General features: G+C 63.7%; 103 protein-coding genes (2 of these 103 cut by a window edge). 58 read left to right on the plus strand and 45 right to left on the minus strand.

From position 1 onward, the window contains the following. The 6 genes from ACS3WA_RS03815 to lpxK all read left to right on the plus strand — a co-directional run. A protein-coding gene (locus tag ACS3WA_RS03815; protein WP_438277231.1) for a TldD/PmbA family protein crosses the window boundary here: on the plus strand, positions 1-706 show its 3' portion. The gene continues 686 nt to the left of window position 1, outside the view; 706 of the gene's 1,392 nt are visible here — the last part of the coding sequence; its start codon lies off the left edge, out of view; the stop codon is at positions 704-706. Next, positions 693-1,502 (plus strand): 3'(2'),5'-bisphosphate nucleotidase CysQ, encoded by an 810-nt coding sequence (locus tag ACS3WA_RS03820; RefSeq protein WP_438277232.1) that lies wholly within the window; start codon positions 693-695, stop codon positions 1,500-1,502. The genes ACS3WA_RS03815 and ACS3WA_RS03820 overlap by 14 nt, the downstream gene beginning before the upstream one ends. Before the next feature lie 65 nt (positions 1,503-1,567). Further along, complete coding sequence (locus ACS3WA_RS03825; protein ID WP_438277233.1) at positions 1,568-1,819, plus strand: DUF4170 domain-containing protein; 252 nt, start codon at positions 1,568-1,570, stop codon at positions 1,817-1,819. Then, the gene (locus ACS3WA_RS03830) at positions 1,816-2,538 is read left to right on the plus strand and encodes a lysophospholipid acyltransferase family protein (protein ID WP_438277234.1); all 723 of its coding nucleotides are present in this window, start codon (positions 1,816-1,818) and stop codon (positions 2,536-2,538) included. The genes ACS3WA_RS03825 and ACS3WA_RS03830 overlap by 4 nt, the downstream gene beginning before the upstream one ends. Beyond that, positions 2,531-3,835 (plus strand): 3-deoxy-D-manno-octulosonic acid transferase, encoded by a 1,305-nt coding sequence (locus ACS3WA_RS03835; RefSeq protein ID WP_438277235.1) that lies wholly within the window; start codon positions 2,531-2,533, stop codon positions 3,833-3,835. The genes ACS3WA_RS03830 and ACS3WA_RS03835 overlap by 8 nt, the downstream gene beginning before the upstream one ends. Beyond that, positions 3,828-4,832, plus strand: coding sequence for a tetraacyldisaccharide 4'-kinase (lpxK, locus tag ACS3WA_RS03840; protein WP_438277236.1), 1,005 nt, complete (start codon positions 3,828-3,830; stop codon positions 4,830-4,832). Before ACS3WA_RS03835 ends, lpxK begins: the two co-directional genes overlap by 8 nt. A 6-nt stretch (positions 4,833-4,838) precedes the next feature. On the opposite strand, the gene ACS3WA_RS03845 is transcribed toward lpxK, so the two are convergent. Beyond that, positions 4,839-5,057, minus strand: a complete 219-nt coding sequence (locus ACS3WA_RS03845; protein ID WP_438277237.1) for a DUF2093 domain-containing protein — start codon at positions 5,055-5,057, stop codon at positions 4,839-4,841. Positions 5,058-5,233: 176 nt separating this feature from the next. Here ACS3WA_RS03845 and ACS3WA_RS03850 point away from each other — a divergent pair, with 176 nt between their 5' ends. Continuing rightward, positions 5,234-6,049, plus strand: coding sequence for a dienelactone hydrolase family protein (locus tag ACS3WA_RS03850; protein ID WP_438277238.1), 816 nt, complete (start codon positions 5,234-5,236; stop codon positions 6,047-6,049). 104 nt (positions 6,050-6,153) lie between these two features. Here the strand turns inward: ACS3WA_RS03850 and xseA are convergent, their stop codons facing one another. After that, the gene (gene xseA, locus ACS3WA_RS03855) at positions 6,154-7,764 is read right to left on the minus strand and encodes an exodeoxyribonuclease VII large subunit (protein ID WP_438277239.1); all 1,611 of its coding nucleotides are present in this window, start codon (positions 7,762-7,764) and stop codon (positions 6,154-6,156) included. Positions 7,765-7,844: 80 nt separating this feature from the next. Here xseA and purD point away from each other — a divergent pair, with 80 nt between their 5' ends. Together purD and ACS3WA_RS03865 are read left to right on the plus strand one after the other, a co-directional pair. Next, positions 7,845-9,125 carry a phosphoribosylamine--glycine ligase gene (gene purD, locus ACS3WA_RS03860; RefSeq protein WP_438277240.1) on the plus strand — a complete coding sequence of 427 codons (1,281 nt, stop codon included), beginning with the start codon at positions 7,845-7,847 and terminating at the stop codon, positions 9,123-9,125. A 122-nt stretch (positions 9,126-9,247) separates the two neighbouring features. Further along, positions 9,248-10,159, plus strand: coding sequence for an alpha/beta fold hydrolase (locus ACS3WA_RS03865; protein WP_438277241.1), 912 nt, complete (start codon positions 9,248-9,250; stop codon positions 10,157-10,159). Here ACS3WA_RS03865 and ACS3WA_RS03870 read toward each other — a convergent pair. Next, positions 10,143-10,589 carry a nucleoside deaminase gene (locus tag ACS3WA_RS03870; RefSeq protein WP_438277242.1) on the minus strand — a complete coding sequence of 149 codons (447 nt, stop codon included), beginning with the start codon at positions 10,587-10,589 and terminating at the stop codon, positions 10,143-10,145. The two genes, ACS3WA_RS03865 and ACS3WA_RS03870, sit on opposite strands and share 17 nt — an antisense overlap. A gap of 187 nt (positions 10,590-10,776) precedes the next feature. Between ACS3WA_RS03870 and ACS3WA_RS03875 the strand changes: the two genes are divergently transcribed. Further along, a complete protein-coding gene (locus tag ACS3WA_RS03875; RefSeq protein ID WP_438277243.1) occupies positions 10,777-12,876 on the plus strand; it encodes a pseudouridine synthase in 2,100 nt (699 codons plus the stop codon). Positions 12,877-12,879: 3 nt separating this feature from the next. Continuing rightward, entirely contained in the window at positions 12,880-13,440 is a 561-nt protein-coding gene (gene rsmD, locus ACS3WA_RS03880; protein WP_438277244.1) for a 16S rRNA (guanine(966)-N(2))-methyltransferase RsmD, read from the plus strand. Here the strand turns inward: rsmD and ACS3WA_RS03885 are convergent, their stop codons facing one another. Together ACS3WA_RS03885 and mutL are read right to left on the minus strand one after the other, a co-directional pair. Continuing rightward, positions 13,441-13,881: a DUF1801 domain-containing protein gene (locus tag ACS3WA_RS03885; protein WP_438277245.1), complete on the minus strand. Its 441-nt coding sequence runs from the start codon at positions 13,879-13,881 to the stop codon at positions 13,441-13,443. 23 nt (positions 13,882-13,904) lie between these two features. Continuing rightward, positions 13,905-15,716: a DNA mismatch repair endonuclease MutL gene (gene mutL / locus ACS3WA_RS03890; protein ID WP_438277246.1), complete on the minus strand. Its 1,812-nt coding sequence runs from the start codon at positions 15,714-15,716 to the stop codon at positions 13,905-13,907. A 267-nt stretch (positions 15,717-15,983) separates the two neighbouring features. Here mutL and ACS3WA_RS03895 point away from each other — a divergent pair, with 267 nt between their 5' ends. Then, complete coding sequence (locus tag ACS3WA_RS03895) at positions 15,984-16,304, plus strand: ribbon-helix-helix domain-containing protein (protein WP_438277247.1); 321 nt, start codon at positions 15,984-15,986, stop codon at positions 16,302-16,304. Between the two features lie 12 nt (positions 16,305-16,316). On the opposite strand, the gene ACS3WA_RS03900 is transcribed toward ACS3WA_RS03895, so the two are convergent. The 10 genes from ACS3WA_RS03900 to ACS3WA_RS03945 form a co-directional block, all read right to left on the minus strand. Continuing rightward, entirely contained in the window at positions 16,317-17,885 is a 1,569-nt protein-coding gene (locus ACS3WA_RS03900; RefSeq protein WP_438277248.1) for a GMC family oxidoreductase, read from the minus strand. Between the two features lie 28 nt (positions 17,886-17,913). Continuing rightward, complete coding sequence (locus ACS3WA_RS03905) at positions 17,914-18,462, minus strand: twin-arginine translocation signal domain-containing protein (protein ID WP_438277249.1); 549 nt, start codon at positions 18,460-18,462, stop codon at positions 17,914-17,916. A 47-nt stretch (positions 18,463-18,509) separates the two neighbouring features. Further along, on the minus strand, positions 18,510-18,905 hold the full coding sequence (locus tag ACS3WA_RS03910; protein ID WP_438277250.1) for a VOC family protein: 396 nt from the start codon (positions 18,903-18,905) through the stop codon (positions 18,510-18,512). A gap of 373 nt (positions 18,906-19,278) precedes the next feature. After that, positions 19,279-19,698, minus strand: a complete 420-nt coding sequence (arfB, locus tag ACS3WA_RS03915) for an alternative ribosome rescue aminoacyl-tRNA hydrolase ArfB (RefSeq protein WP_438277251.1) — start codon at positions 19,696-19,698, stop codon at positions 19,279-19,281. Between the two features lie 266 nt (positions 19,699-19,964). Next, on the minus strand, positions 19,965-21,362 hold the full coding sequence (locus ACS3WA_RS03920; RefSeq protein ID WP_438277252.1) for a M16 family metallopeptidase: 1,398 nt from the start codon (positions 21,360-21,362) through the stop codon (positions 19,965-19,967). Continuing rightward, the gene (locus tag ACS3WA_RS03925) at positions 21,359-22,753 is read right to left on the minus strand and encodes a M16 family metallopeptidase (protein ID WP_438277253.1); all 1,395 of its coding nucleotides are present in this window, start codon (positions 22,751-22,753) and stop codon (positions 21,359-21,361) included. Before ACS3WA_RS03925 ends, ACS3WA_RS03920 begins: the two co-directional genes overlap by 4 nt. Before the next feature lie 196 nt (positions 22,754-22,949). Next, positions 22,950-23,663, minus strand: a complete 714-nt coding sequence (locus ACS3WA_RS03930; protein ID WP_438277254.1) for a hypothetical protein — start codon at positions 23,661-23,663, stop codon at positions 22,950-22,952. Between the two features lie 77 nt (positions 23,664-23,740). Continuing rightward, on the minus strand, positions 23,741-24,238 hold the full coding sequence (gene lspA, locus ACS3WA_RS03935) for a signal peptidase II (RefSeq protein WP_438277255.1): 498 nt from the start codon (positions 24,236-24,238) through the stop codon (positions 23,741-23,743). Between the two features lie 211 nt (positions 24,239-24,449). Continuing rightward, a complete protein-coding gene (gene ileS / locus ACS3WA_RS03940; protein ID WP_438277256.1) occupies positions 24,450-27,602 on the minus strand; it encodes an isoleucine--tRNA ligase in 3,153 nt (1,050 codons plus the stop codon). A gap of 287 nt (positions 27,603-27,889) precedes the next feature. Next, positions 27,890-28,873 (minus strand): bifunctional riboflavin kinase/FAD synthetase, encoded by a 984-nt coding sequence (locus tag ACS3WA_RS03945; RefSeq protein WP_438277257.1) that lies wholly within the window; start codon positions 28,871-28,873, stop codon positions 27,890-27,892. 242 nt (positions 28,874-29,115) lie between these two features. Between ACS3WA_RS03945 and ACS3WA_RS03950 the strand changes: the two genes are divergently transcribed. After that, the gene (locus tag ACS3WA_RS03950; protein ID WP_079447564.1) at positions 29,116-29,511 is read left to right on the plus strand and encodes a response regulator; all 396 of its coding nucleotides are present in this window, start codon (positions 29,116-29,118) and stop codon (positions 29,509-29,511) included. Positions 29,512-29,710: 199 nt separating this feature from the next. On the opposite strand, the gene ACS3WA_RS03955 is transcribed toward ACS3WA_RS03950, so the two are convergent. The 3 genes from ACS3WA_RS03955 to ACS3WA_RS03965 form a co-directional block, all read right to left on the minus strand. Beyond that, the gene (locus ACS3WA_RS03955) at positions 29,711-30,565 is read right to left on the minus strand and encodes a TIGR01459 family HAD-type hydrolase (protein WP_438277258.1); all 855 of its coding nucleotides are present in this window, start codon (positions 30,563-30,565) and stop codon (positions 29,711-29,713) included. A gap of 15 nt (positions 30,566-30,580) precedes the next feature. Continuing rightward, positions 30,581-31,954, minus strand: a complete 1,374-nt coding sequence (locus ACS3WA_RS03960; RefSeq protein ID WP_438277259.1) for an EAL domain-containing protein — start codon at positions 31,952-31,954, stop codon at positions 30,581-30,583. 120 nt (positions 31,955-32,074) lie between these two features. Continuing rightward, the gene (locus ACS3WA_RS03965) at positions 32,075-33,412 is read right to left on the minus strand and encodes an aspartate aminotransferase family protein (RefSeq protein WP_438277260.1); all 1,338 of its coding nucleotides are present in this window, start codon (positions 33,410-33,412) and stop codon (positions 32,075-32,077) included. 252 nt (positions 33,413-33,664) lie between these two features. Between ACS3WA_RS03965 and ACS3WA_RS03970 the strand changes: the two genes are divergently transcribed. The 3 genes from ACS3WA_RS03970 (at position 33,665) to hisS (ending at position 37,514) form a co-directional block, all read left to right on the plus strand. Further along, positions 33,665-34,108 carry a TadE/TadG family type IV pilus assembly protein gene (locus tag ACS3WA_RS03970; protein WP_438277261.1) on the plus strand — a complete coding sequence of 148 codons (444 nt, stop codon included), beginning with the start codon at positions 33,665-33,667 and terminating at the stop codon, positions 34,106-34,108. A gap of 11 nt (positions 34,109-34,119) precedes the next feature. Beyond that, on the plus strand, positions 34,120-35,781 hold the full coding sequence (locus tag ACS3WA_RS03975; protein WP_438277262.1) for a pilus assembly protein TadG-related protein: 1,662 nt from the start codon (positions 34,120-34,122) through the stop codon (positions 35,779-35,781). A gap of 161 nt (positions 35,782-35,942) precedes the next feature. Next, on the plus strand, positions 35,943-37,514 hold the full coding sequence (hisS, locus tag ACS3WA_RS03980; protein ID WP_438277263.1) for a histidine--tRNA ligase: 1,572 nt from the start codon (positions 35,943-35,945) through the stop codon (positions 37,512-37,514). A gap of 217 nt (positions 37,515-37,731) precedes the next feature. On the opposite strand, the gene ACS3WA_RS03985 is transcribed toward hisS, so the two are convergent. Then, positions 37,732-38,262, minus strand: coding sequence for a DUF3617 domain-containing protein (locus ACS3WA_RS03985; RefSeq protein ID WP_438277264.1), 531 nt, complete (start codon positions 38,260-38,262; stop codon positions 37,732-37,734). Between the two features lie 50 nt (positions 38,263-38,312). Continuing rightward, positions 38,313-38,603 (minus strand): hypothetical protein, encoded by a 291-nt coding sequence (locus ACS3WA_RS03990; protein ID WP_438277265.1) that lies wholly within the window; start codon positions 38,601-38,603, stop codon positions 38,313-38,315. A 334-nt stretch (positions 38,604-38,937) separates the two neighbouring features. Here ACS3WA_RS03990 and ACS3WA_RS03995 point away from each other — a divergent pair, with 334 nt between their 5' ends. The 4 genes from ACS3WA_RS03995 (at position 38,938) to ACS3WA_RS04010 (ending at position 41,796) form a co-directional block, all read left to right on the plus strand. Continuing rightward, on the plus strand, positions 38,938-39,393 hold the full coding sequence (locus ACS3WA_RS03995) for a hypothetical protein (RefSeq protein WP_438277266.1): 456 nt from the start codon (positions 38,938-38,940) through the stop codon (positions 39,391-39,393). Between the two features lie 173 nt (positions 39,394-39,566). Continuing rightward, complete coding sequence (locus tag ACS3WA_RS04000) at positions 39,567-40,256, plus strand: ribonuclease T2 family protein (protein ID WP_438277267.1); 690 nt, start codon at positions 39,567-39,569, stop codon at positions 40,254-40,256. Positions 40,257-40,443: 187 nt separating this feature from the next. Then, on the plus strand, positions 40,444-41,298 hold the full coding sequence (locus tag ACS3WA_RS04005; RefSeq protein WP_438277268.1) for a 23S rRNA (adenine(2030)-N(6))-methyltransferase RlmJ: 855 nt from the start codon (positions 40,444-40,446) through the stop codon (positions 41,296-41,298). A 282-nt stretch (positions 41,299-41,580) separates the two neighbouring features. Then, positions 41,581-41,796 (plus strand): cold-shock protein, encoded by a 216-nt coding sequence (locus ACS3WA_RS04010; RefSeq protein ID WP_438274056.1) that lies wholly within the window; start codon positions 41,581-41,583, stop codon positions 41,794-41,796. A gap of 123 nt (positions 41,797-41,919) precedes the next feature. On the opposite strand, the gene ACS3WA_RS04015 is transcribed toward ACS3WA_RS04010, so the two are convergent. Continuing rightward, on the minus strand, positions 41,920-42,540 hold the full coding sequence (locus ACS3WA_RS04015) for an outer membrane protein (protein ID WP_438277269.1): 621 nt from the start codon (positions 42,538-42,540) through the stop codon (positions 41,920-41,922). Positions 42,541-42,802: 262 nt separating this feature from the next. Here ACS3WA_RS04015 and uvrC point away from each other — a divergent pair, with 262 nt between their 5' ends. From uvrC to ACS3WA_RS04045, 6 genes are all read left to right on the plus strand, one after another. Further along, positions 42,803-44,899, plus strand: coding sequence for an excinuclease ABC subunit UvrC (gene uvrC / locus ACS3WA_RS04020; protein ID WP_438277270.1), 2,097 nt, complete (start codon positions 42,803-42,805; stop codon positions 44,897-44,899). Positions 44,900-45,041: 142 nt separating this feature from the next. After that, complete coding sequence (gene pgsA / locus ACS3WA_RS04025; RefSeq protein ID WP_438274059.1) at positions 45,042-45,659, plus strand: CDP-diacylglycerol--glycerol-3-phosphate 3-phosphatidyltransferase; 618 nt, start codon at positions 45,042-45,044, stop codon at positions 45,657-45,659. Continuing rightward, the gene (gene moaD, locus ACS3WA_RS04030) at positions 45,656-45,907 is read left to right on the plus strand and encodes a molybdopterin converting factor subunit 1 (protein ID WP_438277271.1); all 252 of its coding nucleotides are present in this window, start codon (positions 45,656-45,658) and stop codon (positions 45,905-45,907) included. Before pgsA ends, moaD begins: the two co-directional genes overlap by 4 nt. 21 nt (positions 45,908-45,928) lie before the next feature. Next, positions 45,929-46,405 carry a molybdenum cofactor biosynthesis protein MoaE gene (locus ACS3WA_RS04035; protein ID WP_438277272.1) on the plus strand — a complete coding sequence of 159 codons (477 nt, stop codon included), beginning with the start codon at positions 45,929-45,931 and terminating at the stop codon, positions 46,403-46,405. A gap of 27 nt (positions 46,406-46,432) precedes the next feature. Next, on the plus strand, positions 46,433-47,446 hold the full coding sequence (gene prmB / locus ACS3WA_RS04040) for a 50S ribosomal protein L3 N(5)-glutamine methyltransferase (protein ID WP_438277273.1): 1,014 nt from the start codon (positions 46,433-46,435) through the stop codon (positions 47,444-47,446). A 175-nt stretch (positions 47,447-47,621) separates the two neighbouring features. Beyond that, a complete protein-coding gene (locus ACS3WA_RS04045; protein WP_438277274.1) occupies positions 47,622-49,019 on the plus strand; it encodes an MATE family efflux transporter in 1,398 nt (465 codons plus the stop codon). 152 nt (positions 49,020-49,171) lie between these two features. On the opposite strand, the gene ACS3WA_RS04050 is transcribed toward ACS3WA_RS04045, so the two are convergent. Then, on the minus strand, positions 49,172-50,284 hold the full coding sequence (locus ACS3WA_RS04050) for a branched-chain amino acid aminotransferase (RefSeq protein ID WP_438277275.1): 1,113 nt from the start codon (positions 50,282-50,284) through the stop codon (positions 49,172-49,174). Between the two features lie 245 nt (positions 50,285-50,529). On the opposite strand from ACS3WA_RS04050, the gene ACS3WA_RS04055 reads away from it, so the two are divergent. The 4 genes from ACS3WA_RS04055 to rocD all read left to right on the plus strand — a co-directional run bounded on the left by ACS3WA_RS04055 (position 50,530) and on the right by rocD (position 54,626). After that, entirely contained in the window at positions 50,530-51,075 is a 546-nt protein-coding gene (locus ACS3WA_RS04055; protein WP_438277276.1) for a MarR family winged helix-turn-helix transcriptional regulator, read from the plus strand. Further along, entirely contained in the window at positions 51,072-51,800 is a 729-nt protein-coding gene (locus ACS3WA_RS04060) for a response regulator (RefSeq protein ID WP_438277277.1), read from the plus strand. The genes ACS3WA_RS04055 and ACS3WA_RS04060 overlap by 4 nt, the downstream gene beginning before the upstream one ends. 10 nt (positions 51,801-51,810) lie before the next feature. Beyond that, on the plus strand, positions 51,811-53,199 hold the full coding sequence (locus ACS3WA_RS04065; protein WP_438277278.1) for an ATP-binding protein: 1,389 nt from the start codon (positions 51,811-51,813) through the stop codon (positions 53,197-53,199). A 209-nt stretch (positions 53,200-53,408) separates the two neighbouring features. Further along, on the plus strand, positions 53,409-54,626 hold the full coding sequence (gene rocD / locus ACS3WA_RS04070) for an ornithine--oxo-acid transaminase (RefSeq protein WP_438277279.1): 1,218 nt from the start codon (positions 53,409-53,411) through the stop codon (positions 54,624-54,626). A gap of 260 nt (positions 54,627-54,886) precedes the next feature. On the opposite strand, the gene amaB is transcribed toward rocD, so the two are convergent. The 3 genes from amaB to ACS3WA_RS04085 form a co-directional block, all read right to left on the minus strand. Beyond that, the gene (gene amaB, locus ACS3WA_RS04075; RefSeq protein ID WP_438277280.1) at positions 54,887-56,398 is read right to left on the minus strand and encodes an L-piperidine-6-carboxylate dehydrogenase; all 1,512 of its coding nucleotides are present in this window, start codon (positions 56,396-56,398) and stop codon (positions 54,887-54,889) included. A gap of 107 nt (positions 56,399-56,505) precedes the next feature. Then, positions 56,506-57,336 carry a pyrroline-5-carboxylate reductase gene (gene proC / locus ACS3WA_RS04080; protein ID WP_438277281.1) on the minus strand — a complete coding sequence of 277 codons (831 nt, stop codon included), beginning with the start codon at positions 57,334-57,336 and terminating at the stop codon, positions 56,506-56,508. A 153-nt stretch (positions 57,337-57,489) separates the two neighbouring features. After that, positions 57,490-57,990 carry a YbjN domain-containing protein gene (locus ACS3WA_RS04085; protein ID WP_438277282.1) on the minus strand — a complete coding sequence of 167 codons (501 nt, stop codon included), beginning with the start codon at positions 57,988-57,990 and terminating at the stop codon, positions 57,490-57,492. Between the two features lie 659 nt (positions 57,991-58,649). On the opposite strand from ACS3WA_RS04085, the gene ACS3WA_RS04090 reads away from it, so the two are divergent. From ACS3WA_RS04090 to ychF, 3 genes are all read left to right on the plus strand, one after another. Further along, on the plus strand, positions 58,650-59,366 hold the full coding sequence (locus ACS3WA_RS04090) for a 50S ribosomal protein L25/general stress protein Ctc (protein ID WP_438277283.1): 717 nt from the start codon (positions 58,650-58,652) through the stop codon (positions 59,364-59,366). A gap of 15 nt (positions 59,367-59,381) precedes the next feature. Further along, the gene (gene pth / locus ACS3WA_RS04095; protein WP_438277284.1) at positions 59,382-59,996 is read left to right on the plus strand and encodes an aminoacyl-tRNA hydrolase; all 615 of its coding nucleotides are present in this window, start codon (positions 59,382-59,384) and stop codon (positions 59,994-59,996) included. 152 nt (positions 59,997-60,148) lie between these two features. Then, a complete protein-coding gene (gene ychF, locus ACS3WA_RS04100) occupies positions 60,149-61,246 on the plus strand; it encodes a redox-regulated ATPase YchF (protein ID WP_438277285.1) in 1,098 nt (365 codons plus the stop codon). Positions 61,247-61,361: 115 nt separating this feature from the next. On the opposite strand, the gene ACS3WA_RS04105 is transcribed toward ychF, so the two are convergent. Continuing rightward, entirely contained in the window at positions 61,362-61,664 is a 303-nt protein-coding gene (locus ACS3WA_RS04105) for a DUF4282 domain-containing protein (RefSeq protein ID WP_438277286.1), read from the minus strand. A 166-nt stretch (positions 61,665-61,830) separates the two neighbouring features. Here ACS3WA_RS04105 and ACS3WA_RS04110 point away from each other — a divergent pair, with 166 nt between their 5' ends. The 3 genes from ACS3WA_RS04110 to ACS3WA_RS04120 all read left to right on the plus strand — a co-directional run bounded on the left by ACS3WA_RS04110 (position 61,831) and on the right by ACS3WA_RS04120 (position 63,198). After that, positions 61,831-62,292, plus strand: a complete 462-nt coding sequence (locus ACS3WA_RS04110) for a MaoC family dehydratase (protein WP_438277287.1) — start codon at positions 61,831-61,833, stop codon at positions 62,290-62,292. Positions 62,293-62,296: 4 nt separating this feature from the next. Further along, positions 62,297-62,779, plus strand: coding sequence for a MaoC family dehydratase (locus ACS3WA_RS04115; protein ID WP_438277288.1), 483 nt, complete (start codon positions 62,297-62,299; stop codon positions 62,777-62,779). 266 nt (positions 62,780-63,045) lie between these two features. Further along, positions 63,046-63,198, plus strand: a complete 153-nt coding sequence (locus ACS3WA_RS04120) for a hypothetical protein (protein ID WP_438277289.1) — start codon at positions 63,046-63,048, stop codon at positions 63,196-63,198. A gap of 24 nt (positions 63,199-63,222) precedes the next feature. Here ACS3WA_RS04120 and ACS3WA_RS04125 read toward each other — a convergent pair whose 3' ends face one another. Beyond that, positions 63,223-63,480: an accessory factor UbiK family protein gene (locus ACS3WA_RS04125; RefSeq protein ID WP_292618543.1), complete on the minus strand. Its 258-nt coding sequence runs from the start codon at positions 63,478-63,480 to the stop codon at positions 63,223-63,225. A gap of 313 nt (positions 63,481-63,793) precedes the next feature. Here ACS3WA_RS04125 and lgt point away from each other — a divergent pair, with 313 nt between their 5' ends. The 5 genes from lgt to ACS3WA_RS04150 all read left to right on the plus strand — a co-directional run bounded on the left by lgt (position 63,794) and on the right by ACS3WA_RS04150 (position 68,422). After that, positions 63,794-64,660, plus strand: a complete 867-nt coding sequence (gene lgt, locus ACS3WA_RS04130) for a prolipoprotein diacylglyceryl transferase (RefSeq protein WP_438277290.1) — start codon at positions 63,794-63,796, stop codon at positions 64,658-64,660. Between the two features lie 48 nt (positions 64,661-64,708). Next, positions 64,709-65,833, plus strand: coding sequence for a class I SAM-dependent methyltransferase (locus ACS3WA_RS04135; RefSeq protein WP_438277291.1), 1,125 nt, complete (start codon positions 64,709-64,711; stop codon positions 65,831-65,833). Continuing rightward, positions 65,830-66,600 carry a peptidoglycan editing factor PgeF gene (gene pgeF / locus ACS3WA_RS04140; protein WP_438277292.1) on the plus strand — a complete coding sequence of 257 codons (771 nt, stop codon included), beginning with the start codon at positions 65,830-65,832 and terminating at the stop codon, positions 66,598-66,600. The genes ACS3WA_RS04135 and pgeF overlap by 4 nt, the downstream gene beginning before the upstream one ends. A 139-nt stretch (positions 66,601-66,739) precedes the next feature. Next, entirely contained in the window at positions 66,740-67,324 is a 585-nt protein-coding gene (locus ACS3WA_RS04145; protein ID WP_438277293.1) for a hypothetical protein, read from the plus strand. A 144-nt stretch (positions 67,325-67,468) separates the two neighbouring features. Beyond that, a complete protein-coding gene (locus tag ACS3WA_RS04150; RefSeq protein WP_438277294.1) occupies positions 67,469-68,422 on the plus strand; it encodes a ribose-phosphate pyrophosphokinase in 954 nt (317 codons plus the stop codon). 196 nt (positions 68,423-68,618) lie between these two features. Here the strand turns inward: ACS3WA_RS04150 and ACS3WA_RS04155 are convergent, their stop codons facing one another. The 4 genes from ACS3WA_RS04155 to rfbA all read right to left on the minus strand — a co-directional run bounded on the left by ACS3WA_RS04155 (position 68,619) and on the right by rfbA (position 72,575). Continuing rightward, a complete protein-coding gene (locus ACS3WA_RS04155; RefSeq protein WP_438277295.1) occupies positions 68,619-69,167 on the minus strand; it encodes a hypothetical protein in 549 nt (182 codons plus the stop codon). A 66-nt stretch (positions 69,168-69,233) separates the two neighbouring features. Continuing rightward, positions 69,234-70,535 carry a UDP-glucose dehydrogenase family protein gene (locus tag ACS3WA_RS04160; RefSeq protein ID WP_438277296.1) on the minus strand — a complete coding sequence of 434 codons (1,302 nt, stop codon included), beginning with the start codon at positions 70,533-70,535 and terminating at the stop codon, positions 69,234-69,236. Between the two features lie 71 nt (positions 70,536-70,606). Further along, the gene (gene rfbB, locus ACS3WA_RS04165) at positions 70,607-71,674 is read right to left on the minus strand and encodes a dTDP-glucose 4,6-dehydratase (RefSeq protein ID WP_438277297.1); all 1,068 of its coding nucleotides are present in this window, start codon (positions 71,672-71,674) and stop codon (positions 70,607-70,609) included. A gap of 25 nt (positions 71,675-71,699) precedes the next feature. Then, the gene (rfbA, locus tag ACS3WA_RS04170) at positions 71,700-72,575 is read right to left on the minus strand and encodes a glucose-1-phosphate thymidylyltransferase RfbA (RefSeq protein ID WP_438277298.1); all 876 of its coding nucleotides are present in this window, start codon (positions 72,573-72,575) and stop codon (positions 71,700-71,702) included. A 104-nt stretch (positions 72,576-72,679) separates the two neighbouring features. Here rfbA and rfbC point away from each other — a divergent pair, with 104 nt between their 5' ends. Continuing rightward, positions 72,680-73,234, plus strand: coding sequence for a dTDP-4-dehydrorhamnose 3,5-epimerase (gene rfbC / locus ACS3WA_RS04175; RefSeq protein WP_438277299.1), 555 nt, complete (start codon positions 72,680-72,682; stop codon positions 73,232-73,234). After that, positions 73,234-74,148, plus strand: a complete 915-nt coding sequence (gene rfbD, locus ACS3WA_RS04180; protein WP_438277300.1) for a dTDP-4-dehydrorhamnose reductase — start codon at positions 73,234-73,236, stop codon at positions 74,146-74,148. The genes rfbC and rfbD overlap by 1 nt, the downstream gene beginning before the upstream one ends. A 31-nt stretch (positions 74,149-74,179) precedes the next feature. Here rfbD and ACS3WA_RS04185 read toward each other — a convergent pair whose 3' ends face one another. The 4 genes from ACS3WA_RS04185 to ACS3WA_RS04200 form a co-directional block, all read right to left on the minus strand. Next, positions 74,180-76,525: a glycosyltransferase family 2 protein gene (locus tag ACS3WA_RS04185; protein WP_438277301.1), complete on the minus strand. Its 2,346-nt coding sequence runs from the start codon at positions 76,523-76,525 to the stop codon at positions 74,180-74,182. Continuing rightward, on the minus strand, positions 76,522-78,975 hold the full coding sequence (locus ACS3WA_RS04190; RefSeq protein ID WP_438277302.1) for a glycosyltransferase family 2 protein: 2,454 nt from the start codon (positions 78,973-78,975) through the stop codon (positions 76,522-76,524). Before ACS3WA_RS04190 ends, ACS3WA_RS04185 begins: the two co-directional genes overlap by 4 nt. A 93-nt stretch (positions 78,976-79,068) precedes the next feature. Next, positions 79,069-79,962: a hypothetical protein gene (locus ACS3WA_RS04195; protein WP_438277303.1), complete on the minus strand. Its 894-nt coding sequence runs from the start codon at positions 79,960-79,962 to the stop codon at positions 79,069-79,071. Between the two features lie 246 nt (positions 79,963-80,208). Then, entirely contained in the window at positions 80,209-80,439 is a 231-nt protein-coding gene (locus ACS3WA_RS04200) for a hypothetical protein (RefSeq protein ID WP_438277304.1), read from the minus strand. A gap of 260 nt (positions 80,440-80,699) precedes the next feature. On the opposite strand from ACS3WA_RS04200, the gene ACS3WA_RS04205 reads away from it, so the two are divergent. Next, complete coding sequence (locus ACS3WA_RS04205; RefSeq protein WP_438277305.1) at positions 80,700-82,061, plus strand: glycosyltransferase; 1,362 nt, start codon at positions 80,700-80,702, stop codon at positions 82,059-82,061. 95 nt (positions 82,062-82,156) lie between these two features. Here the strand turns inward: ACS3WA_RS04205 and ACS3WA_RS04210 are convergent, their stop codons facing one another. Beyond that, a complete protein-coding gene (locus ACS3WA_RS04210) occupies positions 82,157-82,906 on the minus strand; it encodes an HAD family hydrolase (RefSeq protein ID WP_438277397.1) in 750 nt (249 codons plus the stop codon). Between the two features lie 610 nt (positions 82,907-83,516). Here ACS3WA_RS04210 and ACS3WA_RS04215 point away from each other — a divergent pair. From ACS3WA_RS04215 to ACS3WA_RS04225, 3 genes are all read left to right on the plus strand, one after another. Further along, positions 83,517-83,681, plus strand: coding sequence for a hypothetical protein (locus ACS3WA_RS04215; RefSeq protein ID WP_438277306.1), 165 nt, complete (start codon positions 83,517-83,519; stop codon positions 83,679-83,681). 479 nt (positions 83,682-84,160) lie between these two features. Beyond that, entirely contained in the window at positions 84,161-84,376 is a 216-nt protein-coding gene (locus ACS3WA_RS04220; RefSeq protein ID WP_438274093.1) for a hypothetical protein, read from the plus strand. Positions 84,377-84,615: 239 nt separating this feature from the next. Continuing rightward, positions 84,616-85,017: a PadR family transcriptional regulator gene (locus ACS3WA_RS04225; RefSeq protein WP_438277307.1), complete on the plus strand. Its 402-nt coding sequence runs from the start codon at positions 84,616-84,618 to the stop codon at positions 85,015-85,017. A gap of 293 nt (positions 85,018-85,310) precedes the next feature. Here the strand turns inward: ACS3WA_RS04225 and ACS3WA_RS04230 are convergent, their stop codons facing one another. The 4 genes from ACS3WA_RS04230 to ACS3WA_RS04245 form a co-directional block, all read right to left on the minus strand. Continuing rightward, the gene (locus ACS3WA_RS04230; protein WP_438277308.1) at positions 85,311-86,129 is read right to left on the minus strand and encodes a formate/nitrite transporter family protein; all 819 of its coding nucleotides are present in this window, start codon (positions 86,127-86,129) and stop codon (positions 85,311-85,313) included. 240 nt (positions 86,130-86,369) lie between these two features. Then, on the minus strand, positions 86,370-89,630 hold the full coding sequence (locus tag ACS3WA_RS04235; protein WP_438277309.1) for a tetratricopeptide repeat protein: 3,261 nt from the start codon (positions 89,628-89,630) through the stop codon (positions 86,370-86,372). Between the two features lie 702 nt (positions 89,631-90,332). Then, entirely contained in the window at positions 90,333-90,620 is a 288-nt protein-coding gene (locus ACS3WA_RS04240; RefSeq protein ID WP_438277310.1) for a hypothetical protein, read from the minus strand. A 157-nt stretch (positions 90,621-90,777) separates the two neighbouring features. Next, complete coding sequence (locus ACS3WA_RS04245; RefSeq protein ID WP_438277311.1) at positions 90,778-91,404, minus strand: DUF2478 domain-containing protein; 627 nt, start codon at positions 91,402-91,404, stop codon at positions 90,778-90,780. Between the two features lie 232 nt (positions 91,405-91,636). Here ACS3WA_RS04245 and ACS3WA_RS04250 point away from each other — a divergent pair, with 232 nt between their 5' ends. After that, on the plus strand, positions 91,637-92,623 hold the full coding sequence (locus ACS3WA_RS04250) for an NAD(P)H-dependent flavin oxidoreductase (protein ID WP_438277312.1): 987 nt from the start codon (positions 91,637-91,639) through the stop codon (positions 92,621-92,623). Positions 92,624-92,677: 54 nt separating this feature from the next. Here the strand turns inward: ACS3WA_RS04250 and ACS3WA_RS04255 are convergent, their stop codons facing one another. The 5 genes from ACS3WA_RS04255 to ACS3WA_RS04275 form a co-directional block, all read right to left on the minus strand. Further along, positions 92,678-93,994, minus strand: coding sequence for a DUF3422 family protein (locus ACS3WA_RS04255; protein ID WP_438277313.1), 1,317 nt, complete (start codon positions 93,992-93,994; stop codon positions 92,678-92,680). A 142-nt stretch (positions 93,995-94,136) separates the two neighbouring features. Further along, a complete protein-coding gene (locus ACS3WA_RS04260; RefSeq protein WP_438277314.1) occupies positions 94,137-94,349 on the minus strand; it encodes a SlyX family protein in 213 nt (70 codons plus the stop codon). Beyond that, entirely contained in the window at positions 94,342-95,112 is a 771-nt protein-coding gene (trhO, locus tag ACS3WA_RS04265) for an oxygen-dependent tRNA uridine(34) hydroxylase TrhO (protein WP_438277315.1), read from the minus strand. The genes ACS3WA_RS04260 and trhO overlap by 8 nt, the downstream gene beginning before the upstream one ends. A gap of 127 nt (positions 95,113-95,239) precedes the next feature. Further along, complete coding sequence (locus tag ACS3WA_RS04270; RefSeq protein ID WP_438277316.1) at positions 95,240-95,455, minus strand: CsbD family protein; 216 nt, start codon at positions 95,453-95,455, stop codon at positions 95,240-95,242. A gap of 209 nt (positions 95,456-95,664) precedes the next feature. Beyond that, complete coding sequence (locus tag ACS3WA_RS04275; protein ID WP_438277317.1) at positions 95,665-97,761, minus strand: methyl-accepting chemotaxis protein; 2,097 nt, start codon at positions 97,759-97,761, stop codon at positions 95,665-95,667. A gap of 490 nt (positions 97,762-98,251) precedes the next feature. Here ACS3WA_RS04275 and ACS3WA_RS04280 point away from each other — a divergent pair, with 490 nt between their 5' ends. The 10 genes from ACS3WA_RS04280 to glpD form a co-directional block, all read left to right on the plus strand. Then, the gene (locus tag ACS3WA_RS04280) at positions 98,252-99,358 is read left to right on the plus strand and encodes an efflux RND transporter periplasmic adaptor subunit (RefSeq protein WP_438277318.1); all 1,107 of its coding nucleotides are present in this window, start codon (positions 98,252-98,254) and stop codon (positions 99,356-99,358) included. 14 nt (positions 99,359-99,372) lie between these two features. After that, positions 99,373-102,507 carry an efflux RND transporter permease subunit gene (locus tag ACS3WA_RS04285; RefSeq protein WP_438277319.1) on the plus strand — a complete coding sequence of 1,045 codons (3,135 nt, stop codon included), beginning with the start codon at positions 99,373-99,375 and terminating at the stop codon, positions 102,505-102,507. A 19-nt stretch (positions 102,508-102,526) separates the two neighbouring features. Next, positions 102,527-103,141: a TetR/AcrR family transcriptional regulator gene (locus ACS3WA_RS04290; RefSeq protein ID WP_438277320.1), complete on the plus strand. Its 615-nt coding sequence runs from the start codon at positions 102,527-102,529 to the stop codon at positions 103,139-103,141. Between the two features lie 342 nt (positions 103,142-103,483). Beyond that, positions 103,484-105,748: an acyl-CoA dehydrogenase gene (locus ACS3WA_RS04295; protein WP_438277321.1), complete on the plus strand. Its 2,265-nt coding sequence runs from the start codon at positions 103,484-103,486 to the stop codon at positions 105,746-105,748. Beyond that, positions 105,748-107,031 (plus strand): acetyl-CoA C-acetyltransferase, encoded by a 1,284-nt coding sequence (locus tag ACS3WA_RS04300; protein ID WP_438277322.1) that lies wholly within the window; start codon positions 105,748-105,750, stop codon positions 107,029-107,031. The genes ACS3WA_RS04295 and ACS3WA_RS04300 overlap by 1 nt, the downstream gene beginning before the upstream one ends. Before the next feature lie 7 nt (positions 107,032-107,038). Next, positions 107,039-109,126: a 3-hydroxyacyl-CoA dehydrogenase NAD-binding domain-containing protein gene (locus tag ACS3WA_RS04305; RefSeq protein WP_438277323.1), complete on the plus strand. Its 2,088-nt coding sequence runs from the start codon at positions 107,039-107,041 to the stop codon at positions 109,124-109,126. A gap of 10 nt (positions 109,127-109,136) precedes the next feature. Continuing rightward, positions 109,137-109,586 (plus strand): acyl-CoA thioesterase, encoded by a 450-nt coding sequence (locus tag ACS3WA_RS04310; protein WP_438277324.1) that lies wholly within the window; start codon positions 109,137-109,139, stop codon positions 109,584-109,586. A 215-nt stretch (positions 109,587-109,801) separates the two neighbouring features. Continuing rightward, complete coding sequence (locus ACS3WA_RS04315) at positions 109,802-110,032, plus strand: hypothetical protein (protein WP_438277325.1); 231 nt, start codon at positions 109,802-109,804, stop codon at positions 110,030-110,032. Positions 110,033-110,226: 194 nt separating this feature from the next. Further along, complete coding sequence (locus ACS3WA_RS04320; RefSeq protein WP_438277326.1) at positions 110,227-111,063, plus strand: DeoR/GlpR family DNA-binding transcription regulator; 837 nt, start codon at positions 110,227-110,229, stop codon at positions 111,061-111,063. A 209-nt stretch (positions 111,064-111,272) separates the two neighbouring features. Beyond that, positions 111,273-111,900, plus strand: the start of a protein-coding gene (gene glpD / locus ACS3WA_RS04325; protein ID WP_438277327.1) for a glycerol-3-phosphate dehydrogenase. Its footprint extends 917 nt past the window's final position; 628 of the gene's 1,545 nt are visible here — the first part of the coding sequence; its start codon is at positions 111,273-111,275; the stop codon falls past the right edge of the window.

The raw sequence follows: 111,900 nt of genomic DNA on the forward strand, positions 1-111,900 counted from the left end.
CAGCGCCGGTGAACGCACGGTGGCGCGCGCCAATCCGCGCAAGGTCGCCACCTGTAAGGTGCCGGTGGTTTACGATCCGCGCGTCGCGGGCTCGCTGGTCGGTCATGTCGTCGGCGCGGCCAACGGCGCGTCAATCGCGCGCAAGACCAGTTTTCTAAAAGATCGGCTCGGGCAGCAATTGTTCGCGAAAGGAATCCGGATCGTCGACGATCCGCTGCGTGTGCGCGGGCTGCGCTCGCAGGCCTTCGACGCGGAAGGTGTCGTGACCAAGAAACTGGCGGTGATCGACGACGGCGTGTTGACGTCGTGGTTGCTGGATTCGGCAACCGCGCGCGAACTCGGCCTGACGACGACCGGTCATGCCCATCGTGGCGTCTCGTCGTCGCCCTCGCCGGGACCTTACAATCTGCATCTCGAGGCGGGGCAGATGACGCCGCGTGAACTGATCGCCGACATCGAGCAGGGCTTCTACGTCACCGACCTGATCGGCTCCGGCGTCAATGGCGTGACCGGCGACTACAGCCGCGGCGCGTCGGGATTCTGGATCGAGAACGGCGAGATCACCTATCCCGTGAGCGAGATCACTATCGCCGGACATCTGATCGAGATGTTCAAGTCGCTGACCCCCGCCAATGACCTTGCATTCCGCTATGCGACCAACGCGCCGACCGTGCGCATCGAAGGGCTGACGGTTGGCGGGCGGTAAGGCCGATAGCCGCGACGACGATCTGGCGCGGGACCGCGCTCTGTTGATCGAGACGGTGCGCGAGGCGGGAGAACTGGCACGCGCGATGTTTTGCACCAGCCTGCGGACCTGGACCAAGGGGGTCTCGTCGCCGGTGTCGGAAGCGGATATCGCGGTCAACGATCTCATCGAAAACAAGTTGCGCGCGGCGACGCCGGATTACGGCTGGCTGTCCGAGGAAAGCGCCGACGATCCCTCGCGGCTCGGCAAGCAGCGGGTCTGGATCGTCGATCCGATCGACGGTACGCGCGGCTATATCGCCGGCCGCGACGACTGGTGCGTCAGCGTCGCGCTGGTCGAGCGTGCCTCGCCGTTGCTCGCGGCCGTCTTCGCGCCGGCCACCGACGAGTTCTTCCTCGCCGCGCGCGGGCAGGGCACGACCTGCAACGGCGCGCCGGTGCAGGCGACGCCCGGCGATACCGTGGTGGTTTCCAGGATCGCGGGACCGAAGCCGCTTGTGGACAAACTCGACCGAAGCGATGCCGCGCCTCACCCGCGGATCGCTTCGCTGGCGCTGCGGCTATGCCGTGTCGCGGACGGCCGCATCGACGCGGCTTTCGCTGGCGGCGACAGTTGCGACTGGGATATCGCCGCCGCGGATTTGATCGTGCAGGAGGCGAATGGTAGACTGACGTCGATCGGGGGCGAGCCGATCCTCTATAACCGCGCCGAGGTGACGCACGACGTGCTGTTGGCGGCGGGTCGCCTTCGCCACGCGCGCATTCTCGCGTATTTTCAGGGGGGGCCGCTGCCGTAAGGAGACGGGGTGTCGACTTTCGGGGTATTTGCCTGACGATCGGCGCCATAGTAGGACAACGCGCAATGCCGCCGGACACTCCGCCCCAGCAATTGCTCCACCTCGTGATCGGGGGCGAACTGGCCGATCTCGCGCAGACGACCTTCAAGAACCTCGACGAGGTGGAGATCGTCGGCCTGTACCCGAACTACGCATCGGCCTACGCCGCCTGGAAGGCGAAGGCGCAGCAGACGGTCGATAACGCCCACATGCGGTATTTCATCGTGCACCTCCACCGGCTTCTCGATCCTGGTCAAGACACGAAGCCCGGCCTTTGAGAAAGCTGCTCCGCAATCTGCTGCGCGCCCGCTGGTTTCAGCAGTTCGCAGGCCTCCTGGCCGCGGGCTTTCTGCGGCTGGTTTGGATGACCAACCGATTCAGCTATGATCCGGACGATGTCTACGACATTGTCGAGCCGCAGATGCCTGTCATCCTCGCGTTCTGGCACGGACAGCATTTCATGACGCCGTTCATCAAGCGGGCGCACCATCGCGGCAAGGTGTTGATCTCGCGCCACCGCGACGGCGAGTTCAATGCGCTGGCGGCGGAGCGGCTGGGCATCGAGACCATCCGCGGCTCCGGCGATCACGGCTCCGCATTCAATCGCAAGGGCGGGGTCGGCGCCTTCAAGGAAATGGTTCGCGCGCTCGAAGAGAACTACAACGTGGCTCTCACCGCCGATGTGCCGAAGCGCTCGCGCGTCGCGGGCCTTGGCGTCATCATGCTGGCGCGCGAGTCCGGGCGGATCATCATGCCGTTTGCGATGGCGACCAGCCGCTTCATTCGCCTGAACAACTGGGACGGCACCACCATCAACCTGCCGTTCGGACGCGGCGCCCTGGTCGGCGGCGAGCCGATCTCGGTTCCTGCCGACGCCGACGCCGAGATGATGGAAACGCTGAGGGTTCGGCTGGAGGCCACGCTGAACGACGCCACGCGCCGTGCTTACGCCAGGATCGGCCGGCCTGAACTCGAGGCGGGGAGGTGCGATGTCTAGCCCGGTGCCGGCGACGCTGCGCCTCTACGGCAGACTGTCCGCCGCCGCCGGCGCGCTCGCGCCCGTGCTTTTGAAACGCCGGCTGAAGCAGGGCAAGGAAGATCCCGCGCGCATCGACGAGCGGCGGGGCATCGCCCGCCTGCCGCGTCCCGCGGGCCCGCTGGTCTGGATCCATGGCGCAAGCGTCGGCGAGGTGCTGGCCGTAGCCACGCTGATCGAGCGGCTGCGGGCGTTGAACCTGCGCATTCTGCTCACCTCGGGCACCGTGACCTCGGCTGCCATGGTCGCGAAGCGATTTCCGCCGGACATCATTCACCAGTACATCCCCTACGACTCGCCGCGCTTCGTCGCGCGCTTTCTCGATCACTGGCGGCCGGGTCTCGCGCTGTTCATCGAGTCGGATCTTTGGCCCAATCTGATTCTGGCTGGCGCGTCGCGCCGCCTGCCGATGGTGATCATCAACGGGCGGATGTCGCAGCGTTCGTTTCCGCGCTGGCGCAGGATGGCGGGAACGATCGCGGCGCTGTTGGGCCGGTTCGACATCTGCCTGGTCCAGTCCGAAACCGATGCGGAGCGCTTCACCGTGCTCGGCGGCCGCAACGTCGCCGTCACCGGCAATCTCAAGCTCGACGTGCGGGCGCCGCCGGCCGACGAGGGCCGGCTGGAGCGTTTGCTGTTCGTCACCCGCGGCCGCCCGGTGGTGGTGGCGGCGTCGACCCATCCGGGCGAGGAGGAGATTCTCCTCAATGCGCACCGGACGCTGGCTGTTTACTTCCCCTCGCTGCTGACCGTGATCGTTCCGCGCCATCCCAACCGGGGCGAGGCGATCGCCCGCATGATCGCAGCCTCCGGCGCGCAAGCCGCGCGACGCTCGCTGGAGCAATTGCCGACGGCGCGGACGGATATCTATATCGCCGACACCATGGGCGAACTGGGATTGTTCTACCGGCTGGCGCCGATCGTTTTCATGGGCGGATCGCTGGTGCCGCGCGGCGGCCAGAATCCGATCGAGGCAATCAAGCTCGACGCCGCTGTCGTGCACGGCCCGCATGTCTTCAACTTCACCGAGGTCTATGACGCGCTCGACCGCGCCGGCGGCGCGCGCCGGGCCGACGACGGCGATGCGCTGGTGAAGCATCTCGGCCATCTGCTCAGCGATCTCGCCGCCCGCGATGCCGCGAGGGCGGCCGCGGCCGACGTGGTCGATCGGCTCGGCGGCGCGCTGGAGCGCACGCTGGCCGCGCTCGAACCGTATATTCTGCAGTTGCGGCTGGAGAGGCGAGCGGCCGATGCGTGAGCCGGCCTTCTGGTACAGGCCGTCATCGCTGCTGTCGCAGTTGTTAGCGCCCCTTGGCGCGCTTTACGGTGCGATCGCCGCGCGGCGGCTGATGCGGACAGGTCTCCGCGCCGGGGTGCCCGTCATCTGCGTCGGAAACTACGGTCTTGGCGGCGCCGGCAAGACGCCCACCGTGATGGCGCTGGCAGGCATCCTCCGCTCGCTCGGCGAAACGCCGGTCGTGCTCAGCCGCGGCTATGGCGGGCGGCTGCACGGCCCGCTGCAAGTCGATGCGCACCGGCATACGGCCGCCGATGTCGGCGACGAGCCGTTGATGATGGCGCGGACAATCCCGGTAATCGTGTCACGGCAACGGACGGCGGGCGTCGCACCGGCTCGCGCACTGGGCGCGAGCGTGATCCTGCTGGATGACGGCTTTCAGAACCCGGCGCTTGCGAAGGATATCTCGCTGATCGTGATCGACGGCGATCGCGGTCCGGGCAACAAGCGGGTGTTTCCGGCGGGGCCGTTGCGCGCGCCTCTGCCGGCGCAATTGTCCCGCACCGATGCGCTCGTAGTCATCGGCCCTGGCGCCGCCGCGGACGGCGTTGCGGCCAACATCAGCGCGGGAGGCCTTGTGTTGCGGGCGAAGCTCGTCCCCGATGACGCGTCGGTCGCGGCGCTGCGCGGCAGGCGTGTCTGTGCCTTCGCCGGCATCGGCGATCCCGCGCGGTTCTTCCGCAGCCTGCGCGCCTGCGGCATCGATGTGACCACGGAGCGGGCATTCTCCGATCATCATCCGTTTTCGCAACGCGACGTGGCGGAGTTGCAGGAGGTTGCTGCGCGCGACGGTCTTGCGCTGGTGACGACCGAAAAGGATCTGGCGCGGCTGCGCAACAGCGAAAGCCTTGCGGCATTCGCTCAGGCCGTCGTTCCCTTCGCAGTCACGCTTGCGTTCGACGACGAACCGGCGCTGCGGTCGTTCCTCGCGGACCGGATCGCACAGGCGCGGCGATAGCGTCGGCTACTTCAGTGTGCCCGGGTAATGCCGCTGCAGGACCGCGCTCGGAAGAGCGTAAGCCTCCTGCAGGTCGACGCTCCAGTACTTCAATTCGTCGAGCGGAATGTGGGCGTCGGTGATGGCGCAACGCACATAGGTTCCCGTCGAAAGCACGCGGAAATCGCCGTCGAGATATTGCACCCGCGCTTCGCCCTGGCCGGACTGGCCAAATTTGTTCAGCACGTCTCTCTCCCGAATCGCCGGCCTGCAAACATGCCGGCTGATTTTTTGTTCTCCACAGATAGGCTCGCAAAAGGCCGCGTCAAACCACCGATTTGTGATGAATTGCGCGTCCGACCACATGATAGGTCTGCATTCAGGTTCCTTTTTGCAGCATACCAGATCGTCCGGCAAGATATATGCGGCTGCTGTCAGCATTTGTTTGGGTTGCGATGTCTGTTTCGACCGTCGCAGCGTTCGCGGCGTCCGCACCCCCGCAGCCCGAACGGATCGCCATCCCGCGGCAGGGCGGCGTGCTGCATGGCCTGCTCTACAAGCCCGACGGTAACGGCCCGTTCGCGACGATCATCGCATTGCACGGCTGCAGCGGTCTCGGACACGGCGGGCAAATCCAGCCGCGCTATCTGGATTGGGCCGAGCGGCTTTTGAAAGGCGGCAACGCCGTTCTGTTCCCGGACAGTTATGGTTCTCGCGGCGCCGGCCAGCAATGCCAGCCCAAACAGCGCAAGATCTTCGCGCGCCGCGAGCGCGTCGCCGATATCCGCGACGCGCGACAGTGGTTGATGCAGCAGCCCTGGGTTCTGCACGGCCGTATTGGCCTGCTCGGATGGGACAACGGCGCCAGTGCCGTTTTGTGGGCGGTGCGTCCGCAAATCGCATGGGCCGGCCGGCATGATGATTTCCGCTCGGCTGTGGTGTTCTACCCGGACTGCAGGATCTCGTCGCGTCTGGGGTGGAGCACGCGCGTTCCGACCCTGTTGCTGATCGGCGCCGCCGACGACCTCAGTTCGCCGTCCGCCTGCCGGCAGATGGTCGACGATGCGCGCGGGCGCAGCGCGCTCGCCCGGATTGTCGTCTACCCCAACGCCCGCCATGGTTTCGACAGGGTGAATGCGCCGGTCCATGCAGTTGCCGGAGGAGGCGGGCGCATCGGAGCCGATTCCAAGGCGCGAGCGGACTCGGAAAGCCGGGTCGCGGGCTGGCTGGCGCGTTAGAGACTAGAGTCTGTTTCAACTGCGTTGAATCAGACTCGTCGCTTATCTTTTTGTTTGAGCATGATCTTTTCCGAAAACCGGTTTCCACTTTTCGGGATCAGGCTCTAGAAAAGATTTCCCTGATCGCCGGGCTTTACCGTGCGCCGCGCGGGTGTCGGCTTGGGTTGGCTTTTCGGGCCGGGCGAGGTCGTAGCCAGCCGGTCGTTGTCGGCGGTCGCGTTCACCCGCCCGTCCGCGAATTCGAGCGAGAGCCGTGCCGCAGGCCCGACCGCCGATGCGCTCCGCAACGCCTGTCCGGCGTCGTCGCGCACCAGCGCGAAGCCGCGCGCGAGCACGCCGCGATAGGACACCGCCGCCAGCAACTGGCCGGAATGCGCGATGCGGGCCTCATGCCGCTGCAGCAAGGTGACGAATGCCCGCCGTGCCCGCTCGGCGAGGCGCTGGGTGCGTTCGTTCGCTCGCACGATCTGGGCGCGCTGCACCTGCGCATTGGCGAGGCGCGAAGCCGTGAGCCGCACAGCCAGCCCGGTGAAGCAATCGCGGCGGTGGCGCAAGACCACCTGCGTGCAATGTGCGAGCCGCGCGCCGGTCGCGGCGACGGATTGTTTGGCGTGGCTGACCTGCGCGCGCAGCACGCGCAGCGTGAGTCCGCTCGAGATCTGCGTGAAGCGGCGATGATGCAGGTGCGTGCTCGCGCGCAGGGCGCGCGGCAATGCGGCGGCGGCGCCGTCGAGCTTCTGTTGCGGGATCGCGAGCAACTCGCCCGCTTCCGGCAGCGCGCGGGCGGCCGAGCGCAATTCGGTGCGCCGATCGTCATGACCGCGCCGCCATCCGACCATGGCGCGTGCCGCGAGGTTCGAGACTTCGACGAACAGTTCGGCTCGGACCGGCACCGCGATTTCGGCCGCGGCGGTCGGCGTCGGAGCCCGCTTGTCGGCGGCGAAATCGATCAGCGTGATATCGGTCTCGTGGCCGACCGCGGAAATCAGCGGGATCATGCTGTTGGCGGCCGCACGGACCACGATTTCCTCGTTGAACGACCACAGGTCTTCGAGCGAGCCGCCGCCGCGCGCGACGATCAGAAGATCAGGTCGCGGAATATGTCCACCTTCCGGCAGCGCATTGAAGCCCTCTATGGCGGCCGCGATCTGTTCCGCCGAGCCTTCGCCCTGCACCCGCACCGGCCAAACCAGCACGTGGCGGGGAAAACGGTCTTCCAGCCGATGCAGAATATCGCGGATGACCGCGCCGGTCGGGGAGGTCACCACGCCGATCACCTCGGGCAACCAGGGCAGCAATTGCTTGCGGGCTTCGTCGAACAGGCCTTCCGCCGCGAGCTTCTTCTTGCGCTCCTCCATCAGCGCCATCAGCGCGCCGATTCCGGCTGGCTCCAGCGCCTCGATCACGATCTGGTATCTCGACGAGCCGGGATAGGTCGTCAGCTTGCCGGTCGCGATGACCTCGAGGCCCTCCTGCGGCTTGAACCGCATCCGGCCATGAATGCCTTTCCAGATCACCGCCTCGATCTTGGCGCTTTCGTCCTTCAGCGCGAAATAGCAATGGCCCGAGGCATGAGGCCCGCGAAAGCCGGATATCTCGCCGCGCACCCGCACATGGCCGTAGGTATCCTCGACGGTGCGCTTCAGCGCCGAGGACAGTTCGGAGACGGTATATTCCGGCGCGTTCGCCAGGAGTTGTGCAGGGCCTGCGGGCATTTGGATCACGTCTGTTGCGCCTCCGCCTTACCATGCTAAAGCGTCGGTAAACCATCGAAAATCCTTATCGGCAGTCGTCCATGAACATTCTCCTGCTCGGTTCCGGCGGCCGCGAACATGCGCTGGCCTGGAAAATCGCCGACTCCGTGTTGCTGACGAAACTCTGGTGCGCGCCGGGCAATGCAGGGATCGCGCGCGTCGCCGAATGCGTGTCGCTCGACGTCGCCGATCATGCCGCGGTGATCGCGTTCTGCAAGGCCAACAAGGTCGATCTGGTGGTGGTCGGGCCCGAGGCGCCGCTTGCGGCGGGCATCGTCGATGATCTCGCGGCCGCCGGTATCAAGGCGTTCGGGCCGAGCAAGGCCGCAGCCCGGCTTGAAAGCTCGAAGGGCTTCACCAAGGATCTCTGCCGCGACAACGCCATTCCGACCGCCACCTATGAACGCTTCAGCGATGCCGGCTCGGCGAAGGCCTACATCGCCGCGAACGGTGCGCCGATTGTCATCAAGGCCGACGGGCTTGCTGCGGGAAAGGGCGTCGTGGTCGCGATGACGATCGAGGAGGCGAACGCGGCGATCGACACGATGTTCGAGGGCGGTTTCGGCGCGGCCGGCGCGCAAGTGGTGGTCGAGGAGTTCATGCGCGGCGAGGAGGCGTCGTTCTTCGCGCTGTGCGACGGCGAGCATGCGCTGGCGCTGGCGACGGCGCAGGATCACAAACGCGCCTTCGACGGCGACAAGGGACCGAACACCGGCGGCATGGGCGCCTATTCGCCGGCTCCCGTCATGACTGACGAGATGTGCCGCCGCACCATGGACGAGATCATTCTTCCGACATTGCGCGCCATGCGCGCGAAGGGTGCGCCTTTCAAGGGCGTGCTGTTCGCAGGCCTGATGATCACCGACGATGGGCCGAAGCTGATCGAATACAACGTCCGCTTCGGCGACCCGGAATGCCAGGTGTTGATGCTGCGGATGATGGGGGACATCGTGCCGGCGCTGTTCGCCGCCTGCGACGGACAACTGAACCATTTCAGCCTGCGCTGGTTTTCCGACCCGGCGTTGACCGTTGTCATGGCGGCGAAAGGGTATCCCGGTGACTATGCAAAGGGGACGCCCATTGAAGGGCTCGACGCCGCGGCCGAGGTCGAAGGCGTGGAGATTTTCCAGGCGGGAACGAAGGAGGAGGGCGGACGCATCCTCGCCAATGGCGGGCGCGTGCTGAACGTCTGCGCCTCGGGCAAGACCGTCGCGGAGGCGCAGGCGCGCGCCTACGAGGCGGTGGATCGCATCAAATGGTCTGACGGCTTCTGCCGCCGCGACATCGGCTTCCGGGCGGTTGAGCGGGAGAGCGGCGGATAGTTTCATCCCGCGCGGGTTGTTGCGACGGGTTGCATTGGCGGCCGCAATCGTCTCGAATCCGCTGTCAGGCGCGTCCCGGCCCGGAGCGCGCCGCAGGGATGCCGGAGATAAAGGGATCAGCCATGCCCGACCTTGCCGATCTGTTTCCCGGTTACGCCTCCGAATGGATCAACACGACGTCGGGCCGCATCTTCGCGCGCGTCGGAGGCAAGGGGCCGCCGCTTTTGCTGCTGCACGGTTTTCCGCAGACGCACGTGATGTGGCACAAGGTGGCGCCGCAACTCGCCGACGCCTTCACCGTCATCATTCCCGATCTGCCCGGCTACGGCTGGTCCGACATGCCCGAGAGCGATGCGGACCACACGCCCTATACCAAGCGCGCAATGGCGGAAACCTTGATCGAGGCCATGGAGAAACTCGGTCACGTGTATTTCGCGCTGGCGGGGCACGATCGCGGCGGCCGCGTCGCCTATCGGCTCGCGCTCGATCATCCCGGACGGCTGTCGAAGCTCGCCGTGCTCGACATCCTGCCGACCTACGACTACTGGGCGCGCATCAATCGGCTGTCGGCGCTGAAAATCTATCACTGGGCGTTTCTCGCGCAGCCCGATCCGCTGCCGGAGAAGCTCATCACCGGGCAGCCGGATTTTTTCCTGAAGCAGACGATGGCGAGCAAGACCGGATCCGGCACGCTCGATGCCATCGATCCGCGCGCGCTCGAGCATTATCTCGCGCCGTGCCGCGATCCTTCGCGGGTCCATGCGATGTGCGAGGACTATCGCGCCGGCGCCTATGCCGATTTCGAGATCGACAAGGCCGATCTCGAAGCGGGCAGGAAGATCACCATTCCGATGCTGGCGCTGTGGGGCGATGCGGGTATCGCCGCCGCGGCCTCGGCCACGCCGCTCAATGCCTGGCGGGTCTGGGCGGCCAAAGTGACGGGCGGTGCGCTGAATTCAGGCCACTACCTGCCGGAAGAAGCGCCCGACGAGACCGCGAGGGCGCTGAGGCAGTTCTTCACCGCCGCGCCTTGAAGAAATCGCGCAGCAGCGTCGCCGCTTGGTTTTCACCGACCGCCGGATATACCTCCGGCCGGTGGTGGCAGGTCGGCGCGGCGAAGAAGCGGACGCCGGAATCCACCGCGCCGCCTTTCGGGTCCGCCGCTCCGTAGTAGAGCCGCCGGATCCGCGCGAACGAGATCGCGGCCGCGCACATGGTGCAGGGTTCCAGCGTCACATAGAGATCGCAGCCGGTGAGCCGCTCGCTGCCGAGGGCGTGCGCGGCGGCCCGCAGCGCCAGGATTTCGGCATGCGCCGTGGGATCGCGGTCGGTCAGCGTGCGGTTTCCGGCCGATGCGACGACCTCGCCATTCCGCACAATGACGCAGCCGATCGGCACTTCGCCCGACTTTCCGGCCGTTTCGGCGGCCGCAAGCGCCAAATCCATGAAACTTGGTGCGGTCATGTCTCGTTTCCCCGGCGCACCCGCTTTTGCTGATCGCGCTCCGGTGAGAACCCTGTTAAGAGGCGCGTTCAAAACTTGAATTGGCTTTTCGCAAGACGGTGCTTCGGACAAGAGCCGCGCGCGAAACCGTTATGCTTATCCTCGGGGCCGGCGTCGCCGCCGGCCGGTTGCTTTTGCGAGAACATTCATGCCCCGCGATACCAATAAAGACAATGCACGTGGCCGGCGTGATCGTCCCCCAGGCGGCAAGCGCCGATCCGGCGCGGCGCGCGGCCCGGAAAAGAAGCTCGCCAAGCGCGGCCTTCCGGCGCGAGACGAAGACAGCAAGCGGCCCTCAACCGGCAAGCGCGCCGGTGCGAACAAGGCTGCCGGTGCGAAACCCTATGCCAGGACGTCACGGGCGGGTGCGGGGAAACCCTATGCGGGCAAACGCGATGGCGGTGACGCCGCGCGGCCTCGCTTCAAGCGCGACGACGGCGGCGACAAGCGTGCCTACGCGCCGCGCGAGGGTTCGCCTCGCGGCGAGCGTCCAGCCTTCAAACGGGACGACCGCGCGCCGCGCGCTGACCGTGGCGACGCGCGCCCTGCGGGGCGCTTTGCCGATAAGAAATTCGGCGAGAAGCGTCCCTACACCCCGCGAGGCGAGGGTTTCCGGAAAGACGGCGACCGCCCGCAGCGTGCGCGGCCGCAAGGGGACCGGCCTTATAGCGCGCGTCCGCCGCGCGAGGGTGGCGGCGAGAATCGCGCTTATGAGCCACGCGGGAATCGCGCTGTCGGTGACAGGACGTTTTCACGCGGCGCGGCGGATCGTGGTTCGCGCGGGCCGCGCAAGGATTTCGGCGACCGTCCGGAGCGCGGCGAGTCCAAGCCGTGGGAGAAGCGCGACGCCCGCCCGCGCGATGATGCGCGACGCGGTTCCCGACCCTCGCGCGATGACGCCGGACGTTTCGATAGGCCGCGCGATGATCGCGGCGGCGCAGGGCGTCCACGGTTCTCGAAATCGCGGGAAGATCGCCCCGAACGTGCTCCGGGCGGCGAGCGTGGCCCGCGCAAGTTTGATCGTTCGCAGGGTGAGCGGCCGCGTTATGACCGTCCCTCCGGAGATCGTCCTCGCTTCGATCGCCCACGGCAGGAGCGCCCGCGCCATGAAGGAGGCGACGATCGCCCGCGTCGTGACAATGAGGACGACAGCAAGGTCTTCGCGAAGCGTCCGGCGTTCGGAGGGCGTGGCGCCTATCGCGAACGCAGGCCTGACGACGACCGCCGCGGCGCGCGGCCCGAGCCGAAGCCGAAGAAGGCTGGCGAGCGCATCGCGAAAGTGATGTCGCGCGCGGGTCTTGCCTCGCGCCGCGACGCCGAGGAATGGATCACGCAGGGCCGCGTCGCGGTCAATGGCCGCGTCGTCAACTCGCCGGCGCTCGACGTCACCTCGCGCGATGTCATTACCGTGGATGGTCAGCCGTTGCCCGAGCGCGAGCGCACGCGGCTGTTTCTGTATCACAAGCCGCGCGGGTTGATGACGACCCATGCTGATCCCGAAGGGCGGCCGACCGTGTTCGACAGTCTGCCGGCAGGTCTGCCGCGGCTGATCAGTATCGGCCGTCTCGATTTCAATACCGAAGGATTGTTGCTGCTGACCAACGACGGCGGTCTGGCGCGCGCGCTGGAGTTGCCGGACACCGGCTGGCTCAGGCGGTACCGCGTTCGCGCCCACGGCGAAGTGACGCAGGCGCAACTCGATGCGCTCAGGAATGGCGTCGAGGTCGACGGCGTCAAATATGGCTCGATTGACGCCACGCTGGAGCGCGACCAGGGCGCGAATGTGTGGCTGACGTTCGCGATCCGCGAGGGCAAGAACCGCGAGGTGCGCAATGTGATGGTGCATCTCGGGCTGGAGGTGAACCGGCTGATCCGCATCTCGTACGGTCCGTTTCAACTTGCGGAGATCGCGGAAGGTGAGGTCGAGGAGGTCAAGACCCGCGTGCTGCGCGAGCAGCTAGGCGACAAGATCGCCGTGCTTGCCAACGCGAATTTCGCCGGCGCCGCCGCCGAGGCCGATGCTCCCAAGCTCGGCCGCGACGGCACGCCGTTGCGTAGCAAGAAGGACAACAAGGCGAGAACGAAGCGCGCGGTGATCGAGGATCGCAAGGGACGCAGCGTCGTGGTGCAGCGGACCGGCAGCGACGAGGCGCGGGCGCGCAACGAGGCAGAGGCCAACGGCTACGGTCCGCCGCGCCGGCCAAAACGCGGCTATCACGGCAAGCGCGATCTGACGCCGCGGGATTGAATGATGCGTGTGGTCGGCGGGCGGCTGAAGGGCCGCAACATCGCGTCGCCTGCGTCGAATGCAATTCGGCCGACCCAGGATCGCCTGCGCGAGTCGCTGTTCAATATCCTAGTTCACGCCTACGCAAATCCGATCGACGGCGCGCGCGTGCTCGATCTGTTTGCGGGCACCGGCGCGCTCGGCATCGAGGCGGTGTCGCGAGGGGCGAAGTTCGTGCTGTTCATGGATAACGGCGCCGAGGCGCGCGCATTGTTGCGCAACAATGTCGAGGCGCTCGGGCTTGGCGGAGTCACGAAGGTCTATCGCCGCGATGCGACTAATCTTGGCCCGGCGCATCCGATGGAGCCGTTCTCGCTGGTGTTCCTGGACCCGCCCTATGGCAAGGGTCTGGCCGGTAAGGCGCTGACATCGGTGCGCGAGGGTGGCTGGCTCGTGCCGGACGCGCTGGTCGTCGTCGAGGAGGCAACCGCGGCGGCGCTCGCCGCGCCGGACGGTTATGACGAACTCGAACGCCGCACCTATGACGACACCGAGTTCGTGTTCCTGCGGCCGAGCAGCAGGTAACTACGCCTTCGTCTTGCGCTTGAGAGCAGATGTGTTCAGTGCCACGGCAGCTCGAATGAGCGCTTTCAACGCTTTGTCGTCGATCTTGTCACCTTCATGAAGATCAATGGCCCGCCTGGTGTTGCCTTCGAGACTGGCGTTGAACAGGCCGGATGGATCGTCCAGCGAAGCGCCCTTGGCGAAGGTCATCTTCACGGCGTTCTTGTAGGTTTCGCCGGTGCAGATGATGCCGTGGTGTTCCCACACCGGAACGCCGCGCATCGCGTTCGACGGTTTTTTCCATTTCACCTCTTCGACCACCTCGGGGTCGGCCTGCCTGATGATGAACCGGACGCGCGCAAGCATCTCGCCCCGCCAGTCGCCCAGCCCCTCGATCCGTTCGTCGATGAGGCGGGAGGGAGAATCCTTGTTCCCGGCTTCCTTCGCGCTGGACTTCTTCATGCTTGCCGCCTTGAAACGGGATATCATCGCCGACCGAACAGCTTCTCGATATCGGCCAGCTTAAGTTCAACATAAGTCGGACGGCCGTGATTGCACTGGCCTGAATTGGGCGTGGCTTCCATGTCGCGCAGCAGCGCGTTCATTTCCTCGGGCTTGAGGATTCGTCCCGCGCGCACCGAACCGTGACACGCCATCGTGGCCGCGACATGCATCAGCCGCCGTTCGAGCGGAAGCGCCTCGTCCCATTCCGCCATGTGCTCGGCGAGATCGCGCAACAGCGCCGCCGCGTTGGTTTTGCCGAGCAGCGAGGGCGTCTCGCGCACGGCGACCGCGCCGGGTCCGAACGACTCGATGGCAAGACCGAATTTTTCGAGCTCCGTGGCGCGATCGATCAGCTTTTCGACGGTCGCCTCGTCCAGTTCGATGATGTCGGGGATCAGAAGAATCTGCCGCTGCACGCCGTCGCGCTCCAGCGCCGCCTTCAGCTTCTCATAGACGATGCGCTCATGCGCGGCATGCTGGTCCACCACGACGAGGCCGTCGCGGGTCTGCGACACGATATAGGTTTCGTGAATCTGCGTGCGCGCTGCGCCGAGCGGCCGGTCGATCAGGTCAACCGCGGGAGGGGCGTCGAATCGCACATCCGCGCTCGGCGCGCCGACATCGAACGCGGCCTGTCCGGGCTCCGCCAGGGCGGTTGCGGTCGCGCCGTCCGACCATGGCCGCGCACTGAGAGGCGAGGCGGGCGATTGCCGCCAGTCCCAGTTCGCCGGACGCGGCGCGGTCGCGGGACGAAACGCCGTGAGCACCGCGCCGTCGCTGTTCGCGGCTGTGCGACGACCCTCGCGCGCGAGAGCGTCCTTCAGCCCGTGCACGATCAGCGCCCGCACCAGGGCGGCATTGCGGAAGCGCACTTCCGTCTTGGCGGGATGGACGTTGGCGTCGACCTCCTGCGGCTCGGTCGTGACGAACAACGCGACCACGGGATGGCGGTCGCGCGGCAGGTAATCGGAATAGGCCGCGCGCACCGCGCCGAGGATCAGCTTGTCGCGCACCGGGCGGCCGTTGACGAACAGATACTGGCCGAGCGCGTTGGCGCGCGTCAGCGACGGCGCGGCGGCGAAGCCTTCCACGATCACGCCCTCGCGTTCGGCGCGCACCGCGATGGCGCTGCCGCGGAAATCCGCGCCGAGAATGTCACCGAGCCGCGTCAACCGTCCCGCCGCGCCCGGGAGCGCCGCCGTCCACGTCACCGGCGCGCGCCCTTCGCCCGCGAGCGTGAAAGCGATATCGGGACGCGCCATCGCCAGTCGCCGCACCACCTCGCGGATTGCCTCAGCCTCAGTCCGGTCGGTCTTGAGGAATTTCAGCCGGGCGGGCGTTGCAAAAAAAAGGTCGCCGACCTCGACCCGGGTGCCTTGCGCCAGCGCGGCCGGTGCGATCTCGGATTTCCGTCCGCCCTCGACGTTCAGCGACCACGCATGCGGCTCGCCGGCGTGCCGCGTCGTGATGGCAAGCTTCGCGACCGCGCCGATCGAGGGCAGCGCCTCGCCGCGAAAGCCCAGCGTGCGGATACCAAGCAGGTCCTCGTCGTCGAGCTTCGAGGTGGCGTGGCGGTCCACCGCCAGCGCGAGGTCGCCGCGCGTCATTCCGCCGCCGTCGTCGGTGATGCCGATCCGCCGCCTTCCGCCGCCGTCGGTGAAGATGTCGATGCGGCCCGCGCCGGCGTCGACGGCGTTCTCCACCAGTTCCTTGACGACGCTGGCCGGGCGCTCGACCACTTCGCCTGCGGCGATGCGGTTGACGACGGTCTCGGGAAGCTGGCGGACGGGCATGCGCGGTTCACTTTGGTCGATTCGAGCCTGACGCATTCTAGGTGGCGCGGCGGCAAATGCATGCCCCAAAACGGGGAACCGGCGCATTCGGGGCACTGCGCTAGCGTAGCCTTGGGGCCGCGATCATCCTCCATGATTTTGTTTTGACGCATTTTCTTGGCGCGCACCGGTATCCGCTTCGCTCGAAAGGCTACAATGTCCGATTGTGGCTTCGGACGGCCGGGTATATCTTTTGGAAAAGTTATAAAGCAGACCGGAGGATACGCCATGTGCCGCCTGTTCGCTCACCAGCCTCAACGCGGCTACGAATCGCAGACCCGCTCGCTTCGGATCGGCGGTCATTGCACGTCGATCCGGCTGGAGATTGCATTCTGGGATACGCTGGAAGAGATCGCGGGCAAGGAAGGCGTCAGCCTCGCGAAATTCCTGACCAAGCTTCACAACGAAGTTCTCGACCACCACGGCGAGGTGAAAAATTTCGCATCGCTGCTGCGCTGTTCCTGCCTGATCTACCGGTCGCGTGAAGTCGCGGTGATGCCCGAACTCAACCGGGCGACGACGGTGCCGATCATGGACGCGGCGGAATAATCGCCGCGAACCTCAGATTTCCTTTTTCTGCATCGCGCCGGCGATATGGTCGGCCTGCCTGATCGCGAGCGCCACGATCGTCAGCGTCGGATTGCAGGCGGCGCCGCTGGTGAACTGGCTGCCGTCCGACACGAACAGATTCTTGATGTCATGGGTCTGGCCGAACTTGTTAACCACGCCGTCGCGCGCCTTTGCGCTCATGCGGTTGGTGCCCATGTTGTGCGTGCTGGGATAGGGCGGCGTCGGATAGACCGCCGTTGCCCCGACCGCTTCATATATAGCAGCGCCCTGTTTGTAGGCGTGGTTGCGCATGGCGATGTCGTTGGGATGATCGTCATAGTGCACGCTGGCGACGGGCATCCCGTGCTTGTCCTTGATCGTCGAATCGAGCGTCACGCGATTTGTTTCCTGCGGCATGTCCTCGCCGACCAGCCACATGCCGGCCATGCGCGGATAATTCTCCATCGCGGACGTGAAGGTGCGGCCCCATCCGCCGGGGTTGAGGAATGCCGCCATGAACGGCAGGCCGAGCGAGAGCGTCTCCATCTCATAGCCGCCCATGAAGCCGCGTTTGGGATCGTGCACCGCCTCGTCGCGAATGATGCCTGCCATGGTGGTGCCGCGATACATGTGCACCGATTTCTCGAATGCGGCATAGACGCTGCCGGTCATGTGCCGCATGTAGTTCCGGCCGACCTGTCCGGACGAGTTGGCGAGGCCGTCCGGAAACATTTTCGACGCGCTGTTGAGCAGCAGCCGCGGGCTTTCGAGCGAATTGCCGGCGACCGCGACGATGCGCGCCTTCTGGCGCTGCGTCTTGCCGTCGGCATCGGCGTAGACGACGCCGGTGACCTTGCCGGAAGGAGCGTGTTCGATCTTCAGCGCCATGCTGTTGGGCCGGACCTCGAGATTGCCGGTCGCTTCGCCCTTGGGAATCTCGGTGTAGAGCGTCGACCACTTGGCGCCGGATTTGCAACCCTGGAAACAAAATCCGATCTGCTGGCAGGAGCCGCGGTTGTCGCGCGGTTCCGAGTTGATCGCCATCCGGCCGGTGTGCACTTCCTTGTAGCCGCATTTCCGGGCGCCGGCTTCGAGAACCTTGAAGTTGTTGTTGCCGGGCAGGCCGGGGATGTTGTTGGTGCGGGTGACGCCCATCTTGTCCTCGGCCTTGGCGTACCACGGCTCCATCTCGGCGAGCGTGATGGGCCAGTCCAGCAGATTGGCGCCCGGCAAGTCTCCATAGGTGGTGCGGGTCCTGAATTCGTGCTCGTCGAAGCGGAGCGAAGCGCCGGCCCAGTGCACCGTCGAGCCGCCGACCGATTTCACGATCCACGCTGGCAGATTCGGAAAGTCCTTCGCCACGCGCCAGTCGCCCGAGGTGGTTCGCATGTTGGTCCAGGCGAGCTGCGCGAAGCTTTCCCATTCGTTGTTGATGAAGTCCTCAATCTCGACGCGCGGACCCGCTTCGAGGATCACGACCTTGACGCCTTTTTGCGCCAGCTCGTTGCCCAGCGTGCCACCGCCGGCGCCGGAGCCGACGATAACAACGACGCTGTCGTCATTCAGATCGAACTTTGCCATGTCAATATCCTCCAACGAAGCGACGTCCTCAGGTCTTCGGCAGCCAGTCGATATCGTTGAAGCCGCGATGGATGTAGCCGCCGTGTTCGGCGGAGGAGCCCTCGTAGCCGAACTTCGGCCACAGCGCCTGCTGGTTATAGAGCGAGACGACGAGGTCGGAGCGAAGCGCCTTGAAGAAGGCGGTCTGCTCGATGCCGAGCAGCAGCGCGACGCGATCGGATTCCCATCCGACATCCACGTAGCTGCATTTGTGCTTGTCCTGCGCGTTCTGATCGAGGCGCTTCACGCCATCTTCGAGCATCGCCTTGACGGCCGCGTCTTTCGCCGCCTTGCCGTCCCACGGCTTGATCGCGGTGATGTAGTAACTGTCCACCAGGAAATCGTGCGGATAGATGTCGCGCGCCACCTTCACCAGCGTCTTCATCGTTGCCGGTTGCAGCGCGGTGGCGTCCTCCGCCCAGGCATCCTCGACGCTGAGCGGGATGCTGGTCGCCATCGCGGCCACGGGCGCGGCTGCGACCGCGCCTTTCAGGAAGGTGCGCCGCGAATGTTTGCTTCGGCGATCGACTTCTCTCATCGGAGTCCTCCATCGAAGAATTCGTTGATTGCCTTGCTCTGAAGGCATTATCCGAAGCGACCGCCTTTCTGGATCACCTCGATCTTGTAGCCGTCGGGATCGGAGACGAAGAAGAAGCGGGCCAGCGTCGACCCGTCATGTTTGAAATCGCGCAGCGGTCCCGGCGATAGTTTTTCTCGCTCGAAACGGGCGTGCTCCGCATCCACGTCGTCGACCACGACTGCGAGATGGCCGTATCCGTCGCCGAGCGAGTAGGGCTCCTTGCGATCGAAATTCACGGTCAGTTCGACTTCGAACGGCGAGGAAGGATGACGCAGATAGATCAATGCGAATTCCGGCCACGCCAGCCGTTCCGCAATCTGAAGCCCGAACGCGCGCGCGTAGAAATCGACCGACTTCGCTTCGTCGAGGACGCGGATCATCGAGTGAACCGGCTTGGCCATTCAGTTCAACTCCCTCGGCTGGTAGCGGGAATGACGCAGCTTGGCGCCTTCCACCGTCACCATATACAGATTTTACGGCGCAGCTTCGGGGCGGTGGTAGTAGCGGGCTGTTTCAGGGAAGAACAAAAGGGCAGAACAAAAAAGCTGAGCGCCAACGGCCGAACGCCGGAGATGCGGACTTTGGAACTCACCTGAGCGACGTCGGATCGCCCATCATTTGCGAAATGTCTCGCGCCGAAGCGTTCCGGCAAGTCCGAAGGGACAAGCCCAAAGTCCCATAGCGTTTCAAGCGAAGCGGATACCGGTCGCGTCAAGAAAACGCGTCAAACAAAAAGCAGAGCTTGGCTTTGATTCCATCAAAGCCGGAATAGCTCTAGTCCTCGTATCCCGCCGGTCTGCGCGTTGCCTTGACGTTGCCGCGGCGTTTCTTGCCTTCGAGGCGGCGCTTCTTCGAGGCAAGCGTCGGCCTGGTGGCGCGGCGCGGCGTCGGCCGGGTCGCGGCCTTGCGCAGCAATTCGATCAGGCGGTCGATGGCGTCGGCGCGGTTGCGCTCCTGGGTGCGGAAGCGCTGGGCGTGGATCACGATCACCCCGTCTCTCGTCATCCGCTGTCCGGCGAGGCTTGCCAGCCGCATGGTCACGTCGGGGGCGAGTGTCAGGCGGCGGGTGTCGTAGCGCAGTTGCGCGGCGGTCGAGAGCTTGTTGACGTTCTGGCCACCGGGACCGGAGGCACGAATGAAGCTGACCTCGATGTCGTTCTCGTTAATCGCGATCTCGCGCGTAATCCGCACCATCCAGTGCCCTGAATCTGAAGTTCGCCTCATTATGCAGCGCCTTCCGGAGCGAACTTCAGATTCAAAAGGGCACTAGAAAGTTTATAATTCTAGTGTGGTTCAGGTTCAAAAGTTCGCTTGACGCGCTCGCAGAGAAAAAATGAAGCGAACTTCTGAACCACCACACTAGAGCATGATCCCGAAAAGTGGAAACCGGTCTTCGGATAAGGTCATGCTCAATTAAAAAGATAAGACCAGAGTCTGATTTAACGCAGTTGAACCCGACTCTAGTGGGCGGCGGGGGCGGGGTGAGGCGCGGGCTGGGCACCCCCCGGCTGGATCGCGGCCGGTTGCGCCGCCGCCTGCGCACGTCCCACCACCACGGTCAGGAGCCCGTGTCCCCACAGCCGTTTGGCAACGTCTCTGGCCTGGTCGAGGGTGACGGCATCGACGAGGGAATTGCGCTTCTCGATGTAGTCGATCGGCAGACCGTCGGTCTGGTACTGCAGCAGGCCGGTGGCGAGCTTCGATGAAGTATCGAGCTCCAGCATCTGCGATCCCTTCAGGTAGGATTTAGCTTCGTCCAGTTCCTTCTGGGTCGGTCCGCCTTCGGCGAAGCGCTGGATTACGTTGTTGATCGCATCGATGCTCTCGCCGGCGCGGTCGGCGCGGGTACCGGTGGTTCCGGCGAACAGCGCGGAATGATCCATCCACAGCAGCGATTGCGAGACGGAATAAGCGAGGCCGCGCTTTTCGCGAACCTCCCGATAGAGGCGGGACGACAGCGAGCCGCCGCCGAGAATATGGTTGTCGATGTAGGCCGCCATGAAATCCGGATCATGGCGCTTGACGCCGGGGCCGCCGAACATGACCACGGTCTGCGGTACGTCGAGGGGAACGAATGCGCGTTGCGGCGGCTTGGCGGCGACGACGTCGGCAACGGGCGTGAGGTCGCCTTTCGCGGGCAGCCCCCCAAAGGTTTGATCCAGCAGCTTTGCGAGAGCGTCCGGCTTGATGTCGCCGACAACAGCGATCTTCAACCGGTCCCTCGCCAGCACGCGGCGCACGTAATCTCTCAGGTCGTCGATCTTGATCGTCGGAATGCTTTCGAGGGTGCCGTGCGACGGGCGTCCGTAAGGATGGTCGCCGAATGCGAGCTTGAGGAAATTGCGGCCGGCGAGCGCGTTGGGGTTGGTGGAGTTGCGGCGCAGCTCGGACATGATCTGCGAACGGATCCGCTCGACGTCGGCAGCGTCGAACCGCGGCGAGGTGACGGCGAGGTGCAGCAGGTCGAATGCCTCGGTGCTGTGCTCCTTGAGCATCCGCAACGAACCGCGAAAGCGGTCGCGTTCGATGCTGAAACTCAGCTCGATGGCGCGGCGGTCGAGCCGCTCGCGGAAGGTCTTGGAGTCGAGATCGGCGGCGCCTTCGTCGAGCAGGCTCGCGACCATGTAGCCGACGCCCGGCTTGTCGGCCGGGTCCTGCGCCGCACCACCCGCGAACGCATATTCCATCGCCACCAGGGGCACGGTCGCATCCTGAACGAACCAGGCCTCGATGCCTCCCGGCGTCACCAGATGCTGGATCTTCGTCGCGGCGAACGACGGATCGGCGGCGAGGGAAATCAACGCGAAGCATACGGCGGCGAGCAGGCGGCGCGCCGAGTCGATCCGGGTGCGTCTCACGACCGTTTCTCCTCGTGCGCCGGCGTGGTGTCCTTGATCAGATAGCCCGTCACCGAGCGCGTCTTGACCAGCCACTTCTTCGCGGCCTCGCGAACCTGCGCGGCGGTCACCGCGCGGATGCGGTCCGGCCAGCTCCTGATTTCGTCGACGCTCATTCCCACTGTCATGCCCGCGCCGTACCAGCGCGCCAGCGTCGTCTGACTGTCCTGGGCGTAGATCGCCTGCGCGATCAATTGCGTTTTCACGCGCTCGAGATCTTCGGCGGGGACGGGGTTTGTGGAGAGATTTGCGATCACGGCGTCGATGCCCTGCTCAACATCGGCGAAACTGACGCCCGGCTTCGGCGCTACCGCGATCGCGAACTGGGTCGGATCGACCATGGTGCCCTGATAGGAAGCGTTGGTACTGACGGCGAGCGGCTTGTCGATCACCAGCGCACGATAGAGATACGCGTTGCTGCCTTCGCCCATCAGTTGCGCAAGCACATCCAGCGCGGGACTTTCGCCGGCGGCGGCCGTGGTCGCGGCGGGCACGAGATAATAACGCCGCAACATCGGCTGTTCGACGCGAGGATCGGCGAGCGTCACCGTCCGCGACGCAATCGGCAGCGGTTCCTGCGGGCGGATGCGTACCGCCGGAATTGCGGGCTGCGGCGGAACCTGGCCGAAGGTCTTTTCGATCTCTGGCCGGATTTTCTGCGGGTCCACGTCACCGGCGATCACCAGCGTGGCGTTGTTCGGCGCATAGAACCGTTTGTAGAAGGCAAGCGCGTCCTCGCGGGTAAGCTTCTCGATCTCATGGTGCCAGCCGATCACCGGGCGGCCATAGGGATGATTGAGATACAGCGCGGCCATGATCTGTTCGGTCAGCCGCGCGTCGGGATTGTTGGCGACGCGCATGTTGTACTCCTCGAGCACCACGTCGCGCTCGGGCAGCACGTTTTCATCCTTCAGCACCAGGCCGGTCATGCGGTCGGCCTCGAACGCCATCATGGTCGCGAGCTGATCGCGCGGCACGCGCTGGTAGTAGCCGGTGTAGTCGAAGTAGGTGAAGGCATTCTCCTCGCCGCCGACGCGCAGCACGGTCTGGGAAAACTCGCCGGCCGGATGTTTGGCGGTGCCCTTGAACATCAGATGCTCGAGGAAATGCGCGAGCCCGGATTTGCCCGGCGTTTCGTCCGCCGAGCCGACCTTGTACCAGATCATCTGCGTGACCACCGGCGTCCGGTGATCGGGAATGATCACCACCGCGAGCCCGTTCGGCAGGGTAAAGGTGGTCGGGGGCTGCGCGGTCACGGTCTGCGCCCGGGCTGTCGCGAAGACAGACAGGAACGCAAGGCACAGGGCCAGCGCCGTGAAGGCGCGGGCGGTCGGTCGTCGCAATGTTCTCATTGGGTGCACCGGCGGCAGATTGTCTGAAGCGTCACGGATTGCCGTCAGTCCTTGTGCTGGAGCCAATCATTCGGTCGCGCATTCGGTCACGGCGTCGTCTGGTCCTGATGACTGCGGCAGCCGATCCGCATCGCGTTGTACGATCCGGCCAGGGAAACCATCAACCGGGGGCCGTCCGTGCTCCCGATCGCCGCCGTCACTCTTTGCGTTCTTTGCCGCTGTTGACATCGACATACGTATTGCCGAGGGCTTCCTTCGGTCCGGTGCCGTAAGCGTAGTTCGGCGACGGCGTCTGATAGCCCGGCGGGGGCTGCGTCAGTCTTTCCCGTTCCGGCTCGCCCGTGAATGGAGCGGTCTCCGGTTTGCTGCCGAACAGGTTGCCGAGCTTGCCGGTGAAACCGAGTTGCGAGGGGCTGAGCGACGGATTCTCGTACTGCGGCTTGCCGGGCTGATCCGTCTCGGCCTGTCGCGTGGTGCCGGAACCGTGCGTTGCGAGCTGGCTCGGCAGGATCGAGCGGCCCTCTTCCTCGGGCGTCGGCTTGCTTCGCTTGCGGGCGGCGATCGTTTCCCTGTGGCGCTCGACGTCGGGATCCTTCGGCCAGTTCGGGTCCCTGATTTCGGTCGCGGCGGAGCCCGGCGGCGGCAGATCGATCTTGGGCGGAATCACCAGCGGCGACCGCTCGCGATACTCGATGCCCTTGTTGTCCATGTTGGTGGCGCCGATGCCGCTCATCAGGTTGCTGATGAATTTCTCCTCGAAGGTGGAGTCATCGTCGTCGTCCTGGGCGCGGGCCATGCTGGAGGACAACACGACGGCGATGCCCGCGGCCACGGCGGCGAGGCGGACGCTGCGCGGCAGCATTCCAGAAGCCCTGGACACATCCCAACCGTTCCGTCCGGTCTTGCGCATCGCGTTTATCCCGTTCAGTTTTCCGAAGGATCGCGGCCGAAGCCGCACGCACTCCGACCAGCCCCTATCGTCCGGGATCAGGGCGCTTTTGCGGCGGGTGTTCCGAAGAAGGAATCATACAACAGGGCTATCACCCCGGCAACGATCGCCACGTCGGCAATGTTGAACACATACCAGCTATAGGTTTTTCCCGCGAACTGGAGGTGAAACAGCGCGAAATCCACCACCGCGCCATAGGCGAAGCGATCGATGGCGTTGCCGATGGCGCCGCCGATGATGAGGCCGAGACCAATTGTCGCCGTGCGGGTGTGCGAACGTGCCATCCAGATCGCCAGCAGCACCACCGCAACCGCCTTGAACGCGAGCAGGATCGCCGCGCCTATCGGACTGTCGGTCTGGAACCAGCCGTAGCTGATGCCGGTGTTCCAGGCCAGCACCAGGTCGAAGAACGGCGTAACCCTGGCGGCGCCGCGACGTCCGATCTCGAACACGTAAAGCAGCCACAGCTTGGATGCCTGATCGGCGACCAGCGCGGCGACGGCGACGGCGATACCGATGCGGAGGGCAGGGGTCATTGCGGCGTGACGCCCATGACACCCAGCCTCGTTCGTACCGCGGCGGGCGTGTGCCTTCTCGCCTCGCGGAAGAAGGTGCCTTCGCGAAGCGGAGGAGGCGGAGGGGGGCGCATCGAGCCCCTCACCCGGCCGCCCATCGGGTGGCGCTTCGCGCCGACCCGGCGGGCGTCCACCCTCTCCCGCAAGGGGAGAGGGGAAGAAAGGCTCGCTGTCACGGCGTCACCCCCAACGCCTTCCATTCCCGCAGCGCCTGCGCGTCGCGCGGCGACACGTCGGGATATTCCTTGTCGTCGCCGACGGTCGGCAGGATCTTCCACGACCGGGCGCACTTGGTGCCTGCGGCTTTCTCGACCACCACGGCGACGCCTTGGACGTTCGGCAGACGGAACGCGTCGGCCGGCGCGTCGCTCTCGCGCACCTCATAGTTCGAAGTGATGCAGACCTCGGCCAGGTCGACGTCGAACAACGTGCCGAGCATCGCGCGGTCGGCGACATAGACGATCGGCGAGGCTTCCAGCGAGGAGCCGATCCGCTTGGCGGCGCGTTCGAGTTCCAGCGCGCCGGTGACGACGCTGCGCACGGCGCGGATGGTCTCCCACTTCGCGGCCAGGGCGTCGTCGCGGAAATTGTCGAAGCTCTCGGGGAACGTTGTCAGATGCACCGACGGCTCCGCGTCCGGCCGATACAGCCGCCACGCTTCCTCTGTCGTGAACGACAGCACCGGCGCCAGCCATTTCTGGATCGCATCGCACAGCATATCGATCACGGTCAGCGCTGCCTTGCGGGCCGCCGATGAGGGCGGATCGCAATACAGGGTATCTTTGCGGATATCGAAATAGAACGCCGAGAGTTCGGTGTTCATGAAGGCGGCGAGACTTGCGATCACGATCTTGTAATCGAAATCCGCGTAGGCCTTGCGCACCACCTCGCTCTGTGCCGCCAACTGGTGCAGCATCAGGCGTTCCAACTCGGGCATGTCGGCGAACGCGACCGCGTCGCCGCGATCGAAGTGATGCAGCGTGCCGAGCATCCAGCGGATGGTGTTGCGCAGCTTGCGGTAGGTCTCGATGGTGTTCTTGAGGATTTCAGCGCCGATGCGCTGATCGTCGGCGTAGTCCGTGGCGCAGACCCACAGCCGCAGGATGTCGGCGCCGGAATCCTTGATGACCTTCTGCGGATCGACCGTATTGCCGAGCGACTTCGACATCTTGCGGCCGTTCTCGTCGAGCGTGAAGCCGTGCGTCAGCACCACGTCGTAAGACGCGCGGCCCCGTGTGCCGCAGCTTTCCAGGAGCGAGGAGTGAAACCAGCCGCGATGCTGGTCGCTGCCTTCCAGATACATCACGGTATCGTGGCCGCCATCGACCTTGCGCTTGATGCCGGCAAGGCCGGGGAAATGCACCGGATCTTCCAGCACGAAGGCGTGGGTGGAGCCGGAATCAAACCAGACGTCGAGAATGTCGTCGACTTTCTGCCAGTCTTCATTGGCGCGTGAGCCGAGGAAGCGTTCGCGCGCGCCCTCGGTGTACCAGGCATCCGCGCCTTCCTTCTCGAAGGCGTCGGTGACGCGCTTGTTGACGGCGTCGTCGATCAGGATTTCCGCGGAGCCGTCGCCCTTTTCGCGCACGAACACCGCGATCGGCACGCCCCATGCGCGCTGGCGCGAGATCACCCAGTCCGGCCGGTTGGCGATCATGCCGGTGATGCGATTTTGCCCGGCTGGCGGCACCCATCGGGTGACGCTGATGGCCTGCAACGCGCGGGCGCGGAGGGTGTCACCGGGTTGCGCACGGAAGTTCGGCTCCCCTCCCCCTTGTGGGGAGGGGTTGGGGGTGGGGGTGTTCGCGAGTGCGGCGCTTGTGGCCGACCCCCCACCCAGCCCCACCCCCCCAAGGGGGGAGGGAACAGGAAGGATCTCCCTGTCCATCGCGATAAACCACTGCGGCGTATTGCGGAAGATCACCGGCTTCTTCGAGCGCCACGAATGCGGATACTGGTGTTTCAGCCGCCCGCGCGCGAGAAGCATGTTGCGTTCGACCAGCGCCTTGATGACCGCCTCGTTGGCGTCGCCCTTGTTGCCCTTGTCGTCGATGACGCGCTTGCCCGTAAAGCCCGGAGCCTGCGCGGTCAGCGCGCCGTTCTCGTCGACGGTGTAGGGAATCGCGGTGGAGATGCCGCGCGCCTCAAGTTCGCGCGCGTTCGCCGTCCAGATGTCGAAGTCCTCGCGGCCGTGCCCCGGCGCGGTGTGGACGAAGCCGGTGCCGGTATCATCGGTGACATGGTCGCCGTCGAGCAGCGGCACGGTGAAGTCGTAGCCGCCCTCAAAACCCTTCAGCGGATGCGCGCATTCGATCGCGTCCATGGTGTCGGCCGGGATGTCTCGCACCTTCTCGTGGGCCGTGACGCGCGCCTGCTTGAAGACGTCTTCCGCCAGCTTGTCGGCCAGAATCAGAAGATCCCCGGTCTTGGCCCAGTTGTCGGCCGGCGCATCGGTGACCTTGTAAAGACCGTAGGCGATCTTGTTCGAGAAGCTGATGGCGCGATTGCCCGGCAGCGTCCACGGCGTCGTGGTCCAGATCACCACGCTCGCCTGCAAAATTTGATTTGTGAAAGCAACGCGCTGCTCACGTTCATCGGAATAGCCGGTTGGAACATCAACGTCTTTCACCGGAAATTTCACCCACACCGTATCCGAGGTGTGGTCCTCGTATTCGACCTCGGCCTCCGCCAGCGCGGTCTTCTCGACCACGCTCCACATCACCGGCTTGGAGCCGCGATAGAGCGTGCCGTTGGCGGCGAACTTCATCAGTTCGCGCGCGATCTGCGCTTCGGCCGGATAGGTCATGGTGGCGTAGGGATGGTCCCAGTCGCCGATGATGCCGAGGCGCTTGAACTCCTCGCGCTGCACGTTCAGCCAGTGTCCGGCATAGGCGCGGCATTCCTTGCGGAACGCGACCATCGCGGCCGGCTCCTTGAAGTTCGGCTTCGCCTTGCCCTTGGAGCGGTAGTTCTCCTCCTCGATCTTCCATTCGATCGGCAGGCCGTGGCAATCCCAGCCCGGCACGTAATTGGAATCGTGGCCCAGCATCTGCTGGCTTTTGGTTACGACGTCCTTGAGGATCTTGTTGAGCGCATGGCCGATATGGATATGCCCGTTGGCGTAAGGCGGACCGTCATGCAGCACGAATTTCGGCCGCCCCTTCGCGCGCTCGCGCAGTTGCCCGTAAAGATCGATCTCGTTCCAGCGGTTGAGGATCTCCGGCTCGCGCTGCGGCAGTCCGGCGCGCATCGGAAAGTCCGTCTGCGGCAGGTAGAGGGTTTTGGAATAGTCAGGGGTGGCGGTCGTCTGGGGCTTGTCGGACATGAAGGCTCTGGCTTGCTCAAAGGGGCGCGAAAACGCGGGGAATAGCGAATGAACTGGTACGGTCCCGGTCTTGCGCTTGAGCCAGGGCTCAGGCGGAAGCCGGGCTGCTAATCCGTATGGTGCGCCGCGCAAACATGGGCTTTCCATAGCAGGCGGTTGGGGGGAGCGCAAAGGTCGAAACACCTTTCCGGTCATTCCGGACGCCGCGTCGGCGATCCGAATCCGCGACATTCAACGATAATTCGTGGACGAGATTTCCGGGTTCGCGCCGCCGGCCTGCCGGCGCATTACCCGATGGTGCCAAGTTTCGGGAACGCGTCGGGCGCGGCCGCGAGCATGGTCCGTGCGACGGTCGCATCTTCGTCCATCCGGCGAACCAGCGCTTCGACACTGTCGAATTTCAGCTCCTCGCGAATGAAGCCGATGAAGGCCACGTCCAGCGTGGTCCCGTAGAGGTCGCCGTTGAAGTCGAACAGGAACACTTCGAGCAGCGGCGCTCCGTTGTCGAAGGTCGGGCGGCGGCCAAAGCTCGCGACGCCGTCGAAGCGCCGCCGATCCTTTCCCTCGCCGTGGCCGACCCGCACCGCGTAGACGCCGTGCCTGAGGCCGCAATCCTTGTCGAGGCGGATATTGGCGGTGGGATAGCCGAGCCCCGCGCCGCGCTTGTCGCCGTGGATCACCTCGCCGGTCACGAACCAGGGTCCGCCGAGCATGGCGGTGGCGTCCGCGATCTGGCCTTCCGCCAGCGCCATGCGGATCGCGCTGGACGACACGGGCCGCTCGTCGATGTCGATATGGGGCTGCACGTCGACCTCGATGCCGAAGCGCGTCGCCTCGCTCGCCAAAAGGCTGGGCGAACCGACCCGGCCCTTGCCGAAATGGAAATCGTATCCGACGGCGATGCCGCTGACGCCGAGGCGATCAATCAGATCATGGTGAATGAAATCCTGCGCCGTGGTGCCCGCTCGCGCGGCGTCGAAGGTCATGACCACGGCCCCGGCGAGGCCCGTTCCAGCCAGCAGCCGCAGCTTGCTGATCTCGTCGGTCAGGCGGAATTGCGGGGTGTTCGGGCTGAAAAACTTTCGCGGGTGCGGCTCGAAGGTGACTGCAAGGGCCGGCCTGTTGCGGGAACGGGCCATCTGAAGTGCCGCCGCGATCACAGCGCGGTGGCCGAGATGCACGCCGTCGAAATTGCCCATCGCCACCACCGCCCCCCTGGGAATCGCAGCGGCGGGCGTGGTGTCGCGGATGATGGAAAATCGGGAAGTCATTACCGTTTCGTTGATGGGTGGGGAGCCGGTTGAAGTCAAGCGCGCCGGCCACGCTTCTCGGAACACAGGTGCCCCCGCATCCATTCCCGGATTAACGCGCTGTTTAAGGGCTGGGTAGTAGGAAGGGGTGCCGACCCGCGGGGGCAGGACCGGCGAATTCCGGCATGCTCCCGAGGATGGCCCGCACAGGCGGGCCTTGACGATTTCGGCACACATAGAATGTGGCGTGCAGGGGGTTCGAAATGGCAGTTGATTTGTCGATGTCGGTACTTGTGGTGGACGACTACAACACCATGATCCGCATCATCCGGAATCTTCTCAAGCAACTCGGGTTCGAGAACATCGACGACGCCAGCGACGGTTCGGCGGCGCTGAACAAGATGCGCACCAAGAAATACGGCCTCGTGATCTCCGACTGGAACATGGAGCCGATGACCGGCTACGATCTTCTCAAGGAAGTCCGCGCCGACGCCAATCTGGCGATGACGCCGTTCATCATGATCACGGCGGAGTCAAAGACCGAGAACGTGATCGCCGCCAAGAAGGCCGGCGTGAACAACTACATCGTCAAGCCGTTCAACGCGGCGACGCTGAAGAACAAGATCGAAGCGGTGTTTCCCGACAACGTCCCGGCGTAGAGTAGTTGGTGCTGACGGAAACAAACTGATCCGTCGTGGCCGGACTTGTTCCGGCCATCCACGTCTTTTTGCGTTGAGACTCCAAAGACGTGGATGCCCGGCATAAAGCCGGGCATGACGGGTTGCTGATTCCGTAGACGCTGCGCATCACGCCGCTTCGCTGTGCGCCGCGCGGCGTCCGGAGCGCGCCTCGCGCCCCTCACCACTTCAGTTCGCGCATCAGCGCCAGCGGCGGATGACCGAACAATTCCTTGACCGAGGCGGGATCGAGCTGGTCGACGCCGGCGAATTCATCGGAATGGATGCCGCGCGTCAGGAACAGCAGGTCGATGCCGAAGGCGTGGGCGCCCATCAGGTCGGTGCGCACGGAATCGCCGATCGCGAGCACCCGGTTCAACGGCGTATCCTGGCCGCGCCGCTCCCGCGCCAGCGCCATCGCGCGCTCGTAGATCGGCCGGTGCGGCTTGCCGTAGAAAATCACCTCACCGCCGAGTTCGCGATAGAGTTCGGCGATGGCGCCGGCGCAATAGAGCAGGCGGTCGCCGTGTTCGACGACGATATCGGGATTGGCGCAGATCAGCGGCAGCTTGCGTTCGCGCGCCTGCATCATCAGGGCGCGATAGTCCTCGGCGGTTTCGGTCTCGTCGTCGAACGGGCCGGTGCAGATGATGTAGTCGGCGTGCTCGATCGGTGCGAATACGGGATTGAGGCCGCTGTGGATCGAACTGTCGCGCTCCGGCCCGAGCCAGTAGACCGCCTTGGTGGGATGCTCGGCGACGTAGCAGCGCGCCAGATCGCCCGATGAAGCGATGGCATCATAGCAGTCGTCGGGGACGCCGAACTTGCGCAATTGCCGTTGCACCGCCTCGGCGGGGCGCGGCGCGTTGGTGATGAGGATGACGGTCCCGCCCTTGTCACGGAACGTCTTCAGCGCCGCGCAGGCTTCGGGAAAGGACACCAGGCCGTTGTGGACGACGCCCCAGATGTCGCTGAGCACGACATCCCTGCCGGTCGCGAGGTCGCGCAGATGTTCGACGAAACGAAGGGCCGTCATGGCACTCGGATGCTCTCAGACCGCACCGCCGGCGCGGCGCGCCAGTGCGGCGGTGCCGGTCAGGCGGGGCGGATGGTCCGGCTTGGTAACGCCGGCTTTCGGCTTGTCGGCTGTGTCCGCCGGCGCATCCGGACGCAGCGGTCGCGGCGCGGCGAACAGAAAACCCTGACCGAAGCGGATGTCGTAATCGAGCAGGTCGACCACCGCCCGTTCGTTTTCGATCCGCTCCGCGATCAGGTCGATGCCGAACCGTCCGAGCAGATCGGAGATGTCGGCCGGATGGATGTCGGAGGCCGATGTCTGATGCGGATCGAGAAGGAGCGAGGCCGGCACCTTGATGAAGCGGACGCCGCGGTCGGCCAGTTCGCGCGGCTCGATGCGCAGGTCGGTCACATGGTCGATGGAGAACCGGTAGCCGCGCTGCGCCAGCGCGGCAAGGTGCTCGCTTTCGGTGAGGCCGAGGCCGCGCAGCGTGCTGTGCTTGAATTCGAGGATCAGCGAAGGCGCCAGCGCGCGATTGGCTTCGAGAAAATCGAGGCACTGCCCGAATGCGGCGCGGTTGCCGAGCGTCGCCGCGGAGAGATTGCAGAACAGGCTGGCGTCCTTGTTGCGCATCTGAAGGCGGCGCAGCACCTCCATGCAGCGCACCACCACCATGTTGTCGATGCGTCCCATCAGGCCGGCCGCTTCGGCGGCGGGGATGAAATCGCCGGCGGCGAGGTGCGTGCCGCGGGCATCGCGCAGCCGCACTACGGCTTCGTAATAGCGCGTCTTGCGCTGCGGAAGCGTGACGATGGGCTGCAGGAAAATATCGACGCTGTCATCCTCGATGGCGCTCCTGATCGTGGTCAGGATCGGCGAGTCGTTGCGGTTCGGCGCCGAACTCGCTGCGGGGGGGCGGACGGGGGCGGGCGCCGCAGCCCATATCGGAGGCGGGGGGGCGGCCACCGGGGGTGGGACGGCTGGCGGCAGCGCCGTCAGGATATCCTCATGGGTTGCTACAGAGACGGCGAGTTGCCTGACCAGCCCGCCAAGCTCGTTGATTTCCCCGAGCGCGGATTGAAGTCCCGATTGAATGCGGTCGTGCGCGGCGGAATTGGTCGAGACCACCTTGCTCTCGGCGGCGGCGAGGCGGCGCCCGAAGTCACCGACCTGGCGGGCGAGGTCGGCGATGCCGTGCGACAGATCGGCGATCTGGCCGTCGACATCGCTGCGGTCGCGCATCCGCATCGATACCGCGTTGAACAGAACGAGGAAGGTCAGCGCCGCCAGCGCCACGACGGCGGCTTCCGACGCGTTCAGGCTGGTCAGCGAATAGAGCGCGACGCCGAGCGAGCCGGAGACCAGCACCATGCAGATGGCAACGAAAATCGTGGAAATACGGATCATCTGGCGCGTTAAAGGCTCCCGCCGCCGAACGATTTCCGGCGTTTTCGGACCGTCACACTACCATTATCGGTGATTCGGCGGGCAGTCTTCTACCGTTTCCGCCGGAATCGGACCAGACGCTCAGGCGACCGCGCGAATCACCCTGGCGACCTTGTCGATGATCTCGCCAATCTGATCCTCGGTGACGATCAGCGGCGGGGTCAGCGCCAGCGTGTCGCCGGCGATGCGCATCATCACGTCGTGGTCATGGAATCCGCTTCTCAGCGCCGCGAAGCCGCGGTCGCCCGGGCCGTTGCCGTTGGGAGCAAGATCGATGCCCGCCGTGATTCCGACGGTGCGGATGTCGACCACGTTGGGCTCGTTGCGCAGGCTCATCACCGCGTCGGCGAATGTCGGTTCCAGGGTTCTGGCGCGCTCGAACAGCTTTTCGTCGCGATAGATGTCGAGGGTGGCGAGGCCGGCGGCGCAGGCCAGCGGGTGCGCCGAATAGGTATAGCCGTGGAACAGTTCCACGGCGTTGGGCGGGCCGGACATGAAGGCGTCGTGGATAGTGTCGCGCACCAGCACGCCGCCCATCGGAGCCGCGCCGTTGGTGATCCCCTTGGCGAAGGTGATCATGTCGGGCAGCACGCCGTAGCGTTCGGCGGCGAATGCGCAGCCGAGCCGGCCGAAGCCGGTGATGACCTCGTCGAAGATCAGGAGGATGCCGTGCCTTGCGGTGATCTCGCGCAGCCGCTTGAGATAGCCTTTGGGCGCCGGCAGCACGCCGGTCGATCCTGCCATTGGCTCGACGATCACGGCGGCGATGGTGTTGGCGCCGTGCAGGCCGACGAGGCGCTCCAATTCGTCGGCGAAATGCGCGCCATAATCCGGCTCGCCCTTGCTGAAGGCCTGCTTCTCGCGATCATAGGTGGATTGCAGATGGTCGACGCCGGTGAGCAGCGTGCCGAACATCTTGCGGTTGCTGACGATGCCGCCGACCGAGGTGCCGCCGAAGCCGACGCCGTGATAGCCGCGCTCGCGACCGATCAGGCGGATACGGCTGCCCTGGCCGTTGATCTGGTGATAGGCCAGCGCGACCTTCAGCGCGGTGTCCGCGGCCTCCGATCCCGAATTGCAGAAGAACACGTGATCGAGCCCGTTAGGCGCGAGCGCGGCGATGCGGTTCGCAAGCTCGAACGCCTGCGGAATGCCGAACTGGAACGGCGGCGCGAAGTCCAGCGCCTCGGCCTGCTTGCCGATCGCCGCCGCGATTTCCGCGCGGCCGTGACCGGCATTGCAGCACCACATGCCCGCGGCGCCGTCGATGATCTTGCGGCCGTCGGTTGAGAAATAGTGCATGCCCTTGGCGCTGGCGATCAGCCGGGGCGCCGCCTTGAAGGCGCGGTTGGCGGTGAACGGCATCCAGAACGCAGCCAGATCGTTCGGCGCGGGCGGGGCAGGGCTCTTGTCTAGCATCGAAGGCCTCTTCTTGATGTCTCGGCATGTTCGGCGCCAGCCTAACCCCTTTTTGCAAGGCTGCGAAATGCGGTTTGCCGCATCGAGCCCATGTGTGTCCGGACGTTGCGCGAATTGTGTTGGAAGTGCCTGCGCCACGCGCGCGGTAAGGGCTGCTTCCGGAGCAGGCGAACGTCCGGCGCACGTATATACCACCTTTAGTGTAGAAATTCATTCATATACACTTAATGGTTGTATGGCTCAGTACGCCGTATGAGTTTCTTCGGCAAACGCTCCGCCTCTTCCAGATTGCGCCGGGTGGCGCGCTGCGCCCGCGGCGCGTCGGCGGTCGAGTTCGCGATGTTGCTGCCGCTGTTCCTGGTGCTGGTGTTCGGCATCGTCGTGTTCGGCGCCTATTTCACGATGGTGCACGGCGTGCAGCAACTCGCCGCCGAAGCCGCGCGCTCCTCGGTTGCGGGCCTGAGCGAGGCCGAGCGGGTGAGTCTCGCCGAAAGCTACATCACCGCGAATGCCGGCTCGTATCCGCTGTTGCAGCCGGCTCGCCTGTCGGTGAGCGCGGCAACGTCGGGCAGCGACGTTTTCGTGGTCACCGTCAACTACGACGCCTCCGGCAACTTCCTCCTAACGCTGCCCCTGGTGCCGTCGCCGCCGACCACCATCGTCCGCTCGGCGGCGATCCCGTTCGGCGGCTTTTGAGGAGACGTGTGATGCCAAACCTGCTTCGGCGCTTTGTCTCGGATACGCGCGGCAACTTCGCGATCATGGGCGCCGGATGCATGGTGCTGGTGATCGGCTGCGCCGCGCTCGGCGTCGACATCGGCTCGATCTATGCCGATCGCCGCAAGTCGCAGAGCGCGGCCGACCTCGCGGCGATCGTCGCCGCGGGCAACATCGGCAAGGCTAGGAACGCGGCGGCCGCCACGGTGACGGCCAACGGTTATCCGGCGAGCGCGCTGGTCTCGGTCGAACTCGGCACCTATACCGCCAACGCCGCGATTGCCCCGCGGGCGCGCTTTGCGACGCCGGGAAGTGGAACCGCCAACGCGGCGAGGGTGACGCTGCGCACGCAAACTCCGCTTTACTTCGCGCGCATGTTTACCGGGGGCAATCACTTCGACATCACCACGCGCGCCACCGCGGCAAGCACCGCGATGGCGTCGTTCGCCATCGGCTCGCGTCTGCTCGCGCTCAACGGCGGCCTGCTCAATGCGGTGCTCGGCCGCATGTTGGGGACGACTCTGTCGCTGTCGGTGATGGACTATCAGGCGCTGATCGATGCCCACATCGACGCCTTCGATTTCCTCAACGCGCTGGCGACGCGGCTTGACCTGACCGGCGTCACCTACGATTCCGTGCTGGCGGGCAACGTGAAGGTCGCCGACATCGTGGCGGCGATGCTGAGCGCGCAACAGGCGGCGAACGGCCTGAACGCGGCGACAGTGGCGCTGTCGAACATCTCGCTGGCGCTTGCCGGGGTGACCACCACCATCGTGCCGGGAACGCTGATCGACGTCGGCCCCTATTCGGCGATGACGGTTGGCTCGAAACCGAAAACCGGCGTCAGCGCATCGCTGTTCGACCTGTTGTCGGCGACGGGCGCGATCGCCAACGGCACCAACCAGATCGCGGCGTCCGTCAATCTCGGCCTGCCCGGCATCGCCGCCGTCTCCGTCATGGCGACGATCGGGGAGCATCCTCAAGGCGCAAGCTGGATGACGGTGGGCACGCAAGGCGCGAGCGCGCATACCGCCCAGACCCGCGTCCTGATATCGATCAGGCTGCTTGGCAGCGGCGCTGTGCCGGCCGTCAATCTGCCGATCTATGTCGAGGTCGCATCTGGAACAGCAACGCTCGACGGCGTGAGTTGCGGACGCTCGGACGTGACGGCGTCGACCGCCACCCTCGGCGTCACACCCGGCATCGTCGATGCCTGGATCGGCAACGTCTCGGCGTCCGAGATGACCAACTTCACCAGCAAGCCCGATCCCGGCGCGGCGACGCTGGTCAATCTCGGTGCGGTCACCGTGACCGGCCGCGCCCATGCCGGCATGGGCAATACCACGCCGACGCCGGTGACCTTCGGTTATGCCGACATCGCCGCACAGACGAAGAAGACCGTGACCACCACCGATTTCACCTCGTCGCTGACCGCGAGCCTGCTCGGCGATCTTTCGCTCAAGGTCAATGTCGGACCGCTGGGCCTGCCGGTCCCCGGCCTCGGGCCGGCCGTGACCGGAATCATCGGCGGCGCCACGGCCTCGATCGATCAGGTGCTGGCGCAGGTTTTGGCGACGCTCGGCATCGGCATCGGGCAGGCCGACGTCTGGGTCTCCGGCATCCGCTGCGACGGCGCGGTGCTGGTGAATTGAGACTCAAGGTCGGATAAGACGCTCTTGCTCCGCTCCTCCCTCTCCCCGTTTACGGGGAGAGGGGTGGGGTGAGGGGCTGTTCGCAAACGAGAGCGCCTTGCCCGGCTGCGCCTCGGCTGATAACCCGGCTGTAAGTCAATGCTGACTTGCAAACGAGCCCCATGTCCGACAAGAAATCGAAAAAGCCGCAAAAGCTCCGCGCCCGCCTGCCGCGCGGGCTGGAAGATCGCGGCCCCGCCGCCATCGCCGCTACGCGGCAAATGGTGGAAAAAATCCGCGCGGTCTATGAGCGCTACGGCTTCGAGCCGGTGGAGACGCCGGCTTTTGAATACACCGACGCGCTCGGCAAATTCCTGCCCGATCAGGACCGGCCCAACGAGGGCGTGTTCTCTTTTCAGGACGACGACGAGCAGTGGATCAGCTTGCGCTACGATCTCACCGCGCCGCTGGCGCGTTACGTCGCGGAGAATTTCCAGAACCTCGCGCTGCCCTATCGCAGCTATCGCGCCGGCTACGTGTTCCGCAACGAGAAGCCGGGGCCGGGACGCTTCCGCCAGTTCATGCAGTTCGATGCGGACACCGTCGGCAGCGCGTCGCCCGCCGCCGACGCCGAGATGTGCATGATGGCCGCCGACACCATGGAGGCGCTCGGCATCCCGCGCGGGCAATACGTTGTGAAGGTGAACAACCGCAAGGTGCTCGACGGGGTGCTTGAAAGCATCGGCCTCGGCGGCGACGAGAACGCGGGACGGCGGCTGACAGTGCTAAGGGCGATTGATAAGCTGGACCGGTTAGGCGTTGAGGGTGTGCGGCAGTTGCTAGGTGAAGGCCGGAAGGATGAAAGCGGAGATTTCACGAAGGGCGCGCAACTCAATTCAGATCAGATTCATGGCGTTCTGGCTTTGCTTGGTTCTAAGCCTCAACTGGTTGATGTGAAATCGCTACAACAGTGGGAGCAAGAAGACTCACTGTTGGAAGGGACATCACTTGCCTTTACTAACCGTGAAACTCTGAAGGTATTTCGAGGCCATTTTTCTGAGTGTTCTGAAGGAGTCGATGAACTCGAAGCAATTTCTGAGCTTTTCTATTCGAGTAGATATGGCAGCAAACGTATTCTGATCGATCCCTCCGTCGTGCGCGGCCTCGAATACTACACCGGCCCTGTCTACGAGGTCGAACTGCTGCTCGAGACCAAAGACGACAAGGGCCGCCCGGTGCGGTTCGGCTCGGTCGGCGGCGGTGGGCGCTATGACGGTCTCGTGTCGCGCTTCCGCGGCGAGCCGGTGCCGGCGACCGGCTTCTCCATCGGCGTGTCGCGGCTGCAGGCGGCGCTCACCATGCTTGGCAAGCTGGATACGAAGCCGCAGGCGGGGCCGGTAGTCGTCACCGTGTTCGGCGGCGACATCGCGGGCTACCAGAAGATGGTCGCGGACCTGCGCAACGCTGGAATCCGCGCTGAACTCTATCTCGGCAACCCGAAACATTCGCTTGGCCAGCAGATGAAATACGCCGACAAGCGCAACTCGCCGTGTGCGATCATTCAGGGCACCGACGAGAAGGCCAACGGCAGGGTGCAGATCAAGGACCTGATCGCGGGCGCCGGGCTGACCTCGATCGAGGATCGCACCGAGTATCTGAAGAAGCAGGCCGAGGCGCAGATCGAGGTCGGCGAAAGCGATCTCGTCGCGGAGGTGCAAAAGCTGCTCGCGCGCCACGGCGTGAGCTGGGGTTAGCCACGGCCGCTGTCATGCCCGCCAACGGGTCCGGCTTCGCCGGCCCGATGACAGGCTCCGGCGGGCATCCAGTATGCCGGAACACTGGACCATGGCGCTGCGGGTACCGGATCATCCGCCTTCGCGGATGCTGACAAAGAAAATTTGCCTGAAGAACCGCCAGGTACGATGCCATGAGCATTTCTCCCCGTAAGGCCGGGGAGAGATTTGAGCTCCGTTACTTCGGCACCATCGACTTGAATTTTTCAAGATCGCGCATGTTCATCTTGAAGCCGCCGGGCATCACCACGTCGCCGGGCTTCTGACCTTCCTTGCAGGGGCCGGTCCATTTCGCGGCCATCGTGATCTTGCTGTCGCGGGTTCCGAGCCTGCCGCCTTCGCTGCGCGATGTCACGGTCACGGTATAGGCGGAATTGAAATCGCCGGTGGTTTCGGCATGCGATGTCACGGTCGCGCCCGCCATCATGCAGACCGAATCCATGACATAGCCTGCCGCGGTTTTCTGAATGTCGCTCTTCGAGCAGTTCTGCTTGGCGGAGGGAGCGAATTCGGAGGTGAACTCGCGGTCCACGGCCTCGCTGGTACATTGCTGGACCGTCACGTCAGGCATCTTGGCGCCCTCGTGATCGACCTTGATGTCCCATAGTCCGGCCTTGCGCAGCGGCAATTGCATCTCCGCCAATGCCGGTGCCGCCGAGAGAAGCAGCAGCGGCAAGAAGGGAATCGAAAGTCGAAGAGACCGTCGCATCGCAGGCTCCGTCAAAGGATCAGAATTCGCAAACGTGGGATCAGGATCGCTCAGTAGCGCGTCCGCAGCGGAGGCTGGTCGGGCCCGTAGGGCACCCACCGGCAGGCGAACGAGATATAGCCGCCCGGATAGGCCTGGACGCCAAGAATTTTCGCCACCTTGCCGTAGCGCGCGCAATGATCGACCGCGATCACGCGGACGTCGGCGGTTCCGGCCAGCGCATAGGAGATGATGCCACCGGTGTCGTTGCCCTTGACCGGTGGCACCCAGTCGGCCCGTGCCGGTCCGCAAACCAGCGCGCCCGTCATCGCCGCCAGCAAAGCCGCTCCGAGCAATCTCATCGTTATCTCCATCGTTGCCGGTTCAAGTCTAGAACGCCGCGCCGGCCATGAAAAGAACAGCAAGCCGGTCGAAATGGAGTTAGGCGGCGGGTGTTGCCGTGTCGCACTTGACCTTGTGCGGGCTTCGCGGCACCGTCTCCAGTGGAGTGAACTTGACATTCGCTACCCGCTTTGCAGCAAAATCCGGCAGGCGAATGTCAAATTCAAAATTCCACTAGAAACCTGATAGTTGCTAGTGATCCTTTGATTCTAACATTTGCATGAACTCCCTGCCGCAACGGGCTGCAATGTTAGAATCGAACCACTGGCCTCGGATCACCGGCGGATGCTTCCCATGCGCAACCTTATCACATCCTTGAAGAAAGCCGGCCCTGGCGCGGTGCTCGGCGCAGCGTTGGGACTGTTTGGCGCCCTGCCGGCGGCGCAGGCCTTCAATTTCCCCGTGTTCGGACCGGGGTACGAGGGACGGTTGCCAGCCTGCGAAGCCGGGCTGCCGGTCATCACGTCGGAGTTCTGGGAGAAGGAGAACAACTTCTGGAGTTCTCCCCTGCGAATTACGGCCTATGGCAACGTCCATGAAACGGCGTTCCGGCCGTGGCAGTCCGACAACATCCCGCGCCGCTATTGCACGGCGGACGCGATGGTCAGCGACGGCAAGATCCGCACGGTGCACTATTCCATCATCGAGGATGGCGGGTTTGCCAGCATCGGACAGGGCGTCGAGTGGTGCGTTGTCGGCCTCGATCGCAACTGGGCCTACAATCCGGCTTGCCGCGCAGCGCAGCCCTGAGAGCATTCTCCGTCAAATGCAGATCCGGTTTGCGGAGTGAATTCGACATTCACGCCCCGCCAAGCCCAAGCCATCGATTCTGACATCTGCAAGAAGGCTCGCTGAAATGCGATGCCAATGTTAGACTTCGGAACAACGGGGCCGGATGTCGGCCGGGCTGGGAGTTTGGCGTCATGAGGTGGGTGTCGCGCGCGGCCGCCGCGTCCGTTCTGTCGTGGCTGATCCTGTTTGCGGGGTTGACGCACGGCGCGGCGCAGGACCGTCGCCAGAACGCGCCGGGGGCGTTCGATTTCTACGTGCTGTCGCTGTCGTGGTCGCCGTCGTTCTGCGCGGCCGCGGCCGAGCGCGGCAACGCCGGGCGTTCGCAGCAGACCCAATGCGGCGGACGGCCGTATTCTTTCGTGGTGCACGGGCTCTGGCCGCAATACGAGCACGGCTTTCCGGATTATTGCCAGCGTCCCGCGCCCCGGCTCGATCGTCGCATCATGTCCTCGATGCTGGACCTGATGCCGGCCCCCGGCCTGATCTACAGCGAGTGGGACAAGCACGGCACCTGCTCGGGCCTCGGCGCGCAAGCCTATTTCGAGATCGTCCGCAAGGCCCGCGCCGCGGTGAAGGTGCCTGCGGAATTCGTCGATCTGTCGGAGCCGAAGAGCATCGCGCCCGATGACATCGAGAGCGCCTTCATCAAGGATAATCCCGGGCTCAGCCACTCCGCGATCGCGGTGATCTGCGACCGCACCAGGCTCAGCGAGGTGCGCATCTGCATGAACAAGGACCTGCAATTCCGCGCCTGCGAGGAAATCGACCGCCGCGCCTGCCGCAGGGATCAGGTCGTGCTGCCGCCGGTGCGCGGGGGCTGATATTTCGCTCGCTTGTACGCGTGTCGCATCGCCGCCGTAAGACGTCATTGCCGGGCATAGCCGTTGAACGGCGTCGCTTCCGCTTGCCAATGCCGGCAATCAATCTCCTTTTCGCGAGATGGATGCCCGGATCAAGTGCGGGGCTGACAGAATTGATTCGACCAGCACCAAAAAGAATCCATCGCCCATGAACTACCGCCATGCCTTCCACGCCGGCAACTTCGCCGACGTCATCAAGCACATCGTGCTGGTCCGCATCCTGATCTACCTGCAGGAGAAGCCGGCGGCGTTCCGCGTCATCGACACCCATGCCGGCGCCGGCATTTACGATCTCGCCGGCGAGGAGGCGGCACGCGGCGGCGAATGGCTGACCGGCATTGCGCGGCTGATGCAGGCGCGGTTTTCCGACGCGGCCGGCGCGCTGGTCACGCCTTATCTCGATATCGTCAGGGCCTTCAATCCGCAGCGCGACCTGCGATCCTATCCGGGGTCGCCGCTGATCGCGCGCGCTCTGCTGCGGCCGCAGGATCGTCTGGTGGCTTGCGAACTCGAACCCGTCGCCCGCAAGCACCTGATCGGCGCGCTGCGCCGCGACGTCCAGGCCAACGTCGTCGATCTCGACGGCTGGACCGCGCTTTCCGCTTTCGTGCCGCCGAAGGAGCGGCGCGGACTGGTGCTGATCGATCCGCCGTTCGAGCACAAGGACGAGTTTGACCGGCTGGCGGACGGATTTGCCGCCGCCTTCGCGAAATGGCCGACCGGCTGCTACATGCTGTGGTATCCGGCGAAAAGACGCCGGGCGACGGATGATCTGGCGCGCAGGGTCGGCGGCGCAGTCGGAGGCGATGCCGACAGATGTCTGCGGCTTGAATTCAGCGTTATGCCGCAGACGCCGGACGGGCCGCTCACCGCAGCCGGACTCCTGATCGTCAATCCGCCGTGGACGTTGAGGGCTGATTTGAAGCTCATCCTCCCCGAACTGGAAAAACCGCTGGGCCAGGGTGGCGCCGCCAGGTTCAGGCTGGAGGCGGTCGGGGGTTGAGCCGATCCCAACTTGCAATTTCGCCGTAGTCAGTTCGGCGGGAACCGTATTAAGCTGCCGCGCTTGCGACCGGCTCATGCCGCCTCCCGCAGGGGCGGCCTGGCGATAACGTCTGGAATGCAATGCGTCTGGAACGCAATGCCTCTGGAATGCAATGCCGGTCGAGGCAGGCTTGTTTTTCCGGGATGGCTGCAACGGCGGCATCGCCGGGAGTGAACGTCAGGTCTCGTCGGCGCGTGGGGACGCGGCGGCGAATGCAATGCGGCGAGAGGAGTTTTGCCGATGGCCATGACTGGAACGGTCAAGTTCTTTAACGGGGAGCGCGGCTACGGCTTCATCAAGCCAGACGATGGCGGCCGCGACGTATTCGTTCACATCACGGCGGTGGAACAGGCCGGGTTGAAGGAATTGTCCGAAGGACAGCGCGTCACATTCGAGGTCGAGCCGGACAAGAAGGGCAAGGGCCCCAAGGCGGTCAATCTCGTGATCTCTCCCTGACCGGCGGCGGCGCTGCGCGGCGTTCGTTCTCGCGAAAGGCGCGCGATCGTGGCGCGTTTTCGTCACGCAAAAAACTCCCGGCCGCAAGGCCAGGAGTTTGAAGCGTGGTGGTTGCTGTTCTCGTCAGAAATGATAGTTCACGCCGGCGCGGACCAGTCCGAACTGATAGCTGTTGGGAGCGCCGGTGATCGAGAAGTTGCTGCTCGACAGGTCGACATAGAGATATTCGACCTTCGCGGTCCAGTTCTGGTAGATGCCGAATTCGGCGCCGACGCCGAGGTTCCAGCCCGCACTGGTGTGGGATTCCGACAGGCCGAAGGTTTCGGCGCGCAGTTCGCCGAAGGCAAGACCGCCGGTGCCGTACACAAGGATGTTGTTGAAGGCATAGCCGAGGCGGCCGCGCACGGTGCCGAACCACGGATTGGAGAACTTCCACGGCGCGAAGGTATCGTCGGCGGCGCTCGCCTGGATATCGCCTTCGAGGCCGAACACCAGCGGGCCGCTCTGCCAGTTGTAGCCGGCCTGCACGCCGCCGAACACGCCGTCCGGCCTGGTGGGGCTGTTCTGGACGCTGCCCCAGGCATAACCAAGGTTGCCGCCGAGGTAGGGACCGGCCCAGCTAAAGGCATTGAGCGGCTGATTGACGGTGTAGGGCGAGCGGTAGGACAAATCCGCGGCCTGCGCGGTGCCGATCAGCGCCGTTGATGCCATGGCGGCCAATGCTGCGATCGTTGTCTTGCTCATTTCGATACTCCAACCCCTTGCCGTCGTCCCCGTCGTGGCGTCTCCTCGCCAGCGGTACGGTTACGAATTCCGAAATTCCGTGCGTAGGATTTATCGAAAGTTTTAAGTTAAGCGGTTCTTAAGGCGGCGCCTTTGCCGTCTCTTGTTCTTAAAAAAGTGTTACCGGCATGGCGAGGCCGTGAATCGATGCGCAACCTCGTCGCCCGACCGGCACGGCTCGCCGCCGCTGGCATCCGCCGGTTTCATCGCTTAACTGAGGGCCATGACGACCGATTCCTCCGATCCCGCAAAGCCGGCCGGCCCCGCACGATCGCCGGGTTCCGGCGCTGACCTGCGGCGGCCAGAGGGGGCGGTGGAGGCGGGACAGGATGTCGATCCCGCAACGCTCGAGACCGCCGAGACTGTCGAGCCCGACGAGGACGACGAGGCCCGGCTGCCCGATCTCCCTGACGAGTCCGTCGATGGAATCGAGGAGGGACCGCTCGCTGTTGGCCGCGCGGCGATCGAGCGCGCCGTGCGCCATGCCCCGACCTCGCCCGGCGTCTACCGCATGATCAATGCCGCGAACGATGTGCTCTACGTCGGCAAGGCCAAGAACGTGCGCAAGCGCCTGTCGTCCTATGCGCGGCCGACAGGGCAGGTGATGCGCATCGCGCGCATGATCGCGGCGACGTGCACTGTCGAGATCGTGTCGACGGGAACCGAGACCGAGGCGCTGCTGCTCGAGGCGAACCTGATCAAGCAGTTGCGGCCGCGCTTCAACGTGCAATTGCGCGACGACAAGTCGTTTCCCTATATCCTGATCACCGGCGACCACTGGGCGCCGCAGATCCTCAAGCATCGCGGCGCGCAGTCGCGGCCGGGAAAATATTTCGGGCCGTTCGCGTCCGCCGGCGCTGTCGGCCGCACCATCACCGCGCTGCAGCGCGCGTTCCTGGTGCGCTCCTGCACCGATTCGTTCTTCGAAAGCCGGACGCGGCCGTGCCTGTTGTATCAGATCAAGCGCTGCTCGGGTCCCTGCACTGGCGAGATCGATTTCCCCGGCTACACGGCGCTGGTTCGCGAGGCGACCGACTTCCTGTCCGGCCGCAGCCGCGCCGTGAAGGAGGACCTCGCCCGCGCGATGGAGCAGGCTTCCGACGATCTCGCCTTCGAGCGTGCGGCGCTCTATCGCGACCGGCTTGCCGCGCTGTCGGCGATCCAGTCGCAGCAGGGCATCAATCCGCGCACGGTGGAAGAAGCCGACGTGTTCGCGATTCATCAGGACGGCGGCTATTCCTGCGTCGAGGTGTTTTTCTTCCGCACCGGGCAGAACTGGGGCAACCGCGCCTACTTTCCGCGCGCGGAAAAATCCTTCACGCCGGAAGAGGTGCTGGGCGCGTTCCTCGCGCAGTTCTACGACGACAAGCCGCCGCCGAAACTGATCCTGCTGTCGCACCAGATCGACGAGAGCCAGTTGCTGGCCGATGCCCTGTCGATCAAGGCCGGTCACAAGGTTGCAGTCCTTGTGCCGCGGCGCGGCGAGAAAAAGGAGCTGGTCGCGCACGCGCTGACCAATGCGCGCGAGGCGCTCGGCCGCAAGCTGGCCGACACCGCGACGCAATCGCGATTGTTGCAGGGTTTGGCCGCTGCCCTGGGTTTGCCACATAGCCCGCGGCGCATCGAGGTCTATGACAACAGCCACATCCAGGGGACCAACGCGGTCGGGGCGATGATCGTCGCCGGCCCGGAGGGTTTTTTGAAAAACCAGTATCGCAAGTTCAACATCAGGTCCGAGAGCCTGACGCCCGGCGACGACTACGCGATGATGCGCGAGGTATTGGAGCGCCGTTTCAAGAGATTGCTGACGCAGCAAGCCGCCGATCCGGACAAGGCCGACGACCCGGAGAAAGACACGGCGCAGCAATGGCCGGATCTCGTGATCATCGACGGCGGCCTCGGCCAGCTGAATGCCGCGCGCGGGATTTTCGATACGCTGGGGCTGACCGGAGTACCGCTGATGGCGGTTGCCAAGGGGCCCGACCGCGATGCCGGCCGTGAGACCCTGTTCCTGCCGGACCGTCCCGCCATCAGGCTCGAACCGCGCGATCCCGTCCTCTATTTCATCCAGCGATTGCGCGACGAGGCGCACCGATTTGTGATCGGATCACACCGCAAGCTGCGCAAAAAAGATATGCGTGAGACCGGGTTGCAGGAGGTTCCGGGCATCGGCCCGGCGCGCAAGCGGGCGCTGTTGCATCATTTCGGAACGCTCAAGGAGATCGAGCGCGCCTCGGTGGCCGATATCGGCAAGGTTCCCGGCATCAGCGCCGAAAGCGCCCGCAGGATCTTCGACTTTTTTCACGCCCGCTCAGCGTAAAGGTGGCTTTACGATTTTGTCATGATATTCATCAGCTTTTTTCGTATTAAGAACCAACGGATAAGGCTTTCGTCCGGCCAAAGCGGCAAAATGCGCCCCGCGACCGTTGACGTTCGCGCCATGACAGTATTGGTAAGACAAAATGAACACTGCAACCAGCCAGGCGACTGCGAAACATATGCTGTCGCTACCGAATATTCTCACCTGCGCCCGGATCGCCGCGATTCCGGTGGTGGTGGGTTGCGTCTATGCGCAATCGATCATGGACGGGCCGTTGCGCCTGCGCTGGGTGGCGCTGGGGGTATTCATCGCGGCGGGCGTCACGGATTTTCTCGACGGCTACTATGCGCGAATCTGGGATCAGCAATCCGCCTTGGGCAAAATGCTCGATCCGATCGCCGACAAGCTCCTGGTCGCCTCCTGCCTCCTGATGCTGGCGGCTGACGGCATCATCCATGGCTGGACGTTGTGGGCGGCGATCGTGATCCTGTGCCGCGAGATCCTCGTATCGGGCCTTCGCGAATATCTGGCGGAGTTGCGCGTCAGCGTGCCCGTGACCAAGGTCGCGAAGTGGAAGACCACCGTGCAACTGGTTGCGATCGGCTTCCTGCTGGCGGGCGAGGCCGGCGACCTGATATTTCCGTTCGTGACCCAGATCGGGCTTCTGCTGTTGTGGGTCTCTGCGATCTTCACCATCTATACGGGTTGGGACTATTTCCAGGCTGGTATTCACCACCTCATCGAGGAGGATGAAAAATGAAGGTGCTGTATTTCGCCTGGGTGCGCGAACGGGTCGGCAAGGCCGAGGAGGCGCTCGATCCGCCGGAGGCCGTCGCGACGGTTGCCGATCTGATCGCATGGTTGTCGCAGCGGGGCGATGAATATGCCCATGCGTTCGAAAAGCCGAAGGTGATCCGCGCCGCGATCGACCGCATCCACGTCAAGCAGGATACGGCGATTGCAGGCGCGCACGAGATTGCGTTCTTTCCGCCGATGACCGGCGGTTGATCTGTAAACAGCGGCGTCGCCATGACTATTCCCGTCACCATTCGCCTGCAGGAAGAGGACTTCGACGTCTCGCGCGAAATCGCGGCGCTGTCGCGCGGCCGCACCGATATCGGGGCCGTCGTGAGTTTCAGCGGCATCTGCAGAAACGACAAGGCTGGCGCGGGCAATGACGCGATCGCCGCGCTTGTACTGGAACATTATCCGGGCATGGCGGAGGAAGAGATCGCGCGCCATGCCGACGAGGCGGTTTCGCGCTGGCCGCTCACCGGCCTCACCGTCATTCACCGCTTCGGACGGATCGTGCCGGGCGATAATATCGTTCTGGTGGTGACGGCGTCGGCGCACCGCGATGCGGCATTTCATGCGGCCGAGTTCCTGATGGACTATCTCAAGACCCGCGCGCCGTTCTGGAAGCGCGAGGAGGGCTCCGCCGGAACCAGTTGGGTTGACGCCCACGATCGCGACGACACCGCTGCGGCGCGCTGGGCCAAATCCTGATGGCCAAGTCCTGATGGCCAAGTCCTGATGGCCAAGACCGCCGCGCGCGGCGGACGCTCGAAAGCCGCCACCCGCAGTCCAGCCAAAAAACGCCGGCCGGCAAAGGCGGCGGCCAAATCCGAAAAGCCTGCCGCGCCTCCCGAACTCGCGACGATTTACGACTATGTTTGCTTCGCCGCCGCAAGGCTGAAGCGCGCGCGCGTCGCCTTCGCGCACGGCACCACCGATCCGGTTGCGGAGGCCGCCTTTCTGGTCGGAGAGGCCATGAGCCTGCATCCGGATGAGGTTGAACCGAACGCCGCGCGGCGCGTGCCGAAGGCGGCAGGCCAACGCATCCTTAGCTGGGTCGAGCAGCGCATCGCAACCCGCAAGCCCGCCGCCTATCTCGTCAACCGGATGTATATGCGCGGGCTGCCGTTTTATGTCGACGAGCGCGTGATCGTGCCGCGCTCGTTCATCGGCGAAATCCTCGACTCCCATTTCGGCGACGACGATGTGCTGCGTCTGCGCGATCCCGTAACCGTCGCTCGCGTGCTCGATCTCTGCACCGGCTCGGGATGCCTTGCCATTCTGGCCGCGCGCGCATTTCCGAATGCGAGGATCGATGCGGCAGATCTGTCGGAAGACGCGCTCGCGGTCGCCGCGCACAATGTGCGCGAGCACGGTCTGGAAAATCGCATCACGCTGTTGCAAGGCGACCTGTTCGCGGCGCTCAGGGATCAGCGATACGATCTCATCATCTCGAACCCTCCCTATGTCGATGCGAAAGGCATGGCGGGCCTGCCGCGCGAATGCCTTGCGGAGCCGAGGATGGCGTTCGACGGCGGTGCTGACGGCATCGATCTGGTGCGGCGGATCATCGACGACGCCAAAGCTCACCTCGCGCCCGGCGGCGGACTTTTGTGCGAGGTCGGCCGCTGCAAGCCGGCGATCGGGAAAGCGTACCCTCGTGCCGATTTCCTCTGGCTCGACACGGAGGAGTCCGAAGGAGAGGTGTTCTGGATCGAGGCGACCGCGCTTGCGGATGTCGTGTCCGCATGACAGCCGGTCGGCAGATCGCCTTTCGCCTCCGGCCTCTGGCAAAATCGCGGTTGTTCACCTAATTAAAGGCGATCCAGCGAACGACGCACGAGAAACCTCCGGCGATACCGTCGGAGGTTTCGTCGTCCTGATACCGCCATTTCTGTCCAGTTGCCCTGTTGATGATCGTGCCGCCATGCTTTTTGACGCCCGCCAGAGCGCGCTGCCGCGCGATCCCTGGCTCGGAGAATTCCGGGCGACGCTGACGCTTGGCTGGCCGCTGGTTCTCACCAATCTCGCGCAGATTGCACTGACGACAACCGACGTGATTGTGCTGGGTCGCGTCGGTCCCTCCGCGCTGGCCGCGGGAACGCTTGGCGTCAATCTCTACTTCGCGATCCTGATTTTCGGCATCGGCGTTGTCACAGCGACGTCGCCAATGATGGCCGAAGCGTTCGGTCGCAAGCTGCATTCGGTGCGCGACGTGCGGCGGACGTTCCGGCAGGGACTATGGGCGTCGGTTCTGATTGCGGTGCCGAGCTGGTTGCTGCTGTGGCATACCGAGGCGATCCTCATTCTGTTCGATCAGGAACCGCAGCTTGCGGCGGATGCTCAGGTGTTCGTGCGCGCATTGCAATGGGGCATGTTGCCGACGCTGGGCTTTGTCGCGTTGCGATCGTTCTTCGCCGCGCTGGAGCGGCCCTTATCGGCCATGCTGGTGACCGCGGCCGCGATCCTGTTCAACATCGCCGCGAATTGGGCGCTGGTGTTCGGTCATCTTGGTCTGCCGGCGTTAGGCCTGCGTGGTTCCGGCATCGCGACGACATTGTCGAACACCTTTCTGTTCGTCGGGCTGGTGCTGGTGGCGAGCCTTGGCCGCAAGTTTCGTCGCTTCCATCTGTTCGGCAACTGGTGGCGCGCCGATTGGCCGCGTCTTGTCACGCTGTGGCGCGTCGGTTTGCCGATCGGCACCGCGCTCGCTTTCGAGATCACGGTGTTCAACGCCGCGGTATTTTTGATGGGACAGTTCGGCACGTCCTCGATCGCGGCTCATGCGATCGCCATTCAGATTGCGTCGGTCTCCTTCATGGTGCCGATGGGACTGTCGCAGGCGGCGACGGTGCGCGTCGGCCGCGCTTACGGCGCCGGCGATCGCGACGGGATCGCCCGCGCCGGATGGACCTCGTTGGCGCTGGCGATCGCTTTCATGACCGCGACCAGCGGGTTGATGATCGCCGCACCGCGATGGCTGATCGGTGCATTCGTCGACGTCAACGATGCGGCGAATGCCGAGGTGGTTGGGCTCGCGGTGTCGTTTCTGACCTGCGCGGCGGTGTTTCAGATTGCCGACGGCGCGCAGGTGGTCGGCGCTGGCATGCTGCGCGGCCTGCAGGATACCCGTGTGCCGATGATCTATGCCGGTCTTGGCTATTGGGGCTTCGGCATGTCGCTGAGTTTGCTGTTTGCCTTCAGACTCGGATTTCAGGGCACCGGCATCTGGATCGGCCTGGCGTCGGGCCTCGCGGCCGTGGCCATCCTGATGATCACGCGTTGGATCAGGCGCGAGCGGCTGGGATTGGTGCTGACAAACTAAAACGCCGCAGCTTGTGGGCCGCGGCGTTTGCATTTGTGGAGAAGATCGTCATTGCGAGGAGCGGAGCGACAAAGCAATCCAGGTCTTACTTTGAAGCTTCTGGATTGCTTCGCTGCGCTCGCAATGACGGCACTGTTCGAGTTGCGCCGCCCTCACACCACCTTGCGGGTCCAGTTGTGCGGGTCGGCCGCGCGACCATACTGGATATCGACCAGTTTCTTGCGGAAGCCCATCGCGACGGGACCGGCGGCGCCGCCATTGATGGTGAAATCGCCGTGCGTCGAGCACACCTTGCCGATCGGAGAAACGACGGCGGCGGTGCCGCAGGCGAAGGCTTCTTTCAGCCTGCCGCTGGCGGCATCGCTGCGCCACTGGTCGATGGTGTAGGGTTCCTCGCGCACGCGCGTGCCGGACTCCTTTGCGAGCGTGATGATCGAATCGCGGGTGATGCCCGGCAGGATGGTGCCGAGCGGTGGCGTCGAGAGTGAGCCGTCGTCGAATACGAAGAAGATATTCATGCCGCCGAGTTCCTCGATGTAGCGGCGTTCGATCGCGTCCAGGAAGACAACCTGATCGCAGCCGCGATCGATGGCTTCGGCCTGCGCGCGCAGGCTGGCGGCATAGTTGCCGCCACATTTGACGGCGCCGGTGCCGCCGACCGCCGCGCGCGTGTAATTCTCCGACACCCAGATCGAGACCGGCGCGGGCCCGCCCTTGAAATAGGAGCCGACCGGTGACGCGATGACCGCGAAGATGTAGTCCGCCGAGGGCTTGACGCCGAGAAAGACTTCGTTGGCGATCATGAAAGGCCGCAGGTACAGGCTGCCTACACCGCCGGGAATCCAGTCGCGGTCGATGCGCAGGAGCTGCTCGATGGCTTCGATGAACACGGGCTCGGGCAGCGGCGCCATCGCCATGCGCTCGGCCGAATTGCGAAAGCGTCTCGCGTTGGCGTCCGGACGAAACAGGTTCACGCCGCCGTCGTCACGCTTGTAGGCCTTCAGACCCTCGAAAATCTCCTGCGCGTAGTGCAGGACGGCGGTCGCCGGATCGAGTGCGAAGCTGGCGCGGGCTTCGACCCGCGCGCTGTGCCAGCCGTTCACGTGATTGTAGCGCACCACCGCCATGTGATCGGTGAACACCCGGCCGAAGCCGGGATCTGCGAGCTTTGCCTCGCGCGCGGTCGCGGGCGTCGGATTGGCCGTCGGCTGGACATCGAATGTCAACGCCACCGCGCCATCGGTTTTTTCGAACGAAGCTCTCATGGTGTTCTCCGGCTTGAAAAGGGTCTTCGCGTTGCAGGCTGTTGCCGCTCCGCGAAGTCCGGTTTCCGCTTTGGCGGACGGCGCGAAGTCCAGTATGTTGCGAAAGGCAGCTCGACAATCGCACTAACGAGGCAAAGGACCGATTGGCCTTGCCGAGTGGTAGGGCTTATCCGGAATTTCGCAGGACGATATAATATTTCGCAGTGGATGTCCGGCTTGTAACATTGAGACCAAGATATGTCAATATGGCTGTCCTAAATTCTCCCACTCGCTCCGGCATAACATCCGCCGATCCGCAAAGGGCCGGGGAACGCCCCGTTGAGACGCGCTGGGACATCATCGAATTGCTGTTCTTCGCCTATCGCGACTTTGTCGGCGATCCGGACCATGTGCTGGAAGAATTCGGCTTCGGCCGCGCCCATCATCGCGTGATGCATTTCGTCTACCGTTATCCGGGGCTTAATGTCGCGGACCTGCTCGAGGTGCTGCGCATCACCAAGCAATCGCTGGGGCGGGTTCTCAAGCAACTCCTCGATGAAGGCTACATTGTGCAGAAGGCCGGCGACCCCGACAGGCGCCAGCGCCTTCTTTTCGCCACCGCGAAAGGCGAGGCGCTAGTGGGGAAACTCGCAGGGCTGCAGACCGACCGCATCGTACGCGCGCTGCAAGGTCTCGACGCGTCCGGCGCGGAGGCCGTGCGCAAGTTCCTGCTCGGGATGATCGACCACGACGATCCCGACAAGGTGCTGGAGGCGATCCTGCGGGCCGACGGCAAGATGGTGAAGGCATGACGGTAACGCAAATGGCAGGAATCGCGCGTGCGCCGGTGAGGCCTGCCGACGACGCCCCGCATCTGCTGCTGGTCGATGACGACCGGCGCATCCGCGATCTGCTGTCGCGTTTTCTGGCGGGCGAGGGTTACCGTGTCACCACGGCCATGAGCGCCAAGGCGGCCCGCTCGAAACTGCTCGGGCTGCATTTCGACCTGCTGATCCTCGACATCATGATGCCCGGCGAAACCGGCTTCGATTTCGCCCGCTTCATCCGCGCCTCGTCCTCGGTGCCGATCATCATGCTGACGGCGCGGCACGAGGCCGAGAGCCGCATCGAGGGTTTGCAGATCGGCGCTGACGACTATCTCGCCAAGCCGTTCGAGCCGCGCGAGCTGGTGCTGCGGATCGGGAATATCCTCAAGCGCACGATGCCGCTGCCGACGGCGCGGACCGGATCGATCGCATTCGGGCCGTATGTCTATCACCTGGACCGTGGCGAACTGCGGCAGGGCGACGACGTCATTCATCTCACCGATCGCGAACGCGAGATGCTGCGCGTGCTCGCCGCGACGCCCGGCGAGACGGTTCGCCGCGGTGAGCTGAACGGCGGAGGCACTGTCAACGAGCGCGCCGTCGATGTTCAGATCAACCGGCTGCGGAGAAAGATCGAGCGGGATCCGGCCAATCCGCTCTTCCTGCAGGCGGTGCGCGGCGTCGGCTATCGCCTGGTCGCAGCACCCTGAGCTGCCGATGATGAGCACGCTCGACGCCGGCATGACGCTGATCCGCACAACGTCCCGGCGCGTCTCCTTGGCCAATGGCAGGATGGCGCGAGCATTCAAGAACTGGATGCCCAAGGGCCTCTACGCCCGCGCGCTGCTGATCATGATCGTGCCGATGGTGGTGCTGCAATCTGTTGTGGCCTTCGTGTTCATGGAGCGGCACTGGAACACGGTGACGCGGCGGTTGTCGACGGCAGTGGTGCAGGACGTCGCCGCGCTGATCGATATCTACAAGGACTATCCGCAGGACAAGGCCCGCGCGACGATCCGGCGCATCGCACAGCAGCGGCTCGGGCTCGTGGTTGATTTCCTGCCGCCGGGCGACATGCCGCCGCCCGGGCCGAAGCCGTTCTTCTCCCTGCTCGACCAATCGCTGTCGGTGCAGATCAGCAGGCAGATCGGCAAGCCGTTCTGGATCGATACGGTCGGCCGCTCCAGCCTGGTGGAGATCAGGATCCAGCTCGACGACGCGGTGATGCAGGTCTTCGCGCAGCGCAGCGCCGCTTATGCCTCCAATTCGGAAATCTTCATCTTCTGGATGCTGGGCACGTCATCGATCCTGCTGTTCGTCGCGGTGCTGTTCCTGCGTAACCAGATCAAGCCGATCCTGCTGCTGGCGGACGCCTCCGAGCGCTTCGGCAAGGGCCGCGAAGCGCCGAACTTCCGTCCGCGGGGCGCGCGCGAGGTTCGGCGCGCCGCGCAGGCGTTTATCGAAATGAAGATGCGCATCGAGCGCAGCATCGAGCAGCGCACTGCGATGCTGGCCGGCGTGTCGCATGACCTGCGCACCATCCTGACCCGCTTCAAGCTGGAGCTGGCGCTGATCGGCGACAGTCCTGAAGTCGACGGCATGCGCAAGGACGTCGACGAGATGCATGGGATGCTGGAGGCCTATCTCGCCTTCGCGCGAGGCGACAGCGGCGAGCAGGCGCAGCCGACCGACATGGCGGCCGCGCTGGAGGATCTGCGCAGCGACGCCGAGCGCAACGGCCACGCCGCGACGACCAATTTTCACGGGCTTCCCGTCGTCACCGTCAAGCCGGCCGCGCTCAAGCGCTGCCTCGGCAATCTGGTGTCGAACGCGGCGCGCCATGCCGACTCCATCGCAATCAATGGCCATCGCGATCACCGCTGGCTCACGGTCATGGTCGACGATGACGGCCCGGGCATCCCGCAGGACATGCGCGAGGAAGTCTTCAAGCCGTTCCTGCGGCTCGACAGCGCCCGCAATCAGGACGAGGGCGGGACCGGTCTCGGTCTTGCGATTGCGCGCGACATCGCCCGCTCCCATGGCGGCGACATCACGCTCGGCGACAGTCCGATGGGGGGCTTGCGCGCGACGGTGCGGGTGCCGGTGTAACGGCCGACTAGATCATCCGGATGGCCGGACAAGCTCGCGGCGAAGGAGTCCGGATTCGACTGCCTTCCACTTTCGGAAAATCATGCTCTGGCTTTCCCGCTTTGCCGCCCCACATTGTAATCAAGCCCTGTTTAATCGAGCCCGTTGCTGGCAGGAGCGCACGATGCTCTACGGCCTCGGGACAGCTTCGAGTCGAGGGAGCGAGTGCCATGGATGGCTCGGTTCAACTCGAAATGCGCTTCGGCGCCGCCAATTATGCGCCGATGCCGGTTACCCTCGCGCGTGGCAACGGCGTTTATCTCTGGGATGAAAATGGGCGGCGCTACATCGACATGATGGGCGCCTATTCGGCGGCGAGCTTCGGGCACTGTCATCCGCGGCTGGTGCAGGCGCTCACCGATCAGGCGCAGCAACTCGACACGGTTTCCCGTGCCTATTTCAGCGATCGTCTTGGCGCCTTTCTCGGCCGCGCCTGCGCGCTGACCGGGATGGATCAGGCACTGCCGATGAACAGCGGCGCGGAGGTGGTGGAGACGGCGCTGAAGGCCGCGCGCAAATGGGCCTACACCGTTAAACATGTGCCGGCCGACCGCGCCGAGATCATCGTGTGCGACGGCAATTTTCACGGCCGCACTATCGCCATCGTCGGCTTCTCATCCGTGCCGCAATATCGCGACGGCTTTGGACCGTTTCCACCCGGTTTCAGGTCGGTGCCGTTCGGCGACGCGGCGGCGCTCCGCGCGGTGATCACGCCGAACACGGCGGCATTCCTGGTCGAGCCGATCCAGGGCGAGGGCGGCATCAACGTGCCGCCGCCGGGCTATCTTGCGGAGGTCGCGCGCATCTGCCGGGAGCATAACGTCCTGCTGATCTGCGACGAGATTCAGTCCGGGCTTGGCCGCACCGGACGGCTGCTGGCCTGCCAGCACGACGGCGTGAAGCCGGATGCGGTGACGCTGGGCAAGGCGCTGGGCGGCGGTCTTCTGCCGGTGTCGCTATTTCTGGCGCGCCGCGAGGTGATGCAGGTGTTCAAGCCCGGCGATCACGGCAGCACCTTCGGGGGCAATCCGATCGCTGCCGCGGTCGGGCTGGCGGCGCTGGATACGCTGATCGAGGAGAATTTGATCGAGCGGTCCGCCCGTCTCGGTGCGCATCTGCTTGCCCGGCTCCGCGCGATCAGGAATCCGATCGTCCGCGAGGTGCGCGGGCGCGGGCTGTTCGCTGGCGTCGAACTGGAGCGCGATCTCGCCAGCGCGGCTGCGGTGGCGACGCGGTTGTTGCAGGCCGGCGTGCTGACCAAGGACACGCACCGCAACACCGTCCGTTTCGCGCCGCCGCTGATCATCGAGGAATCCGAGATCGACTGGGCGGTGGACCGCGTCGCTGAAGTGCTGGACGAATTCGCTCGCGCGGAAGCTCATCCTTAGAGAAATGAATATGACATTCGCGACGCCCGCTAGAGTCGTTCACGGCTTGATGAACACGGAATGTCGATCTTCTTCACCTCTCCCCGTCGGGGAGAGGTCGGCACCATAAGCGCCGTTACGCGCGTCTTCGACGCGCTATGGTGCCGGGTGAGGGGGGTTTCAACCTCGAGAAGTATTACCCCCTCACCCCAACCCTCTCCCCATGGGAGAGGGAGTTCGCTATGCCCGGTGATGCGTTTTCATCTAAAGGTGAATTTGCTCTAACCGATGTCGAAACGGACGCCCTGAGCGAGCGGAAGATCGTCGCCGTAGTTCACGGTGCTGGTGACGCGACGCATGTACGCTTTCCAGGCGTCGGAGCCGGCCTCGCGGCCGCCGCCGGTTTCCTTTTCGCCGCCGAACGCGCCGCCGATCTCGGCGCCGGACGGGCCGATATTGACGTTGGCGATGCCGCAGTCGGAGCCTCTCGCGGAGAGAAATTTCTCCACCTCGCGCATGTCGGTCGAGAAGATCGAGGACGATAGGCCGTGAGCGACCGCGTTGTGCTGCGCGATCACCGCGTCAAGGTTGGTGTATGTCATGACGTACAGGATCGGCGCGAAGGTCTCGCGCAGCACCGGCCCGGTCTGCGCCGGCATTTCCACCAGCGCCGGCCGGACATAATACGCATCCGGAAATCGCTGCTCATCGATACGCTCGCCGCCGTGGACCCGTGCGCCGTGCGCCCGAGCTTCGTCCAGCGCGCGCTGCATGTTGCGGAATGCGGCTTCGTCGATCAGCGGACCGACCAGCACCTCGTCACTCATAAGCGGGTCGCCGATCCGCACCGAGGCGTAGACCTGCTTCAGCCGCGCCACGAACCCGTCGTGGATGCTGTCATGGACGAACAGCCGCCGCAGCGTGGTGCAGCGCTGGCCGGCGGTGCCCATGGCGGCGAAGGCGCTGGCGCGCAGCGCCAGATCGAGATTCGCCGACGGGCAGACGATCGAGGCGTTGTTGCCGCCGAGTTCGAGAATGCTGCGGGCGAACCGCCGCGCAAGCTGAGTCCCGACCTCGCGGCCCATAGTCGTCGATCCGGTCGCGGAGACCAGCGGCACCCGTGAATCGCCGACCAGGAGTTCGCCGACGTCGCGCCCGCCGATCAGAACCGTGGACAGGCCGTCCGGAACGGCGCCAGCCTTTGCGGCGGCGCGCTCAAACAGCGCCTGAACCGCTAGCGCGGTCAGCGGGGTTTTCTCGGACGGCTTCCAGATCACCGGATTGCCGCAGACCAGCGCCAGCGCTGCATTCCACGACCACACCGCGACGGGGAAATTGAACGAGGTGATGACGCCGACAGGGCCGAGCGGATGCCATTGCTCCATCATGCGGTGATCGGGCCGCTCGCTGGCGATGGTGAGGCCGTAAAGCTGGCGCGACAGGCCGACGGCGAAATCGCAGATGTCGATCATTTCCTGCACCTCGCCACGGCCTTCCGAGACGATCTTGCCGGCTTCGATGGTGACCAAACGGCCCAACGCATCCTTGGCAGCGCGCAGTTCGTGGCCGAGCAGGCGGACAAGTTCGCCGCGTCGCGGCGGAGGGACCTGACGCCATTGCCGGAATGCTGCTTCGGCCAGCGCAATGGTCTCGGCTGCGTGCTGAGGACTTGCGTCATCGACGTGGGCGATGGTTTCGCCGGTCAGCGGCGATCGCGCGGCGCGCGCACCCTGTCGGCTGTCGGGAGCCACGCCGAGATGATCGAGCAGGGATGTGACCTCGTTTGCGAGCACGGCAGATTTTCTCTCGTCGAACGCTCGATGACTGCCGCCCCATGTTGCGGCATGTTGCGACAATTCTTCAAGCCGCACGAGCGTTCCGGCGACACGCGGCCGAGAAGTTACTTCGCCAGTTCCTTCGATCGCTCTGTCGCAGCGGCGACCGCGCGTGTCATCAGTTCTTTCATGCCGTGCTCGCCCATCAGCACACCGAGCGCGGCAGCCGTGGTACCGCCGGGCGAGGTGACGTTCTGGCGCAGCGTCGCGACGTCGAGATCGGACCGGTGCAGCAGTTCGCCTGACCCGGCGACGGTCTCGCGGGCCAGCCGTGCGGCGAGATCGGCAGGCAGGCCGGCGGCGACGCCGGCGCGCGCCAGTTCCTCGGCGAGCAGGAAGACGTAAGCCGGTCCCGATCCGGAGACCGCGGTGACGGCGTCCATCAGCGCCTCGTCGTCGATCCATTCCACCGCGCCGGTGGCACGCAGCAGCGCGTCGGCCGTGGCGCGCTGCTGATCGTTCACGCTCTTCGCAGCGACAGCGACCGTGATGCCGCGGCCTATCGCGGCCGGCGTATTGGGCATCGCGCGGACGGCGTTGCCGCCGCAGACTGCATCGAGCACCGCGATCGTCGTGCCAGCCATGATCGACACGACAAGAGTCTTCGGTCCGATCAGCGGCCGCAAAGCCGGGCCGGCGGCGCCGAACGTTTGCGGCTTGATCGCGAGCACGAGCGCCGCGACGTCGTCGGTCGTCGTTATCGCGGGGTTCAGCCGGACGCCGCGGGCGGCGAGAGCGCGGATATCGTCGGAGAGATGGGGATCGATCACCGCGACGCGCTTCGGATCCAGCCCCTGCGCGAGCCATCCGCTCAGCAGCGCACCGCCCATCTTGCCCGCGCCGGCAAGAACCACCGTGCCGGAGATGTTTGCGAGGGAAGTTTGCGATTCAGCCATGACAATGCGCCAGTGAATAGCCGACATACTAGCACCGATATCTGCGTCATGGCCGGACTTGTTCCGGACATCCACGTCTTTGCATGTGAGGCGCGCTTCGCGCCCAAGCCCGGTTGTGGAAAGGTATCTATTCGATGGCGCCGCCGGAGAAGGCTAAGCCTCGCCCTCGGTGTCGAACATCGCGGCGGTCATCGCTTCGGCCGCGGTCTTGCCGGCCCAGATCACGAACTGCAACGCCGGATAATAGCGCTCGCAGGCATGGATCGCACCGGCGAGCATCTCCGCGCATTGTGCGTTCGACGCCGTCATTCCCTCGGGCAGGACCAGCGCGTGGCGGTACATGACCGTGCCGGTCTGGGTCCAGATATCGAAATGGCCGATCCACAATTGCTCGTTGATCGCGGCGATGGCGCGCTGGGCCTCGTTGCGGCGTGCTACCGGAATTTTCATGTCGAAGGCGCAGGCGAGATGCAGCGCCTCGATCTCGCCCATCCAGGTGAAGGTGATCTGATAATCGGTCCAGTTGCCTTTCGAGACGATGGTGATTTCATCCTCGCCGGAGCGCTCGAACGCCCAGTCGTTGGTGGCGGCGATATCCTCGACCGCCGCCAGCGGATTGTTTCTGGAATCGATAACGCCTTCGAGCAGCGACATGCCGTCCCGATCCTTGCTGTTTGTCTGTGTTGATACGCACGCATAGGACGGCCGCGGTGCTGGCACGTCGCGGGACTTCGATCTTTCAGACGATCCATCAAGCGCGTGGATCGGATGAGGAATGATGTCCTGCGCGGATCAAGTGATGTGATTTGCGGAATCCGCGCAACGCCGCCCCGAGTCCGTCCACAGGCAAAGCGCGCGTCGTCCACAACTGATCAAACGGCGCTACGACTCGCGGCCGTGAACAAAACGGAATCGGATTCGCGTTGCGCGAGTCTCGCGGCCCTGACTCGCTTGCCGCGAGTCTCGCATGATCGGGCCCGATTGAAATCAGGATTCAAGGCGGACGGTTTTTCGAACGCGGGTTGCGAACAGGCGACGGACGGCGCACATGCATGCCGGCATTTTCGTTCTGGAGGGAGCGATCGGTCGTGTCGCGCAGGCTCCTCGTTGCGCTCCGATATTCCTGACGCCTGAGCTGGTGTCTCGCGACAGCCGGAGAGCCGGAAAACCCCTGCCGTTTCCTTGTTATTTCGGGCGTTTGCGGCTAGAACGCCGCTACGTCTCACGGCCCCCGCACCCCTGGAGGCTTGCCGGTGACGCGCAACGGGCCGCGATTGCGGCCTTTAACTTTTTGAAAAACAAGGACTAAAACGATGGCGACCGTCAGGGAATTGAAGGCGACCGCGCGTCCGAAGAGCGGCAAGGGGGCCGCCCGGGCAGAGCGTCGCGCCGGCCGAGTGCCCGGTGTGATCTATGGAAACAACCAGCCCCCGCAGCCGATCTCGGTCGAGGAGGCGGAACTGCGCCAACGCATTCTGGCAGGCCGTTTCCTCACCACGATCTTCGACGTCAGCCTGGAGGGCAAGAAGCATCGCGTGATTCCGCGCGACTTCCATCTCGATCCGGTCAAGGACACTCCGATCCACGTGGACTTCATGCGGCTCGGCGAAGGCGCCACCATCCGTGTCAGCATTCCGCTTCGCCTGCTGAAGGCGGACGTCGCGCCCGGCGTGAAGCGCGGCGGTACCGTCAACCTCGTGACCCATGCCATCGATGTCGAATGCGCAGCCGACAACATTCCGCAGTTCATCGAAGCCGACGTCGGCGGGCTGGAGATCAGCCATTCGCTTCATCTGTCTGACATCACGCTGCCGTCCGGCGTGAAGCCGCTGGCGCGAGAGGACGTCACGCTGGTGACCATCGTGCCGCCATCCGGTTACGCGGAAGAACTGAAGGCTGCGGCCGCTGCCGCTGCGGGCGGCACGGCGGCTCCCGCCGCTGGTGCGGCTCCCGCGGCGGGCGGGGCTGCCGCCGGCGCAGCCGCGGCAGGCGCGAAGGCGCCCGCAGGCGGTGGCGACAAGAAGAAGTAAGCGACCACTTGCACCATGCGCCTGTTCGTCGGACTGGGCAATCCCGGCACGAAGTATCAGGGCAACCGGCACAATATCGGGTTCATGGTCGTGGACGAGATCGCGCGGCGTCATGGTTTCTCACCGTGGCGCCGCCGCTTTCAGGGCGAGACGTCCGAAGGCACGCTCGATGGCGAGCGCATCATTCTGCTCAAGCCCACCACCTTCATGAACAACTCCGGCCACTCTGTTCAGGACGCCGTGCAATTCTACAAGCTGACCGAGGGAGACGTCGTGGTGTTTCACGACGAGATCGAACTCCCGCCGGCAAAGGTCCGCGTCAAGATCGGCGGCGGCATCGCGGGGCACAACGGCCTGCGGTCGATTTCGGCGCATATCGGCAACGACTATCGCCGCGTCCGGCTCGGCGTCGGCCACCCCGGCATCAAGGATCTCGTGCATGCGCATGTGCTGAACGACTTCGCCAAAAGCGAGCGGCCATGGGTCGAGGCGCTGGTGGATGTCGTGGCGGAAAGCGCAGCGCTTCTCGTCGCAAGCCGGGATTCGGCGTTTCAGAACAAAGTGCATCTTGCGATGCAGGCGAAGGGATTCGTCGAGAAGGGCGACAAGGACGATAGTGGCGGCAAATAAACGACGGCGTCATCGCCGGACTTGATCCGGAAATCCATCCTTTGAAGAAGATGGATACGGGGGCCCCTTGCGCGAAGACGCGCTTCGCGCTTTAGCCCGGGTATGACGCACCAACTCTGTAGCGCGATTTGCGCCAATCATCGGAATGACTCATGGGTTTCAAATGCGGTATCGTCGGGTTGCCCAATGTCGGCAAGTCGACCCTGTTCAACGCACTGACGGAGACGGCGGCGGCGCAGGCGGCGAACTATCCGTTCTGCACGATCGAGCCCAATGTCGGCGCCGTGGCGGTGCCGGATCCGCGCCTCGACAAGCTCGCGGCGATCGCCAAATCGGCGCAGATCATTCCGACGCAACTGACGTTCGTCGACATCGCGGGTCTCGTGCGCGGCGCTTCCAAGGGCGAAGGCCTCGGCAACCAGTTTCTCGCCAACATCCGTGAGGTCGACGCGGTCGCGCATGTGGTGCGCTGTTTTGAGGATTCCGATATCACGCATGTCGAGGGCAAGATCGCGCCGCTCGCCGACATCGAGACCATCGAGACCGAACTGATGCTGGCCGATCTCGAAAGCCTCGAGAAGCGGGTCGACAATCTTTCGAAAAAAGCCAAGGGCAACGACAAGGAAGCCAGGGAGCAGCTCGATCTGGTCGAGCGCGCGCTAAAACTGTTGCGCGACGGCCAGCCGACGCGCGGCATGGAGCGCAAACCGGAGGAAGAGCGCAATTTCCACATGCTCGGGCTGCTGACGTCAAAGCCGGTGCTCTATGTCTGCAACGTCGAGGAAGGTTCGGCGGCGAGCGGCAACGCCTTCTCGCAGGTCGTGTTCGATCATGCGAAGAAGGAAGGCGCGGTCGCTGTGGTGATTTCCGCCAAGATCGAATCCGAGATCGCGACCTTGTCGCGCGAGGAGCGTGCCGATTTCCTCGAGACTCTGGGGCTGGAAGAAGCGGGCCTCGACCGGCTGATCCGCGCCGGCTACGACCTGCTTCACCTCATCACCTACTTCACTGTGGGTCCGAAGGAGGCGCGCGCCTGGACCATCACCAGGGGTACCAGGGCACCCGGTGCGGCGGGCGTCATTCACACCGATTTTGAGAAGGGTTTCATCCGCGCCGAGACCATCGCTTACGCCGATTATGTGGCGCTCGGCGGTGAGGCGGGCGCGCGCGATGCCGGCAAGCTGCGGCTTGAAGGCAAGGATTATGTCGTCGCCGACGGCGACGTCATGCATTTCCGGTTCAATACCTGAAAATCTGTCTCAATCATTCCAGTCATTCGGGGGCGCTTAAGGCGCGAACCCGGAATCCGGATAAGCGGGGACCCCTCAATTCGGATTCCCCGATGTGCATATCTGTGATCGCCGCTTACGCACGTCCGGACATCGTGCCCTTTTCGCGGATCGCGCCGAGATGCTCGTTGATGCGAAACACGATCAGGATGCATTCGGCGGCAATGCGCGAAAACACGATACCGGTCAGGGCGCCGGCGATGCTCAGAAGAATTGAGATGAAGCCGCCGAACGGACTGACGGCCATCGTGGCCAGACCAGAGAAAATCCCGGACAGTCCCGACAGGACGATCAGCACGATGACCAGCCAATAGAAGATCTTGATGATCGTGGGCGTGATGAAGCGATCCCACTGAAACAGATCCCGGAATTCAAACATCTGCCGTCCCCCCTCGCATCGTGCCGCAGTAATAAGTCGGACGGCACTTGTCCCCTGTGGGCCGCTCCCCACGGTCCGCATCGGGCAAACCCAGCCTTTAGGATGCCGGCGGTTGAGATTGCCGCAAATAAGGGCCACAATCGGGCGTTGTTCAGCAGGCCTCGACATGACCCTGACATTTGAGGATTTTCCTGTCGGCCGTTTCGGCACATTCGGGCCGCGGCATGTCAGCCGTGACGAAATCATCGCCTTCGCGTCGGAGTTCGATCCTCAGCCCATGCACCTCGACGAGGAAGCGGCCAGGCACTCCATGCTGCGCGGTCTGTCAGGCTCCGGCTGGCATTTGTGTTCGCTCATGATGCGGATGATGTTCGACGGCTACATCGGACGGACCGCTTCGCTCGGCTCTCCCGGCGTCGATGAAGTCCGCTGGCTTGCACCGCTGCGTCCCGGCGACGATCTGATGCTGGACGTCGATGTCGCCGCGGCGCGGGTGTCGCGCAGCCGTCCTGAGACGGGTATCGTGACCTTCGCGCTGCGCGTGCGCAATGCGTCCGGGCAGGTGCTGCTCGAGGCGGTGTCGCCGATCATCATCAGGCGGCGCGCGGCGCCCGCGGCGGGAAGCTGACCCGATGCGCTATCTCGAAGATATGGAGGTCGGGCAACGTCGCGATCTCGGTTCGTTTACCTTCACCGCCGATCTCATCAAGGCGTTCGCGGCGCAATTCGATCCGCAGCCGTTTCATCTCGACGAGGAGGAGGGCCGCAAATCGCTGTTCGGCGGTCTTTCGGCCTCCGGCTGGCATATCGCTTCGATCTGGATGAAGCTGGCGGTGGCGGACGGTCAGCGCGAGGCGGCGGATGCCGCGGCGCGCGGCGAGAAGCCGGCGATGTGGGGACCGTCACCCGGGTTTCGCGACCTGCGCTGGATCAAGCCGGTGCTGGCGGGCGACACCATCAGCTACGCCAGCGAAGTCCAGTCGCTGCGAGCTTCCCGCTCGCGGCCGGAGTGGGGTGTCTTGCAAATGCGCAACACCGGAACCAACCAGCGCGGGGAACTGGTGTTTTCCTTTCTGGCCTCGGTTTTCGTGCAGCGCCGGCATCCGCAGGATTGAGGCTCGCGGTCGGTTGGGGGCGCCGCATGACCGGCCTGCGGTCGCGCGCTGTAATTTATTCGAAAACCCGGTGTTCCGTTAAGGAATTATGAACCCTCAGCCGGTCTTGTCGAACCGCATGGAGTCCTCGCTTTCGGCGAAATCAGAAGCGGAACTCCACAGATCTTGATTTGACGCGTTTTCTTCACGCGAACCGGTATCCATCCTCGGGTCAAGCCGCGGGGACATGCTTCGCTCGAAAACGCTCTGGGGCAGGGGAAACGGCGATGGCGGATCGCACCGGATTGAAGATCGTGGGCATTATCTTTGCGACCGTGACGCTGGCTGTAACGCTGGCGACCTGGACGGTGGTGAAGGGTTATGCCGACGGCGTGTATTCGCTGGAGAATAGCGCGCCGGCTCGTATGGCGGTTCGCTGAACCCAGAAAGGCGACCGGGTCGGCTCAGCCGCCGCCGCCAAGACGCGCCTCGAGCGCCGCAATGCGCGCCTTCAGTGCCTCGTTGTCCTCACGCGCGAGCCGCGCCATCTCCTTGACGGCCTCGAATTCCTCGCGCTTGACGAGATCCAGGTCGCGCATGATCTTCTCCGCCTGATTGCGGACCACCGCATCGACCTCGCGCTTGAATCCCTGCGCCGCGCCGGCCGCGTCGTTCATCAGTTTTCCAATCTCGTCGAAAAACCGGTTGCTGGTCTGGGTCATCTCACTGTCTCCGGTCGGCAGCATCGCCACACGTCGAGTCAGAGAATGGCAATCCGGACCCGGCAGTTCAAGCCCGCTTGATGGTCCGCCTATGCCGTAAAGCCTTGTCAGTGCCGGATTTCCTTGCAATCGTAAACGCCGTGACGCGAAGCCCGACCTCAAGATGAATTGCCGATGATCGACCAGCAGATCGAGAGTCCCGCCTTGGAGGGCCGTACCGCCCCGGCGCTTCAGCGGGACCGCGCCGGGCCATTCCGCGCATTGCCCAGGCGGTCCGGCCTCCCCCCACCGGCTGGGAGAGGCTAGAAGAACCATGCCGTTTCTCCTCATCACCTATCCCGTCTTCGATCCCGTCGCCATCTCGCTCGGCCCGATCGCGATCCGCTGGTATGCGCTGGCCTATATTGGCGGCATCACGCTCGGCTGGCTCTATGCGCGGGCGCTGCTCAAGAGCGAAAAGCTCTGGGGCGGGCCTGCGCCGATCTCTGTGCTGCAGCTCGACGACTTCATCCTTTGGGTGACGATCGGCATCATCCTCGGCGGCCGCACCGGCTACGTGCTGTTCTACAACCTTGAATTTTTCATTCGTCACCCCGCCGAGATCTTCGAGATCTGGAAGGGTGGCATGTCGTTCCATGGCGGCTTCATGGGCTGCGTCGTTGCGGTCATCCTGTTTTGCCGCAAGCACGGCCTGCCGATGCTCTCGCTCGGCGACGTCGCCACCGCGGTCGGGCCGATCGGCCTGTTTCTCGGCCGCATCGCCAACTTCATCAACAGCGAATTATGGGGCCGCCCGGCCGACCCGAACCTGCCTTGGGCGATGGTGTTTCCGAATGGCGGCCCGCTGCCGCGGCATCCGAGCCAGCTCTACGAGGCGACGCTCGAGGGTCTCGTGCTGTTCACGATCCTCGCGCTGATGATCCGGGCTGGCGCGTTGAAGCGGCCGGGGCTGGTTCTCGGCAGCTTCGTCACGCTCTATGCGATGGCACGCATCACCGGCGAATTCTTCCGCGAGCCCGATCCCCAGCTCGGATTTCTCTGGGGCGGACTCACCATGGGAATGCTATTGTCGATCCCGATGATGATTGCGGGACTTGTCATTGTGTACGCCGCCTGGTCGCGTGGTCCGCGGGCGTCAGGCGCACGAACGATTTCGAACCCCGACGTTTCCCAAGGCTGAGCCTTAGGTTGATCCCAAGCTGACCCCAAGGCTGACTCAAGGCTGATCGTGACTGAACATTCTCCGCTGCTGGCCGAGATCAAGAAGCTGATCAAGACATCCGGCCCGCTGCCGGTCTGGCGCTACATGCAGATCTGCCTGACACATCCCGAACATGGCTACTACATTTCGCGCGACCCGCTCGGACGCGAGGGCGACTTCGTCACCTCGCCCGAGGTCAGCCAGATGTTCGGAGAACTGATTGGATTGTGGGCCGCGTCGGTCTGGCGCACGATGGGCTCGCCGGCCAGGTTGCGGCTGATCGAACTCGGGCCCGGGCGCGGTACCATGATGGCGGATGCGTTGCGCGCACTGCGCGTGCTGCCGCCGATGTACGATGCGCTCCGCGTTCATCTGATCGAGATCAATCCGGTGCTGCGGGAAAGGCAGAAGGCGACGCTGTCCGGCGCGCGGAACGTCGAGTGGCACGCGACTCTGGATGAAGTGCCGCGGGGGCCGGCGATCATTCTCGCCAACGAATATTTCGACGTGCTTCCGGTTCGCCAGATGGTCAGGCATGGCGACGGCTGGCACGAGCGCGTGGTCGACGTCAACGGCAGCGGCCAACTCGTGTTCGACGCCGCCGCCGCGCCGATGCTGCGGTTCGACGCGCTGCTGCCGCCGCTGGTGCGCGCGGCGCCGGTCGGGGCCATTTTCGAATGGCGGCCGGATGCCGAGATCATGTCCATCGCAACGCGCCTCCGCGATCAGGGAGGCGCCGCGCTGATCATCGATTATGGCCATGTGCGCAGCGACGCCGGCGATACCTTTCAGGCCATCGCAGGACACAGCTTCGTCGATCCGCTGAAATATCCCGGTCAGGCCGACATCACCGCCCATGTCGATTTCCAGGCGCTTGGCCGCGCCGCCGAGGACGTCGGTGCCCGCGTGCACGGACCGGTGACGCAGGGAGCATTCCTGCAACGGCTCGGCATCGAGGCCCGCGCTGTCAGCCTGATGGCGAAGGCCAGCCCAGAAGTATCGGAGAATATCGCAACCGCGCTGAAACGCCTGACCGAAGGCGGCCGCGGCGGCATGGGATCAATGTTCAAGGTGATCGGCATTTCCGATTCCAGCCTCACCGAACTGGCGGGGTTGAGCGATCAGGATCGCCGCGGCGGGATCAAGGCATGACCCTCGCATCCTCGCTGCTCTCCGCCGTTTCCGGCCTGCGACACGCCTTTTTTACCCGCGAGGGTGGCGTTTCCCAAGGCATCTACGCGAGTCTGAACGCCGGCATCGGCTCGCAGGACGATCCCGCGCATGTCACGGAGAACCGGAGGCGCATGGCCGAAATCATGGGCGTTGCGCTGGCGGATTTTCTTTCCCTCTACCAGATCCACTCGCCCGATGCCGTGATTGCCGACGGGCCCTGGGGCGCCCCGTCGCGCCCGCGCGCCGATGCCATCGTCACGAGAACGCCGGGGCTTGCGATCGGTGTCACCGCGGCCGACTGCGGCCCCGTCCTGTTCGCCGATCCGCGGGCGCGCGTCATCGCCGCCGCGCACGCCGGCTGGAAAGGCGCGCTGACCGGCGTGCTGGAAAGGACCGTCGATGCGATGGAAACGCTTGGCAGCAGACGCTCCGACGTCTCCGTCGCCATCGGTCCGCTGATCCGGCAACGGAGCTATGAGGTCGGCGCTGAATTCGTCACGCGATTTACGGACACGGATCGAGCGTATGCCGGGTTCTTCGTTCCGTCGGAGCGTGACGGCCATGCGATGTTCGATCTCGGCGGCTTCATCCGGATGCGGCTGGAGCACGCCGGCGTCGAGACGATCGACGATACCGGCATCGATACTTATTCGGACGAGCGTTTCTTCAGCTACCGCCGCTCGGTGCATCGCAAGGAGCCGGATTTCGGCCGCCACGTCCATGCCATCGTGCTGGAAGCCGAATGATTGAGCGGACCAGGAGCGAAAGCCGAACGGAATCAGAACGTCGGTGCCGGCAAGCGGATTCTTTGCGCCGCCGCGACGCTCTGCCCTAGACGTTAACGCGTTTTAACGATATCGCTCGACGACACGGGGACGTCAGCGAATGCCTTTCAAGAGCTTCCGCGCCGTTGCGCTTCTGGCGTTGCTGTGCGCGCTGGCCGGATGCGCGAGCGGCGGTAACGGCAGCGAATCCTTCGCACAGGCCGGCAGCGGCGCGACCGTTGCGTTCGAGTCCGTCGACGGGCCGCCGCCGCAGGTATTCGACCGCCTCGTCAACATCCTCAATTCGGAATCCCAGCTTCGCAATCTCTCCATCGTGTCGCGCGAGGCATCGGCCGCCTATCGCGTGCGCGGCTATCTCGCGGCCGAGGTCAGCCGCGGCCGCACCACCATCGCCTGGGTTTTCGACGTCTACGATCGCAATCAGAACCGCGCGCTGCGCCTGAGCGGCGAGGAACCCGGCGGCAAGGCGGGACGCGATGCGTGGGCTGCCGCCGACGACCTCACTCTGCGCAAGATCGCGCAGGCCGGGCTGGGGGGATTGAGCAGCATGGTGAATGGCGACGCTCCGCCGCCCGCCGCTGAGCCGGCTCCATCGCAGCCACAAGAGCCGGCGGTCGCCAGCGCCGAGGATTCGGCCGGGACGGATGGCGGACAGGCCGGGGCGCTCGGGTTCGCCGCGCAATAGAGCCTCATTTTACGCCGGAATCCGTGATCCCCGTATTGCCAGACTTGGCAACTCCTTGATACACCGCCACCGTCGAGGTCGCAGAGGGTCTCTGGAGTCGGGATGTTGAACGTTGTACCCACCACATCGCGGGGAGAAGCGTCGATGTCCGCCAAAAACGGCGCCGTCAGGCTGGTTGCAGGCAACGCCAACCCGGCGCTGGCGCGGGAAATCGCCAAATGGCTGGGGCTTGAACTCACCAAAGCCAGTGTGCGGCGCTTTGCCGATAACGAGATCTTCGTGGAAGTGCTCGAGAACGTGCGCGGCTCGGATGTCTACGTGATCCAGTCGACGTCCTATCCGACCAACGATCACCTGATGGAGCTTCTGATCATCACCGACGCGCTGCGCCGCGCGTCGGCGCGCCGGATCACCGCGGTCATTCCCTACTTCGGCTACGCGCGGCAGGACCGCAAGGTCGGCTCGCGCTCGCCGATCTCGGCCAAGCTGGTGGCCAACCTGATCACGCGCGCCGGAACCGATCGCGTGCTGACGCTCGATCTGCATGCGGGACAGATTCAGGGCTTCTTCGATATCCCGACCGACAATCTCTATGCGTCGCCGGTGATGGTCCGTGACATCAAGGAGCGGTTCGATCTCGGCAGCCTGATGGTGGTGTCGCCCGACGTCGGCGGCGTGGTGCGCGCGCGGGGCCTCGCCAAACGCATCAACGCTCCGCTGGCGATCATCGACAAGCGCCGCGAGCGCGCCGGCGAATCCGAGGTCATGAACGTGATCGGCGACGTCGCCGGTTCGACCTGCATCCTGATCGACGACATCGTCGATTCCGGTGGCACGCTGGTCAATGCAGCCGACGCGCTGATCGCCAAGGGGGCGAAGGACGTCTATGCCTACATCACGCACGGCGTGCTGTCCGGCGGCGCGGCTGCGCGCATCGCCGGCTCGAAACTGAAAGAGCTGGTCATTACCGACTCGATCCAGCCGACCGATGCCGTCAACAAGACCGGCAACATCCGCCTGCTGTCGATCGCCGGATTGATCGGCGAGGCGATCAACCGCACCGCCGCCGAACAATCAGTGTCGAGCCTGTTCGACTGAGCATTGACCTCGTGGAAGCGACGGAGACGCGGCGAGTATATTTTCCGAAGTTCGCGTCGTGGCTTGCCGCGCGATAGTGTTTTCGAGCGAACCTGGCCTCGGGCTCGACCCGGATGGCTACCGGTTCGCGTGAAGAAAGCGTGTCAAAGCAAAGTCACAGAGCTTCGCTGCTGATTCAATCGAACGCGAAAATGCTCTAGGACGGCTCCTCGCGGAATGACTCCAGCATGGCTTCGGCAATTTTCTTTTCCGGAAGCGGGCGGAAGAACGACATATCTCCTGCTGTCGCAATCTCGTGAGCGATTTCCCTCACGCAATGATACTTGGGGCGTGAGGTGAAGTCGTGAATGCCGATGACCGCATTCGGATTACAGTGCAGCACGATCTGCGCGAAGCATGCAATCCTGAAGCGGCCATCGACGAAATAAAGATCGGCCGTCGTGCTGTGCGGCATTTTCCAGATCGCGGAGTGGTAGTCCGGCCAGCGCGATTTCGTGGAGGGATCGGTGGGGTAGCCCCATTCTCCGGTCGGACCGATGTCGACAAATACCAGTTCGGGCCGGGTTCGACTCGAAGCGCATGCGGTCCTGACCCGATCGAGCCAGTCGCGCGACGAGTCGACGGAAAGTATCGAACGCTCGACATGCTTCGACGCGACGACAGTGCTCCCGCCGGCTCCGAATTCGACATAGCTGCGGCTGTTTCTGATAAACGACAGGAATAGAGCCGCTTCCTCTGCTGACATCCTCGGCAACAATGATGGCTTCCTTTCGACTGCGGTCACGCAGATGACCAGCACTTGCCGCTCGAGCTATTGTCGTCCGATGCTCTCATACTTGAACCCGGCCGATCGCACGTCCTCGGGCCGATAGATATTACGCAAATCCACGATCACCGGCGTCGCCATGTCTGTCTTGATCCTCTTAAGGTCAAGCGCGCGAAACTGCCGCCATTCCGTCACGATCACAAGCGCATCGGCGCCACGAGCGCAGGAATAGGGGTCATCGCAATATTCGATGTCGGAAAGCTCCTTCTTCGCCTGCTCCATGCCGACGGGATCGTGAGCTCTGACCTTTGCACCGAAATCAAGCAGGCCGGCAATCAGCGCGATGGACGGGGCTTCACGCATGTCGTCGGTATCGGGCTTGAAGGTCAGGCCCAGCACGGCGATGGTCTTGCCGCGGATGTCATTATCGAGCGCGCCGGCGACTTTTCGCGACATCGTGCGCTTGCGCGTCTCGTTGACAGTCAGCGTTGCCTCGACGACGCGAAGCGGCACGCCGTAATCCAGCGCGGTTTTCGACAGCGCACGGGTATCCTTCGGAAAACAGGAGCCGCCATAGCCGGGACCGGCATGCAGGAACTTGGCGCCGATGCGATTGTCCAGTCCGATGCCACGGGCGACCTCCTGCACATTGGCGCCGACCCGTTCCGCAAGGTCGGCGATCTCGTTGATGAAGGTGATCTTGGTCGCGAGGAAGGCGTTGGCGGCATATTTGATCAGTTCGGCGGTGCGACGGCTGGTGTAAAGTATGGGCGCCTGATTGAGATACAGGGGACGGTAAATCTGGCCCATCACTTTTCTCGCGCGCTCATCTTCGGTGCCAACCACGATGCGGTCTGGATGCTGGAAGTCGCGGATCGCGGCGCCCTCGCGCAGGAATTCGGGGTTCGCGACGACTGCGAAGTCGACCGTCGGATTGGTCTCCCGGATGATGCGCTCCACCTCGTCGCCGGTTCCGACCGGAACGGTCGACTTGGTGACGACCACGGTGAAGCCTTCCAGGCGCGTGGCCACCTCGCGCGCTGCGGCATGCACATAGCTCAGATCTGCATGTCCGTCGCCGCGCCGGGATGGCGTGCCGACCGCTATGAATACGGCGTCCGCATCGCTGACGCTGGAGAGGTCGGTCCCGAACATCAGCCGACCGGAATTGACGCCGGACTCGATCAGCTTGTCGAGGTCGGGCTCGAAGATCGGAATCCTGCACTGGTTCAGTGCCGCGATCCTGTCGGCGTCCTTGTCGATACAGGTGACGTCATGGCCGAAGTCGGCGAAACAGGCCCCGGACACCAGGCCGACATAGCCGGCCCCGATCATCACGATGCGCATGGTGCTACGGACCCGGGTTGCCGGTCGCAAGATAGAAAAGTCATGCTGTTCCCTGACGAGTCGCGATCGCGTTATCCGCTGAGCCCGACGCGTTTTGCTGCATAGCCTCGCGCCAGGATGGCCCGCCACCACGGCTGCTGGTCGACATACCAGCGGACCGTCTTTTCGATGCCGCTTTCGAAATTCTCTTCCGCCCGCCAGCCGAGATCACGCTCGAGCTTTGATGCGTCGATGGCATAGCGGCGATCGTGACCGGGGCGATCGGCGACGAAGGTAATCAGGTCGCCGTGCCTGCGCGTGATCTCCGGCGCAATCTCATCGAGCAGGTGGCAGATGCTTTCGACCACGTACAGGTTGGTGCGCTCGTTACGTCCGCCGACGTTGTAGGTTTCGCCAATGCCGCCGTGCTCGAGCACCAGCGCCAGCGCCTTCGCGTGATCCTCGACATAGAGCCAGTCACGGATATTCTTGCCGTCGCCATAGACCGGCAGCGGCTCGCCGGCGAGGCCTTTGATGATCATGTGGGGGATCAGCTTTTCCGGAAAGTGATAGGGCCCGTAATTGTTCGAGCAATTGGTCACGAGCGTCGGCAAATCGTAGGTTTCGCGCCAGGCGCGGACAAGGTGATCGGACGAGGCCTTGCTGGCCGAATAGGGCGAGTTCGGCGCATACGCCGTAGCCTCCGTGAAGAAGCCCTCGTCGCCGAGCGAACCGAACACCTCGTCGGTGGAGACATGAAGGAAGCGGAATTTCTCGCGCTTTCCGGGCGAGAGCGAGCGCCAGTGGCGCAACGTTTCCTGCATGAGGGTGAACGTGCCGATGATGTTGGTCTGCATGAATTCGCCGGGGCCGTCGATCGAGCGGTCGACATGGCTCTCCGCGGCGAGGTTCATCACCGCGTCCGGGCGGTATTTCTCGAAAAGATGGCGCAGGCCGGCGCCGTCGCAAATGCACTGCTTCTCGAAGGCGTAGTTCAGGTTCTCGTTGGCGCTGGGCAGGGAGTCGAGGTTCGCGGCATAGGTGCACTTGTCGATGTTGACCACGCGGGCGTGGGTCGTGTGCAGAAGATGACGAACCACCGCCGACCCGATGAACCCCGCGCCGCCGGTGACGAAAATGGTCGAAGCCTTGAAGCGCATCGTCGATCGCCTCCGTGAACTGGAATCAACACTCGTATGAAAGGGCAACGGACTTCAGATACTCGCCGTAGCTGCTCTTCGCGTTCTTGTCGGCGGCTTTCTCGAATGCCTGAAGCGAGATGTAGCCCTGACGCAGCGCGATCTCCTCGGGACAGGCGATGCGCAAGCCCTGGCGCTGCTCCAGAATCTGAACGAAATGACTGGCTTCGACGAGCGAGGAGTGCGTGCCGGTGTCGAGCCAGGCAAAACCGCGCCCGAGCACCTCGACATAAAGGTTTCCGCGCTCGAGATAGACGTTGTTGACGTCTGTGATCTCGATCTCGCCGCGCGCGGATGGTTTGATGCGGGCCGCGATTTCGACGACGTCGTTGTCGTAGAAATACAGCCCGGTGACGGCTATGTTGGACTTCGGTCGTTTCGGCTTCTCCTCGATGGAGCGCGCGCGACCGGTGTCGTCGAGTTCGACCACCCCGTATTGTTCGGGGGCGTTGACGATATAGCCGAACACGGTAGCCCCGCTGTTGCGGGAGGCCGCCGTCGATAACATGCCCGGAAGCCCGTGGCCGTGGAAAATGTTATCACCCAATACTAGCGCAACCGAGTCCGAGCCGATAAAGTCGCGGCCCACGATAAAGGCATCCGCCAAGCCGCGCGGTGTTTCCTGCGTGGCATAGGCAAACCGCATGCCGATCTCGCTGCCGTCGCCCAGCAACCGATGAAACAGCGGCTCGTCCTGAGGCGTCGAAATAATAAGGATCTCGCGGATGCCGCTCAGCATCAACGTCGAGAGCGGATAGTAGATCATCGGCTTGTCGAAGACGGGCAGGAGCTGCTTTGAGACGACCGTCGTCACCGGGTAAAGGCGCGAGCCCGTCCCGCCGGCAAGAATAATCCCCTTCATGGCCCCTCACATATATCGTCGATAACATAACATATAGTGTTAAGTTCGCAAGTTTGTTATCAATGAGGACCCACCGTAAGTTAATAAATCCGAAGTGACATGAAATGAATGTTATCGAGACGGACGTTCCTGACGTCATCATCGTCGAGCCGCGGCTGTTCGGCGACCAGCGCGGTTTTTTTCTCGAAACCTATCAGTTTCCCCGTTACGCCGAGCACGGCGTCAATCGTCCGTTCATCCAGGACAACATGTCCCGCTCCGCCCGTGGCGTGCTGCGCGGGCTTCACCTGCAAAATCCGCTGACACAGGGGAAACTGGTGACCGTACTGCGCGGCAAGGTGCTGGATGTCGCCGTCGACGTACGCGTCGGCAGTCCGAATTTCGGGCGTCATGTGGCCGTCGAACTGAGTGAAGAAAACAGGCGCCAGCTCTGGGTGCCCCGTGGCTTCGCGCACGGTTTCGTCGTGCTCTCCGAGACCGCCGATTTCTTTTACAAATGCGACGAACTCTACAGTCCGAAGGACGAACTCTCGATTCGCTGGAACGATCCTGCGATCGGCATCGACTGGGGCGTGGAGGCTCCGTCCTTGTCGGCCAAGGACGCGGACGCGCCGCTGCTTGCCGACGTCAAGAACCTTCCGGTCTATGGGCAGGTCTGATGCGGATCTTGTTGACAGGGACCAGCGGTCAGGTCGGCGGGGCGCTGCGGCCGTTGCTGGGAAAGGGCGGCACGCTGGTTGCTCCCTCACGCGCCGAATTCGATCTGTCGAAGCCGGGGACGCTTGCGAAGACCCTCGACTCTTTCAAACCCGATCTCATCGTCAATCCCGCGGCCTATACCGCGGTGGATCGCGCCGAGGACGAGCGTGAACTCGCCTTCCGCGTCAATGCCGAGGCGCCTGCCGCGATCGCTGCGTGGGCCGCACGTCATCGCGTGCCGCTGCTCCATTTCTCGACCGACTATGTGTTCGATGGAACCGATGACGGGCCGTGGCGCGAGGACAGTCGCACGGGGCCGCTCTCGGTCTATGGCGCGAGCAAGCTCGCCGGCGACCTCGCCATCCGGGCGGCCGGCGGACCGCATCTGATCGCGCGCACCTCGTGGGTTTACGCCGCGGGCGGAGCCAATTTCCTGCGCACCATCGCGCGGCTCGCCGGCGAACGCGAGGACCTCCGTATCGTCGCCGACCAGGTGGGCGCGCCGACCACCGCAAGCGCAATCGCCGATGCCGTTGCCGTCATCGTGCTGCCGAACGCGACGAATCTCGAACGGTCGTTTGCGCGCAGCGGCGGTATCGTCAATCTCGCTTGCACCGGCGAGACCAGCTGGCACGGCTTTGCCGACGCAATCGTCGCGGGGTTGAAGTCGCGCGGCATGAAGCTCGCGGTCAAGACGATCACCCCGATTGCAACGGCGGATTTCCCGACAAAGGCCAGACGGCCCGGCAATTCAAGGCTCGATCTGTCGCGTTTGAGAGACCGCTTCGGAGTGACCACGCCGGCCTGGCAGGATGCGTTATCGGCGGAGCTTGATAATTTCGTCACCTTGCAACGCGAGCAGGCGAGTTACTAAGCCCGCAGCACCTCGTCAAAACGGCACCTCGTCAAAACCCCAACGGCAAATCGTGACCGCGTGGCGGACGGCTGTACCGGGGATTCCGTCGCCCGGGAGGCCAGGCCAGGCCGCCATAAGGAACGCCGTCACGCGACAGTTGCGGATTGTAGGCCGGGTCATCATTGAGCACCTCGCCCCAGCGTGCCCGCAGCAGGTTGAGTTCATGTTCGAACCGGTCTCGCCGGTCGGCGCGGTTATCGTTGCCCCGGCTGGCGGACTCGGCGTGAATAAGCTTCGCGTGCGGCGTAAAGACGATGCGTTTGCCGGCCTCGCGCAGGCGCAGGCAATAGTCGACATCGTTGAACGCCACGGCGAAGCGGTTTTCGTCCATCCCGCCGACCGCAAGATAGTCGCTTCGCCGGGTCGCAAGGCAGGCCGCAGTCACCGCGCTGCATTCGTGCGCCACGAGCAACTGATCGAGAAAGCCGGGATCATCGCCGACTCTGTCCGTGCAAGCGTGGGCGACTGAAAAATTCATGCCCAGCACCACGCCGCCGTGCTGAACCACGCCGCCTCGCAAGGTCAGCAGCGCGCCGACTGCGCCGACGTCCGGTTCGCCCAGGCGCGTCAGCATCTCTTCGAGCCAGTCATCGGAGCTTGCCTCGATGTCATTGTTGAGGAGGCAGAGAACGTCGGTATCGACCTTTGCGGCGGCGCGATTGTTGAGGCGTGCGAAATTGAACGGCCCCTCGATCCGTAATGTTTGGATGCCGCGTCGTGGCAGGTCGGCAAGAAAGCCGATCGTTTCCGGATCGGCGCTGTCGTTATCGACGACGAGAATATCGGCACGACAGCGTCTGATTGCGGGTGCAATGCTGTCGAGGCACGCGCGCAGCAGCGATACGCGGTCGCGCGTCGGGATGATCACGGTGGTCCGTTGCCGCGCGAAGGGTCGCCTGATTCGAACCGCGGGAAAGAAATTGCCTCGCTGCTCGGTGATTTCCGCATCAATTCCGCGCGTCCGCAAGTGCAACTGGCTCGCGTCAGACAGCAACCGGCCGGCTTTTGCGCGATCGAACACCGGCATCGTCCCCAACGCTCCGGGCAGGTGAAGGACATCCGCCTGTCGCGGACCGGCTCTGTCCAGCAGGCTGTTGAAGAGGCGGTAGAGATTATCCGGCCGCGCCGCGAGCGCCGCGATCAGGCTGTCACGCCGGACTGCGAACAGATGCGCGCAATACCCTTGCTCGAGCATTCTTTCATAATCGAATGCGGGAAAGGCGAGCGGCCAAAGGCGACCATCGTCAGAAAGAAAGTCGAGGTCGCCATAGATGGCCAACGCATCCGGATGCGCCTCGAAAGCAGCGGCGATTCGCGCCAGTGCATTGCGCTCCAGCGCCACACCCGCCATGGCCACCACGACGTGGCTCGCATCGGGCGCGGCGTCGTGCAGAAATTGCAGCATGGCATCGCTGTCGATCACGAGCGGCTGACCGTCGATCGCGCCCGCGGTCCAGCTCTCGTTGCTTTGCGTTTCCAGCGTGGACAGCGTTTGTTGCGCGCCATCGCTGCCGGCGATCACGACCGCCAGCCGAAGCGAACTTGGCTGCGGCTCCGGCAAGGGAAAGCGGTCGCGCCAGTCCGCGTAGTCGTGAAGGGGCAGCGAGGCGGGAATGAGCTGATCGTATAACTTGCCGCGCAGCCGCTCGGCGTCGTACCCGCCGATAACGTCGATCATTCCGGCGAGACCATCTGGAAATGCGACGAAGACGGCTGTTGCCGGAATCTGTTCGCCGTCTTCCCGCCGCAGCAGGATTCGATGGACGCGGCCATCGGCAAAGCGTTGCGGCACGTGGAAATCGAAAGCGCGAACGTTGCGCGAAGCCACTCCCTCGGCTTCGCCGCCGATGTGAGTCCAGGCCGCGGCGCGCAACTGTGCGGCTGATTCTCCATCGACGATCGCTTCCAGCGTGACGGCAGCTTCGCTGTCGATCCAGCCCTGGAAACGCAGGCCGCCCAGCCAACGCAGCTTGCACGCCGGTCCTGGACCGACCGGAGCCGCGTTCTCAAGATCGATGGGGTGGCCGACGGGAGTTCCGAGATTGGCGAGGCGCGCTGAAAGATGGCGGGCCGAACGGAGCAGATCAGGATCAATGGCCACCGCAAAGCCGCATGTGTTGCTGTGGTCCTGCTGACTGCATTCCGGCGTGAAAGCATCGGCATGCGCCGTCTTCAGCACCAGGCCGTCGAGCAGGATGTCGACCGTGAAGCGGCGTTCTGGAGCCCGCGGATCGAACACGAAACCGGACACCGTCCCGTCCTCGCCGAGCGCGAGCCGGCTGACCAGCCCCGGCTCGGCGATCGGCAGTTTGCGGGCTGGTATGACGCGCGTCATGCTCCTGAACGCTCGATCCACTCGATAACGGCGTCGACCAGCCCTCGATCGTCCGCGTCCGCCGGGATCGCAAGATCCTGCTTGCGCGGTTTGACCGATCCGACAGACCAGTCGCGATACGCGACAGGTATCGAGGCCCGCCTCGAGGTTTCGATGAGAGGATGGCCGAACGCCGGCTCCTCGAAATCCGTGAGCAGCCAGCCCGGATGATGCGGCGCGATCACATCGCCGATCTCACTGGCTGTGACCGCACCCGTTACGAAAACATTCGCGTGGGACATCAGCCGATCGTCGTCACTTGTCGTACCGGCGATGACGATTGATCTGGATGGCTCCCGCCGCCCCAGGTGCTCCGCCAGTCTTCGTATCAGGCGAAACGATGCAGGCGAGGGGGCCGAAGGTACGATCGCAAGCGACCGGCGCGCGCCGCGAACCCGCGGCAGCGTCAGCGGACGGGTCGGCCAATCCTTGAGGACGATTTTGCGATTGGGCCAGCGGGCCTTCGCAAACGCCATGGCCACCTTGCCGGGAGCAAGCAACGACGTTTCGTCGGCAAGCGCGATGACGGCTTCGCCGAGGTCGCCTGATGTCACCCATGGATTGATGGGAAGGCCAAGTCTCCGCATCAGCGCGACCAACTCGGGCAACGGATTCGGCTCGATAATCTCGACGCGAGCAGGATGCAGCCGGGTCATGATATCGGCGGCCTCGGCGATGGCCGCGTCGGTGTCGAAACTCAACCGGACGGTTTGTGGGCTGCTGCCGTCGGCCGCCTTGAGATGAACGACGTCGCGCTCCCGCAGCAGGAGAATCGCGCGCTCGCCACGCTCGCGGAGGTGCCGGGCCCGCTCCTCGGCGACGGCGGTGATGTTTCGTCGATTGCCGAGAATCAGCACGGAAGGATCAGAAGACCAGTTCAGCGCGCGATCGAGCCTTGCACGCGCCGGCCGCAACGGGTCCGCAGCCTCGAACGCGCGACATTCCCGTCGGTAGTCGGGGAATCGCCGGTCAAGGATATCGAGATTGCGGAGCACCAGACTTCGCTTTTCGTGCCGGAAGGATTTCGAGCCATGATGTCCGACATAGACGGATGGCGCGCAGACGTTGCGAAAACCCTTGGCGCGCGCGCGCAAGCAGAGGTCGACGTCCTCGAGATAGCCTCGCTCGAAGTTGTCCGAGAGGCCGCCAATGGCGGCGAGACAGTCGCGTTTAATATAGAGACAGAAGCCGATGCCGCTCGGCACGTCCGTGACATCGCGGGCATTTGCGACACTCGCGACGCGGTCGATCTCAAGGATGCTTTCATAGCTTTGCATCGGATTGAAATCGTTCGGTGTCGGAAACGAAAAGATGTCGCCGTTATTTGACAGCGGGGTGACGGTTCCAATACCCGGCGCAGAGTGCGCCGCGTCCGCCAGGCGCTCGACGAACCCCGGCGGCACGATGGTGTCCGAATTGAGCAGCACGACATCGCCCGCCGGTATGGTCTCCAGCGCGCGATTGACCGCGCCGACGAAGCCGAGATTGATCTCGTTCACGAGACAATCAATCGTCCCGGCCGCGGCGAGCTCCTTCAGATGACGCCGCAACTCCGGTTCCGGCGTGGCATCGTCAACCGCCAGAATGCGGAAGGACTGCCGCCGTGTCGATGCGCGCGCCTTGATGAGGCTGTCGAAGCAATCGAGCGTAGCCTGTATGTCCCCGTACACCGGAACGATGACGGTGGGCGCGATGATCTCGGATCGTGGCGCGGCGGATTGGCGCGCGCCGCTTCGGATGTCCGGCGGAGCCGACAGGTTGGGAGCGAGCCGGCGAACCTGGACGATTTCGCCGTCGCATGTCAGCGTCAATGTCTGAGGCGTACGCGACGGTGGACGCCGAACGAGAAAGGCCGTCGCTTGAAGCTCCATGCCGGCCAGCGGATGAAACGAATTGGGTTCAAGCGTGCTGGTGAGAGTGCCGTTTTCAACCGCAAGGCTGACTTCGATCGTCTTCGGCGTCGTCCAGGCGACCCAGCCGGTCACGTGATTGTCAAACACCGAACAGGCGGTCCAATGCCGATTCCCCGCACGGCGGAGTTCCTCGATGGCGGCTCGCAGGATTGTCGGATTGCTGTCGCGGCCGATCAGATTGGTCGCCGCGGCTTGCCGGCGGTCGTCCGTTGCCCAGGCGAGCATCCTGCGATTGGCGGCGAGATCAGATGGGTCGATGAGGAGCGCTTCGGCGACGTCGGCCATGGCCGCCTCCCGGCGTTTCAACTGCCAGTTCGCCTCCGCGCGGAGAACGAAGCAATGCGCGGCCGATGCACCGATCCGGCAACGTCTGTCCGCATATTTGAACGCCGCGAGAAAGTCCTGATCCGTGATCGCTTGCGCGGCCATGCGTTCGAGCTTGACGTGCGAGCTAAATCCGGCACGAGCCTGAGTATCACTCGCGGTCCCGAGGATCATCTGGCATTGTCCTGACCAGTGAGCGCCTGACCTGTGCTTCGAAGCGGCTGCTGGCCTTCGGAGCGCAATCCGAAAAATGCGAAAACCAGCGGTTTATCGGGCCGCACTCGCCTGACGTTGCTGACTGCGGAAGACCCTCACCCGGGCAGAACCGGCAGACTTCCGCGGCATTGCAGGTGCCACGACCTGTTCTGCGGTTGCGGTATGCTCGATGCCGATGCGAATGCCGACCAGTGGTTCGCGGTTGGTCGGACCCGACAACACCACGCGTCTGCCGACCGCGCGAAGCGTTGGCGCATTCAGGAAGCCTGCCTCGGCGACAAACCTAAGGTCATCGGAGCCGCTCATTTCGAGAACCACGGCGGTCAAAGGGAGAGCCCGGCCGCGAGTACCGGCATAGGTGCCGAGCGGCACCATCTTTCCGCTGCCGGACTGACCATTGGCGAACTGGACCGCGTAACGGATATCGACGCTTGCGGGCTTGTCCGGCCACTCCAGAGCCACGCCTTCCACGCGCGAGGGCGCGGTCGGCCCCGCGATCCATGCATTAGGGCCGACGACAACATCGCCGCGACCCGCCACATGGCCGAGCACCTTCAGGCCTTCGGTCGCAACGTGCATGGGGATCCTTACGCCGTTGTTCTCACCGAATGTCGTGGGTGCCTGGCCGGCCTGGATTTGTTCGACGCGTACGATAGCGGCTCGTGATCCGCCCACTCTTGCCGGCTGGACCTGAACCTGCAAGGTGCCGGGCGTGTTGACCCGAACGACAAGACCGGAATTGGGCCGCCACAACGTTGGCTCGGTCGCATCGGGATGTAGGATAATCTCCATGTGCCGCTCATGCCCTTCGGCGGGGGCGACTACCACGTGAGGCGGCGAGGCGGCGTCATCGGCACTCTTGTAATTCACAAAGAACAGCCCGCGGTCGAGACTCAGCACTCTCTGTTGCTCAGCGTCGTTCGTCGTGCCTCGAAACAGATCCACTGTCATCTCCTTCAGCCGTGCCAATTCATCATGCGCGGTCGACGGTGTTGGAAAGCTGCTGGCGTGACCCAGGCGAGCCGGCCATCGATCGGTGCGCCGATCCGGCCCGCGCTTCCCGCTTCCCTCTCAAAATCGCCCAACGCCGATCTGTCGTATTTTTTCGTAGTCAATCCGTCTCGCATCGGACGAGAACGGATCAAGATTCTCTTCAAGATGCTCATGACGACCCGTCATGATCGGAGAATATCAAACCAGCAAGGCGGTTGATTTCGTCGGCGAGAGAGATTGCCGGATGTTTTCAGCCTCCACGCTCAACGATGCGGCCATCTTGCGTAATCTGTCGTTCTCATTTCTCAGCAGTGTGATGGAATCTGCGATGCTCTCGGCAGTATCCGGCAGGCTCTCAAAGCCGCTCCAATCCGGATGCAGGATTTGCGGCGAGTAGTCGGAAGGATGTTGTGTCAATTTGAGGCTCATCGCGAACGCCCTGCGTTTTCGATTGTATTTTACACCATATATCGACTTCGGAATTTTCACGCAGCATCAACTTCGACGACTTTTAGGGCAGGAAGATGTCAGACGGAAGCCAAGCTCGATGATTGAGGGTCCCAATTCATTTGGAACTTGTCAACGCACGATAAATTAGACGAGGAATAATTGGACGAGATTGCTATTGAATGGTTCGCTGGCGAAAGTTTTTTACTTAAAAGGCAACGCACACACTCAGTCGAGATGTCATGTCGATGAAGATTTTATTCGTTCACAACAATTTCCCGGCGCAATACCGCAATCTCGCGGCGGCGCTGGCCACCGAACCGGGTTTCGAGCTTGCGGCCGTCGGCGCATCGAGCGCGCAGCCGATGTCTTCGGTCAAGTTGATTAAATATGCACTTCCTGACGCCGATGTCTCCGGAACGCATCCATTTGCGAGACGCTTCGATCTCGAGTGCCGTCGGGCCGAGCAGGTCCTCTATAGCCTTTCGACCCTGGCGACCTCCGGCTTTTCGCCGGACGTGATCCTCGCGCATCCTGGCTGGGGAGAAACACTGCCGTTACGCACCATGTTCCCCAAGGCGAGGCAATTGGTCTATTGCGAGTTCTATTACGGTGCCGAAGGACGCGACATTGGATTCGATCCGGAATTTCCGGTGTCGGGTCGGGATGGCCATATCGGGCTGCAGCTCAAGAATGCGACAACCTTGTTAGCACTCGCTGACTGCGATGTCGGAATTTCGCCGACATATTGGCAGCAGTCGACTTTTCCAAGGCATTATCAAAGCAAGATCGAAGTTGTTCATGAAGGAATTGATACGTCGCGCGTGCGACCTGATGCACAGGCGCACCTGACGCTTCCAAACGGCCGGCGTGTGGGCGCCTCCGATGAAATCGTGACGTTCGTCGTGCGCAATCTCGAGCCGCTCAGGGGCTACCACATCTTCATGCGCGCGCTTCCCGAAATACTGAGGCGTCGGCCCAATGCGCAGATTGTCATCATAGGCAGGGATGGACTGTCTTATGGCCTTCCTCCGCCGGCGGGCAGCAACTGGAAGTCGATCTTTCTGGAGGAAGTGCGCGACCGGCTGGACATGTCGCGCGTTCATTTCATGGGTGGCGTTCCATACGACACTTTTATTGCAGCACTTCAGGTTTCATCTGCACACGTCTATCTGACGTATCCGTTCGTGCTGTCGTGGTCGGCGCTGGAAGCGATGAGCGCTGGCTGCCTGGTGATAGGGTCCGATACCGCGCCGGTGTGCGAAGTCATCAGTCCCGGAGACAACGGCCTGCTCGTTCCGTTTTTCGCCGTTGACGAGCTTGCGGAAAGGGTCGTCGAGGCGCTGCAGGAACCCGAGCGCTTTTTCGCGATCAGAGAGGCCGCCCGCCATTTTGTCATTGAGCACTATGACGCCGCGCGCATTTGTGTTCCGCGGATGCGCGAGCTTCTCGATCTGGGGGCGCCCGCGAGGCCAGCGCGGCGAAACGTCTGGACCGGGCGGCCGCCGTCCGAATGGCCGACGACCCTCAGGCGTCCGTCGCGAAAGTCATTCGCTCCGCTCAGAATGGAAATGTCAGATGCGGAAGACCAAGGGCCGTCCTGATCCGGGCGATGATCAACAGGAAGCTCGGAAGAAAATTCGTTGGCCTGATCCGAAATTCCATCCTTGCGCCTCGGATCAACTGGATATTCCGTCGATCAGGCTTCCGATTCATTTGCAAGGGCGCTTGCCACCTCTGTAAAATCGTCGATCGTGCAAGCTGCGCCTGAAAAGTCATCGTCGCTGAAATAGGCGCTTCGTGAGATCAGGACAGGAATTCCGGCGCCTATCGCTGCAGCCAGACCGATGCCGGAGTCTTCGATAGCGAGGCATTCCTGCGCGGGCAGATTCAATTTTGAGAGCACTTTCAGATAAACGTCCGGCGCAGGCTTCTTCCTTGTCACCTCGTCGCCGGCGACAATGGCCGCAAACCACTGCTCCCAGTCCTTGCCCAGCGAGGCCGAAAGCAGCACATCGATATTGTCGCGCGAGGTCGTCGTTGCAATTGCCAGAGGCTGACCGCGCCGACGCGCCGCATCCAGCAAAGCACGAATGCCAGGCCGAAGCGGACAGCCGCCCTCGGTGATCAACTCCGCATAGAGCCTGGTCTTGATCTGGTGCAGCTCGGCGATCTGGGAATCCGACAATACCGACGGTTGCCCATCTCGCGCGTGGTCGAACGCGCGAATGCGTTCCTTTCCTCCCGCCACCCGAAGCAATTCCTTGTAAGCCGGGCGATCCCAGTGCCAATCAAGGCCAGCTCCGGCGAAGGCCGTGTTAAACGCCTGACGATGAGCCTCCTCGGTTTCGGCAAGCGTTCCGTCGACGTCGAGGATCAGGGCGCGCGCGTCAACGATCAACGCCCTGATACGATCGGGGGACAAGTTCGTGGCAAACGTTTCGCTCATTTTCCTGACACACTGAAGAACCGGGTTTCCAACAGGTCCGATCGCGATGTCCAGAACCAGGCAAGAGATCGAACGGCGGTCGCCCGTATCACAATCCGGTTTCGGCGATTTGGGCAATTTATTATTCTTTGGATAAGCTGAAAGCATTTCTTATGACAGCAAGCGGCGGCGGTGGTGCCGAAGTCACTTCGCTGTAGCCGGACGGTTTTAGGTGAGATCGCTCTTGAGAGACAACGGCACGTTTGCCGGCCATGCTCGTGCAGGCTGGAATCCAGGTCCTCGCAGATAGATCTGTTTCATCGCGGCGGGCTCATGCGAGCGCGCGCTTTTGTCCGGCCAACCCGCGTGAACAGACACAAGCTGGACGGACAAACACGACAGACAAAAACAATGATTTCACTTTGACCAAATTCCTAGCCTGGTGCTGCGGCATTTTGATGGCTCCCTTCGATTTGACTCGCATTCAGCCCAGGGAAGGCGCACACTTATCCAACCACCACGAAGGTTGTGGCTCTGATAGAGGTCAGGAGGACGCTGCGCGCGCTCCGCCTCTCCAAACGAGGGAGCAACGCCAATGAGGGTGCGACGTGATTCTATTCAACTTAAGCCTTTGAAGGACCGTCTGGTCGAGTTCGCGGCCAACGCCCGCAAGGCGGCGCACGAACTGCCTCCCGGCGTACGCAGGGATGAGGCGTTAAGGAAAGCGCGTCAAGCGGACGCGGCGGCTCATATCGATGCGTGGGTGAATTCGTCGGGACTGCAAACGCCGAAGTAAGTGTCGTTTCGCTGGCGCCTCGCTCCGAGCTCAGGTCGTCCTGAGATCGCGCTATTGCGATACGCGAGTCTCGACGACTAAGTCAGTGTCCGACGGGCCGTGCCGGAGTTAGGGCAAGGAAAGTCTCGCCTCGGAAAAATTCCCCGGCGCCGCGGGATCGAATGGTCTAGTGGGAGATCAAAGAGAGAGCCATCCCCTTTTTCAGGGAATGGCTCGAGGCGAAGCTTGGAAATCATCAAGCCCTGTGTACTGCCGTTACCTTGTTCGCAGCCATACGCCGTCAGGATGATCCACATCGGGGTGATTCGGCTGTGACCTGATTAACACAGCATCTTTTGACGTTCGGAAACCGATCACGTCCGAAGCTCACAAGAGTACGCGTTAATGGATGTCGGGTCGGACTTCATCCGGCGAGGACGCGACGGGGAACGGTCTACGAGTTCGGCCGGTTGTTAGGAACACAGCCAGGGAGAAAAACGATGCCTTACGCGCTATTCGATCGCGATCGACGCATCGGTGCATTCACGGCGACGGAACTGGATGCCTGGAGGGCGGCGTTGCAGGCCGGCCTCATTTCGGATCTTCCTGTCGCGGACGAGCAGGGCGGTCAGGTCTTGCCGCGCGGGCTTCATGTGAAGCGGGTGGACGAGGATTTTGCGCGGCCGGAGTGGAAGCACCGGGCCAAAATTTTTTGAAGCGGGGCTGATGCAGGTTCCCGAGTGGTCCAACTGCGTCGGAGCCTGTTTGGCCCAACCGAGTCGCGGAAAGTTTGCAGGCGGCGCACACGGCTTGACGCAGATGGAGCGCTCTGGACGTTGCAAGATATCGATCGCAAGCCGGCGAAATATGTCTTGCGTTACAGCATAATATGGGTTTCCTTCGAGCGAAGGTTTCTTGACGGAGAACAAAAATGACGGCTCCATCATCGAAGGGTGTGGCCGAAGACGATCTGCGTCTTATTGCGCTTTCACTCATTTCCGAGACGCCGCGTCGTGGCTACGAGGTCATCCAGACCATCGAGAAAATGACGGCCGACTGGTTCTTGCCCAGCCCGAACGTGGTCCATCCGATGCTGGCCAGTCTCGTGGAATCCGGTCATCTGACCGCGTCTGTCGATCCCCCCAGGCTCTTCACGATCACCGACGAAGGCCGCGCGTTTCTCGAGCAGAACCACGATCGCGCCGCTGCCGTCCTCGGGCGCCTGAATGCGCTCGGCGAACGCGTCACCCGCTGGCGACAAGCGCTTGGAATGGCGGAACGGCTGAAAGAGGCCGATGCGGACGCCACGGAAGGCCTGCTGGACGTTCTGGCCCGCGCGGCCATGCCCAGGAAATAAGACCCTCTGACGGACACACCTACGCGGTCTTCGATCAGCCTTCCGGTCCGGAGTGAAGCCGGCAGCGAGAGGAAAGGCGGGTCGGCGGTCGCATGGACGTAGGCAGTGGGTGCAATGCCGTTTTCCTAACGGCTATAGCGGCGCGACGGCTCGCTGGTTTCCATCAGAATGCAAACCGCTCCACACCGAGTGCCGTTCCGGCCAGCTTCGCTTTCGAATTCCGGTCTTAAAACGTCAATGCCCGGCGTGGAGCCGGGCATGACGACTTGATGAGCGAGATGAACTGCGTCGGCTCATTCTCTTTGCAGAGTATGAGTGAAGTACCACAGCGTGCCGTTGAGCACCATCGCGCCCAGGATATTGCCGATGGTGACCGGGATCTGGTTCCACACCCACCATTCGTAGATGCTTACATTGGCGCCTGAGAGAATGGCGGTCGGGAAGAGCCACATGTTGACCACGGTGTGCTCGAAGCCCAGCGCGAAGAACATCCCGATCGGGATCCACATCAGCACCACCCGGCCCACGGTGCTGCGAGTGGCCTTGGACATGACCGATCCCAGGCTCACCAGCCAGTTACAAAGCACGCCCTTGCCGATGGCGGCGCACCAGCCGACGATGCCGTAATGGATATAGCTTACCTTGGCTTCGGCGGTCTTGGCGATGACCTTGAGCATGCTGTCCGGCTCGATGGATCCGCCCTTGGTCAGCGAGAACCACAGCAGCCAGGCGAAGAAGATGCCTCCGAGCAGGTTGCCGCCAAGAGTCCAGGTCCAGTTGCGAACCAGTTGGAACGGCGTGACTGTTCCGGCGTACATGCCGATGGGCATCGTCGCGAAGCTGCCGGTCGCCATCTCCAGGCCGAGGAAGCTCAGCGTCACGTAACCGGCCGGGAATACAAGTCCCGCCACACCGAGCGGAATGCCGGCGGCGACCATCGCGAAGGTCACGCAGGCTCCGTAGGCCAGGAACGGCGTACATAGAAAACCGCGGATGAGAAGATGAATGGTGCCGAACTTGGCCTTCTTGGCGGCGTCCGCGGCAAGCGCGGCCCCCATCTCCGCCGGCGGCACTGTTTCGATTACAACGCTGGCGTTCGCATAATCGGCCATCGCGTTCCCCCCTGTTGATTTTTCCCGATCACCGCCCTTCAGACGGCCCCGTTATCGCTCAAATGCATATCAGACATCTGCATATCGTGCAACGGTACGTCCCATTCCGCTCCCCCAGATTTCATAGGCGGAGCTGACAGGCGTGGGAGGGCGCTCGACGGCCAGATGCGTGTGGCCGATCGCAAGCGACGCAGCAAAGTGCGTCGCCGCCGATATTGGTCGCTCGAAGGAGCGGACGGACTATTCCGTGAAGGCCTCGATCTGCTCGTTGAACCAGTCCAGATCTTTCTTCCAGCCGGCATTCTCCGGCGCGCGCCTGACAACGCTCTCCATGGCGGCTTGCCCGTGCCGCAGCGCGGTCAGCGCATTGTCGTTATCGTTGGACCGGCGATACATCTCGGCAAGATGTCCCTGACTTACAGCAACGCTGCGCTGCAAGTCGACGTTGCCGGGATCGGCAAGCGACAGCCGCTCGAGAATCGCGAGCTCTTCGTTGAAGGATTTCAACGCCTCGTCCGGCTTGCCCTGCGCTTCCAGCGCTTCGCCGATACGAGCGTAGGACACCGTCAGATCGCGCTGCCAGACCACATTGCTGGGGTCGCTTTGCGCCAGACGTTCCCTGATCGCAAGCGCGTTGCGGTAGGATTTCAGCGCCTCGTCCACTTCGCCCTGCGCTTCCAACACGTCGCCGATGCAATCGTGCGACACCGAAAGGCTGCGCTGCCAGTTGGCGTTGCCGGGGTCGTTGCGCGCCAGCCGCTCTCTGATCGCAAGTGCGTTGCGGAACGACTGCAATGCTTCGGGCAGACTGCTCTGCGCCACCAGCACGTCGCCGACTTTCTCGTGGGATACCGACAGATCGCGCTGCCAGCCGGTGTTGCTGGGGTTGGATTGCGCCAGCCGTTCGGCAATTGCGAGCTGGTCGCGGAAGGCTTGCAGCGCGTCGGCCATTTTGTCCTGGGCCAGCAGCACGTCGCCGATACGATCGTAGGACACCGCCAGACCGCGTTGCCAATCGGAATTATCGGGATCCGCGCTTGCCAGCCGCTGTCTGATCGTCAGCCCTTCATGGAAGGATTTCAACGCGTCGGGCAGGCTGCTCTGCGCTACATGCACGTCGCCGATCTTGGCGTGGGACACGGACAGGTCTCGCAGCCAGCCGGCGTTGTCCGCCTCCGCACGCGAGAGCTGCTGGGCGATGTCAAGTCCCGTGCGGAAAGCTGTCAACGCGTCGGGCAGCTTGCCCTGCGCCACCAGCGCGTCGCCGATACGATCATGAGAGAGCAACAGGCTGCGTTGCCAGCCGGTGTTGTCGGGATGGGCCTTCGCAAGCCGCTCCTTGATCGTGAGGCCGCCCCGCAGTACCTCCAGCGCCTCGGGCAGTTTGCCCTGCGCCATCAGCACTTCGCCGACGCGATCGTAGGACAGCGTCCGGTCACGCTGCCAGTCGTTGTCATCGGTATCGGCGGCGCGGGCCAACTGCTCTGTGATCTCAAGCTGGCTGCGGAAGGCTTCCAGCGCCTCGTCCAGCTTGCCTTGCGCCATCAACGCTTCGCCGACCTTTTCGTGCGACAGCGACAGACCGACCTGCAGTTGAGCGTTGTCGGGGTTCGCCTTCGCCAACCGCTCGGCGATCGCGCGCTGGCTGCGGAAGGATTCCAGGGCCTCGGGGAGCCTGCCCTGCACTGCCAGCACGTCGCCGATCTTCTCGTGCGACGATGACAGATCGCGCTGCCGCTCCGCGTTTCCGGAATCGGCATTCGCAAGCCGCTCCCTGATCGCGAGCCCGTCGCGATATGATTTCAGCGCCTCGGGCAGCTTGCCTTGCGATACAAGTGCGTCGCCGATGCGGTCGCGCGCAACCGACAGGTTGCGCTGCCAGCCTGCATTGTCGGCATCGGTGCGAAGCAACTGCTCGAACGCTCCTCCGATCGCATTCAGGATGAGCTGGCGGGCATCGGGTGAGACGTGCCGTTCGATGGCTTCGTCGAGATTGAAAAGAAAGCGCTCGGCCACATGCGCGCGGACGGAGTTGTCAGGGTTGTCGAGCAAACGGCTGATCTCTTGCGCGGCGGCTGCCGGAGTACCGCCGGCCGGCGAAATCACCGCATCGGCAAGCGCGCGCGTGGCGCCTTGCAGTTCCACCTCGCTCAACGATGTATCGCCATAATATCGGGCGGCGCGTGCGGCGTCCTTGCCCGCCAGCAGATGCACCATGGTTTCAGACGCGCGCAGGGGATCGTCCGGCGTCAGGGTCAGAAGGTAGTCGGCGATCAACAGATGCAGTTGGGCGTTGGAGAGGCGCAACCCCGCCAGGCGCGAGCGGGCGGCGGCCTGCGCCTGGGGATGGTTGAAATTCCACTGCGCGGGCGCGCCATGCTGGTGAATCTGACCGCGGAATATGCGGCACAACGCGGCGAAACGCTTGTCATCCCAGGGTTCGCCGCTGACCTGCGGCAGCAGTTGACGAAAATCGCTTTCTCGCCATCCCGAGCGGCTCGCGGAGATCAAGCCGATGAACGCCGACGCAAGAGGGGCGCCCAACGTTGCCGAAGCGCTGTCGAACGTTGCGCGGTAGAGGCGCGGAACATCCGTCGGCATGCTCCCAACGCTGTCCATCATCGCATTCTGCAGCCGTTCTCCCGGATCGCCGGAATATTCACGCTGCATGTCGGCGAAATACTCGGTGTCGAGCAACTCCAGTTCCTCGATGGCGAGCACAAGCCACAACGGATTGCCGACGGCGGGGGCGCCTGCATGTTTCTTCTCGAACAGCGCACTGATCACTTGCGGTGAGATCTTGCTTTGATTGCGCTTGATGAGAGCATCTGTGATGTCACGGGCCTCGGTCGCGTCGAGCGGCGGCAGAGTCAACGATTCTACGCCCGAACGCTCGGCCAGCGCCTTGGAGGCGCCGCCGGCGATGGCGGTGGCAACGAGGCGCACATTGATCGGCCATGGCCGCGGCAGCCAGCTCGTGAACTTTCCGCGCGCGCTCTTGTTGAACTGGTCGATCGCGTCGATCAGAATAACGACGCGGCGCTGCGACGACATCCGCGCGATCAGCGAGGCGAAAGCCCTCTCGACAATCTCGGGTTCGATATTCGTGGCGAGATCGACGTCGCCGACATCGAGCGCATTGCCGAGTTCACTGATCCAGCGGCGCAGCATGGCGTCGATCGATGAGGCCTGCGGGGTGGCGCCGGCCGCGTGCGCGAGCACAAAAGCGTCGGTTTCCTTGGTGCGGCGAAGAAGTTCGCCGAACAGCGCGCTCTTGCCCGCGCCGGGATCGCCGATAATACAGATGCCCCAGGGCGGGCCTTCCCTCGTTGGGGAAAGGGCTTTCGCAGGAGAGGTACAGAGATCGGTAACGCGCGCGATGACCGACTGCCTGCCGACGAAGTCGCGGGCGCGATCATTGGCAAAGGCTTCGAGCGCGTCGCGCTCCGCCTGCATGTCCTCGATCGTGCTGCTAACGGATACCGGACGCGATTGCGACATCGTAGGGGACCTCACTGAACAACGGTTTTTATAGCATCGTCATGGAATTGGACAAATCCGGCAGCTTCGTCGTGTCGTCAACCAGGAGACGTCGAGGTCGAATCCACGCTGACGCGCTGCACGGTCGGCACGAAAGGCCTTGATCGGCGCCCTCGTGAAGGTCCTCCATGGCGCATTTGACGGTCACATTCAGACGACGGCCTGAACATGCGTCGTGCAAAGGCGGCGCCCGCCAGAGTGTTCAAGTCCCGATCCCCAACACAGCCAGCAACCGGAAGCCAGCAACCGGAGCTGCCAATGGAGATCGCGAAGTGACTGAAGTCTCTGGTTCTCTGGTTAGAGTGCCGCGAAACGGTGCAGCTTGGGCATGCAGGCCGTAACGCGGGTTAGGCGGAGCAAGACTTCTACGAGCTTTCCAAGTCAAGCACTATTTCGCGGGTTACTTCATTCTCTTGACTCTCGGTTTTAGGTTCTGCCTGGAAACTCTCGTCCTGCTCCCGGCCATCCGTTGGGGAAGCCGGTGTGAGGCGGGTTGTCAAGGACTGTCGCCGCTCTGGGTTAACCCGTGCCCCGATGCTCGCGGGCGCTGCAACGGGCTCGCACAGGGCACCCGACTCGCTATCGTGGAAACTTGCCGGGCAAGATCCTTCGCCTGGGTGCAGGCCGCGGGGTCCAAGCAACCGGTCCGGGACCTTTTGGGGACTAGAAGTTCCGTCCCCTCATTATCGCCGCGTCGAGCAGTTTCTCCGCGTTTTCGACAGCCTGCCTGAAGACTTCGGCTTCTTCCTCCAAAGACATTCCCGTCATGGTGGAGTTCTTCAGGTCGCGGATGCAGTTGTCGCGGAGCATCATCAGAGAATCCTCGTCGAGGAGCTGTCCGCTGAGAACGTACTTGATGAGCTGGGCCGTGAAATTCTCGAATACAAGCGTGATCATGCCCGCCTGGGCTGCGCTGCGCGTTGCATTCTGGAGGATCTGCTTATCGTCCATCGCGTGACTTCACGTGATCGCGCTGGAGAGCAGGGAATTCGCTGTTCGGAATGGGGCCGTTCGGAGCCATGGGCGCAAGCTGGCGACAGTTATGACACTCTGGAATGAAGGTTATCCTTTTCCGGCCGCTCCAGCCAGCAGCTTTTTTGCGTATTCCTCATGCTCCCATGGACGGCGATCCCGGCTCGCGCCGAGCTTGACGTTCGATCGCGTTCCGGCACCACGCGGTTATCGCTTCGACATCGGGATTCAAACGGGTGGCGGAGTCCCCGGCGAACGCCAGAAAGTCATCGAGATTGTGTTCGGAGACGCCGATGATGAGCGGAATTTCGGCGATCAGGGCCTCTGCGATGACCGATCGCAACCCGCGGCCTTGAGCCTCTTCCTTGCCGAACTTGTTGATGACGACCAGGTCGACATGCTCGAGCACCGCGCGCTCGATCCAGGCGTCGATGCGCGCGAACGCGTCCTGATCGAGACGGCACCCCCGCGCCTCGTTGCCGCGATCCAGCGAAATCTTGACTTCGCCGCCGCCCAGCAGGTCCTTCACATACATATCGCAGCGGCGCCGGCCTTCCCGATGCGGGTTGGACTGAACGACGCCGCCCAGGCGGTATCCTCGCGTGGCCAGCGCTGCGGCGCATTCGGCGATCAGAGAATCCCTGACGAGGCCGTCCTCGTGGGTGATGAGTCCGATCTGTCCGAAGCCGGGCTCTGCATGCTCGGCGGACATCCGGGGAGCGTGCTGATGCCGCTCCGTCGTTTCCTTTTCAGGGTCTGTCATGATCTGCTCGAGGGGCATCCGTCCACGGTACATTCAGTCTCCGGCGCAGCGTAGAGAAACCGCAGGAGAGAAACCGCAGGTGCTTTTCGAAGCGGCGCCACAGTTCCTTCCGCAGCGCACGCTGCTTCATTCTGCAGTAAATAGTCGCAGAATGGCATAATTTTACGAGTGAAACCGACCTGAAGCGGTATGTCAAGGCAGCTATCACCAGGAGCGAACCGGGGGTCTTTCCGTGAAAACAGCCATCACCGAATTGTTCGGCATCCGGCATCCGATCATCCAGGGCGGCATGCATTACGTCGGCTTTGCGGAGTTGGCGTCCGCGGTCTCGAATGCGGGCGGTCTCGGCATCATCACCGGACTGACGCAGAAGACGCCGGACCGGCTGGCGAAGGAGATCGCGCGCTGTCGCGGCATGACCGACCAGCCGTTCGGCGTGAACCTGACGTTTCTGCCCGCGTTCACCGCGCCGCCCTATCCCGAATATATCCAGGCGATCGTGGAAGGCGGCATCGGTATCGTCGAGACGGCGGGCCGCAACCCCGAACAATACATGCCCGCGCTCAAGGCTGCCGGCATCAAGGTGATCCACAAATGCACCTCGGTGCGCCACGCGTTGAAAGCGGAGCAGATCGGTTGCGACGCGGTCAGCGTCGACGGCTTCGAGTGCGGCGGCCATCCCGGCGAGGATGACATCCCCAACATGATCCTGCTGCCGCGCGCCGCCGACGAACTCCGGATTCCGTTCGTGGCTTCCGGCGGCATGGCCGATGCGCGCAGCCTGGTCGCCGCGCTGGCGCTGGGCGCCTCAGGCATGAACATGGGTACGCGCTTCATCGCGACCAAAGAGGCGCCGGTGCATGACAACGTCAAGAAAGCGCTGGTCGCGGCCTCCGAACGCGATACCCGGCTGATCATGCGGGCGCTGCGCAACACCGAGCGCGTGCTCAACAACCGCAAGGTCGAGAGGTTGATGGAGGTCGAACGGGAGAAAGGCGCGGACCTCAAGATCAACGACATTATCGAGGAGGTCGCCGGCGTCTATCCCAAGGTGATGATCGAGGGCGACATGGATGCCGGCGCCTGGAGCTGCGGCATGACGGTCGGCCTGATCCACGATGTGCCGAGCTGCAAGGAGCTGATCGACCGCATCGTGGGGGATGCCGAGCGCCTCATCCGCCAGCGGCTGACGGGCATGCTCGACGGCAACCCAGCGTGAGAGCGAATTTCGGGAAACGAAATCGTTGGGTAGTTTGCCGCTCTTTCAAAAGAGTCAGCCGTCGCGGCCGATATGCTTGTGGCGGATGCTGCGCACCACCGACCAGATCGACAGCGCCGCCACCGGAATGAAGGCCGCAGTCAGATAACCCGGCTCGACCGGGACAAGCCCGGATTCGTGCAGCGCCTTGGCGATATAGCCGAACAGGCTGACCACGTAATAAGTGATGGCCGCGACTGACAGCCCTTCGACGGTGGTCTGCAGCCGGAGCTGCATCCGCGTGCGGGCGTTCATCGATTTCAGGAGTTCCTGATTCTGCTGTTCGAGTTCGACGTCGACCCGCGTCCGCAGCAGGTTCGCCGTGCGCGACAGCTTGAGCGACAGGCTCTCCTGACGCGCCTCGGTCGTCACGCAGGTCCGCATGGCCGGCGCCATTCGTCGCGCCAGGAATGATGTCCACGTCGGCAGCCCGGCCACCTTGCGCTCGCCGATGGTCGTCAGCCGCTGCTGCACGATCTCGTAATAGGCCCGGCTGGCGCCGAAGCGGAAGACGCTCGCCGCCGCGCCGGCCTCGACTTCCGCGGCCAGCGCCGTCAGTTCGTCGAGCAGGTGGCGGTTGTCGGCGAGATTGCCGCTGTTGCGCATCTTGTCCGTCACTTCGGCGAGGCGCTGCTCGACCGCGCTGATCGACGGCGCGAGCCGCTGCGCTTCGGGCAGGCCGAGCAGAGCGAGCGTGCGATAAGTCTCGATCTCGATCACGCGTTGCGCCAGCGCGCCGGCGCGATCCGGATTGAGTTTGCGGTCGACGATCAGGATCCGCACGAAGCCGGACGGGTCGGGCTGGAAGTCGGTGGCGTAGATCGCAGCGCCGTCGCTGTTTTCGGCAAGCGCGAGGCTGTTGCGATCGAACAGCCGCTCCGGCGGCTGGACGGCCGGCCCGTCGGCCAGCACGTGCATGTCGATGGCGACCAGAAGCGGACCGGGTTGCGGCACGAGCTGCATCGGGGCGGCGAGCGCCGCGGCTGCCGGATGAAACGGTATTCCGTCGGGCTGGGAGGGCATTTCCCAGGTATAGGTCGTGAATTCGGAATGCTGCTCCCATCGCAGCACGGTAGTGCCGATCGCGACGCGATAGTGCCGCTCGGCGAAGGTCGGCACCGGCAGGCCGCGCGCCGAACAGAACGCCGCGAGATGGTCGCGGTCGGCCTGACCCCGCTCGCCGGCCGTCTCGAAGGCGAAATGCAGGATGCGGGCAGGAACGGACAGCGCCGTGAACGGCCGCGCGTGCAACTCGCCCAGGATCGCCGTCCTCAGCGGATGCGGCGTCAGCCGGGCAGCCTCTCCGTCCCCAATCGAGACTTCCGCGGTCATGCGATCCTTTCCGGAGATCTTGTTGTAGCGGCGCGGCGATAAAGCCTGCAACGCCGTTTATCGCGCACGCACGTGATAGGCCGATAACGATTGCCAATCAACGGTGATACGGCGTCGGCGCACAAGCAGCGGTGTTCCCGCTTTAATAATGCGGCGGCGGCTCGTTGGCGGGGGCGGGACGCGCGGCTTCGGCCTCCCGTACGCGCTCGCTGAGTTCGGCGACCTGCCGCGAAAGCGCGTCGATCTGCTTCCACTGGGCAGTGACGGTCTGGTTCAGCGTCTCGATGGTCTCGTCCTGATAAGTCAGGCGCATCTCCAGCGCGTCGACGCGATCGGCCAAGGTCTTGTCAGCCATCGCGGGACGGCGCTCCCTCCATGAGCCGGCCGGAGCGGGTCTTTTCCTTCAGCCCGTGACCGAGCGTTATTCTGTCGTCGAACACAAAACATTCGCCCCGCCAGCGGCTTTGGCTTTCCGGAACGGCTTCGAGGTATTTCAGGATGCCGCCCTTGAGGTGATAGACCTCCTCAAAGCCGCGGGACAACAGATAAGAGCTCGCCTTTTCGCAGCGAATGCCGCCGGTGCAGAACATCGCGATCCTGCGATGCTTGTGCGGATCGAGCTTTTGCGCGACGAAATCCTTGAACTCGCCGAATCGTGCAAGCTGTGGATCGAGCGCGCCTTCGAAGCTGCCCATCGCTATCTCGAAGGCATTGCGGGTATCGATGAGAAGCGTGCCGGGCGCGGCGATCAGATCGTTCCAGTCCTTCGGCTCGACATAGATACCGACCGCGCGGGTCGGATCGGCAGCGGGATCGCCGAGCGTCACGATTTCCTTTTTCAGCCGGACCTTGAGCCGCGCGAACGGCATCACCGATGCCTGCGAGAATTTCAGTTCGAGATGGTCGAGCCGGCCGGAAAACAGCGGACCCGATTGTAGCTCTGTCACCAGCGCATCGATGGCGTCGGGCAGGCCAGCGACGGTGCCGTTGATACCTTCTTCGGCGAGCAGGATCGAGCCTTTGATGGAAAGCCCGGCGCAAATCACGCGCAAGGGTTCGCGCAACTCACGGAAATCCGGCAGTGACCTAAATTGATAGAGAGCGGCGACCTTGAGCATGACGCCGGTTTATCAGTCCGCGCCGCATCGCGAAACCCGTGCATTACAAGAGGTGGCTGGACAGCTGATGGTACAAAAAAAGGACCGGCTACGGGCCGGTCCTTTGTTTGAACTGACAAGGTCCAGATCAAAGCTTTTTGTTGACAGCGTTTGCCGCCTTGTTGGCGGAATCCTTCACCGCCTCCTTGGCATCGCCAAGCGCTTTCTGGCCCTTGCCTTTCACTTCCTGGATTGCGCCGTCGCTTCGCATCTTGTCGGAGCCGACAGCTTCGCCGACGTTCTGCTTCACCTTTCCCATCGCCTCGTTGGCGGTCCCCTTGATCTTGTCCGAGGTGGAACCCATAGGTCGTCTCCTTTGCGTTGAGCTTCAACAACGCGGAGAGCTTCTGACGGTTCCTGCGGTGGCTGAGGGGATCCGGGTGCCCGGCTGAGGGGAAAGATTCCGGGGAGGAACCTCATGAGCGGGTCGCGTGAGCGATCCGCTCATGAGGATTATCTCGGACGGGATGGGGTTTGATCGTTACCGACGAAGCAAACCCCATCGCATCCGGCCTAGGCGGCCCTGACCGTTGCCAGGAAGTTATCGACCTCCAGCTTGAGACGGTCCGTATTGCTGGCCAGGGACTTCGCCGCGGCCAGGGCTTGCGTGGAAGCGCCGCCTGTCGCGGACGCGCCGTTGCTGACCTCGATGATATTGGAGGAAACCTCCGAGGTGCCCGCCGCAGCCTGCTGGACGTTGCGGGAGATCTCCTGGGTCGCAGAAGCCTGCTCTTCGACGGCGGAGGCGATCGTCGCGGAAATCTCCGCGATCCTGCCGATGACGACGCCGATCTCTTTCACGTTGACGACGGAGTCATCCGTTGCCGTCTGGATGCTGGCGATCTGTTGCCCGATTTCGGCAGTCGCCTTCGCCGTCTGCTCGGCCAACGCCTTCACCTCGGACGCCACCACCGCGAAGCCGCGGCCGGCCTCGCCTGCGCGAGCGGCCTCGATCGTGGCGTTGAGCGCCAGCAGGTTGGTCTGGCTTGCGATCGTGTTGATGAGTTCGATCACGTCTCCGATCTTGGTCGACGCATGCGACAGCGAAGTGATCCGCTGGTCGGCGCTATGGGCCTTTTGCGCCGCCTCGCTCGCAATCCTCGACGCTTCCTGGACCTGCCGGCTGATTTCGTTGACGGACGCTGCCATCTCTTCGCTGGCGGATGCCACGGACTGAACGTTGACCGTCGCTTCCTCGGAGGCCGCGGCCACGGCGGAGGAAAGCTGGTGGGTCTGCTCGGCAGTCCGGGTCAAAGCGGTTGCCGAACCCTCGAGCTGGGTTGCTGCCGAGGAGACCGTCTGGATCACTTCGCCGACCGCCGCCTCGAAATTGTCGGCAAGCCGGTGCATGTCCTCCTTGCGCTGCTGGGCGGCAAGTTGATCCTGCTTCATCTTCGCTTCCGCCTCGTCGCGCGCTTTCTGCTCGGCCTTGACCTTGAAGGTCTCGACCGCACGCGCCATGTCGCCCATCTCGTCCTGGCGATCGAGCCCGGGCAGGACAACCGAGAAGTTGCCGTTCGCGAGTTCGCCCATCGCTCCGGTCAGCGCAGCCAGTGGCCGCAGGATCCGCGAGAACGCAATCCAGAAGCTGACCAGCGCGAGCGCGATGCAGCCAAGCAAGATCAATCCCGAGACCAGCAGTTTGGAGGTGCTGTTCGCAGCTTCCGCCGCGGCTTCCTGGTCGGCTGCTTCACCGACCGCTTCGGAGAGACGCAGAATCGAATTGATCGCGGTGGTCGCCCGCGAAACATAGTCGTTGCCGTTGATTGTGTACTCACCGCTCTCGGCTGTCGCGAGTACGCTGTCGCGCGTTTGTCCATAAATCTGGAAATAATCGTTCTCGACGCCCGTGATCGCATCCGCCACCTTCTTCGGCAAGTCGGCGCGCATCCGGAGTGGCGAGATCGTTTCCCAGGCCAATTCGACATTTCCGCGGTAGCGAGCGATGGTCCGGAAGCCGACGGTCGTCATCTTGGCGCGGGAGCCAACCATTCCGCCGAGGAATGCACGCTCTCGTCCGGCGTTCTCGGCCATCTGCGCAGTCAAATTACGTATGCTGACCAATTGCGCCAGAGCCGCAGTAGGCGGGCGGTTCAGCGTTTCCATCGTCAGGCGCAGCTTGTTGCCCGAGACGTCGATCAGCTTGGTGATCGTCGGGGAGAAGCTCTCGACGACCTCAGGATTCCGCTCCGATCCTCGCTTGGGAAGGTTCTCGTCGAGCCTCATGCGAAAGCCGACGAATCCCTGGAACGTGCTCTCGGCTTCCGAGATCTGCGCTTCTGCCGATTTCATCCCGGGAATCCCGCGCAGCAGTTGAGCGGCTTCCGTAAACGCGTGATCGGCGGCTTGTCGGGTGCTGGCGATCCGGGGGCGGAGTTCGGCGGGCAGGGCGTCGGGTGACTTCAGCGGTGCGTTCGTGAGCCCGCGCTCGATGGCCCACTGCCCTGCGCTTTTCAACAGCAGTTGGGAGATGTGATTGACATCGAGGAATGCTTCGGACCTCTGCCGCTGTTCGTAGGCTTGATATGCCGCAATTCCGGCGGAAAGGGCGCCTATAAGGACGAGCGCCGAGACGATGGCAGGGAGAGTAATGCTTATCTTCGCCTTCATTCTTGGATTCCTTCCAATGCAGGTGAATTCTCACTGATCCACAGTTTCTATGGGACGGGAATCAGCCTCCGATCTCTGACGATTCGGCTTATGGATGCTTCTGTGATGCGCGTGGCGATAAGCCCGCAGTGCCCGCGCGATCCATAGGAAGCCCCGGCGGTATCTTTGAACGGGCCTGATTAAAATTTTACCAATCTCGGAGTGGGCGACGTTCACGGCGGCCGTGGGTTGCGTCCCTACCAGCCGGATTGTTCCCGCTCGTTCGATGGTGCCTGGATGTGCGCGAGTGATGCGTCAGATTCGGCGCTTGCAGATCCGCGCCATCCGGCAACCCCTTCATGACCTTCCTGGATTTCTTTCTCCTGCAGTCGTCCCTAGACCTTGACGGGAGATTATTCATGTTCACGCTTTCATGGTTTATGACGATTATTGACAATCATCACTAAACAATCCACAGTAGGGCGAGAACGGCTTCCGAAGGAATTTCCCGATGCAGGATCGCTCTTCTTTCTTCAGGTTTTCCAGGTATTTGCCGCTTGTCCTGGTTGCCCTTCCAGCCCTGGTATTGGGGGGCTGCAATGAATTAGCCGCCGAAAAAGCCGAGCCGGCGCGCCCGGTTCTGACCGCCACGGTGCATTACGAGGCCGAGATTCCCGATCGCAGCTTCGTCGGCACCATCAAGCCGCGGATCGAGACCGATATGGGTTTCCGCGTGTCCGGCAAGGTCGCGAAGCGTCTGGTCGAGGTCGGACAGATCGTGGAGGTGGGCCAGTCTCTCGCGACCCTCGATGAGGTCGATCTCAAATTGCAGGCCGAGCAGGCGCAGGCTGAATTGAGCGCGGCCACCGGCGTGCTGGCGCAGGCCGCCGCCGCCGAAACGCGCGCGAAGGAATTGCGCGCCAAGGGCTGGACCACGGACGCCCAGCTCGATCAGGCCAAGGCCGCCGCCGACGAGGCGCGGGCGCGGTTAAATCGCGCGCAACGCTCGCTCGAATTGACCAGGAATTCCCTGTCCTATGCGACGCTGACGTCCGACACCCGCGGCGTGGTCACCGCGACGCTGGTGGATGCCGGGCAGGTGGTCGCTTCGGGCCAGCCCGCTATCCGCGTCGCGCGCCTTGGTGAAAAAGAGGCGGTGGTCGCTATACCCGAAACGCTGATCGGCCGCGCCCGGACCGGCACGGCGCGGGTGTCGCTGTGGTCGGAGCCCGGCAGAACCTATGCTGCTAAGCTGCGCGAGATCGCGCCGACCGCCGATCCCGCGACCCGCACCTATCTCGCCAAATTCTCGCTGCCGGACGCCGATGACAAGGTGTCGCTCGGCATGACGGCAACGCTGACGCTCGCCGACGTCGCCACCTCCCGCGTGGCGCGGGTGCCGCTGTCGGCGCTGTTCAGCCAGGGCGGTCCGTCGTCGCTCTATGTCGTCGATGACAAAGGCGACGTCGCGCTGAAGCCTGTCACCGTCAAATCCTACGAGAGCAACGACGTCATCATCGCAGGCGGCGTGGACGAGGGCGCGAAAGTCGTCGTGCTCGGCGTGCAGAAGCTCGATCCGGCGCAGAAGGTGCGGGTCGTATCATCATTGTCGTTCTAAGCGGAGAGAGTGCCATGAAGCGCTTCAATCTGTCCGCCTGGGCGGTGAGCCATCCTGCGCTGATCCTGTTCCTGATCATCGCGCTCGGCGTCGCGGGCTTCTTCTCCTACGAGAAGCTCGGCCGGGCCGAGGATCCCTCTTTCACGGTCAAGGTGGTGAACGTCTCGGTGATGTGGCCGGGCGCGACGGCGGAAGAAATGCAGACGCAGGTCGCCGATCCGCTTGAGAAGAAGCTGCAGGAACTGCCTTATTTCGACAAGGTTCAGACCTATTCCAAGCCTGGTTTCACGGCGATGCAGGTGTCCTTTCTCGACTCCGCTCCGCCGAAGCAGGTGCCCTATCTGTTCTATGTCCTGCGCAAGAAACTCGCGGATGCGCAGGGCAGCCTTCCCGCGGGAATCCTCGGGCCGGTGGTCAACGACGAGTTCAGCGACGTCGATTCCATTCTCTATACCCTGACCGGCGACGGCGCCGACTACGCGCAATTGAAAAAGGTTGCAGAGGGTTTTCGCCAGCGGCTGTTGAGGGTGGATGGCGTCACCAAGGTCAACCTCTACGGCACTCAGGACGAGCGCATCTACGTCGAGTTCTCCCATGCCAAGCTGGCGACGCTCGGCATCGCGCCGCAGGCGATCTTCGATTCGCTCGCAAAGCAGAACGCGGTGACGCCGGCCGGTACCGTCGAGACCTCGTCGCAACGGGTGGCCTTGCGCGTTACCGGCGCGTTCGATGGCGCGAAAGCGGTGGCGGAGACGCCCGTCGAAAGCAACGGGCGCGTGTTCCGCCTCGGCGACATCGCAACCGTGACCCATGGATTCATTGATCCGCCGACATTCAAGGTGCGTCAGGAAGGCAAGCCGGCGCTCGGCATCGGCGTGGTGACCGCAAAGGGCGCCAATATCCTCAAGCTCGGCGAGGACGTCACCAAGGCCGCCGACGAGTTCATGCAGGCGGTGCCGCAGGGCATCAACATCGAGCGTATCGCGGATCAGCCGAAGGTCGTCGAGCACGCCGTTGGCGAGTTCGTGCATTCCTTCATCGAGGCGCTGGCGATCGTGCTGTTCGTCAGCTTCCTCGCATTGGGCTGGCGCACCGGCATCGTGGTGGCGCTGTCGGTGCCGCTGGTTCTCGGCATCGTCTTCATCGTCATGAACGCGATGTCGCTCGATCTGCATCGCATCACGCTCGGCGCCCTGATCATCGCGCTCGGGCTGTTAGTCGACGACGCCATCATCGCGGTCGAGATGATGGTGGTGAAGATGGAGCAGGGCTGGGACCGCATGCGCGCGGCGTCCTTTGCGTGGGAATCCACAGCCTTTCCGATGCTGACCGGCACTTTGGTGACGGCAGCCGGCTTTCTGCCGATCGGCTTCGCCAATTCCGGCGTCGGCGAATATGCCGGCGGCATCTTCTGGATCGTGGCGATCGCGCTCGTCGCATCCTGGTTCGTCGCGGTGATCTTCACGCCCTATATCGGCGTCAAGCTGCTGCCGAACATCAAGGTCAGCCACAATCACGATCCGCATGCGATCTACGAGACCCGGATCTACCGCAGCCTGCGCGCTGTCATCCAGTGGTGCGTCAACCACCGCATCAAGGTGGTCGCGGCGACTGTTGGCATCTTTGTCGCGGCGGTCATCGGATTTGGTCATGTGCAGCAGCAGTTCTTCCCGCTGTCGGAGCGGCCCGAACTGTTCCTGCAACTGCGGTTACCGGAAGGCACGGCGTTCGGCGTCACCGAGAAGTCTGTGAAAGAGGCCGAGAAGATCCTCAAGGACGATAACGATATCGCGACCTATACCGCCTATGTCGGGCAGGGCTCGCCGCGCTTCTGGCTCGGCCTCAATCCGCAATTGCCGAACGAGGCCTTTGCCGAGATCGTGATCGTGGCGAAGAACGTCGAGGCGCGCGAGCGCATCAAGGCGAAGATCGAGAAGGCGGTGGATGACGGCGCGCTGACCGAGGCGCGGGTCCGGGTCGACCGTTTCAATTTTGGCCCGCCCGTCGGCTTCCCGGTCCAATTCCGGGTGATCGGCCCCGATGCCGCCAAGGTCCGCGATATCGCCTACAAGGTGCGCGACGTCGTGCGCGCCAATCCGAACGTGAAGGATCCCAGCCTCGACTGGAACGAGCAGACGCCGTATCTCAAGCTCGTAGTCGATCAGGATCGTGCCCGCGCGCTCGGCCTGACGCCGCAGGATGTCTCGCAGGCGCTCGCCATGCTGATCTCGGGTGTGCCGGTGACGACCGTGCGCGATGGCATCGAGAAGGTCGGTGTCGTCGCGCGTGCGATCCCGTCCGAACGTCTCGATCTCGCCGGCGTCGGCGATCTCACGGTGACATCGCGCAACGGTGTTGCGGTGCCGCTGTCGCAGGTCGCGAAAATCGAATACGCTCATGAAGAGCCGATCCTGTGGCGGCGCAACCGCGACATGGCGATCACTGTGCGCGGCGATGTGGTGGATGGCGTGCAGGCTCCCGACGTCACCAACCAGATCTGGCCGAAACTGCAGGAGATTCGTGATCACCTGCCGCCGGCCTACCGGATCGAGGCGGGCGGCGCCTTCGAGGAATCCGCCAAGGGCAATACCTCGATCTTCGTGCTGTTTCCCGTCATGGCCGTCGTGATGCTGACGCTGCTGATGGTCCAGTTGCAGAGCTTCTCGCGACTCTTGCTGGTGTTCCTGACGGCGCCGCTCGGCATCGTCGGCGCGTCCCTTGGACTCAATGTCGCGAATCAGCCCTTCGGCTTCGTGGCGCTGCTCGGCCTGATCGCGCTCGCCGGAATGATCATGCGCAACGCGGTCATTCTGGTGGATCAGATCGAGACCGACGTGGCGCACGGTCTGACCCGCGGCGAGGCGATCGTCGAAGCGACGGTGCGGCGCGCGCGGCCGGTGGTGCTGACCGCGCTTGCGGCGATCCTTGCGATGATTCCGCTATCGCGCTCGGCGTTCTGGGGACCGATGGCGATTACCATCATGGGTGGCTTGTTCGTTGCCACCTTTCTTACGCTTCTGTATCTGCCGGCGCTTTACGCGCTCTGGTTCAGGAAGAGTCTGGCCGAGCAGGGCGGCGAGCGGGAGCAGGCCAGGCCCGCCCCGCGCGAGACACAACTCGCTTTTCCGCTTGCCCAGGCCGGGGAATAATTGAAAGATCGGCTCTCTCATGACCATAGTTACTGACAACACCGAGGCTGATACGCGTCACCGGATTCTGGTGGTGGCGGAGCGGCTGTTCCGCGAGATCGGCTATCAGAAGACCACCGTTGCCGACATCGCGAAAGTGCTGCGGATGTCACCGGCCAACGTCTATCGCTTCTTCGATTCGAAGAAGGCGATTCACCAGGGCGTGGCGCGGCGGCTGATGGGCGAGGTCGAGGACGCGGCCGAGGCGATCGGCGCCACGCCTGGTCCGGCCACGCAGCGCCTGCGCGAACTGCTGTCCACGATCCATCACATGAACAGCGAGCGCTATGTCGGCGATGCCAAGCTGCACGAGATGGTCGCCATCGCGATGGAGCAGGACTGGGATGTTTGCAAGGCGCACATGGAGGATATCGCCGCGACCATCGGCGGGGTGATCGCTCAGGGCGCGGCGAGCGGCGAATTCGAGGCGCCGGATGTGCGGCTGGCGGCGCTGTGCACGTGCACGGCGATGATGCGCTTCTTCCATCCGCAGATGATCGCGCAAAGCGTCGACAAGCCGGGACCGACGCTCGACCAGATGATCGATTTCGTGCTTGCGGGTCTGGCGCCGCGCGGAAACAAACGGCCGGGCTGAAGTTTTTGCCGATTCCCGTGAACGCCGACCGCGGACGGCGCTGCGATCTTCGGCGCATTCAAGGCGTTCGCCGCTGCTTTCCGTCTTTGCGCGCTGCACGGGTCGCAGTGCGGCCGTTTGAGGTTTCAAGCGTTCGCAAATCGCGTTTTTGGGGCCCTTGCGCTATCCTGCTGTCGCGAGGCCGGCCCCGAATTGCAAAATTTCGCTTAATTTTCAATTATGAAACCATGAAATGAAACTCGCTTTTGCCTTTTTAAGGATATTTTCTCTTATGGGTATAAGGTGATTGGCTGCGATACCGGGTCGACGCACCGCGGATTATCCGAACAAGAGGGCATTGCGATGAGTTTTCGCCGTGACGTGATCTCCAAGCTGATCTTCTCCTGGGCGCGCCGCGTGCTGCCGTCGATGTCGGATACTGAGCGCGAGGCGCTGGATGCCGGCGACGTCTGGTGGGACGCCGACCTGTTCTCCGGCAATCCTGACTGGGCGAAACTGCTGAACACCGCGCCGGCAACCCTGACGGCGGAGGAAGAGGCGTTCCTCAACGGCCCGGTGGACGAGCTTTGTGCCATGCTCGACGACTGGAAGATCAACTGGACATGGCGGGACCTGCCGCCGGACGTCTGGGCGTTCATCAAGCAGAAAAAATTCTTCGGCATGATCATTCCGACCGAGTACGGCGGACTTGGTTTCTCGCCCTATGCGCATTCGGAAGTGGTGCGCAAGATCTCGTCGCGCTCGCTGGTCGCCGCGGTCACGGTGATGGTGCCGAATTCGCTCGGACCCGGCGAGTTGCTGATGCGCTTCGGCACCAGGGACCAGCAGGCGAAATGGCTGCCGCGCCTTGCCGACGGCCACGAAATTCCATGCTTCGGCCTGACCAGCCCGGAAGCCGGCTCCGATGCGGCGTCGATGACCGACACCGGCATCATCTGCAGGGGCACCTTCGAGGGCCGCGAGGTGATCGGGCTCCGGCTCAACTGGCACAAGCGCTACATCACGCTCGGTCCGGTGGCGACGCTGCTCGGGCTCGCCTTCAAGGCCTATGACCCGGATCATCTGGTAGGCTCGCAGGAAGACCTCGGCATCACCGTGGCGTTGATCCCGACCGACCTGCCGGGAGTATCGATCGGCCGCCGCCATCTGCCGGCCATGCAGGTGTTCCAGAACGGCCCCAACTGGGGCAAGGACGTTTTCATCCCGCTCGACTACGTCATCGGCGGGAAGGAGCGTCTCGGTCAGGGCTGGAAGATGCTGATGACGGCGCTGGCCGCCGGACGCGGCATCTCGCTGCCGTCGCTGTCGGCGGCGGGCGCGGCCTTCGCGGCGCGCACCACCGGCGCCTATGCGCGCGTCCGTGAGCAGTTCGGAATCCCGATCGGCAAGTTCGAGGGCATCGAGGAGCCGTTGGCGCGCATCGCCGGCACGGCCTACCTGATCGACGCGGCGCGACGGCTGACTTGCGCCGCGCTCAACGAGGGGCATCATCCCGCCGTCATTTCCGGCATCATGAAGCTGCACGCCACCGAACGGTTGCGCATCGTGATCGATGACGCCATGGACATCCACGGCGGCAAGGCCGTGATCGATGGTCCGCAAAACTACCTCGGTAATCTCTATCGCGGAGTGCCGGTCTCGATCACAGTGGAGGGCGCCAACATCCTGACGCGCAACCTCATTATCTTCGGGCAGGGCGCGATCCGCGCGCATCCCTATCTGCTGCAGGAGATGAATGCGCTCAGCGACACTGACAAGGTCAGGGGGCTCGACACCTTCGACAAGGCGTTCTGGCTTCATATCGTCCACAGCGTCACCACGCTGTTTCGCGCCTGGGGCCGGAGCTGGAGCGGCGGGGCGTTCGCGCCTGCTCCGGAGGATGCAGGCCCGGTGACGGACTTCTATCGTCAGCTCTCGCGCTATGCGTCGGCCTTTGCATTGTGCGCCGATATGGCGCTTCTGACGCTCGGTGGCAAGCTGAAGCGCAAGGAGATGCTGTCGGCGCGGTTCGGCGACATTCTTTCTGAGCTTTACCTGCTGTCGGCCGTGCTCAAGCGTTGGCAGGACGAGGGCCGCCAGGAGGCCGATCTCCCGCTTGTGCAATGGTGCATGGCGACCGGCTTCCGCACCATCGAGCAGCGGTTCGCAGACATTCTGGCGAACCTGCCAAACCGCTTCGTCGCGATCATGCTCAAATTCATGATCCAGCCGATGGGCGCTCGGGCGCGCGGGCCGAGCGACGCGGTCGTGCATGCTTGCGCTCAACTGGTGCTGGAGCCGTCTGTCGCTCGCGATCGCCTGACGCAGGGTCTGTCGCATGTGGATGACGACAATGGCGTGGCGCGCCTGGAAAAGGCGTTTCTGCTGGTGACGGCCGCGGAGGACGTCTTCAAGCGGATGCGAGCCGCGCGTCTGCATGACACGGATGCCGCGATCAAGCACGGCGTCATCACCCAGGTCGAGGCTGAGAAATACAACACGGCGCAAGAGGCGGTGCTCCGCGTGATCGAGGTCGATGACTTCGCACCGGAAGCGCTGTCGCCCTTCAAGAAGTCCGTCAACGTTCAAGTGTTGCAGGAACGAAGTGAAGCGAGGGCGGCAGGCTGATGGCGCGTCCGGTTTATATTATCGACGGCAGCCGAACCCCCTTCCTGAAAGCGCGCGGCGGTCCCGGGCCATTCACGCCGGTCGATCTGGCGGTGCAATGCGGGCGGCCGCTGCTGGCGCGTCAGCCGTTCACCTCCGACGCGTTCGACCAGGTCATCCTCGGCTGCGTCAACGTCATCGCCGACGAGATGAACCCGGCGCGCGTCGCCGCGCTGCGGCTCGGCATGGGTGAGGCGATGGTGGCGTTCACGGTGCAGATCAACTGCGGCTCCGGCATGCAGTCGATGGACACCGGCTACCGCTATATTCGCGACGGCAACGCGAACCTGATCCTGACGGGGGGCGCTGAGGCTTTAAGCCATGCGCCGCTGGTCTGGCCGCAGCAGGGCGTGCGCTGGTTCGCAGGCGTCGCCGGCGCCAAGGGCATTGTTGAGAAGGTCAAGGCGATCGCGAAAGCGCGGCCGCCCTATTTCAAGCCGATCATCGGCCTCGAGCGCGGGCTGACCGACCCGATCACCGAACTCAACATGGGCCAGACCGCCGAGGTGGTCGGCCATCTGTTCGAGATCACCCGTGAACAGTCCGACGCCTACGCGGTCGAAAGCCACAGGCGGCTTGCGAAGGCACAGGCCGAAGGCTGGCTCAAGGGCGAGGTGGAAACGGCGTTCGCGCGCGACGGAAAGTTCTTCGATCACGACGACGGCGTGCGCCCGGACTCCTCGATGGAGACGCTGGCGAAGCTGAAACCGGTGTTCGAACGCCCGTGGGGCCAGGTCACCGCCGGCAATTCGTCGCAGATCACCGACGGCGCGTGCTGGACCATTCTCGCCTCGGAAGATGCCGTCATCAAACACGGCCTCAAACCCAAGGCGATGATCATCGACAGCCAATGGTCGGCGCTCGATCCTTCGATCATGGGGCTTGGCCCGGTGCTGTCGGCGACGGAACTATTGAAGCGCAACAAGCTGTCGCTTCGCGACGTCGAGACCTGGGAACTCAATGAGGCGTTCGCCACGCAGGTGCTTGGCTGCCTTGCCGCATGGGAAGACGAGACATTCTGCCGCGAGGTGCTCGGCCTCGACGGTGCGGCCGGCGCGATCGACCGCGCCCGGCTCAACGTCGACGGTGGCGCGATCAGCCTCGGTCATCCCGTGGGCACCTCGGGCAACCGCATCGTACTGCATCTCGTCAATGCCATGAAGCGGCTCGGCACCAAGCGCGGCGTCGCCACCGAATGCATCGGTGGCGGGCAGGGCGGCGCCATGCTGATCGAGATGGTGTGAGGGCGTCATGGATTCGAAAGTACTGGACGTTCTCAAGGATCGCGTGCTGGAACTCGGGCCGAAGCCCGATGCGAGCGGCCCTTATCGCAATTTCAAACTGACCCGCGACGAGGACGGCGTGGCGTGGCTGCTGTTCGACCGCGCCGATTCCAGCGCCAATACGCTGTCGTCGGATGTGATGGAGGAGTTCGGCGCGATCCTGACCGTGCTCGAAGGTCATCCGCCCGCCGGCATCGTGATCCGCTCGGCGAAGACCTCCGGCTTCATCGCAGGCGCCGACGTCAATGAATTCCGCGGCGCTGTTGATCCGACCGAGGTGGAAACCACGATCGGCCGCGCCCACGGCATCATCGACCGACTTGAGGCGCTGAAGATTCCGACCGTCGCCGTGATCCACGGCTTTTGCCTTGGTGGCGGGCTCGAGTTGGCGCTGGCGTGCCGAACTCGGATCGCGATCGACAATGCGCGTTTCGGCTTTCCGGAAGTGATGCTCGGCCTTCATCCCGGCCTTGGCGGCACCGTTCGGTTTACCCGGCTGGTCAATCCGATGCAGGCGATGACGCTGATGTTGACCGGCAAGACCATTGACGCGCGGAAGGCGAAATCGCTCGGTCTTGTCGATGCCGTGACTCAGGAGCGCCATGTCCGAGGCGCGGTGAAGGATGCGGTCGCCGGCCGGCTGAAGCGCGCCCGGTCTGCGCTCAATGGGTTGCTGAACCTCGGCCCCGTCCGCGGCTTTCTGGCCTCGCGGATGCGCAAGGAAACGGAGAAAGCGGTATCGCAAGAGCACTATCCGGCTCCCTATGCGCTGATCGATCTCTGGGAGAAGCATGGTGGCAGCAAGGCCGGAATGCTGGCGGCCGAAAAGCGATCCTTCGCCGGGCTGATGGTGACGTCGACGGCGCAGAACCTGATCCGGGTGTTCTTCCTGCGCGAGCAGATGAAAAAACTCGCCGGCGGCGGCAACGTCGTGAAGCATCTGCACGTCATCGGCGCCGGCGCCATGGGCGGCGACATCGCCGCCTGGTGTGCGCATCAGGACATCCGCGTGACGCTCGCCGACATGAAGCCGGAGCCGATCGCCGGCGCAATCAAGCGCGCCGCGATCCTCTACGGCAAGATCATGCGCAAGCGCACCGACATCCGCGACGCGCACGACCGCCTGATGCCCGACCTCGAGGGCGAGGGCGTGCGCAACGCCGATCTCATCATCGAGGCAGTGCCGGAAAAGCTCGAACTGAAGCAGAAGGTCTATGCCGGTATCGAGCCGAAAATGAAGCCGGGCGCGATCCTCGCCACCAACACGTCGAGCATTCCGCTGCAGGAGCTGCGGACCACGCTGCAGCATCCGGAGCGGCTGGTCGGCGTGCATTTCTTCAATCCGGTGTCGCGGCTGCAACTGGTCGAGGTGGTCAGCCACGATGCCGCCGACCCGCAGGTGTTGAAAGAGGCAATGGCATTCGTCGGCGCTATCGACCGGTTGCCGCTGCCTGTGAAGAGCTCGCCGGGCTTCCTCGTCAACCGCGCGCTGACGCCGTATATGCTCGAAGCCATGCTGATGCTGGATGAGAACATCGACAAGACCGTGATCGACGCGGCCGCGGAAAAATTCGGCATGCCGATGGGGCCGATCGAACTCGCCGATCAGGTCGGCCTGGATATCTGTCTCGCGGTGGGCGACGAGCTGCGCGCAAAGCTCGGCGATTTGCTGCCGCCGCCGCCGGACTGGCTGCGTGAGAAGGTCGCGAAAGGCGAGCTTGGCCGCAAGACCGGTCAGGGTTTTTACACATGGCGCGACGGCAAGGCCGACAAGGGCACCGCGAGCAGGTCGCAGATCACGCCGGACATGATCGATCGGCTGGTGCTGCCGATGTCGAACGTTTGCGTCGCATGTTTGCGCGAAGGCATCGTCGATGATCCCGATCTGGTCGATGGCGCGATGATCTTCGGCACCGGCTATGCGCCATTCCGCGGCGGGCCGCTGAACTATGCGCGCGCCCGTGGCCCCGATAACGTCGCTGCCAACCTGCGCGAGCTTGCGCAAAAATTCGGCGTCCGTTTTGCGCCGGACGCCGGCTGGGATACCTTCAAATAAGGTGAGATCGATGACGGATGCCCAGACGAGGGACACGACGGCCGTTCACGCCCCGGCGATCGATGAGAGCACGCCGCTCGGCGAACTCTGCACCCGGACGCTGGCCATGCCCGCGGACACCAACCAGAACGGCGATATTTTCGGCGGATGGCTGCTCAGCCAGATGGACATCGGCGGCGGCATCTTCGCGTCAAAGCTCGCGAAATCACGCACCGTGACCGTTGCCATCGACGCCATGAACTTCCGCAAGCCGGTCTATGTCGGCGATCTCGTCTCCGTCCATGCCACGCTGGTCCGCATCGGCAGGACCTCGATCACGGTGCATCTGGAAGCCTGGGTGATGCGCCGCAAGGAGATGCAGTTCATCCTCGTCACCGACGGCAAGTTCACCTATGTCGCGATCGACGATCAAGGCCGTCCGCGCGAGGTTCCGCAGGCCGACCCGCCGGTCTCGGCATAGCCGACCACTTCCTGACTTGCCTGCTCGCTGAATCGGAACGGCTGCTACCGCGGGGTCCGCCCCGCAAACTCGTCGATCCGATCGGCGCCCAACCTCGACCGATTCTAGTTGCGAACATCAGAACCATGTCCATATCCTGATGGTGCGACAGGGAACGTTTCCCGCCATTGCCCGTTATCGGCGCGGCCTTTCGGCCGGAAAAATGCGAGTGGGATATGTCGAAGACCTATATCATCGAAGTCGGTTCGGAATCCGCGGGCATCGTGGTGCGCGATCGCGCCGGGTTCCGGTTCTTTTCGGCCTCACAGCGATTCAGCTCGCTGGACGGCAAGCTGTTCCGCAGCGCCCGCGACGCGGAGCGTGCCGCCAAGCAGCGCGCGCAAAAACCCGCCTGTCCCGATTTCGTGAAATCGCTCCGTCGGGCTTTACCGAGATTCCCATTCTGATGCCGAGCGGCGGATGCAGCAATGCTGCGCCGGTCGCTTGACGGCGGGTCTCTAAGCTTCTGAGGAAATCAGAAGGCAGGAGCCGGAAGCTTTTATTTTGACGCGTTTTCCTGACGCGAACCGGTATCCACGTCGCTCGAAAACGTTGTAGCATAGGCATCCTGGATGTCCGTGGGTCTCGAGGTGCTGCAGCGGTGGCCGGCCTTAGCCAGCGTCAATCCGATATCCTGAACATTGCCCGCGCGTTTGGACGGGTCATGGTGGATGAGCTTGCCCGCCGTTTCGAGGTGTCTGCCCAGACTATCCGCAAGGACCTCAACGATCTCTGCGACCAGCGTACGCTGACGCGCATTCACGGCGGCGCCATCATCGCCTCCGGCATTGAAAATCTCGCTTATGAGGCTCGCCGCTTCGTCGCGGCCGAGGAAAAGAAGGCGATCGGCGTGGCGGCGGCAGCGCGGATTCCCAACGGCTGCTCGCTGTTCATCAACATCGGAACCACCACCGAAGAGGTTGCCAGCGCGCTCACCTCGCATGAGGACCTTCTGGTCATCACCAACAACCTCAACGTGGCGATGCAGCTCTATCGCCATCCGCGCATCGAGGTGATTGTCGCCGGTGGCAATGTGCGTCGCTCCGACGGTGCGGTGATCGGCTCCAGCGCGACCAGCCTGATCGGCCAGTTCAAGGTCGATTACGCCATTATCGGTGCCTCCGCGATCGACGAGGCAGGCACGCTGCTGGATTTCGACTACCGCGAGGTGCAGGTATCGCAGGCGATCATCGCCAATGCGCGCAGCGTCATGCTGGTGGCCGACGGCACCAAACTGCGCCGCAGTGCGCCAGTGCGCATCGCCCATATCAGCCAGATCCAGACCTTCGTCACCGATGCGGCCCTGCCTGCCGACCTTGACGCGATCTGCCAGGCGCAAGGCATCGAGGTGATCGTGGCGATGCCGGGCAAGCCGGAGGAACTGGACGGTGCGGAAGCCGAACCTGTCGCCGATGGACGCCCGAGGGCCGTCGGCTGAGCCTTCGCCGCTCGCGGTCGCCAGCGATCGATTTCCGCCGGCGATCAGTTTTCGTGAGTCAGAACGGATCCACAGCCTGTGCAGCGATTGCGATTGCTTTCGTTTTTGATTGTGATTTAATAGACATATGAAAGTAAATAGCTGCAAGTGAATATCTAGAAGTATATTTATGGTATTATAGGACCGATAATCCTCGAGGGGACGCGCTTGTGGGCAAGGTTTTCGACCTCGCTGTCATCGGCGGCGGCATCAATGGATGCGGGATCGCACGCGACGCGGCAGGACGTGGAAACTCTGTTTTCCTGTGCGAAATGAACGACCTCGCCAGCGGCACGTCGTCGGTGTCGACCAAGCTGGTGCATGGCGGGCTGCGCTATCTCGAATATTACGAATTCCATCTGGTTCGCGAGGCACTGATCGAGCGCGAGATTCTCTGGCGGATCGCGCCCCACATTATTCGCCCGCTGCGCTTCGTGCTGCCGCACCATGCGGGTTTGCGGCCGACATGGATGCTGCGGTTCGGCCTGTTTCTTTACGATCATATCGGCGGGCGGAAGCTGCTGCCGCCGACGCGTTCGGTCGATCTGTCGCGAGATGAGGTCGGCAAACCACTGGTGGCCGGCCGCTACCGCAAGGGTTTCGAATATTCCGACTGCTTTGTCGACGATGCCCGCCTCGTCGTTCTCACCGCGCGCGATGCAGCCGATCGCGGCGCCGACATCCGGACGCGGACCCGCGCGGTCGAGACCCGGCAGGCTGACGGCCACTGGCACGTCACGGTCGAGGACACGTTGAGCGGAGAACGCAGCACCATCTCGGCGCGGGTGCTGGTCAACG

The sequence above is a fragment of the Nitrobacter sp. genome, assembly GCF_051535235.1.
In the GTDB taxonomy this organism is placed as follows: Bacteria; Pseudomonadota; Alphaproteobacteria; order Rhizobiales; family Xanthobacteraceae; genus Nitrobacter.

What these genes read in the sequence shown, in the direction of transcription:
- ACS3WA_RS03875 (WP_438277243.1), top strand. Translation starts at nt 10,777, where the DNA reads ATGCCCCGCGATACCAATAAAGACAATGCACGTGGCCGGCGTGATCGT.
- ACS3WA_RS03900 (WP_438277248.1), bottom strand. Translation starts at nt 17,885, where the DNA reads ATGGCAAAGTTCGATCTGAATGACGACAGCGTCGTTGTTATCGTCGGC.
- ACS3WA_RS03865 (WP_438277241.1), top strand. Translation starts at nt 9,248, where the DNA reads ATGCCCGACCTTGCCGATCTGTTTCCCGGTTACGCCTCCGAATGGATC.
- rocD (WP_438277279.1), top strand. Translation starts at nt 53,409, where the DNA reads ATGGATGGCTCGGTTCAACTCGAAATGCGCTTCGGCGCCGCCAATTAT.
- ACS3WA_RS04150 (WP_438277294.1), top strand. Translation starts at nt 67,469, where the DNA reads ATGTCCGCCAAAAACGGCGCCGTCAGGCTGGTTGCAGGCAACGCCAAC.
- hisS (WP_438277263.1), top strand. Translation starts at nt 35,943, where the DNA reads ATGTCCGACAAGAAATCGAAAAAGCCGCAAAAGCTCCGCGCCCGCCTG.
- lgt (WP_438277290.1), top strand. Translation starts at nt 63,794, where the DNA reads ATGCCGTTTCTCCTCATCACCTATCCCGTCTTCGATCCCGTCGCCATC.
- ACS3WA_RS03925 (WP_438277253.1), bottom strand. Translation starts at nt 22,753, where the DNA reads ATGAGAACATTGCGACGACCGACCGCCCGCGCCTTCACGGCGCTGGCC.
- ACS3WA_RS04060 (WP_438277277.1), top strand. Translation starts at nt 51,072, where the DNA reads ATGACGGTAACGCAAATGGCAGGAATCGCGCGTGCGCCGGTGAGGCCT.
- ACS3WA_RS04120 (WP_438277289.1), top strand. Translation starts at nt 63,046, where the DNA reads ATGGCGGATCGCACCGGATTGAAGATCGTGGGCATTATCTTTGCGACC.
- ACS3WA_RS04160 (WP_438277296.1), bottom strand. Translation starts at nt 70,535, where the DNA reads ATGCGCATCGTGATGATCGGGGCCGGCTATGTCGGCCTGGTGTCCGGG.
- moaD (WP_438277271.1), top strand. Translation starts at nt 45,656, where the DNA reads ATGAAGGTGCTGTATTTCGCCTGGGTGCGCGAACGGGTCGGCAAGGCC.
- ACS3WA_RS04190 (WP_438277302.1), bottom strand. Translation starts at nt 78,975, where the DNA reads ATGATCCTCGGGACCGCGAGTGATACTCAGGCTCGTGCCGGATTTAGC.
- ACS3WA_RS04300 (WP_438277322.1), top strand. Translation starts at nt 105,748, where the DNA reads ATGGCGCGTCCGGTTTATATTATCGACGGCAGCCGAACCCCCTTCCTG.
- ACS3WA_RS04275 (WP_438277317.1), bottom strand. Translation starts at nt 97,761, where the DNA reads ATGAAGGCGAAGATAAGCATTACTCTCCCTGCCATCGTCTCGGCGCTC.
- ACS3WA_RS03885 (WP_438277245.1), bottom strand. Translation starts at nt 13,881, where the DNA reads ATGAAGAAGTCCAGCGCGAAGGAAGCCGGGAACAAGGATTCTCCCTCC.
- ACS3WA_RS04145 (WP_438277293.1), top strand. Translation starts at nt 66,740, where the DNA reads ATGCCTTTCAAGAGCTTCCGCGCCGTTGCGCTTCTGGCGTTGCTGTGC.
- ACS3WA_RS04290 (WP_438277320.1), top strand. Translation starts at nt 102,527, where the DNA reads ATGACCATAGTTACTGACAACACCGAGGCTGATACGCGTCACCGGATT.
- ACS3WA_RS04045 (WP_438277274.1), top strand. Translation starts at nt 47,622, where the DNA reads ATGCTTTTTGACGCCCGCCAGAGCGCGCTGCCGCGCGATCCCTGGCTC.
- ACS3WA_RS03965 (WP_438277260.1), bottom strand. Translation starts at nt 33,412, where the DNA reads ATGCTAGACAAGAGCCCTGCCCCGCCCGCGCCGAACGATCTGGCTGCG.
- lpxK (WP_438277236.1), top strand. Translation starts at nt 3,828, where the DNA reads ATGCGTGAGCCGGCCTTCTGGTACAGGCCGTCATCGCTGCTGTCGCAG.
- ACS3WA_RS04220 (WP_438274093.1), top strand. Translation starts at nt 84,161, where the DNA reads ATGCCTTACGCGCTATTCGATCGCGATCGACGCATCGGTGCATTCACG.
- pth (WP_438277284.1), top strand. Translation starts at nt 59,382, where the DNA reads ATGCGCCTGTTCGTCGGACTGGGCAATCCCGGCACGAAGTATCAGGGC.
- ACS3WA_RS03835 (WP_438277235.1), top strand. Translation starts at nt 2,531, where the DNA reads ATGTCTAGCCCGGTGCCGGCGACGCTGCGCCTCTACGGCAGACTGTCC.
- pgsA (WP_438274059.1), top strand. Translation starts at nt 45,042, where the DNA reads ATGAACACTGCAACCAGCCAGGCGACTGCGAAACATATGCTGTCGCTA.
- prmB (WP_438277273.1), top strand. Translation starts at nt 46,433, where the DNA reads ATGGCCAAGACCGCCGCGCGCGGCGGACGCTCGAAAGCCGCCACCCGC.
- ACS3WA_RS04255 (WP_438277313.1), bottom strand. Translation starts at nt 93,994, where the DNA reads ATGACCGCGGAAGTCTCGATTGGGGACGGAGAGGCTGCCCGGCTGACG.
- ACS3WA_RS04295 (WP_438277321.1), top strand. Translation starts at nt 103,484, where the DNA reads ATGAGTTTTCGCCGTGACGTGATCTCCAAGCTGATCTTCTCCTGGGCG.
- rsmD (WP_438277244.1), top strand. Translation starts at nt 12,880, where the DNA reads ATGCGTGTGGTCGGCGGGCGGCTGAAGGGCCGCAACATCGCGTCGCCT.
- ACS3WA_RS04185 (WP_438277301.1), bottom strand. Translation starts at nt 76,525, where the DNA reads ATGACGCGCGTCATACCAGCCCGCAAACTGCCGATCGCCGAGCCGGGG.
- ACS3WA_RS03825 (WP_438277233.1), top strand. Translation starts at nt 1,568, where the DNA reads ATGCCGCCGGACACTCCGCCCCAGCAATTGCTCCACCTCGTGATCGGG.
- ACS3WA_RS04270 (WP_438277316.1), bottom strand. Translation starts at nt 95,455, where the DNA reads ATGGGTTCCACCTCGGACAAGATCAAGGGGACCGCCAACGAGGCGATG.
- uvrC (WP_438277270.1), top strand. Translation starts at nt 42,803, where the DNA reads ATGACGACCGATTCCTCCGATCCCGCAAAGCCGGCCGGCCCCGCACGA.
- ACS3WA_RS03850 (WP_438277238.1), top strand. Translation starts at nt 5,234, where the DNA reads ATGCGGCTGCTGTCAGCATTTGTTTGGGTTGCGATGTCTGTTTCGACC.
- ACS3WA_RS04310 (WP_438277324.1), top strand. Translation starts at nt 109,137, where the DNA reads ATGACGGATGCCCAGACGAGGGACACGACGGCCGTTCACGCCCCGGCG.
- ACS3WA_RS04065 (WP_438277278.1), top strand. Translation starts at nt 51,811, where the DNA reads ATGAGCACGCTCGACGCCGGCATGACGCTGATCCGCACAACGTCCCGG.
- ACS3WA_RS03955 (WP_438277258.1), bottom strand. Translation starts at nt 30,565, where the DNA reads ATGACGGCCCTTCGTTTCGTCGAACATCTGCGCGACCTCGCGACCGGC.
- pgeF (WP_438277292.1), top strand. Translation starts at nt 65,830, where the DNA reads ATGACCCTCGCATCCTCGCTGCTCTCCGCCGTTTCCGGCCTGCGACAC.
- ACS3WA_RS04315 (WP_438277325.1), top strand. Translation starts at nt 109,802, where the DNA reads ATGTCGAAGACCTATATCATCGAAGTCGGTTCGGAATCCGCGGGCATC.
- ACS3WA_RS04240 (WP_438277310.1), bottom strand. Translation starts at nt 90,620, where the DNA reads ATGGACGATAAGCAGATCCTCCAGAATGCAACGCGCAGCGCAGCCCAG.
- ACS3WA_RS03990 (WP_438277265.1), bottom strand. Translation starts at nt 38,603, where the DNA reads ATGAGATTGCTCGGAGCGGCTTTGCTGGCGGCGATGACGGGCGCGCTG.
- ACS3WA_RS04015 (WP_438277269.1), bottom strand. Translation starts at nt 42,540, where the DNA reads ATGAGCAAGACAACGATCGCAGCATTGGCCGCCATGGCATCAACGGCG.
- proC (WP_438277281.1), bottom strand. Translation starts at nt 57,336, where the DNA reads ATGGCTGAATCGCAAACTTCCCTCGCAAACATCTCCGGCACGGTGGTT.
- rfbB (WP_438277297.1), bottom strand. Translation starts at nt 71,674, where the DNA reads ATGCGCTTCAAGGCTTCGACCATTTTCGTCACCGGCGGCGCGGGGTTC.
- ACS3WA_RS03960 (WP_438277259.1), bottom strand. Translation starts at nt 31,954, where the DNA reads ATGATCCGTATTTCCACGATTTTCGTTGCCATCTGCATGGTGCTGGTC.
- ACS3WA_RS04125 (WP_292618543.1), bottom strand. Translation starts at nt 63,480, where the DNA reads ATGACCCAGACCAGCAACCGGTTTTTCGACGAGATTGGAAAACTGATG.
- ACS3WA_RS03905 (WP_438277249.1), bottom strand. Translation starts at nt 18,462, where the DNA reads ATGAGAGAAGTCGATCGCCGAAGCAAACATTCGCGGCGCACCTTCCTG.
- ACS3WA_RS04305 (WP_438277323.1), top strand. Translation starts at nt 107,039, where the DNA reads ATGGATTCGAAAGTACTGGACGTTCTCAAGGATCGCGTGCTGGAACTC.
- ACS3WA_RS04035 (WP_438277272.1), top strand. Translation starts at nt 45,929, where the DNA reads ATGACTATTCCCGTCACCATTCGCCTGCAGGAAGAGGACTTCGACGTC.
- mutL (WP_438277246.1), bottom strand. Translation starts at nt 15,716, where the DNA reads ATGCCCGTCCGCCAGCTTCCCGAGACCGTCGTCAACCGCATCGCCGCA.
- arfB (WP_438277251.1), bottom strand. Translation starts at nt 19,698, where the DNA reads ATGGTGCGGATTACGCGCGAGATCGCGATTAACGAGAACGACATCGAG.
- ACS3WA_RS04090 (WP_438277283.1), top strand. Translation starts at nt 58,650, where the DNA reads ATGGCGACCGTCAGGGAATTGAAGGCGACCGCGCGTCCGAAGAGCGGC.
- ACS3WA_RS04000 (WP_438277267.1), top strand. Translation starts at nt 39,567, where the DNA reads ATGAGGTGGGTGTCGCGCGCGGCCGCCGCGTCCGTTCTGTCGTGGCTG.
- ACS3WA_RS04260 (WP_438277314.1), bottom strand. Translation starts at nt 94,349, where the DNA reads ATGGCTGACAAGACCTTGGCCGATCGCGTCGACGCGCTGGAGATGCGC.
- ACS3WA_RS04050 (WP_438277275.1), bottom strand. Translation starts at nt 50,284, where the DNA reads ATGAGAGCTTCGTTCGAAAAAACCGATGGCGCGGTGGCGTTGACATTC.
- lspA (WP_438277255.1), bottom strand. Translation starts at nt 24,238, where the DNA reads ATGACCCCTGCCCTCCGCATCGGTATCGCCGTCGCCGTCGCCGCGCTG.
- ACS3WA_RS04105 (WP_438277286.1), bottom strand. Translation starts at nt 61,664, where the DNA reads ATGTTTGAATTCCGGGATCTGTTTCAGTGGGATCGCTTCATCACGCCC.
- ACS3WA_RS04245 (WP_438277311.1), bottom strand. Translation starts at nt 91,404, where the DNA reads ATGACAGACCCTGAAAAGGAAACGACGGAGCGGCATCAGCACGCTCCC.
- ACS3WA_RS03995 (WP_438277266.1), top strand. Translation starts at nt 38,938, where the DNA reads ATGCGCAACCTTATCACATCCTTGAAGAAAGCCGGCCCTGGCGCGGTG.
- xseA (WP_438277239.1), bottom strand. Translation starts at nt 7,764, where the DNA reads ATGCCCGCAGGCCCTGCACAACTCCTGGCGAACGCGCCGGAATATACC.
- ACS3WA_RS03870 (WP_438277242.1), bottom strand. Translation starts at nt 10,589, where the DNA reads ATGACCGCACCAAGTTTCATGGATTTGGCGCTTGCGGCCGCCGAAACG.
- ACS3WA_RS04210 (WP_438277397.1), bottom strand. Translation starts at nt 82,906, where the DNA reads ATGAGCGAAACGTTTGCCACGAACTTGTCCCCCGATCGTATCAGGGCG.
- ACS3WA_RS03910 (WP_438277250.1), bottom strand. Translation starts at nt 18,905, where the DNA reads ATGGCCAAGCCGGTTCACTCGATGATCCGCGTCCTCGACGAAGCGAAG.
- ACS3WA_RS03930 (WP_438277254.1), bottom strand. Translation starts at nt 23,663, where the DNA reads ATGCGCAAGACCGGACGGAACGGTTGGGATGTGTCCAGGGCTTCTGGA.
- ACS3WA_RS04280 (WP_438277318.1), top strand. Translation starts at nt 98,252, where the DNA reads ATGCAGGATCGCTCTTCTTTCTTCAGGTTTTCCAGGTATTTGCCGCTT.
- ACS3WA_RS03945 (WP_438277257.1), bottom strand. Translation starts at nt 28,873, where the DNA reads ATGACTTCCCGATTTTCCATCATCCGCGACACCACGCCCGCCGCTGCG.
- rfbC (WP_438277299.1), top strand. Translation starts at nt 72,680, where the DNA reads ATGAATGTTATCGAGACGGACGTTCCTGACGTCATCATCGTCGAGCCG.
- ACS3WA_RS03950 (WP_079447564.1), top strand. Translation starts at nt 29,116, where the DNA reads ATGGCAGTTGATTTGTCGATGTCGGTACTTGTGGTGGACGACTACAAC.
- ACS3WA_RS04005 (WP_438277268.1), top strand. Translation starts at nt 40,444, where the DNA reads ATGAACTACCGCCATGCCTTCCACGCCGGCAACTTCGCCGACGTCATC.
- rfbD (WP_438277300.1), top strand. Translation starts at nt 73,234, where the DNA reads ATGCGGATCTTGTTGACAGGGACCAGCGGTCAGGTCGGCGGGGCGCTG.
- rfbA (WP_438277298.1), bottom strand. Translation starts at nt 72,575, where the DNA reads ATGAAGGGGATTATTCTTGCCGGCGGGACGGGCTCGCGCCTTTACCCG.
- ACS3WA_RS04110 (WP_438277287.1), top strand. Translation starts at nt 61,831, where the DNA reads ATGACCCTGACATTTGAGGATTTTCCTGTCGGCCGTTTCGGCACATTC.
- trhO (WP_438277315.1), bottom strand. Translation starts at nt 95,112, where the DNA reads ATGCTCAAGGTCGCCGCTCTCTATCAATTTAGGTCACTGCCGGATTTC.
- ACS3WA_RS04200 (WP_438277304.1), bottom strand. Translation starts at nt 80,439, where the DNA reads ATGAGCCTCAAATTGACACAACATCCTTCCGACTACTCGCCGCAAATC.
- ACS3WA_RS04230 (WP_438277308.1), bottom strand. Translation starts at nt 86,129, where the DNA reads ATGGCCGATTATGCGAACGCCAGCGTTGTAATCGAAACAGTGCCGCCG.
- ACS3WA_RS04155 (WP_438277295.1), bottom strand. Translation starts at nt 69,167, where the DNA reads ATGTCAGCAGAGGAAGCGGCTCTATTCCTGTCGTTTATCAGAAACAGC.
- ACS3WA_RS04115 (WP_438277288.1), top strand. Translation starts at nt 62,297, where the DNA reads ATGCGCTATCTCGAAGATATGGAGGTCGGGCAACGTCGCGATCTCGGT.
- ACS3WA_RS04010 (WP_438274056.1), top strand. Translation starts at nt 41,581, where the DNA reads ATGGCCATGACTGGAACGGTCAAGTTCTTTAACGGGGAGCGCGGCTAC.
- ACS3WA_RS04055 (WP_438277276.1), top strand. Translation starts at nt 50,530, where the DNA reads ATGGCTGTCCTAAATTCTCCCACTCGCTCCGGCATAACATCCGCCGAT.
- ACS3WA_RS04205 (WP_438277305.1), top strand. Translation starts at nt 80,700, where the DNA reads ATGTCGATGAAGATTTTATTCGTTCACAACAATTTCCCGGCGCAATAC.
- ACS3WA_RS04085 (WP_438277282.1), bottom strand. Translation starts at nt 57,990, where the DNA reads ATGTCGCTGCTCGAAGGCGTTATCGATTCCAGAAACAATCCGCTGGCG.
- ACS3WA_RS03975 (WP_438277262.1), top strand. Translation starts at nt 34,120, where the DNA reads ATGCCAAACCTGCTTCGGCGCTTTGTCTCGGATACGCGCGGCAACTTC.
- ACS3WA_RS03985 (WP_438277264.1), bottom strand. Translation starts at nt 38,262, where the DNA reads ATGCGACGGTCTCTTCGACTTTCGATTCCCTTCTTGCCGCTGCTGCTT.
- ychF (WP_438277285.1), top strand. Translation starts at nt 60,149, where the DNA reads ATGGGTTTCAAATGCGGTATCGTCGGGTTGCCCAATGTCGGCAAGTCG.
- purD (WP_438277240.1), top strand. Translation starts at nt 7,845, where the DNA reads ATGAACATTCTCCTGCTCGGTTCCGGCGGCCGCGAACATGCGCTGGCC.
- ACS3WA_RS04235 (WP_438277309.1), bottom strand. Translation starts at nt 89,630, where the DNA reads ATGTCGCAATCGCGTCCGGTATCCGTTAGCAGCACGATCGAGGACATG.
- ACS3WA_RS03895 (WP_438277247.1), top strand. Translation starts at nt 15,984, where the DNA reads ATGTGCCGCCTGTTCGCTCACCAGCCTCAACGCGGCTACGAATCGCAG.
- ACS3WA_RS04285 (WP_438277319.1), top strand. Translation starts at nt 99,373, where the DNA reads ATGAAGCGCTTCAATCTGTCCGCCTGGGCGGTGAGCCATCCTGCGCTG.
- ileS (WP_438277256.1), bottom strand. Translation starts at nt 27,602, where the DNA reads ATGTCCGACAAGCCCCAGACGACCGCCACCCCTGACTATTCCAAAACC.
- ACS3WA_RS03970 (WP_438277261.1), top strand. Translation starts at nt 33,665, where the DNA reads ATGAGTTTCTTCGGCAAACGCTCCGCCTCTTCCAGATTGCGCCGGGTG.